General features: G+C 55.8%; 113 protein-coding genes, 1 other RNA gene and 1 other annotated feature (2 of these 115 only partly in view). Of the genes, 67 read left to right on the forward strand and 47 right to left on the reverse strand.

Annotation, left to right across the window (positions count from 1 at the left end):
- Positions 1-361, forward strand: partial view of a sugar-binding transcriptional regulator gene (locus LC417_RS05435; RefSeq protein ID WP_010246202.1) — the 3' portion only. 614 nt of this gene lie to the left of the window's left edge; only the last 361 of its 975 coding nucleotides appear in the window; its start codon lies beyond the left edge, outside the window; the stop codon is at positions 359-361.
- On the opposite strand, the gene emtA is transcribed toward LC417_RS05435, so the two are convergent.
- Complete coding sequence (gene emtA / locus LC417_RS05440; protein WP_010246204.1) at positions 354-983, reverse strand: membrane-bound lytic murein transglycosylase EmtA; 630 nt, start codon at positions 981-983, stop codon at positions 354-356. The genes LC417_RS05435 and emtA overlap by 8 nt on opposite strands.
- A 164-nt stretch (positions 984-1,147) precedes the next feature.
- Here emtA and ldcA point away from each other — a divergent pair, with 164 nt between their 5' ends.
- Together ldcA and LC417_RS05450 are read left to right on the forward strand one after the other, a co-directional pair.
- Positions 1,148-2,071 carry a muramoyltetrapeptide carboxypeptidase gene (ldcA, locus tag LC417_RS05445; RefSeq protein WP_223565727.1) on the forward strand — a complete coding sequence of 308 codons (924 nt, stop codon included), beginning with the start codon at positions 1,148-1,150 and terminating at the stop codon, positions 2,069-2,071.
- Positions 2,072-2,093: 22 nt separating this feature from the next.
- Positions 2,094-2,756, forward strand: a complete 663-nt coding sequence (locus tag LC417_RS05450) for an MBL fold metallo-hydrolase (protein ID WP_010246210.1) — start codon at positions 2,094-2,096, stop codon at positions 2,754-2,756.
- Here LC417_RS05450 and LC417_RS05455 read toward each other — a convergent pair whose 3' ends face one another.
- From LC417_RS05455 to LC417_RS05465, 3 genes are all read right to left on the reverse strand, one after another.
- Positions 2,757-3,170 carry an N-acetyltransferase gene (locus LC417_RS05455; protein WP_010669877.1) on the reverse strand — a complete coding sequence of 138 codons (414 nt, stop codon included), beginning with the start codon at positions 3,168-3,170 and terminating at the stop codon, positions 2,757-2,759. It abuts the gene before it with no gap.
- Positions 3,171-3,184: 14 nt separating this feature from the next.
- A complete protein-coding gene (locus LC417_RS05460) occupies positions 3,185-3,568 on the reverse strand; it encodes a hypothetical protein (RefSeq protein WP_010246217.1) in 384 nt (127 codons plus the stop codon).
- Between the two features lie 184 nt (positions 3,569-3,752).
- Positions 3,753-3,932 carry a hypothetical protein gene (locus tag LC417_RS05465; RefSeq protein ID WP_010246220.1) on the reverse strand — a complete coding sequence of 60 codons (180 nt, stop codon included), beginning with the start codon at positions 3,930-3,932 and terminating at the stop codon, positions 3,753-3,755.
- Between the two features lie 214 nt (positions 3,933-4,146).
- On the opposite strand from LC417_RS05465, the gene LC417_RS05470 reads away from it, so the two are divergent.
- From LC417_RS05470 to LC417_RS05480, 3 genes are all read left to right on the forward strand, one after another.
- Complete coding sequence (locus LC417_RS05470; RefSeq protein ID WP_163798278.1) at positions 4,147-4,476, forward strand: hypothetical protein; 330 nt, start codon at positions 4,147-4,149, stop codon at positions 4,474-4,476.
- Between the two features lie 61 nt (positions 4,477-4,537).
- A complete protein-coding gene (locus LC417_RS05475; protein WP_022625839.1) occupies positions 4,538-5,095 on the forward strand; it encodes a hypothetical protein in 558 nt (185 codons plus the stop codon).
- Between the two features lie 23 nt (positions 5,096-5,118).
- Positions 5,119-6,129, forward strand: coding sequence for a Ppx/GppA phosphatase family protein (locus LC417_RS05480; protein ID WP_223565587.1), 1,011 nt, complete (start codon positions 5,119-5,121; stop codon positions 6,127-6,129).
- A 20-nt stretch (positions 6,130-6,149) separates the two neighbouring features.
- Here LC417_RS05480 and LC417_RS05485 read toward each other — a convergent pair whose 3' ends face one another.
- Complete coding sequence (locus LC417_RS05485) at positions 6,150-6,362, reverse strand: DUF2767 family protein (RefSeq protein WP_010246232.1); 213 nt, start codon at positions 6,360-6,362, stop codon at positions 6,150-6,152.
- 212 nt (positions 6,363-6,574) lie between these two features.
- On the opposite strand from LC417_RS05485, the gene LC417_RS05490 reads away from it, so the two are divergent.
- From LC417_RS05490 to LC417_RS05505, 4 genes are all read left to right on the forward strand, one after another.
- Positions 6,575-6,823, forward strand: coding sequence for a YqjD family protein (locus LC417_RS05490; RefSeq protein WP_010246235.1), 249 nt, complete (start codon positions 6,575-6,577; stop codon positions 6,821-6,823).
- 170 nt (positions 6,824-6,993) lie between these two features.
- Positions 6,994-7,164 carry a hypothetical protein gene (locus tag LC417_RS05495; RefSeq protein WP_010246238.1) on the forward strand — a complete coding sequence of 57 codons (171 nt, stop codon included), beginning with the start codon at positions 6,994-6,996 and terminating at the stop codon, positions 7,162-7,164.
- Positions 7,165-7,502: 338 nt separating this feature from the next.
- Positions 7,503-8,564, forward strand: coding sequence for a glycosyltransferase family 9 protein (locus tag LC417_RS05500; RefSeq protein WP_223565588.1), 1,062 nt, complete (start codon positions 7,503-7,505; stop codon positions 8,562-8,564).
- Complete coding sequence (locus LC417_RS05505; RefSeq protein WP_223565589.1) at positions 8,564-8,902, forward strand: DUF1493 family protein; 339 nt, start codon at positions 8,564-8,566, stop codon at positions 8,900-8,902. Before LC417_RS05500 ends, LC417_RS05505 begins: the two co-directional genes overlap by 1 nt.
- Here LC417_RS05505 and LC417_RS05510 read toward each other — a convergent pair.
- Positions 8,896-9,903, reverse strand: coding sequence for a glycosyltransferase family 9 protein (locus LC417_RS05510; protein ID WP_158131796.1), 1,008 nt, complete (start codon positions 9,901-9,903; stop codon positions 8,896-8,898). The two genes, LC417_RS05505 and LC417_RS05510, sit on opposite strands and share 7 nt — an antisense overlap.
- A gap of 893 nt (positions 9,904-10,796) precedes the next feature.
- Positions 10,797-11,708 (reverse strand): recombination-associated protein RdgC, encoded by a 912-nt coding sequence (rdgC, locus tag LC417_RS05515; RefSeq protein WP_223565590.1) that lies wholly within the window; start codon positions 11,706-11,708, stop codon positions 10,797-10,799.
- Positions 11,709-11,854: 146 nt separating this feature from the next.
- On the opposite strand from rdgC, the gene mak reads away from it, so the two are divergent.
- Positions 11,855-12,766, forward strand: a complete 912-nt coding sequence (mak, locus tag LC417_RS05520; RefSeq protein ID WP_010255298.1) for a fructokinase — start codon at positions 11,855-11,857, stop codon at positions 12,764-12,766.
- An 83-nt stretch (positions 12,767-12,849) separates the two neighbouring features.
- Here the strand turns inward: mak and eat are convergent, their stop codons facing one another.
- On the reverse strand, positions 12,850-14,214 hold the full coding sequence (eat, locus tag LC417_RS05525) for an ethanolamine permease (protein WP_033766618.1): 1,365 nt from the start codon (positions 14,212-14,214) through the stop codon (positions 12,850-12,852).
- Positions 14,215-14,463: 249 nt separating this feature from the next.
- Between eat and LC417_RS05530 the strand changes: the two genes are divergently transcribed.
- Positions 14,464-15,468, forward strand: a complete 1,005-nt coding sequence (locus tag LC417_RS05530; protein ID WP_223565591.1) for a phosphotransferase enzyme family protein — start codon at positions 14,464-14,466, stop codon at positions 15,466-15,468.
- A 162-nt stretch (positions 15,469-15,630) separates the two neighbouring features.
- Complete coding sequence (locus LC417_RS05535) at positions 15,631-16,698, forward strand: AraC family transcriptional regulator (RefSeq protein WP_157351619.1); 1,068 nt, start codon at positions 15,631-15,633, stop codon at positions 16,696-16,698.
- On the opposite strand, the gene LC417_RS05540 is transcribed toward LC417_RS05535, so the two are convergent.
- Positions 16,695-16,925, reverse strand: a complete 231-nt coding sequence (locus LC417_RS05540) for a cell envelope integrity TolA C-terminal domain-containing protein (RefSeq protein WP_010255303.1) — start codon at positions 16,923-16,925, stop codon at positions 16,695-16,697. The genes LC417_RS05535 and LC417_RS05540 overlap by 4 nt on opposite strands.
- A gap of 315 nt (positions 16,926-17,240) precedes the next feature.
- Between LC417_RS05540 and LC417_RS05545 the strand changes: the two genes are divergently transcribed.
- From LC417_RS05545 to LC417_RS05555, 3 genes are read left to right on the forward strand one after another with little or no spacing between them, the layout of a single operon-like run.
- The gene (locus LC417_RS05545; protein WP_033756751.1) at positions 17,241-17,918 is read left to right on the forward strand and encodes a CsgG/HfaB family protein; all 678 of its coding nucleotides are present in this window, start codon (positions 17,241-17,243) and stop codon (positions 17,916-17,918) included.
- Positions 17,919-17,929: 11 nt separating this feature from the next.
- Positions 17,930-18,289, forward strand: a complete 360-nt coding sequence (locus LC417_RS05550) for a DUF4810 domain-containing protein (RefSeq protein ID WP_033766621.1) — start codon at positions 17,930-17,932, stop codon at positions 18,287-18,289.
- A complete protein-coding gene (locus LC417_RS05555; protein ID WP_031593975.1) occupies positions 18,286-18,939 on the forward strand; it encodes a DUF799 domain-containing protein in 654 nt (217 codons plus the stop codon). The genes LC417_RS05550 and LC417_RS05555 overlap by 4 nt, the downstream gene beginning before the upstream one ends.
- A 29-nt stretch (positions 18,940-18,968) precedes the next feature.
- On the opposite strand, the gene LC417_RS05560 is transcribed toward LC417_RS05555, so the two are convergent.
- On the reverse strand, positions 18,969-22,643 hold the full coding sequence (locus LC417_RS05560; RefSeq protein ID WP_223565592.1) for an AAA family ATPase: 3,675 nt from the start codon (positions 22,641-22,643) through the stop codon (positions 18,969-18,971).
- Positions 22,640-23,839, reverse strand: coding sequence for an exonuclease subunit SbcD (gene sbcD, locus LC417_RS05565; RefSeq protein WP_223565593.1), 1,200 nt, complete (start codon positions 23,837-23,839; stop codon positions 22,640-22,642). The genes LC417_RS05560 and sbcD overlap by 4 nt, the downstream gene beginning before the upstream one ends.
- 197 nt (positions 23,840-24,036) lie before the next feature.
- On the opposite strand from sbcD, the gene phoB reads away from it, so the two are divergent.
- The 6 genes from phoB to proY all read left to right on the forward strand — a co-directional run bounded on the left by phoB (position 24,037) and on the right by proY (position 31,400).
- Positions 24,037-24,726 carry a phosphate response regulator transcription factor PhoB gene (gene phoB, locus LC417_RS05570; RefSeq protein ID WP_003852491.1) on the forward strand — a complete coding sequence of 230 codons (690 nt, stop codon included), beginning with the start codon at positions 24,037-24,039 and terminating at the stop codon, positions 24,724-24,726.
- 14 nt (positions 24,727-24,740) lie between these two features.
- Positions 24,741-26,054: a phosphate regulon sensor histidine kinase PhoR gene (gene phoR, locus LC417_RS05575; RefSeq protein WP_010255313.1), complete on the forward strand. Its 1,314-nt coding sequence runs from the start codon at positions 24,741-24,743 to the stop codon at positions 26,052-26,054.
- 19 nt (positions 26,055-26,073) lie between these two features.
- The gene (locus LC417_RS05580) at positions 26,074-26,994 is read left to right on the forward strand and encodes a PstS family phosphate ABC transporter substrate-binding protein (protein WP_050680155.1); all 921 of its coding nucleotides are present in this window, start codon (positions 26,074-26,076) and stop codon (positions 26,992-26,994) included.
- Positions 26,995-27,159: 165 nt separating this feature from the next.
- Positions 27,160-28,266, forward strand: a complete 1,107-nt coding sequence (locus LC417_RS05585; RefSeq protein WP_050680156.1) for a cobalamin-independent methionine synthase II family protein — start codon at positions 27,160-27,162, stop codon at positions 28,264-28,266.
- Positions 28,267-28,657: 391 nt separating this feature from the next.
- Positions 28,658-29,977, forward strand: a complete 1,320-nt coding sequence (gene brnQ, locus LC417_RS05590) for a branched-chain amino acid transporter carrier protein BrnQ (RefSeq protein ID WP_033771063.1) — start codon at positions 28,658-28,660, stop codon at positions 29,975-29,977.
- Positions 29,978-30,047: 70 nt separating this feature from the next.
- On the forward strand, positions 30,048-31,400 hold the full coding sequence (proY, locus tag LC417_RS05595; RefSeq protein ID WP_031593969.1) for a proline-specific permease ProY: 1,353 nt from the start codon (positions 30,048-30,050) through the stop codon (positions 31,398-31,400).
- A gap of 525 nt (positions 31,401-31,925) precedes the next feature.
- On the opposite strand, the gene LC417_RS05600 is transcribed toward proY, so the two are convergent.
- From LC417_RS05600 to LC417_RS05610, 3 genes are all read right to left on the reverse strand, one after another.
- A complete protein-coding gene (locus tag LC417_RS05600) occupies positions 31,926-33,182 on the reverse strand; it encodes a histidine-type phosphatase (protein ID WP_132499500.1) in 1,257 nt (418 codons plus the stop codon).
- Positions 33,183-33,995 (reverse strand): inositol monophosphatase, encoded by an 813-nt coding sequence (locus LC417_RS05605; protein ID WP_223565594.1) that lies wholly within the window; start codon positions 33,993-33,995, stop codon positions 33,183-33,185.
- Between the two features lie 206 nt (positions 33,996-34,201).
- Complete coding sequence (locus LC417_RS05610; RefSeq protein WP_061704279.1) at positions 34,202-34,783, reverse strand: ACP phosphodiesterase; 582 nt, start codon at positions 34,781-34,783, stop codon at positions 34,202-34,204.
- A gap of 103 nt (positions 34,784-34,886) precedes the next feature.
- On the opposite strand from LC417_RS05610, the gene queA reads away from it, so the two are divergent.
- From queA to secF, 5 genes are all read left to right on the forward strand, one after another.
- A complete protein-coding gene (queA, locus tag LC417_RS05615) occupies positions 34,887-35,957 on the forward strand; it encodes a tRNA preQ1(34) S-adenosylmethionine ribosyltransferase-isomerase QueA (RefSeq protein ID WP_010671194.1) in 1,071 nt (356 codons plus the stop codon).
- A gap of 78 nt (positions 35,958-36,035) precedes the next feature.
- Complete coding sequence (gene tgt / locus LC417_RS05620; RefSeq protein ID WP_010255351.1) at positions 36,036-37,184, forward strand: tRNA guanosine(34) transglycosylase Tgt; 1,149 nt, start codon at positions 36,036-36,038, stop codon at positions 37,182-37,184.
- Positions 37,184-37,516 carry a preprotein translocase subunit YajC gene (yajC, locus tag LC417_RS05625; RefSeq protein WP_010255353.1) on the forward strand — a complete coding sequence of 111 codons (333 nt, stop codon included), beginning with the start codon at positions 37,184-37,186 and terminating at the stop codon, positions 37,514-37,516. Before tgt ends, yajC begins: the two co-directional genes overlap by 1 nt.
- A gap of 25 nt (positions 37,517-37,541) precedes the next feature.
- Positions 37,542-39,389 (forward strand): protein translocase subunit SecD, encoded by a 1,848-nt coding sequence (gene secD, locus LC417_RS05630; RefSeq protein WP_010255355.1) that lies wholly within the window; start codon positions 37,542-37,544, stop codon positions 39,387-39,389.
- A gap of 10 nt (positions 39,390-39,399) precedes the next feature.
- Complete coding sequence (secF, locus tag LC417_RS05635; protein ID WP_010255357.1) at positions 39,400-40,368, forward strand: protein translocase subunit SecF; 969 nt, start codon at positions 39,400-39,402, stop codon at positions 40,366-40,368.
- Positions 40,369-40,434: 66 nt separating this feature from the next.
- On the opposite strand, the gene LC417_RS05640 is transcribed toward secF, so the two are convergent.
- Positions 40,435-41,004, reverse strand: coding sequence for a DUF3251 domain-containing protein (locus tag LC417_RS05640; protein ID WP_029519426.1), 570 nt, complete (start codon positions 41,002-41,004; stop codon positions 40,435-40,437).
- Between the two features lie 16 nt (positions 41,005-41,020).
- Positions 41,021-41,458, reverse strand: coding sequence for a peptidoglycan-binding protein LysM (gene lysM, locus LC417_RS05645; protein ID WP_010671197.1), 438 nt, complete (start codon positions 41,456-41,458; stop codon positions 41,021-41,023).
- 188 nt (positions 41,459-41,646) lie between these two features.
- On the opposite strand from lysM, the gene nrdR reads away from it, so the two are divergent.
- From nrdR to pgpA, 6 genes are all read left to right on the forward strand, one after another.
- Positions 41,647-42,096, forward strand: coding sequence for a transcriptional regulator NrdR (gene nrdR / locus LC417_RS05650; RefSeq protein ID WP_009091750.1), 450 nt, complete (start codon positions 41,647-41,649; stop codon positions 42,094-42,096).
- Between the two features lie 3 nt (positions 42,097-42,099).
- Complete coding sequence (gene ribD / locus LC417_RS05655) at positions 42,100-43,200, forward strand: bifunctional diaminohydroxyphosphoribosylaminopyrimidine deaminase/5-amino-6-(5-phosphoribosylamino)uracil reductase RibD (protein WP_223565595.1); 1,101 nt, start codon at positions 42,100-42,102, stop codon at positions 43,198-43,200.
- Between the two features lie 90 nt (positions 43,201-43,290).
- On the forward strand, positions 43,291-43,761 hold the full coding sequence (gene ribE / locus LC417_RS05660; RefSeq protein WP_010255369.1) for a 6,7-dimethyl-8-ribityllumazine synthase: 471 nt from the start codon (positions 43,291-43,293) through the stop codon (positions 43,759-43,761).
- Between the two features lie 19 nt (positions 43,762-43,780).
- A complete protein-coding gene (gene nusB / locus LC417_RS05665; RefSeq protein WP_010255372.1) occupies positions 43,781-44,200 on the forward strand; it encodes a transcription antitermination factor NusB in 420 nt (139 codons plus the stop codon).
- A gap of 55 nt (positions 44,201-44,255) precedes the next feature.
- Positions 44,256-45,233 carry a thiamine-phosphate kinase gene (gene thiL / locus LC417_RS05670; protein WP_010255374.1) on the forward strand — a complete coding sequence of 326 codons (978 nt, stop codon included), beginning with the start codon at positions 44,256-44,258 and terminating at the stop codon, positions 45,231-45,233.
- A complete protein-coding gene (gene pgpA, locus LC417_RS05675) occupies positions 45,223-45,717 on the forward strand; it encodes a phosphatidylglycerophosphatase A (RefSeq protein ID WP_031293112.1) in 495 nt (164 codons plus the stop codon). The genes thiL and pgpA overlap by 11 nt, the downstream gene beginning before the upstream one ends.
- Before the next feature lie 64 nt (positions 45,718-45,781).
- On the opposite strand, the gene LC417_RS05680 is transcribed toward pgpA, so the two are convergent.
- The 4 genes from LC417_RS05680 to xseB all read right to left on the reverse strand — a co-directional run bounded on the left by LC417_RS05680 (position 45,782) and on the right by xseB (position 49,864).
- A complete protein-coding gene (locus LC417_RS05680) occupies positions 45,782-46,756 on the reverse strand; it encodes an aldo/keto reductase (protein WP_033766634.1) in 975 nt (324 codons plus the stop codon).
- An 81-nt stretch (positions 46,757-46,837) separates the two neighbouring features.
- On the reverse strand, positions 46,838-48,703 hold the full coding sequence (gene dxs, locus LC417_RS05685; RefSeq protein ID WP_010671199.1) for a 1-deoxy-D-xylulose-5-phosphate synthase: 1,866 nt from the start codon (positions 48,701-48,703) through the stop codon (positions 46,838-46,840).
- A gap of 19 nt (positions 48,704-48,722) precedes the next feature.
- Entirely contained in the window at positions 48,723-49,622 is a 900-nt protein-coding gene (gene ispA, locus LC417_RS05690) for a (2E,6E)-farnesyl diphosphate synthase (RefSeq protein ID WP_064689919.1), read from the reverse strand.
- Positions 49,622-49,864, reverse strand: a complete 243-nt coding sequence (gene xseB / locus LC417_RS05695) for an exodeoxyribonuclease VII small subunit (RefSeq protein WP_010255382.1) — start codon at positions 49,862-49,864, stop codon at positions 49,622-49,624. Before xseB ends, ispA begins: the two co-directional genes overlap by 1 nt.
- A 235-nt stretch (positions 49,865-50,099) precedes the next feature.
- Between xseB and thiI the strand changes: the two genes are divergently transcribed.
- On the forward strand, positions 50,100-51,548 hold the full coding sequence (gene thiI, locus LC417_RS05700) for a tRNA uracil 4-sulfurtransferase ThiI (RefSeq protein WP_223565596.1): 1,449 nt from the start codon (positions 50,100-50,102) through the stop codon (positions 51,546-51,548).
- 79 nt (positions 51,549-51,627) lie between these two features.
- On the opposite strand, the gene yajL is transcribed toward thiI, so the two are convergent.
- Both yajL and panE read right to left on the reverse strand, forming a co-directional pair.
- Positions 51,628-52,224, reverse strand: coding sequence for a protein deglycase YajL (yajL, locus tag LC417_RS05705; protein WP_010671202.1), 597 nt, complete (start codon positions 52,222-52,224; stop codon positions 51,628-51,630).
- Positions 52,178-53,098, reverse strand: coding sequence for a 2-dehydropantoate 2-reductase (gene panE / locus LC417_RS05710; RefSeq protein WP_033756769.1), 921 nt, complete (start codon positions 53,096-53,098; stop codon positions 52,178-52,180). The genes yajL and panE overlap by 47 nt, the downstream gene beginning before the upstream one ends.
- A gap of 135 nt (positions 53,099-53,233) precedes the next feature.
- Here panE and LC417_RS05715 point away from each other — a divergent pair, with 135 nt between their 5' ends.
- Positions 53,234-53,725, forward strand: a complete 492-nt coding sequence (locus tag LC417_RS05715; RefSeq protein WP_003852530.1) for a YajQ family cyclic di-GMP-binding protein — start codon at positions 53,234-53,236, stop codon at positions 53,723-53,725.
- A gap of 747 nt (positions 53,726-54,472) precedes the next feature.
- Here the strand turns inward: LC417_RS05715 and LC417_RS05720 are convergent.
- From LC417_RS05720 to LC417_RS05755, 8 genes are all read right to left on the reverse strand, one after another.
- On the reverse strand, positions 54,473-55,837 hold the full coding sequence (locus LC417_RS05720) for an MFS transporter (RefSeq protein WP_010255391.1): 1,365 nt from the start codon (positions 55,835-55,837) through the stop codon (positions 54,473-54,475).
- 132 nt (positions 55,838-55,969) lie between these two features.
- Complete coding sequence (gene cyoE / locus LC417_RS05725; RefSeq protein WP_010255394.1) at positions 55,970-56,857, reverse strand: heme o synthase; 888 nt, start codon at positions 56,855-56,857, stop codon at positions 55,970-55,972.
- Positions 56,858-56,870: 13 nt separating this feature from the next.
- Positions 56,871-57,200: a cytochrome o ubiquinol oxidase subunit IV gene (locus LC417_RS05730; RefSeq protein WP_008924889.1), complete on the reverse strand. Its 330-nt coding sequence runs from the start codon at positions 57,198-57,200 to the stop codon at positions 56,871-56,873.
- A complete protein-coding gene (locus LC417_RS05735) occupies positions 57,200-57,817 on the reverse strand; it encodes a cytochrome o ubiquinol oxidase subunit III (protein ID WP_223565597.1) in 618 nt (205 codons plus the stop codon). Before LC417_RS05735 ends, LC417_RS05730 begins: the two co-directional genes overlap by 1 nt.
- Positions 57,817-59,799: a cytochrome o ubiquinol oxidase subunit I gene (gene cyoB / locus LC417_RS05740; protein ID WP_010255400.1), complete on the reverse strand. Its 1,983-nt coding sequence runs from the start codon at positions 59,797-59,799 to the stop codon at positions 57,817-57,819. The genes LC417_RS05735 and cyoB overlap by 1 nt, the downstream gene beginning before the upstream one ends.
- Positions 59,800-59,803: 4 nt before the next feature.
- Complete coding sequence (cyoA, locus tag LC417_RS05745; protein WP_010255402.1) at positions 59,804-60,730, reverse strand: cytochrome o ubiquinol oxidase subunit II; 927 nt, start codon at positions 60,728-60,730, stop codon at positions 59,804-59,806.
- 444 nt (positions 60,731-61,174) lie between these two features.
- Complete coding sequence (gene ampG, locus LC417_RS05750) at positions 61,175-62,665, reverse strand: muropeptide MFS transporter AmpG (protein ID WP_187515222.1); 1,491 nt, start codon at positions 62,663-62,665, stop codon at positions 61,175-61,177.
- Positions 62,666-62,722: 57 nt separating this feature from the next.
- On the reverse strand, positions 62,723-63,301 hold the full coding sequence (locus LC417_RS05755; protein WP_010255406.1) for a lipoprotein: 579 nt from the start codon (positions 63,299-63,301) through the stop codon (positions 62,723-62,725).
- Between the two features lie 286 nt (positions 63,302-63,587).
- Here LC417_RS05755 and bolA point away from each other — a divergent pair, with 286 nt between their 5' ends.
- The 9 genes from bolA to LC417_RS05800 all read left to right on the forward strand — a co-directional run bounded on the left by bolA (position 63,588) and on the right by LC417_RS05800 (position 74,003).
- Positions 63,588-63,902, forward strand: coding sequence for a transcriptional regulator BolA (bolA, locus tag LC417_RS05760; protein ID WP_008924895.1), 315 nt, complete (start codon positions 63,588-63,590; stop codon positions 63,900-63,902).
- Positions 63,903-64,195: 293 nt separating this feature from the next.
- The gene (tig, locus tag LC417_RS05765; RefSeq protein WP_010255408.1) at positions 64,196-65,500 is read left to right on the forward strand and encodes a trigger factor; all 1,305 of its coding nucleotides are present in this window, start codon (positions 64,196-64,198) and stop codon (positions 65,498-65,500) included.
- A gap of 336 nt (positions 65,501-65,836) precedes the next feature.
- Positions 65,837-66,460, forward strand: a complete 624-nt coding sequence (gene clpP / locus LC417_RS05770; protein WP_010255410.1) for an ATP-dependent Clp endopeptidase proteolytic subunit ClpP — start codon at positions 65,837-65,839, stop codon at positions 66,458-66,460.
- 134 nt (positions 66,461-66,594) lie between these two features.
- Positions 66,595-67,866 carry an ATP-dependent protease ATP-binding subunit ClpX gene (gene clpX, locus LC417_RS05775; protein ID WP_010671205.1) on the forward strand — a complete coding sequence of 424 codons (1,272 nt, stop codon included), beginning with the start codon at positions 66,595-66,597 and terminating at the stop codon, positions 67,864-67,866.
- Positions 67,867-68,052: 186 nt separating this feature from the next.
- Entirely contained in the window at positions 68,053-70,407 is a 2,355-nt protein-coding gene (gene lon, locus LC417_RS05780) for an endopeptidase La (protein WP_010255415.1), read from the forward strand.
- Positions 70,408-70,621: 214 nt separating this feature from the next.
- Positions 70,622-70,894, forward strand: a complete 273-nt coding sequence (gene hupB, locus LC417_RS05785) for a nucleoid-associated protein HU-beta (protein ID WP_009091701.1) — start codon at positions 70,622-70,624, stop codon at positions 70,892-70,894.
- 247 nt (positions 70,895-71,141) lie between these two features.
- On the forward strand, positions 71,142-73,010 hold the full coding sequence (gene ppiD, locus LC417_RS05790) for a peptidylprolyl isomerase (RefSeq protein ID WP_223565598.1): 1,869 nt from the start codon (positions 71,142-71,144) through the stop codon (positions 73,008-73,010).
- A gap of 140 nt (positions 73,011-73,150) precedes the next feature.
- Positions 73,151-73,504, forward strand: coding sequence for a helix-hairpin-helix domain-containing protein (locus LC417_RS05795; protein WP_089414517.1), 354 nt, complete (start codon positions 73,151-73,153; stop codon positions 73,502-73,504).
- A gap of 100 nt (positions 73,505-73,604) precedes the next feature.
- Positions 73,605-74,003 (forward strand): YbgC/FadM family acyl-CoA thioesterase, encoded by a 399-nt coding sequence (locus LC417_RS05800; protein WP_010671209.1) that lies wholly within the window; start codon positions 73,605-73,607, stop codon positions 74,001-74,003.
- A gap of 50 nt (positions 74,004-74,053) precedes the next feature.
- Here the strand turns inward: LC417_RS05800 and queC are convergent, their stop codons facing one another.
- On the reverse strand, positions 74,054-74,749 hold the full coding sequence (gene queC, locus LC417_RS05805; RefSeq protein ID WP_031592184.1) for a 7-cyano-7-deazaguanine synthase QueC: 696 nt from the start codon (positions 74,747-74,749) through the stop codon (positions 74,054-74,056).
- 41 nt (positions 74,750-74,790) lie between these two features.
- The gene (locus LC417_RS05810; protein WP_223565599.1) at positions 74,791-76,509 is read right to left on the reverse strand and encodes an SgrR family transcriptional regulator; all 1,719 of its coding nucleotides are present in this window, start codon (positions 76,507-76,509) and stop codon (positions 74,791-74,793) included.
- Positions 76,510-76,601: 92 nt separating this feature from the next.
- On the opposite strand from LC417_RS05810, the gene cof reads away from it, so the two are divergent.
- Complete coding sequence (gene cof, locus LC417_RS05815) at positions 76,602-77,423, forward strand: HMP-PP phosphatase (RefSeq protein WP_223565600.1); 822 nt, start codon at positions 76,602-76,604, stop codon at positions 77,421-77,423.
- A gap of 34 nt (positions 77,424-77,457) precedes the next feature.
- Here cof and LC417_RS05820 read toward each other — a convergent pair whose 3' ends face one another.
- A complete protein-coding gene (locus LC417_RS05820) occupies positions 77,458-78,492 on the reverse strand; it encodes a PLP-dependent cysteine synthase family protein (protein WP_223565601.1) in 1,035 nt (344 codons plus the stop codon).
- Between the two features lie 117 nt (positions 78,493-78,609).
- Here LC417_RS05820 and LC417_RS05825 point away from each other — a divergent pair, with 117 nt between their 5' ends.
- The 5 genes from LC417_RS05825 (at position 78,610) to amtB (ending at position 84,550) form a co-directional block, all read left to right on the forward strand.
- The gene (locus LC417_RS05825; RefSeq protein WP_010671213.1) at positions 78,610-79,071 is read left to right on the forward strand and encodes an Lrp/AsnC family transcriptional regulator; all 462 of its coding nucleotides are present in this window, start codon (positions 78,610-78,612) and stop codon (positions 79,069-79,071) included.
- Between the two features lie 24 nt (positions 79,072-79,095).
- On the forward strand, positions 79,096-80,865 hold the full coding sequence (locus LC417_RS05830) for a SmdA family multidrug ABC transporter permease/ATP-binding protein (RefSeq protein WP_010255867.1): 1,770 nt from the start codon (positions 79,096-79,098) through the stop codon (positions 80,863-80,865).
- Positions 80,858-82,633, forward strand: a complete 1,776-nt coding sequence (locus tag LC417_RS05835; protein ID WP_010671215.1) for a SmdB family multidrug efflux ABC transporter permease/ATP-binding protein — start codon at positions 80,858-80,860, stop codon at positions 82,631-82,633. The genes LC417_RS05830 and LC417_RS05835 overlap by 8 nt, the downstream gene beginning before the upstream one ends.
- 257 nt (positions 82,634-82,890) lie before the next feature.
- Positions 82,891-83,229: a P-II family nitrogen regulator gene (glnK, locus tag LC417_RS05840; RefSeq protein ID WP_003850469.1), complete on the forward strand. Its 339-nt coding sequence runs from the start codon at positions 82,891-82,893 to the stop codon at positions 83,227-83,229.
- Between the two features lie 34 nt (positions 83,230-83,263).
- Complete coding sequence (amtB, locus tag LC417_RS05845) at positions 83,264-84,550, forward strand: ammonium transporter AmtB (RefSeq protein WP_010255877.1); 1,287 nt, start codon at positions 83,264-83,266, stop codon at positions 84,548-84,550.
- A 49-nt stretch (positions 84,551-84,599) separates the two neighbouring features.
- Here amtB and tesB read toward each other — a convergent pair whose 3' ends face one another.
- Complete coding sequence (gene tesB, locus LC417_RS05850; protein WP_045140707.1) at positions 84,600-85,463, reverse strand: acyl-CoA thioesterase II; 864 nt, start codon at positions 85,461-85,463, stop codon at positions 84,600-84,602.
- A gap of 190 nt (positions 85,464-85,653) precedes the next feature.
- Here tesB and LC417_RS05855 point away from each other — a divergent pair, with 190 nt between their 5' ends.
- Positions 85,654-86,211, forward strand: coding sequence for a YbaY family lipoprotein (locus tag LC417_RS05855; RefSeq protein ID WP_010255881.1), 558 nt, complete (start codon positions 85,654-85,656; stop codon positions 86,209-86,211).
- A gap of 39 nt (positions 86,212-86,250) precedes the next feature.
- Here LC417_RS05855 and LC417_RS05860 read toward each other — a convergent pair whose 3' ends face one another.
- Positions 86,251-86,562, reverse strand: coding sequence for an MGMT family protein (locus tag LC417_RS05860; RefSeq protein ID WP_033756781.1), 312 nt, complete (start codon positions 86,560-86,562; stop codon positions 86,251-86,253).
- Positions 86,563-86,737: 175 nt separating this feature from the next.
- Between LC417_RS05860 and ffs the strand changes: the two genes are divergently transcribed.
- An RNA gene (gene ffs, locus LC417_RS05865) (signal recognition particle sRNA small type) lies at positions 86,738-86,834 on the forward strand.
- A gap of 134 nt (positions 86,835-86,968) precedes the next feature.
- On the opposite strand, the gene LC417_RS05870 is transcribed toward ffs, so the two are convergent.
- The 3 genes from LC417_RS05870 to LC417_RS05880 all read right to left on the reverse strand — a co-directional run bounded on the left by LC417_RS05870 (position 86,969) and on the right by LC417_RS05880 (position 88,087).
- Positions 86,969-87,184, reverse strand: a complete 216-nt coding sequence (locus LC417_RS05870; RefSeq protein ID WP_003850458.1) for an HHA domain-containing protein — start codon at positions 87,182-87,184, stop codon at positions 86,969-86,971.
- A 24-nt stretch (positions 87,185-87,208) separates the two neighbouring features.
- Positions 87,209-87,586: an Hha toxicity modulator TomB gene (gene tomB / locus LC417_RS05875; RefSeq protein WP_003850455.1), complete on the reverse strand. Its 378-nt coding sequence runs from the start codon at positions 87,584-87,586 to the stop codon at positions 87,209-87,211.
- A 147-nt stretch (positions 87,587-87,733) separates the two neighbouring features.
- Complete coding sequence (locus tag LC417_RS05880) at positions 87,734-88,087, reverse strand: hypothetical protein (RefSeq protein ID WP_010255885.1); 354 nt, start codon at positions 88,085-88,087, stop codon at positions 87,734-87,736.
- 341 nt (positions 88,088-88,428) lie between these two features.
- Here LC417_RS05880 and LC417_RS05885 point away from each other — a divergent pair, with 341 nt between their 5' ends.
- The 3 genes from LC417_RS05885 to LC417_RS05895 are packed head-to-tail and all read left to right on the forward strand — an operon-like array spanning position 88,429 to position 90,827.
- On the forward strand, positions 88,429-89,097 hold the full coding sequence (locus LC417_RS05885; RefSeq protein WP_010255888.1) for a metal ABC transporter ATP-binding protein: 669 nt from the start codon (positions 88,429-88,431) through the stop codon (positions 89,095-89,097).
- Entirely contained in the window at positions 89,094-89,933 is an 840-nt protein-coding gene (locus tag LC417_RS05890; RefSeq protein ID WP_010671217.1) for a metal ABC transporter permease, read from the forward strand. The genes LC417_RS05885 and LC417_RS05890 overlap by 4 nt, the downstream gene beginning before the upstream one ends.
- Before the next feature lie 15 nt (positions 89,934-89,948).
- Positions 89,949-90,827, forward strand: a complete 879-nt coding sequence (locus LC417_RS05895) for a metal ABC transporter substrate-binding protein (protein WP_223565602.1) — start codon at positions 89,949-89,951, stop codon at positions 90,825-90,827.
- Between the two features lie 45 nt (positions 90,828-90,872).
- Here the strand turns inward: LC417_RS05895 and ykgO are convergent, their stop codons facing one another.
- The 4 genes from ykgO to LC417_RS05915 all read right to left on the reverse strand — a co-directional run bounded on the left by ykgO (position 90,873) and on the right by LC417_RS05915 (position 95,807).
- Positions 90,873-91,013, reverse strand: a complete 141-nt coding sequence (gene ykgO, locus LC417_RS05900) for a type B 50S ribosomal protein L36 (RefSeq protein ID WP_010255896.1) — start codon at positions 91,011-91,013, stop codon at positions 90,873-90,875.
- 11 nt (positions 91,014-91,024) lie between these two features.
- The gene (locus tag LC417_RS05905) at positions 91,025-91,279 is read right to left on the reverse strand and encodes a type B 50S ribosomal protein L31 (protein WP_010671219.1); all 255 of its coding nucleotides are present in this window, start codon (positions 91,277-91,279) and stop codon (positions 91,025-91,027) included.
- Positions 91,280-91,441: 162 nt separating this feature from the next.
- Positions 91,442-94,597, reverse strand: coding sequence for a multidrug efflux RND transporter permease subunit AcrB (locus tag LC417_RS05910; RefSeq protein ID WP_010255902.1), 3,156 nt, complete (start codon positions 94,595-94,597; stop codon positions 91,442-91,444).
- A gap of 16 nt (positions 94,598-94,613) precedes the next feature.
- Positions 94,614-95,807, reverse strand: a complete 1,194-nt coding sequence (locus tag LC417_RS05915; protein ID WP_010255904.1) for an efflux RND transporter periplasmic adaptor subunit — start codon at positions 95,805-95,807, stop codon at positions 94,614-94,616.
- 142 nt (positions 95,808-95,949) lie between these two features.
- Here LC417_RS05915 and acrR point away from each other — a divergent pair, with 142 nt between their 5' ends.
- The gene (gene acrR / locus LC417_RS05920; protein ID WP_010255906.1) at positions 95,950-96,588 is read left to right on the forward strand and encodes a multidrug efflux transporter transcriptional repressor AcrR; all 639 of its coding nucleotides are present in this window, start codon (positions 95,950-95,952) and stop codon (positions 96,586-96,588) included.
- Here the strand turns inward: acrR and rsmS are convergent.
- From rsmS to priC, 3 genes are read right to left on the reverse strand one after another with little or no spacing between them, the layout of a single operon-like run.
- The gene (rsmS, locus tag LC417_RS05925) at positions 96,585-96,737 is read right to left on the reverse strand and encodes a pleiotropic regulatory protein RsmS (protein ID WP_010255907.1); all 153 of its coding nucleotides are present in this window, start codon (positions 96,735-96,737) and stop codon (positions 96,585-96,587) included. The two genes, acrR and rsmS, sit on opposite strands and share 4 nt — an antisense overlap.
- A gap of 8 nt (positions 96,738-96,745) precedes the next feature.
- A complete protein-coding gene (locus LC417_RS05930) occupies positions 96,746-96,991 on the reverse strand; it encodes a membrane protein (protein ID WP_022626108.1) in 246 nt (81 codons plus the stop codon).
- A gap of 57 nt (positions 96,992-97,048) precedes the next feature.
- Complete coding sequence (gene priC, locus LC417_RS05935) at positions 97,049-97,570, reverse strand: primosomal replication protein PriC (RefSeq protein WP_010671220.1); 522 nt, start codon at positions 97,568-97,570, stop codon at positions 97,049-97,051.
- A 57-nt stretch (positions 97,571-97,627) separates the two neighbouring features.
- Here priC and LC417_RS05940 point away from each other — a divergent pair, with 57 nt between their 5' ends.
- The 6 genes from LC417_RS05940 (at position 97,628) to htpG (ending at position 103,933) form a co-directional block, all read left to right on the forward strand.
- Positions 97,628-98,017, forward strand: a complete 390-nt coding sequence (locus tag LC417_RS05940; RefSeq protein ID WP_010255914.1) for a DUF454 family protein — start codon at positions 97,628-97,630, stop codon at positions 98,015-98,017.
- 144 nt (positions 98,018-98,161) lie between these two features.
- Positions 98,162-98,713 (forward strand): adenine phosphoribosyltransferase, encoded by a 552-nt coding sequence (gene apt, locus LC417_RS05945; RefSeq protein WP_223565603.1) that lies wholly within the window; start codon positions 98,162-98,164, stop codon positions 98,711-98,713.
- 158 nt (positions 98,714-98,871) lie between these two features.
- A complete protein-coding gene (gene dnaX / locus LC417_RS05950) occupies positions 98,872-100,968 on the forward strand; it encodes a DNA polymerase III subunit gamma/tau (RefSeq protein ID WP_223565604.1) in 2,097 nt (698 codons plus the stop codon).
- Positions 100,310-100,371, forward strand: a sequence feature (DnaX frameshifting element). Its footprint overlaps the gene before it by 62 nt.
- A 55-nt stretch (positions 100,969-101,023) precedes the next feature.
- Positions 101,024-101,356, forward strand: a complete 333-nt coding sequence (locus LC417_RS05955; protein WP_003850423.1) for a YbaB/EbfC family nucleoid-associated protein — start codon at positions 101,024-101,026, stop codon at positions 101,354-101,356.
- Positions 101,356-101,961: a recombination mediator RecR gene (gene recR, locus LC417_RS05960; RefSeq protein ID WP_003850420.1), complete on the forward strand. Its 606-nt coding sequence runs from the start codon at positions 101,356-101,358 to the stop codon at positions 101,959-101,961. Before LC417_RS05955 ends, recR begins: the two co-directional genes overlap by 1 nt.
- Positions 101,962-102,058: 97 nt before the next feature.
- Entirely contained in the window at positions 102,059-103,933 is a 1,875-nt protein-coding gene (gene htpG / locus LC417_RS05965) for a molecular chaperone HtpG (protein WP_029519428.1), read from the forward strand.
- A 349-nt stretch (positions 103,934-104,282) separates the two neighbouring features.
- On the opposite strand, the gene LC417_RS05970 is transcribed toward htpG, so the two are convergent.
- Positions 104,283-105,152 (reverse strand): LysR substrate-binding domain-containing protein, encoded by an 870-nt coding sequence (locus tag LC417_RS05970; protein ID WP_223565605.1) that lies wholly within the window; start codon positions 105,150-105,152, stop codon positions 104,283-104,285.
- Positions 105,153-105,338: 186 nt separating this feature from the next.
- Here LC417_RS05970 and LC417_RS05975 point away from each other — a divergent pair, with 186 nt between their 5' ends.
- From LC417_RS05975 to LC417_RS05990, 4 genes are all read left to right on the forward strand, one after another.
- Entirely contained in the window at positions 105,339-106,199 is an 861-nt protein-coding gene (locus LC417_RS05975) for a DUF6024 family protein (protein ID WP_010255933.1), read from the forward strand.
- Positions 106,200-106,328: 129 nt separating this feature from the next.
- Positions 106,329-106,973, forward strand: coding sequence for an adenylate kinase (gene adk, locus LC417_RS05980; protein ID WP_010671225.1), 645 nt, complete (start codon positions 106,329-106,331; stop codon positions 106,971-106,973).
- A 113-nt stretch (positions 106,974-107,086) separates the two neighbouring features.
- Entirely contained in the window at positions 107,087-108,046 is a 960-nt protein-coding gene (gene hemH / locus LC417_RS05985; RefSeq protein WP_045140704.1) for a ferrochelatase, read from the forward strand.
- Positions 108,047-108,104: 58 nt separating this feature from the next.
- On the forward strand, positions 108,105-109,406 hold the full coding sequence (locus LC417_RS05990) for an inosine/guanosine kinase (RefSeq protein ID WP_223565606.1): 1,302 nt from the start codon (positions 108,105-108,107) through the stop codon (positions 109,404-109,406).
- A gap of 358 nt (positions 109,407-109,764) precedes the next feature.
- On the opposite strand, the gene ybaL is transcribed toward LC417_RS05990, so the two are convergent.
- Positions 109,765-111,459: a YbaL family putative K(+) efflux transporter gene (gene ybaL, locus LC417_RS05995; protein WP_010259074.1), complete on the reverse strand. Its 1,695-nt coding sequence runs from the start codon at positions 111,457-111,459 to the stop codon at positions 109,765-109,767.
- 531 nt (positions 111,460-111,990) lie between these two features.
- Here ybaL and ushA point away from each other — a divergent pair.
- Positions 111,991-113,471 carry the 5' portion of a bifunctional UDP-sugar hydrolase/5'-nucleotidase UshA gene (gene ushA / locus LC417_RS06000; RefSeq protein ID WP_307380726.1) on the forward strand. It continues 286 nt past the right edge of the window, so the window shows 1,481 of its 1,767 coding nt (coding positions 1-1,481); its start codon is at positions 111,991-111,993; the stop codon falls past the right edge of the window.

Below are 113,471 nucleotides of genomic sequence, written 5' to 3' on the forward strand. Positions count from 1 at the left end.
CCTGGCGATTGTCGGCATTGGCGATCTGGAGCCGTCGGCGCTGTTACGTAATTCGGGCAACTACTACGATGGCAGGATGCTACAGACGCTGGCGGCGCGCGGTGCGGTAGGCGATATCTGTCTGCACTATTTCGACGCCTGCGGACAGCCGGTGCTGAAAGCAGAAGAAGATCCGGTGATTGGTATGGAGCTGGCGCAGGTGAAACAGTGTCCACAGGTGGTCGGGCTGGCAGGCGGAAGAGAGAAAGCGCAGGCGATTCGCGGTGCGCTGCTGGGCGGCTACATCAAGGTGCTGATCATCGACTATCCCACGGCGCGGCTACTGCTCACGCCGCAGGATTCATCACAACCGGTCAGATAGTGCGGTAAGCCGTGGTGACTTTCCACAGATAGCGCGGGGCCTGCGCCGCCGGATGCTTGTTCTGCACATGCTGATAGAACTCATCCGGTGACATCGCATTGATCATCGCAATGGCCCGATCGCGATCGCTGGAGAAAGTCCGCAGTAACGCCCCTGCGCCGTTGGCATAAGAGACGATGGTGGCATAGCGCAGGGTCAGCGGATCGCGGATGCCCGACAGCGCGGAGTTCTGCAGAATGCGGATATAGGCGGTGCCGATATCAATATTTTTGGCCGGATCGCGCAACTCGGCATTCGACGGCTGACCACGACGGCCCAGCGTGCGATAAACTTCGCGCCCGGCGGTCGAAGCTTTAATCTGCATCAGCCCCACCGCATTTGAACGGCTCACCACGCCCGGATTTCCACCCGACTCGACACTGATAATGGCGCTGATCAACTTCTCATCAACGCCATAATGACTGGCGGCATCTTCGGTAAACATCGCCCAGGTGCCATTGACGCTGGACGGCGGTGCCTGAGTTAATGGCGTGTTGCGCTGCTTAACGGCATGGTGCGGTGGCTCGCTGGCACAGCCGGTCAGGAGTAACGCTGAGAGTATAAGGTGTCGGATTTTCAGCAATTTTTCATCTCGTAGCTGTTGTGGCGAATGCTATCATACCCAGGCAGCCTGAGAGCAAAATTACCGTTTATCCTAAATGCATGAAAATGCGGCGCGTACCGTGACTTCAGCGGCGCTTTTCGCCATCATCGCCGTCAGTCAGGCGCTAACAGCAGGAAAGTATGATGATTTCACGTTCAGTTCGTCTTATCTCCCCCTCCGGTTACTGTCACAATCAGCCTGCGGCGCTGCAGGGCATTGCACGACTGCGTGCGGCCGGACATCAGGTAGAGAACGAGCAGGTGATCACCCGCCGTTTTCAGCGCTTCGCCGGTACGGACGCGGAGCGCCTGGCGGATATCAACCAGCTTGCCAGTCTCAGCACGCTGCCCGATGTGGTGCTGGCGGTGCGTGGCGGTTATGGTGCCAGCCGGTTACTGGAGTCCATCGACTACATCGGCCTGCAACGCCGTCTGCTGAATCAGCCGCTCGCGCTGTGCGGCCACAGCGACTTCACCGCGATTCAGCTGGCACTGCTGGCGCAGGTCGGCCTGATTACCTTCAGCGCACCGATGCTGGCCGGTAACTTCGGCGCCGCGACCTTATCTGAATTTACCCTTCACCACTTCTGGCAGGCACTGACTTCACCTACAGTAGAGGAGACATGGCAAAGCGAAACGCCTGATGAGGGCGAGTGGCAGGGTACGCTGTGGGGCGGGAATCTGGCGATGATCTGCTCACTAATTGGCACGCCGTGGATGCCGCAGTTTGAGAACGGCATTCTGGTGATTGAGGATGTGAATGAGCATCCGTTCCGCATTGAACGCATGCTGATTCAGCTGCAGCAGAGCGGTATTATGGCGCGACAGCGGGCGATCGTTACCGGCAGCTTCACCAGTACAGCCCTGACGGAATATGACAACGGGTTTGACTTCAGCACCGTCTGGCAGCGACTGCGTGACACCACCGGCCTGCCGCTGATTTGTGGATTAGATTTTGGTCATGCCGCTGACACCGTAACACTGCCTTTGGGTGCCAGCGCACGATTAGCGGTCAGCCAGGGCCACGCCCGTTTGCAGGCGACCGGGCATCCCGTCCTGCGGGAATAGCGTTTGTTTCAGGAGATCGACATTGAAGCCGTTGTATGACGATTTGTGGATCTCAACCCCGGAATTTCCGGTGGAAGATGCCGTTAATGACCTGATGATGCATGGCTTTATGCTGCGTCACCCGCGCGGCAATCTGTTGATTGGCCGCGTAGAAAATCCGCTCGATCATGAAGTCATGGCCGATACCGGCGGCGTGATCCGCCACTACCTCACCCACTGGCATGAATCCGCGCCCGGTGCGGCACTGATCCAGCAGCGCTTCAGCAGCGCACTTTACTGCCATAGCCGATCGCTGGGCCCCATCAGCCGTTTTGCTGAGCCTGATGACACCTTTTCGCAGCAGGAGACGCACTTCGGGGATTTCCATCTGCTGCCAACGCCAGGACACACACCGGGCAGTTGCAGCTATCTCTACACCTCGCCGCTGGGGCTGACCTATCTGTTTGTTGGCGATACCGTGACGCGTTCGCATGACCGCTGGATCACGGTGCTGGTGCCGGACAGTAATCCGGCTGAGCTGAGCCAGACGCTGGAATTTTACCGCTCCCTGCGTCCCGACGTGGTGCTGATGAGTACCACGCGCGGGCATCTCTCCTGGAAAAAAGTTACGCTGCAGAGCTGGCTGGCCGCGATTGATGAAGCAGAACAGCATCCGCTGGATTTGCGTCAGCAACCATTATTCTGATTACAGGGCTTTCGTCAGATAGTGGCGCTGATGATGCCGCGGATAGTTATCCAGGCTAAAGCGCAGCGTATAGCCGAGCTTTTCATAAAACGGTCGCGCCTGAAAACTGGCGGTATCCACCTGGGCAAAGCGGCAGCCGCGATCCCGCGCCTCCTGCTCTGCCGCCTGCATCAGCTTACTGCCCGCCCCCTGCCCGCGTAGCGCCTCACTCACCCACAGCATATCGATCCGCAGCCAGTTTCCGGCGGTTGATCCGGTCAGTCCGGCCAGCTTTCTGCCCTGGTCATCACGAATAAACACGCCGATCGATCTGATCTCATCAATATTAATATATTTGCTGTTGAACGCAGTCAGACCCAGCCTGACTTCATCCAGATCCTGCGTCGTGACCTTGTCGGTAATCTCGGGTTGCATAGTGGCTCCGTGGGTTAAGTGTCGGAGTGCTGACGATCGTCGTAGCGCTCCAGGCTCAACGCATCAACATCGCGTTTTTCGCTGCGGCTGCAGGGCAGCAGTTTATCGCTGTCGCGGTAGACAAAAAAGGTCGCCTGGCTGCGCTGGTTCACAATCAGCTGATCGCCATTGCGAAAGCGGGTAATCGCCACCTTATCACCCGCCTCTAAACGGGTACGCTGCTGACCGGCAGCAATCTGGAAATGCCCCGGCGGCCACATTAACGTGGTTAACCCATATTCGGCACGCGAAACGGTCATGGTTGTCCGGCCGGGACAGTTAAGCTGAAATTCCGTCTCGCTCCAGGCGGGTGCGATGTGACAGGCCAGCAGGCCCAGGGCAATTAATGCTGCCTTCATGCTGTTTCTCCGCTGATTTTATTGAGATTTTTTAGCTTAACACATCACAGGACGGAGAAGGGACGCGGGGCAACCCGCAGCAAGACCATTGAAAGATAGAATCGGCGTGCGAAGAAATCTGAAAGTTGAGAAAAAATAAAGTAATCCGGCCAGCGTAACAGGCTGCCACACTGACCGGATATGATTATTCGGCTGCTACCTCGGCGGCCACTAACATCAGTGCCAGCCCGGCATTCTCGCTATCATAAGCCTGCATTGCTGCACGTATATCCGCTGAACAAGCGATCACCTGTTGCTTCTTATCGGCTTCTAACTGGTCAATCGCATGGCGAATAATCATTAGACTTGCTTCTTCTTCGTTCATCATTTATCCCTGAATTTGCCTAAGTGGTGCGCAAAGGAGCCAAGAATAACGTTTATTGATAAGCAAAGTCACCCTTTTACATTCCTGTTGCTTAACGATTAAACAAATCACAAACAGGAAGCGCAGCGTAAACTGCTATGATTAAGTAATCAGTGACGCAGCAGGATAGACTCTGCGCCACGAAACTCCCAGGGATTGAAGCAGGTAGAAAATCATGATGCGTCTCAGCATTTTTATCCTCATCGCGATGGTGACTGGATGTTCATCTGGCCCGAAAGGGGTGGAATGTCCGGGTGAGGTCTCGACAATTTATGGTCAGTCGATGGGGCATACCCAGGGCGTGATTTTTGATCTGGTTAATAGCTTCACCGTGACCCGGGATAAGGTCAGCGTTAAGAGTGGCCCGCTGCAGTCGCTGGATCGCTTTAAATATGTTCCCTCCGCCGTCACGCCTGAGGGCTATTACGCGCAGCGCCTGTCAGATAAGCAGTTCCGCCTGATCAACCCTTACCAGGACACCCAAATCATCTGGACCTGTCCATAAGGGATGAATCCTGCTGCCAGATGGTTTATTGTCAGGAAACGTCAAGCAGCAGGTCTCCCCGATGGAAAAGCGTCTGGATAACAACGGTTATATCGACTTCCCCTTCCCCGCCACCCGCAATGCGGATGGCTCCGTGAATCCCTGTGGCTTTGATCTGACGCTGGAAACCGGTCGCCTTGAGGAGATCGCGGTGCTGAACCATTCAGTGAATCTGCGGCGGCTGGTCGAGGAGATCAATCTGCAGGAGGGGCTGTTTATGACCCTGGCCTGCGACTGGCAGCAGCAGGCAGATGCGGTCTGTGGCTTTATCGATGTGGCTTTTCGTCCCGACCTGCCGCAACACGGCTTTGAGGAGGCGCTGCAGCTGGAAGCGAACTTTTATCGCTACCTGACCGGGCAGGAGCAGCAACACCAGATGCCCGCCGAGACGCTGGTCAATTATGCCCGCTCGGTACTCGACTGGAGCTGGTCGCCGCTGCGCCAGCGTCAGCGCGATTATGAAAAGATCACTATTCAGTTCTATTGCCCGCAGGCGGATGACGCCGAATGGTGTTTTGATCATCTGCGTCACTTCCTGGTGAGCGTCTATCCGGCCTGCGTCGCCGCCCGTTCACTCTGATCCTCATTGCACCCGGAGTCGCTATGCGTTCTGCTGCGCTGTCTGCTGTCACGCTGTTCTGCTCACTGTTTTTTGCCGCTGCTGTCCAGGCCGATCGTTGCCAGCAAATTCGCGCCGGTCTGGATATCGGTTCCGGCACCACCAAAATTGCGGTAGCCCGTGTCAATGTCTGCCAGCTGCACATCGAAAAGATGCTGTATCAGGATCAGCGCGCCGTGGCCTGGAACGAGGCCTTAGCGCATTCAACAGATAATCAGCTCAGCCCGGCGATGACTCATGAAGGTGCCGCCGCCCTGCAGCAGCTTTTAACGCAGGCACGGCGCTTTCATCCACAGCGCATCAGCGGCGTTGCCACCGCGGTGTTCCGCAACGCCAGCAACGGACAGGCGGTCATCGCTCAGTTGCAGCGCCAGACCGGTGCGCAAATCAGCATCATCTCGCAGCAGCAGGAAGCGAAACTCGGTTTCCTCTCCGCTAAAGCCGCGCTTAACGATCCGGCGATCCGTGATGAGCAGCTGCTGGTCTGGGATATTGGTGGGGGATCGATGCAGATGACTGCCTGGCGACAGCAGGCGAGTCAGCCGGTTGCAGATATCTATCAGGGCAAACTGGCCTCGGTGACGCTGAAAAACTTTATTCTGACGGTGCTTAAGAACAGCCCGGAGGCCAAATCCCCTAATCCGATTGGCTCCTGGCGGCAGTCGGTGCTGCGCTTTGTGCAATTTTATGCCGCTAATGAGGTCAGTCCGCAGATTAAACAGGATCTGGCGAGCCGTCGGGTCATTGGCATCGGCGGCGTCCATGGTTTTTCAATCCGCAATCAGTTACCGGGCAAACCCCATCGTTACAGCCTGACGACATTAAGTCAGCTGTCGCAGCAGCAGGTCTGGAAAGGCGACAGTGAACTCGCGGGCGACTACCGGGCCACTGATGTCAGCAATCTCTTACTGGTTGAAGGTTATATGCAGGCGCTGAAAATTAATGAGGTTACGATTGTTGAGGCCAGTCTGATTCAGGGCGTGCTGCTGCAGTAGCGCAGCGTTTCCGCACTATGCTAAACCTCAGGCTTAATCAGCCGGATAGCATGATCCAGCATCCGCTGCTCATCCCGTTCACTGTGGGCCCGCTGCTGACGTATACGTTTAAGCAGGTCGTAGATTTCGCCACGGCGGGTGTCATGGCCGCGCTCCGACAGCACAATGACCGCATCGCCAATGACCCGGCAGACTTCGTCATAGTCGTCATCATTCAGTGCATCACGTTTCATTGCTTATCCTCCGGCTGTAGCTTTGGCTATGGCTGTGGCAGCGCCTGAGTGCGCCTCTCTTTCCAAAGGCTAGACAGTAAATCCCTTACCCGCAAACGCAGCGCCATTAACAGCCAGAAATGATTTTTTAGCCCATTTTCCTCCGCTGGAGGAGCAGAATTCACTATCTTTGCTACGCTTTGAGGGTCTCACTCAAAACCAAGGAGCAATAAATGTCAGGAAAAATCGAAGATAAAGTAAAAGAAGCCGCTGGCGCAGTTCAGGAACAATGGGGTGCAGCAACCGGTTCATCTGAGCATCAGGCTAAAGGCGCAGCACGCCGTTACACCAACCAGGCAAGCTATGCTGCCCGCGATGCTGCTGACTGTATCAAGGATCAGGTTCAATCCAATCCTGTTGCAGGTCTGGCCGTTGCTGCAGGCGTTGGCGTATTTATCGGCTTCCTGCTGGGCCGCAAGTAATCGCGCTGAACGTCAACAGAACGGGAGCCACTGGCTTCCGTTTTTTTTTTGCCAGGCCGCCTTCCGCCGGCTGAGAAACATCTGAAAGATAAGCCTTTTCAGGCCAGAATGCGGTAAGTATCTATGCTTAGTCTGGTTTCGTCTCTTTCTGACAACATCAAGGTGACCTTATGAAAACAATTCCTGCCCTGCTGCTGGTTGCAGCGACCTTAACCTCTCTGGCGGGCTGCTCGCAGAAGAGCGACGCAATTAAAGATGATGGCCGCCCTCATGCACCAAGCGGTCAGTCGTCACCGGGCGGTACGCTGGGTTCAGGCCCGGTGGGTCAGCCACAGTCGTAATACCCTGCCCCGGCACACGTGCCGGGGTTTGTTTTATCGCATGTTTTTTAATAGATAGAAGTCATAGAATAATTCCGCTAATAATTAACCTGCTATTAGTTTTTCATAGAATTACAAGCCGTAATCATTCATTAATAAAAGTGCACATAAAACATCTTCCAAATAACAAAAAATTAAAGTTCATTTTTATTTAAACCAGAAAGCGAGTGTATTTCAAACAAAAACTCAATGACTGAAAAAAACATCCTGTCATAATGAACTTTCTCTGTAGCGTTAATCTCTAACACTCCATAATATTTCCCTGTTAATAACATTGGTAAATTCAAGAGAATTCAGACGTGAAGAAAAAAAAGATTTATCTGATAGACCGACTTTTAACGCTCTATTCTCGATTTTCCAGCAGAACAAAACCACAGGCCTTGCACGACCTGGCCCCACAAACAGTGGTGATTTACTCCACCACGGCACTGGGCGACTTTCTGATGAATACGCCGGCTATCTGGAGCCTGAAAAATCGCTTTCCCGCCAGCAAGTTTATTCTGGTTTCCAGCAAGAAAAATAAGGATCTCGTCAGCCGTTATAACTGGTTTGATAAGATCTATATCTGGGATAACAAACTGGCGAATTTCCTGCCGCTTTTTTTCAAACTGCGCCGTCAGAAACCTGACCTGTCAGTAATATTACACGCCCATTTCCCCTACGATATTATGAGCTCGGTACTGACCGGCAGTAAGGTAATTGTGCGCGATCATTACGGCCGCGAGTCGCCTCTGCTAAATAAATATCTCGATCACTATTCAGGCTATTTTGATGACCATACCATCAAGCGTAAGCTGAAACTGATTGAAGTCCTTGGCGCAGAGACAGAAGAGACCCGGATGCACCTTCCGGCACTGAACAACAGTCCGACTGCAAAGGCTGACCATCGCCGTATCGGTTTTCAGTTAGGGGCATCAAAAGATATTCGCCGCTGGCCGCTGGCCTCCTTCAGCCAGCTGGCGACAGCCTTGCTTGAACGCTGGCCTGACACGGAAATCATCGTTACCGGCACCGCCGCTGAGCAGCCTCTTGAGCAGGAATTTATTGAAAGCCTGCCCCTGCACTACCGTCAGCGTGTGACCCCGATGGCGGGTAAAACGAATCTCAGCGGCCTGATTAGCCTGATTCGCACGCTGGATGTGCTGGTTACCGGGGACACCGGTCCACTGCACATCGCCGTGGCCGCGCAGACGCCGACGGTCAGCCTGTTCTCCACCGCCAATCCGCGCTATACCGGTCCCTGCCAGGACAGCGATCGGCACATCATTATTCACCGCCCGGATAAAACCGCCTCACAGCATCCGATGGCAACGATCAAGGCCGATGAGGTCGGGCAGGCCGTGGCGAAGCTGGTGGGGTAATGAACGACCTTTCTCAATCCATCATTGCGCTGATTGAGCACCACAATCAGCCAACCGCACTGGGCTGGTTCCGGAAAGTGGATCGGGCGGGATTTCATCTGCAGCAGTTACCGCTGAATGAGGTGGATTTTGCCATTCTGATGAGTGATTTTTTTATCACTTTCGGCGTCTGTTCAGACCACTATGATGACGCCCGCTATTTTCCGGAGCCGCGCCGACGGCGCTTTGCAGTGGCAAACTGGTTTACTGCGAGCACAGCACAGCCTTACCGTCCACTGACGGTCGCCATGCTGTGTGAAGCGGCCAGACTGGGACGCTGGCCTGAAGAGGATTACTGAGTAATGGTATGGGCGAAGGCGTCGTAGACCTCGCTGCTGCTCAGCGCATTGACCTCACGTGACGCCGGTTGCAGCACCTGATAGTTAACCTGCCACGGATGCCAGCACGCCGGATCGCTGTCGCCAAACAGCGCGACGACCGGCAATCCCAGCGCCGCACCAATGTGCATTGCCCCGCCATCACTGCTCACCAGCCCCTGACACAACGACATTGCTGCAATCAACTGCGGCAGGCTGGTGGTTGCCACCGCTTTGATCGGCAGATGCGGGCAGAGAGCCATAATTTCACGCGCTTTTTCATCATCTCCCGGATGACGCGGATTATCACGGCTGCCGGGTGACCAGAGCAGCATTATCTGGCAGGGATGACGCGCCGCGATTTTTTCAGCCAGCCCGGCAAACCGCGCGGCTTCCCACTGCTGGCTCGGCTTGCGGGCGCTGATTTGCAATGCATAGACCGGAACAGCGGGATCAATCGCACAGCTGTCACGCAGGCTGGCCGCGATTGCCGCATCCGGTAGCAGCGTCAGTTTGCCTGGCGCTGTGGCGCTGAGATTGAAAGGCCGCCCCAGGCTAAACAGGGTTTCACTGATATGACACGGCGACTGGCTGGGTGGCGGCAACAGATCGGTAATCAGCGGATGGGGATGGCCCAGGGCGATCACTCTGGCAGGACGCACTGTTTTAACCCACTTCAGGCCATGCTGATCCCAGCGGCTTTTTGCCAGAATCACCACATCGTAACGCTGTTTTTTCAGGGTCAGCATCAGCTTCAGTCGCTGTAAGAGACAGGCCAGTCGTCCCTGCCCTGCCTCACGGTGATGCAGTTTGGTGTAATAGAAGAGCTGCCGGATATCGGGATTATGCTGCAACACTGGCGCAGCGTAATTGTTAGTCAGCACGTCGACCTGATGCTGCCCCGATTGCGCCAGCGCACTGATCAGCGGCGTGGTCAGTAAGGTATCGCCAATATTATCCCGACAAATAATTAAAAACCGCATGTCTGACATCCTCTGCGCAAAGGCTACGCCGTTCTGGCTGAATAAAAGTAAGACTCGCCCGGTTAACGTTCTGAAAACGGTAACGTAACGGTATAGTCAGCAAATTAGTCAGCGCAGTGTCAGATTGGTTCCATAGTTGCGATATTGTTAAAATATGAGGCCAGCACGACAGGCCAGAGACAGGCCTGAATTATTAACCGGATTATTATTTTTACGGCGTCGGCCCTGCCGGGCCAGCATGCAGAAAAGGAAAAGGCCGCCCATGGCGTAATACTGGTCAGTTAAGATTAGATTTGTAAAGGCTGTCACGGTCAAACGGGGCAGCTTTTTTTCCGGGCGAGCGAGCCGCAGTGCGGTCCAGCGCACCTCTGCTGCTGCCGGGCCGTCCTCGCGCCGCTCACGCGGTACCTTCGGCTTTGACGTCGTGCCGACGAACCGTTCGGGGATCGGCCCTCCCTGGCCGGCCCCGAACTGTCCACGCTTCCCGGCGTGGACTTCTGGCCCACCGTCACGCCTCAGCGCTGCGGATAACCCTTTCAGCAGCAGAGGCGCTCAGGCCTCCACTCTCGTGCCCTTTTTAACAATACACACTGAAGTTTCAGAGCAGGCCGGTGGCGGGCAGGGGCAGGCAATCCGCAGCGCTGAACAGAATGAGTCTGCCAGGAGAGCCCGCAGGACGCGGGCGAAAGGCGGGGCGGCACAGGATGTGCCATCCCCGGCGGTCCGTCAGGCAGGCGAATGAAGTGAAGGAACCGCGCAGCGGCGCGAGGACCGCCAGCCCCTGCCCGGCACCAGACTGCGGTATCACCTGTCGTTTAACTGACTGACATTACCGTTTAGCGGTCCTTTTTTTGGCGAATATCGTCTGTCAGGATGATTCTGCCGGTGACTGATTAACGCTGGGCTTCGCCGCCCAACGCTTCTACCAGATTGCTGATCAGTGCGGCCAGTTCGCTGGTCATCAGAATAAAATCCGCATCAAAGCGCTGTGCAAAATCTTCGCGGTCAATATCGTCGTTCTGGTCGCGCAGCGTGTCGCTGAACTTCAGGCGTTTGATTGAACCGTCATCGGCCAGCATAAACTGAATGCGCTCCTGCCAGTCAAGCGCCAGTTTGGTTACCAGCTTGCCCGCTTCGATGTGGTTGGCGATCTCATCGCACACCAAATCCTGTTTCTTGCAGCGGATAACGCCGCCATCTTCCAGCAGCGCTTTCAGCTCCGCTTCATCCATCAGGGCGAATCCGGCAGGCAGCTCGCCTGAACGTACCCATTCGGTCAGGGTCAGTTCAATCGGGCTTTCCAGCGTCAGCGGCACCACCGGCAGTGAGCCCAGGCTTTTACGCAGCAGCGCCAGGGTATCTTCCGCTTTTTTAGCGCTGGCACAGTCAACCATAATCAGGTTGTTGACCGTATCGATCCACAGGTAGGTCTGGCTGAAACGGCTGAAGGCGCGCGGCAGCAGGCTGTGCAGCACTTCATCTTTCAGCGAATCTTTTTCGGTCTTCCTGAGCTTGCGGCTCTGCTCAGATTCCAGCTTGTCGATTTTCGCTTCCAGCGCCTGTTTCACCACCGGCGAGGGCAGGATTTTCTCTTCTTTGCGGGCGCAAATCACAATCTGGCCTTTGTTTTCATGGGTCAGCGCATCGCTGCGGTTGCCCATCGGCGAGACCCAGCCGGTCTTGCTCATATCCTGACTGCCACACGGTGAAAACGTGAAGGCGTCGAGCTGCTTTTCCATCTCATCTGCGGACAGCGGAATGTCACGATTCAGACGATAAACCATCATATTTTTAAACCACAACATCGGGATTCCTTACCGTGGCGCGATCGGGCGCACAAGTCTGCGAGAGTCAGCGCGCATGATAGCGAAACATCGGAGTGGTTTCATTGCCTTTCCGGCAGACGCCTTTTACTGTATCTCTCACCTGAACGAATAACGAGGACGTAATCTTGCGCATAGGCATAGATCTGGGTGGCACCAAGACAGAAGTGATCGCATTGTCGGATAAGGGAGAGGAACTGTTCCGCCACCGGGTGAATACCCCGCGTGATGACTATCAGGCAACGGTACAGGCGATTGTCGATCTGGTCACGCTGGCGGAGCAGAAAACCGGCGAAACCGGCACGGTCGGCCTCGGTATTCCCGGCACGCTTTCGCCTTACAGTAAGCGGGTAAAAAATGCCAACTCCACCTGGCTCAACGGTCAGCCGCTGGATAAAGATCTGGCGCAGGCGCTGAACCGGGAAGTGCGTATCGCCAACGACGCCAACTGCCTGGCGGTGTCGGAAGCGATCGACGGTGCCGGTGCCGGACAGTCGCTGGTGTTTGCCGTGATCATCGGCACCGGATCGGGCGCCGGTGTGGCGATCAACGGTGAGTCGCGTATCGGGGGCAACGGCAATGCCGGTGAGTGGGGCCACAATCCGCTGCCGTGGATGGATGAGGATGAGCTGCGCTACCGTCAGGAAGTGCCCTGTTATTGCGGGCAGCAGGGCTGCATTGAGACCTTTGTTTCAGGCACCGGTTTTGGTATCGACTATCAGCGGCTGAGCGGCGTGCATCGCAAAGGTGCGGAGATCGTCTCGCTGCTGGCGCAGCAGGATCCGATCGCCGAACTGGCGATGAGCCGCTATGAGTTGCGGCTGGCTAAATCGCTGGCGCAGGTGGTGAACCTGATCGATCCCGATGTGATTGTGCTGGGCGGTGGGATGAGCAATGTGGATCGTCTCTATCAGACCGTGCCGGTGCTGATGAAGAAGTGGGTATTTGGCGGGGAGTGTGAAACGCCGGTGCTGAAGGCGCAGCATGGCGACTCCAGTGGCGTACGCGGTGCGGCGTGGCTCTGGCCGCTTAACGGCTGAGTTACCCGAGCATCCGCTGACGATTCAGCGCCGGAGAGACCCGGCGCTGAATCGTTAACCCAAGGCACTCACCCGCGCCGCTTTTATTCGCCGACCAGCATACTGTCCTGCGGCGCCCGATCGCGCTGCGCTTTGGTGGCGAGGAAGTAGAGATAGCCTGCCAGCATGATGGCGAAAAACAGCGCGCCAATCACCGGATTAAACCACAGCATCGCCAGCAGACAGACTACCGACAGCAGCAGGGCGATGCCCGGAACAATCGGATAGCCCGGCGCGCGGAAACTGCGGACCATCTCCGGCGCGCTGCGGCGCAATTTAAACAGACTTAGCATACTCATGATGTACATCACAATCGCGCCAAATACCGCCATGGTGATCATCGCCGCCGTCAGCGTCATCCCCTGCAGATTAATCACGCCATCGCTGTAAATTGCCGCGATACCCAGCACGCCGCCGAGAATAATCGCCCGATGCGGGGTCTGGAAACGCGACAGTTTGGCCAGAGAAGGCGGCAGATAGCCCGCGCGTGCCAGGGCAAAAAACTGCCGTGAATAGCCGAGAATGATGCCGTGGAAGCTGGCAATCAGGCCAAACAGTCCGATCCACACCAGCATATGCATCCAGTTAGAGTGTTCGCCGACAATCATTTTCATCGCCTGCGGCAGCGGATCGTTAATATCGGCAAGTTTGCGCCAGTCGCCCGCGCCGCCCGCCATCAGCATCACACCTATCGCCAGCACCACCAGCGTCAGAATCCCGCTGATGTAGGCGCGGGGAATGGTCCGGGTCGGATCTTTCGCCTCTTCGGCCGCCATCGCCGCGCCTTCAATGGCAAGGAAAAACCAGATGGCAAAAGGAATGGCGGCGAAAATGCCGGAGAAGGCGGGCAGTCCGAAGCTGTCACTGCCTGCCCAGCCGTGCGCGGCAAAGTTCGCCAGGCTGAAGCCGGGTGAAACCACACCCATAAACACCAGCAGTTCAATCACCGCCAGCACCGTCACAACCAGTTCAAACATCGCCGCCAGTTTTACGCCGAGAATATTCAGCGTCATAAACACCAGGTAAGCCCCGACCGCCGCAGTCTTCGGGTTCAGTTCGGGATACTGCACGTTGAGATAAGCCCCAATCGCCATGGCAATCGCCGGTGGCGCAAAGACAAACTCAATCAGCGTCGCCAGACCGGCAATCAGTCCGCCGGTTTCGCCAAAGGCGCGGCGACTATAGGCAAATGGCCCGCCTGCATGGGGGATCGCGGTGGTCAGTTCGGTGAAGCTAAAAATAAAGCAGGTATAGAGCGTGGCGATCAACGCGGTGGTGACCAGGAATCCTAGGGTGCCCGCCACAGCCCAGCCGTAACTCCAGCCAAAATATTCGCCTGAAATGACCAGGCCAACCGCAATCCCCCACAGATGCAGGGTGCCCAGAGTGGGCTTGAGTCTGTTTGTCATACTGTTATCCCCGTCGTTGTTGGCTTCGCGCGGCGTTACACCGCCATTACGCTACAGTAAGGGGATAATGCCGTTGCATTACTCGCCACGACTTGACGCGGGCGCAGTGACTTCTGTTCTCCACGGTCAACTCACAGGCAACAACCGGGCCAGCTGCACGCTGCGGTCAACTTTGTCTCTTCCGGAGTCAAGCAGCTCACCTTCCGGCAACGCATGCTGAGATAACGCAAGTGACAAGGAGCCGGACTGATGAGCGCTAAACAATATGACAACCTGACTGATTCCCAACTCACCCTGATGGCGCAGCAGGCGCTGGCCTGTTATCCCGCCGCGCTGCAGGGCCAGCTCAGCCTGCTGTGCCGCTCAGAGAACGCCACGTTTCTGCTGCAGGCGGCAGGCCGGCGTTATGCGCTGCGACTGCATCGCGGCGATTATCATCAAAAAGCCGACATCGTCAGCGAACTGCTGTGGCTCAATGCGCTGCGCGAAACCGGCATTATGGTGCCGGAAGCGGTGCCGGACAAAGAGGGCGAAACCGTGCTGACGCTGCGGCTGCCGGAGGGCGGTGAACGCTACGTGGTGCTGTTTCACTGGATCGACGGAGAGATGCCGACCACCGACGTCGATCCTCGCGCCTTTCAGCAGCTCGGCCAGATCACCGCGCGGCTGCATCAGCACAGTAAACAGTGGCAGCCGCCTGCGGGTTTCCAGCGCATCATCTGGGATCACCACACCATGACCAGCGCAGAGAGTCACTGGGGACGCTGGCAGGATGCGCCGAATCTGAATCCTGCCGATCACGGCGTGTTAGAGCTGGCGATAAGCCAGGTCGGCGCGGCGATGACGCAGTTCGGTAAAGGATCGGATCGCTATGGCCTGATCCACGCCGATCTGCGGCTGACCAATCTGCTGCTGCACAAGGGCGAAACGCGGGTGATCGATTTCGATGACTGCGGGCTAGGCTGGTATCTGCACGATCTGGCGGCGGCGATCAGTTTTGTTGAGCATCATCCGCGCGCGCCAGAGTGGATCGATCACTGGATCCGCGGCTATGAGCAGGTGTCGCATATCAGCGATGCGGAGATGGCCATGCTGCCCGCGCTGTTAATCCAGCGTCGTATCCAGCTCACCGCGTGGGTGGGATCACATGCCGAAACCGAAATGGCGCGCAGCCTGGGATCGGCGTGGGCCAGCCACTCGGTCCGCCTCTGCCGCCGCTATCTGGAAGGTGAGCAGCTGCCGGTCGGCGTCTGATGCACCAGCGGCGGGCGTCGCTGCGCCGCCGCAGTGCCCTGCGCGTAGCCCGCGCGCCGCCCGGACAGCCCGCAGGCGGCGCGTCGGGCATCAGGGACCTGGTATGGAAATTGCTCGGATAGGAGTAACGGGTGATCCACCTGAATTCTGACTGAGGCGACCATGAATCCGACACTGATAAAGCCCGATGCGTTTGCGGCCTGCTCGGCAGCGGCGGGGGCAGGCAATCACGGCGTGCTGGCAGCGGCGGCGACCGGCTTAGGCGACTTTATTCATACCCAGGGCGGCGATGTTGATCGTATCTTCGGCATCAGCGGCATCGATCCGGAGCGCCTGGCCAGTCCGACGCTCAGCCTGGGGCTGGTTAACTACTGTCGGGTGCTGGAAGAGGCGGCGCGTCACTCCGGTTTTGATAACTTCGGTTTGCACTACGGCAGGCAGTTTAAACCGCAGTCATTAGGCCTGATCGGCTACATCGGTTTGTGCTCCGCCACGCTGGAACAGGCGCTGCATAATGTGGTCAACGCGTTTCCCTGGCATCAGCACGACACCTTAACCCGGCTGGTGGATAAGGGAGAGTGCTGGCGGCTGGACTATCAGGTGCGACATGGCGCGATCCTGTCGCGCCGACAGGATGCAGAGCTGACGCTGGGGATGTTTATGAATCTGATCCGCCACGTGGCAGGCAGACACTGGGCACCGCGCGAAGTCCACTTTGAACATCCGCGTCCCGGCCAGTGGCACGATCACTGCAAAGTGTTTGATGCGCCGGTCTGGTTCGATCAGCCGTTTAATTCACTGGTGATCCCCAAGCGCGATCTGCTGCGCGCCATGCCGGAGAGCGATCCGATCCTGTTAATAGTGATGCAGGATGCGATCCGGCGGCTTAACCGTGGGACGTCGCAGCAGAGCATGATTGAGCAGGCGCGTTCGCAGGTTAATTTATCGCTGATGCAGGGTGAGCCGGTGCTGGAAGAGGTGGCGGATAAGCTCGGACTTTCGAGCTGGTCACTGCAGCGGCGGCTGCGCGAAGAGGGCAGCAGCTTTACCGCGCTGGTCGATCAGGTGCGCTGCGAAATGGCGACATACTATCTGCAGCAGAAGCAGCTGCCCATCTCTGAGATGGCGCTGCTGCTGGGCTACTCGGAAGTCAGCGCGTTTTCACGCGCCTTTCGTCGCTGGTTTGGCATCAGTCCGCGCCAGTGGCGTCAGGAAGGTCTGGCCAGCTAACCGCGCGGCGCAAAGCCGAACCACGCCGGTTGTCCAGGCTCCGGCGGCGGCGGCAGATCGCGGGTCTGCGCGACCAGCTGCCAGGCGCGCAGGCAGAGCGCTTCATCACCCTGCGTCTGGGTCACCGCATAATGTCTGCTGTGTGGTTGCCACTCCATCCGTACCAGACATTGCTGACCGGCGTAACGCGCCGCATCGCTGAACTGCCGGTTCAGTACTGGCTGCATTTGATTAGTCCAGTGACAGGATTGGCTGTCTGGATCTTTCGACGGCTGACAGAGGTTTGCCACGCTATCCCGTTGCTTTGTCACAGGTTGCTGACAGGCGCTGAGCGACATTGCAATAATCACCCCCGGCAACATTCTCATCGTTATATTAATTAAATTCATTTAACTGGCCAACTTTCCTTAAAGATCTTCCGGTCTGCTGCCGACAGTCTACAGACCGGCATCATGAATGCTATGGCATTACTCCGACTGTCGTCAGAACCAGAATTTACCGCCCTGGCGCGGGTTACATCTCTTTCACTTCATGGATTAGAAATGCAGAAAAAATATGCCTTTGCGGCACTCTCCCTGTTAACGGCCTCGCTCATCAGCGGCTGCGCCACTGAATCTTCCCGCGCTATTCAGGCCCCCCAGGTTCGCGCGGCCAGCCAGCCGGTTTATCAGGGCGTGCGCAGCCCGATTGCGGTGGGTCAGTTCGATAACCGCTCCTCCTATATGAACGGCATTTTCTCTGATGGTGTCGATCGGCTGGGCAATCAGTCAAAAACCATTCTGATTACCCATCTGCAGCAGACCAACCGGTTCAGCGTGCTGGATCGCAGCAACCTGAAAGAGCTGCAGCAGGAGTCGGACTTCAAACGCAGCCAGCAGAATATCAAAGGCGCGAACTTCATCATCACCGGTGATATCACCGAGTTTGGCCGCAAAGAAGTGGGCGATCAGCAGCTGTGGGGCATTCTGGGCCGCGGCAAAACGCAGATCGCCTATGCCAAAGTGAATCTGAACGTAGTGGATGTCACCACCTCAGAGGTGGTCTACAGCACCCAGGGCGCGGGCGAGTATCAGCTCTCCGCACGTGAGGTCATCGGCTTTGGTGGCACCAGCAGCTATGACTCAACGCTGAACGGCAAAGTGATGGATCTGGCGATTCGCGAAGCGGTCGATCATTTAGTGGATGGAATCAACAACGGCGCATGGCGTCCGGCTAAATAAGGAAGCAGTAAATGAAGATGATGACACTGAGCAGCCTGCTGATTGCAGCGGCGTTGCTGGCAGGCTGTGCGCCAAAAGCGCCGAAAACGATCTATTACTGGGGCGATTATCAGCAGCAGGTTTACAGTTACTATCAGCCGGGCAGCGATCCGCTGAAGCAGATCGATGCGCTGAATCTGGACATTGAAAAAGCCCGTGCCGTTAACCAGCCGGTTGCGCCTGGCCTGCACGCCCAGCTTGGTCTGCTCTATGCCAAAACCGGCGATACCAATAAAGCCTTTGGTCAGTTTGCCACCGAGAAGCAGCTGTTTCCCGAATCGGCACCTTACATGGATTTTCTGATGAGTAAAAAACAAGGAGTGGTACGGTGAAAAAACTGATTGCCCTCGGCGGCGTGCTGATGATGCTGCTGCTGACCGGTTGTGCGACGAAAAAACCGTATGACTACAGTGCGTTCCGTGCCAGCAAGCCCGCCTCGATTCTGGTGCTGCCGGCCGATAACACCTCGCCGGATATCAATGCCGCGCACAGTCTGACCTCGCTGGTGACGCGCCCGCTGGCCGAAGCCGGTTACTACGTCTTCCCGGTGGCAGTGGTTGAAGAGACCTTTCAGCAGAATGGCCTGACCAGTGCCAGTGACGCCCAGGCCGTCAGCGCGAAGCGTCTGAATGAGATTTTCCACGCCGACAGCGCGCTCTATATCTCGATCAGCGAATATGGCAGCAGCTATCGGGTCATTGACAGCGTGACGATCGTAACCGCCAAAGCACGGCTGGTGGATCTGCGCAGCGGCAAAGAGATCTGGCAGGGTAAGGCCAGTGCCAGCGACAGTGAAGATGGCAACAACAACAACGGTGGACTGGTCGGCATGCTGGTCAGTGCGGCGATCAAACAGATTGCCAGCAACGTGACTGATAAAGCGCACACCGTGGCCGGACTGACCAGCAATCGTCTACTGGCACAGAACGAGCAGGGCGGGTTACTCACCGGCCCTCGCTACAAGCTCGTCAGCGCCCGCTGATTGCACGTAAACGGGCGCTGCGGCGCCCGTTATCCCTGCGGCAGTTCCAGCTGGCTGTAACCCAGCCCATTCATCTTGCGTACTTTAATCTGTACCGGAATACGCTCCTTCATCGCTTCCACGTGACTGATGACCCCAATGGTTTTGCCGCTGGCGTTGAGTGCATCGAGTGCGTCCAGCGCGGTGTCGAGCGTCTGCGCATCCAGCGTGCCAAATCCCTCATCCAGAAACAGCGATTCGATGCGCGTTTTGTGGCTGACCAGATCCGATAACGCCAGCGCCAGCGCCAGACTCACCAGGAAGCTCTCGCCACCCGACAGCGTGCGGGTATCGCGCGCCGCATCGGCTTGCCAGGTATCGACCACATCCAGCTCCAGCAGATCCTGCGCCCGTCGCTGCAGCAGATAGCGGCCATGCAGCCGATCGAGCTGACGGTTAGCCAGGGCCACCAGGTGATCCAGCGTTAAGCCCTGGGCGAAGCGCCGGAATTTATCGCCGCTGGCGGAGCCAATCAGATCGTTGAGCAGGCTCCACTGCGCCAGCGTCACACCATCCTGTTCAATCTGTGTCATCAGGCTCTGCTGGCGCACACGAAGGCTGGCATCGCTCTGCAGCTGCTGCTGAATCTGACCCTGCTGGCTGGCGTTGTCGCGCAGTGCCAGCCGTAACTGCTCCAGCTGTTGCGCCAGCGCCTCGGCGGATTCCGGCATCGCAGCGGGTTTCGTCTGCTGATGGAGACTGAGCCGCTGACGCAGATCCGCCAGTCGCGCCTGCTGCTGCTGGCATTGCTGATCGAGCTGCTGCAACTGCTGACGCAGTTGCAATGCGGTCTGCTCATCCAGCAGCGCCGCGCGCAGGCTGGCTTCATCCGCGAATCCGGCGCTCTCGAGTGCCTGCTGCAGCGCGCTTTCCGCCTCTGCCAGTTTGCTATTGAGAGTCTGCCGCTGATTTTCCAGTCCCGAAAGCTCACCCTGCAGGCGACTGACCTCGGCCTGCGCCTGTTGCAGGGCAGTGAGCTGCTGTGCCAGTTGTTCATCAGCCTGCTGAACGCGGGCCTGTATCTGCTGGCGGGCGTGGGTGACCTCGCGGTCGCCAAACAGCGCCTGACGGGCACGGCGCATCTCGCTGAGCTGCGTCTCGCGCTGGTTTTGCTGCTGCTGACGAGTGGTGAGCTGCTGCTGCTCCAGTTCTGCCTGCTGTTGCAGGGCAGTGAGCTGGGTTTCCCCCTTTAACAGCTGCGGTTGCAGGTTTGCTAGCAACCGCTCACTTTCCTGCCAGCGCTCCCAGCGCCGCTGCTGTTCTGTCAGCCACGCATCGCGATGGGCGGCGTCGGGCAGGGCAAGGTTGTGTGCACTGAACTGCTGCTCCAGACGACTCTGCAATTGCGCCATGGCCTGCTGTTCCTGCTGCTGACGCTGTTGCAGCGCATCCAGCGCCTGTTGCAGGCTGGACAGCGACTGCTGCGCCAGCTGTTCTGCCTGCAAATGCTGCTGCCAGGCCTGTGACTGCTGAAGATTGTAATCCTTTGCGGCCTGACGCGCCTGTTCGGCGGCTTCCTGCGCCTGTCGCTGTTGCTCAAGCTGGCTTTCACGTTCGCTTTGCTGCTGCTCCCACGCGGTTAAGGCATCTCGATCGGCGAGCGGGAAGGTAAGTGCCAGCTCACCGCTCAGCGCCTGCCATTGCTGCTCAAGCCGATCGAGCTGTTGCTGCATCTCCGCGATCTCATCGCGCAGGGTCTGCTGCTGCACGGCTGACTGTTTCAGCTGTTCGCTTTTTGTCGTGCCCGCTTCGCGCAATGCCTCGGTTTGTTGCTGCAGTGCAGCCCGGCGCTGCTGGTTAGCACTTACTTCCAGCGTGCTGTAGGCCTCAACGGCGGGATGCGTGCAGGAGCCGCACAGCGGACAGGGCTGATCGGCGACGAGCCGGGCGCGGTAATCGCTGAGATCGACAATCTGCTGCTCCAGCGCGCAGATTTTTTCGACATCATCCAGCTGCTGTTTTTCGCGTTTCCACGTTTCGCGCAGGGCCTGGAGTTCCGCTTCACTCTGCTGATGCGCTTTTGCGAGCGCGATAAGCCGCTGCTGGCGCTGGCCCAGCTGCTGGTGCAGCGGCTGCCACTGGGTTGAAAGCAGCAGCAGTTGCTGACGAGCCGGACGGCTGTTCTGCAACTGGCTTAATGCCTGACGCAGTGCGGCAGGCGGATGCTGTTCCTGTAGCGAAGTTAGTACTTGCTCCGCCTGCGAGAGCGCCTGGCGGGCCTGTTGCTCCGCCTGCTGGCGCGGGAGCGCCTGTTCTGCCTGCTGCTGCTGTTCCGCCTGCTGGGCAGCGATCTGTCGCTGCTGCTGCTCGCGCTGTTGCGCCAGTCCGGCCAGGGTCGCTTCACGCTGCGCCAGCAGGGCAAAGTTCTCCTGCCACACCGGCAGCGAAGCGCCCCATTGGGCGAGATCGGCAAGCTGCTGGCGTAACTGATGCTGTTCGGCAATCGCCTGCTGCCATGTCTCAACCTGGCGCTTCTGCTCTGCCAGGCTGGCCTGTGTCTGATCAGCATGCTGCTGCTGTCGGGCATTTTCCTGCTGCTGCTCCGCAAGCTGCTGCTGCAGTGCGCTGATCCGCTGATCCAGCGGCAGCACCTGTTCTGTCAGCAGACTTTCCTGCTGCTGCTGTTCCTGCAGCGCCTGCTGGCGGGCACTCTGGGTCGTCGCGTAGTGCTGTTGATGCTGCTGCTGTTGGCTCTGCGCCTGCTGCTGCGCCGACGTGAGTTGCTGACAGCGGCTCACGACCTGCTGCTGTTCGGTGCGTAACGCGTCGCGCTGCTGCAGTTTTACCCGCAGCTTTTCAGCCGGTTCGCTGCGTGCAAGACGCTGACGATCGGCCTCTGCCGCCTGGGATGCAGCCTGGGCCTGCTGCAGCGCGACGTCAGCCTGCGCATCTTCCTGCTGTAACTGCTGCGCCTGCTGTTGCCACTGCTGCTGTTGCTGCGCCTGCTGATAGTGCGCGCTGAGCTGCTGTTCCGCATCGGTCAGATCGGTGAGCTGCTGTTGCAGCGCGGCGCGTGCGTCGCTATCCAGCAGCGCCATCGCTCCCGCCTGGCTGCGCAGCAGATCCAGCTGGGTTTTTGCCTCTTTGTGGCGCTCGTAGATGGCGGCGGAAATCAGACCGTAAATTTCGGTGCCGGTCAGCTCCTCAAGCAGTTCCGCGCGCTCACTGGCTTTGGCATTGAGAAAGGCGGCGAACTGGCCTTGTGACAGCATCATCGAGCGGGTAAACCTTTCGAAATCGAGCCCGGAGAGGGTTTCGATCAGCTTCAGCTTGTCACCGACTTTATCGGCAACAATAGTGTTGTCAGCGCAGCGTGCCAGCTCAACGCGCGGTGCCTGTAGCTTGCCGTCGGCAGTGCCGCGCGCGCGGTTCTGGCTCCAGAAGGCGCGCCAGGCTTCTCCTTTGATCTCAAACTCCACCTCGGCCAGACATTCGGCGCAGTCGCGAGTCATCAGCGCATTCTGGCTCTGGGAAATCGCGCCCAGGCGCGGTGTCTGGTGATAGAGCGCCAGGCAGATGGCATCCAGCAGGGTGGTTTTACCGGCGCCGGTGGCACCGGTAATGGCGAACAGGCCGTTGCTGGCAAAAGGTTCGGCGCGGAAGTCGATGAACCATTCACCGCGCAGGGCATTGAGGTTTTTGAACCGTAGCGTGAGGATCTTCATTGGGTCTCTTCCATGGCGGCCAGCGTCTGGCGGAACAGGGTGGTCATCTCGGCGATTTGCGCCGGTTGCAGCTCCTCATCCAGCGCCAGCCGGCGGGCAAAGACCTCCTCCACCTTCAGCTCACTCAGGGTTTCGTTGTCGAGCCGCGCCAGGCTCTGTTGCCGCTGTTCACGGCTGCGGCGGAGCAACAGGACTTCGACCGGCAGCGTGGCGGTCAGGGTTTCTACCTGACGCTGCAGATCGCTGAGATACTCCTGGGTGGTGACTTCGATGTCGAGCCAGGTCGGCTTCTCCTGCTCTGCCGTGCTGAAGGCATTTAACTGCTCTGCAATCTGCGCCAGCGATCCTTTCAGCACCTGCATCGGCTGCGCCTGTGGCACCACCAGCGGCGTGACTGATTGCAGGCCGCTGGTGGTGAGCTCCAGCAGGAAGACGCTTTTTTCTGTGCCCAGCTCATCAAAACTCAGCGGAATTGGCGAGCCGCTGTAGCGGATATGTTCGCTGCCCGCGACGCGCTGGGCGCGATGAATATGCCCCAGTGCGATATAGTCAGCCGCGGGAAACGCGCTGGCCGGGAAGGCATCCAGCGTCCCGATATAGATGTCGCGCACCGAATCGCTCTGGCTGACGCCGACGGTGGTGAGATGGCCGGTGGCGATAATCGGCAGTGCATGGCCCAGCGCCTGGGCGGCAGTGAAACGCTGCTGATAGTGGTGGGCGATCGCTTCCAGCAGCGAGGTCTGCTTGTCGCGTCCCGACTGACCCGCCCGGCTGCGCAGGATATCGCGCGGCCGCAGATAGGGAATCGCACACAGCAGCGCGCCCGGCTCGCCCTGGCGGGTGTTGAGCAGCAGCAAATCATCCTTCTCCTGCGGGGTGGCGATCACCCGGGTATTGAGGCAGGCGAGCAGCTCACGCGACTCATTCAGCGTGGCAACGGAATCGTGGTTTCCCGCCAGCACAATCAACTGACAGCCGCTGGGCTGCAGCGCCACCACAAAGCGGTTGAACATTTCGCGGGCGTAGCTGGGCGGTGTACCGGTATCAAACAGATCGCCTGCGATGATCAACGCATCCACCTGATGCTGTTCAATCTGGATCAACAGCCAGTCGAGAAATGCCTGATGTTCGGCTGCCCGACTTTTGTTGTAGAAGAACTGCCCCAGATGCCAGTCCGCAGTATGAATGATGCGCATGATGAGTCCCTGCCGTTGTGATTCGCCCGGCGATTATACTGGCTCTGCGGCCAAAGCAAAAAATTGTCGCTGCGCTGTCATAAATGATTACCAGTGAGGTTACAGGCAGGTTATGTTTTTCATAAAAGTGTCACAAATCTGACGCATAATGGCGCCGCGAATCTCAGTGACATCCGTCATAATCAGCAGGAGTAATAATGGCTAAGCGCATTTTGGTTGTGGAGGATGAAGCCCCCATCCGTGAAATGTTGTGTTTTGTTCTGGAGCAGAACGACTATCAGCCAATCGAGGCGGAAGATTATGACAGCGCCGTTGGCAAGCTGATTGAACCCTGGCCCGATCTGATTTTGCTGGACTGGATGTTACCCGGTGGCAGCGGTATTCAGTTTATCAAACATCTGAAACGCGAGGCGATGACACGCGATATCCCGGTGATGATGCTCACCGCGCGCGGCGAAGAGGAGGATCGGGTGCGCGGCCTGGAAGTGGGTGCCGATGATTACATTACTAAACCCTTTTCACCTAAAGAGCTGATGGCGAGAATCAAAGCGGTGATGCGCCGTATTTCGCCGATGGCCGTGGAAGAGGTGATTGAGATGCAGGGGCTGAGTCTGGATCCCTCCTCACATCGCGTGATGTCCGAAACCACGCCGCTGGAGATGGGCCCTACCGAATATAAGCTGCTGCACTTCTTTATGACCCACCCGGAACGCGTTTACAGCCGCGAACAGTTGCTGAACCACGTCTGGGGCACCAATGTGTATGTGGAAGATCGTACTGTCGATGTTCACATCCGTCGTTTACGTAAAGCGCTGGAAGTGTCCGGCCACGATCGCATGGTACAAACCGTTCGCGGAACAGGGTATCGTTTCTCTGCCCGCTACTAAACGGAGCCTTTACCGTGCTGGAACGCCTCTCCTGGAAGAGATTACTGACAGAACTGCTGCTGGTCTGTCTGCCCGCAGTGCTGCTGGGCCTGCTGTTCGGCGGTCTGCCCTGGTGGCTGCTGCTGAGCGTGCTGACGGTGCTGTTGTGGCATTTTCACAATCTGATGCGGCTGTCGCACTGGCTGTGGCTCGACCGCACCATGACGCCACCGGCCGGGCGTGCCAGCTGGGAACCGCTGTTTTATGGTCTTTACCAGATGCAGCTCCGCAACCGGCGGCGGCGGCGTGAACTGGGCAATCTGATTAAGCGTTTCCGCAGCGGTGCCGAGTCGCTGCCGGATGCGGTGATCCTGACCACCGAAGAGGGCACCATTTTCTGGTGTAACGGCCTGGCGCAGCAGCACCTGGGTCTGCGCTGGCCGGAAGATAATGGCCAGAACATCCTCAATCTGCTCCGTTATCCGGAGTTCTCGCGCTATCTTCGCCAGCGCGATTTCGACAAGCCGCTGACGCTGGTGCTGAACAACAAACTTCACATGGAGTTCCGCGTCATGCCCTACAGCGAAGGGCAGTGGCTGCTGGTGGCGCGTGATGTCACGCAGATGCATCAGCTGGAAGGGGCGCGCCGCAACTTCTTTGCCAACGTCAGCCATGAATTGCGCACACCGCTCACGGTGCTGCAGGGCTATCTGGAGATGATGAACGACTCGGTGATGAGCGAGCCTTCGCGCAGCAAAGCGCTGCACACCATGTCGGAGCAGACGCGCCGCATGGACAGCCTGGTCAAACAGCTGCTGACGCTATCGCGCATTGAAGCCGCGCCCGCAATCGATCTGAAAGAGAAGGTCGATGTGCCGGTGATGCTGAAACTGCTGCAGCATGAGGCGGCAACGCTGAGTGGCGGCCGTCACGACATCCATTTCCATACCGATCCCCATCTGAAAGTGTTCGGCAACGATGAACAGCTGCGCAGCGCCATCTCCAATCTGGTTTACAACGCGGTAAACCACACACCGGATGGCACGCGAATTGATATCAGCTGGCTGCGCGGCAAACAGGGGGCCATTTTCCGGGTGTGCGATAACGGGCCGGGCATCGCCTCAGAACATATTCCGCGTCTTACCGAGCGTTTCTACCGGGTCGATAAAGCGCGTTCGCGTGCGACCGGCGGCAGCGGGCTGGGGCTGGCGATAGTGAAACATGCTCTGAGCCACCATAACGCCCGGCTCGATATCACCAGCGTGCCGCACAAGGAGACCTGTTTTACCTTTACGCTGCCAGCGAGGTTGATTGTCAGCAGCGTGATGCAGGAGAATGCCGTTCATTAATTGCTGCCGGATCTCCCTGATGCGCATCCTTCTTTTGTTGATCGTTACTCTGCTGCCGGGCCTGGCACTGGCCCAGCCCGGCGCGCTCTCCGGCAATCTCAGCAGCGTCGGATCCGATACGCTGGGCTATCTGATGACGCTGTGGGGCGAAGATTTCAGTCGCCAGGCGCCGGGCGTCAATGTCCAGGTTCAGGCCTCCGGCTCTTCTACTGCGCCGACCGCGCTGGCGGCGGGTGCAGCACAACTCGGTCCGATGAGCCGCCCGATGCAGGCAGATGAACGCCAGGCCTTTGAGGCGCGCTACGGCTATCCGCCGCTGGCGGTTCCGGTGGCTATGGATGCGCTGGTGGTGGTGGTGAATCAGCGCAATCCGCTGCAGCAGATTGAACCGCGTCAGCTCGACGCCATCTTCTCGATTACCCGTCTGTGTGGCGCACACAACGTGCCGCTGCGCTGGGGCGATCTCGGCTTAACCGGCGCGCAGTGGAGCAAACGGCCAATTCAGCGCTATGGACGTAACTCCGCCTCCGGCACATGGGGTTTCTTCAAGCAGCAGGCGCTGTGCAAAGGTGATTTTCGCAGCGACGTGGCGGAGTTTCCCGGCTCGGCCGCAGTGGTGCAGGCGGTGGCCGGTAATTCTCGCAGCATCGGCTACGCCAGTTTTGGCTTTCATCTCAGCGGCGTAAAAATGCTGGCAGTGATGAATGATCAGGGGCAGGCGATTACCCCGGATGCCGAGGCCATCCGCAGTGGCCGTTATCCCTGGGCGCGCCCGCTCTATCTCTATGTGAATAAAGCGCCCGGCAAACCTTTGCCGCCGCTGGTGGCCGCGTTTCTGCAGCAGGTACTTTCGGCACAGGGACAGCGGCGGGTCAGCGAAGCGGGTTATCTGCCGCTCTCTGACAGTCAGATGACGCAGGCGCGCGCCGCGCTGCGTTAATCCTCCGAACGTGAATTTTTTTCAACATCACTGAATTTTCTTCAGTTGCAGAAGAAAGCGGCTCATGCCACTCTGTGTTCAGACATGTAGCCATCCAGATGGCTATTTATATCAGGATGCAACTATTTCCTGCCGTCATTAACGGCAGGAGAGACAGGAGTGATCATGCAAAGAGAAACCGCCCCGTTCCGTGCCGATACCGTTGGCAGCTTTCTGCGTCCCGCCGCCATTAAGCAGGCGCGCGAACAGTTTGCAGCCGGAGAGATTGATGCGGCGGCCCTGCGCCAGGTTGAAGATGAGGCGATTCGCGATGTGGTGGCGAAACAGCGGGAAAATGGCCTGAAAGTGGTCACTGATGGCGAGTTTCGTCGCGGCTGGTGGCACTTCGACTTTTTCTATGGCCTGAATGGCGTAGAGCGCTATGAAGCGGAGCAGGGCATTCAGTTTAATGGCGTGCAGACCAAAGCGCATGGCGTGAAAGTGGTGAGCAAACTCGGTTTCCCGACGGATCATCCGATGCTGGCGCATTTCCGCTTCCTGCAGAGTATTGCCGGTGATGCGGTGCCGAAGATGACCATTCCCAGCCCCAGCGTGCTGCACTTCCGTGGTGGCCGCAAGGTGATCGACGCGGAGGTCTATCCCGATCTGGCGGACTACTTCGACGATCTGGCGCAGACCTATAAAGCGGCTATTCAGGCGTTTTATGACGCGGGCTGCCGCTATCTGCAACTGGATGATACCGTCTGGGCTTACCTCTGTTCTGAGGATCAGAAGCGCGATATCCGGGCGCGTGGCGACGATCCTGACCAGCTGGCACAGACTTATGCTCAGGTGTTGAATAAAGCGCTGGAAGGTAAACCTGCCGATCTGACCGTGGGTCTGCATGTCTGTCGCGGCAACTTCCGTTCAACCTGGATCTCTGAAGGCGGCTATGGGCCGGTCGCAGAAATCCTGTTCGGCAGCGTCAACGTGGATGCCTTCTTCCTGGAGTATGACAACGCCCGTTCCGGCGGTTTTGAACCACTGCGTTACATTAAGCCAGGTCATCAGCAGGTGGTGCTGGGCCTCATCACCACGAAAGTGGGTGAACTGGAAGATCCGGCGCAGGTGAAAACCCGGCTGGAAGAGGCGGCGCAGTATGTCAGTCTGGATCAGATCTGCCTCAGTCCGCAGTGTGGTTTTGCCTCAACCGAAGAGGGCAACAGCCTGACCGAGGCGCAGCAGTGGCAGAAGATTCGCTTAGTGGTCGATATCGCGAATCAGGTCTGGTAGTGCTGTAACGTTGTGCAGACAGGCGCGTAAAACGCGCCTTTTGTGTATCTTCAGACCCGTTTATGCGGGTATTTCTCACGCTCTGTCTATTATTTAGGCACATCATCTTGTGTGCCTGCTGCAAAAATTAACGCTATCCACTGCCTTTTGAAAAAATGGCGGCATAACCTTCTGGTTTTCCGATCCCGTATTGCCTTTCACCGCTATAAACGTTTTACTTAGCGCCGTTGTCGATCCATCCCTCTGTGAACAGAATAAAAGCAGCTTAAATCACCTGCGCTTTACCCTGCGACGAGCATAATGCGCTGACATTGTCAGCCTGGTCGTGGTTTACACGCAGCGAGGGGACAACACTAACCCAACTTCCACCGCAACATCAGTGACAGGCCGTATGACACATCGTTTAACTTCGAAGGACATTCTCGCGCTGGGCTTTATGACATTCGCCCTGTTTGTTGGCGCGGGCAACATCATTTTCCCGCCCATGGTCGGTATTCAGTCTGGCGAACACGTCTGGACTGCCGCGATTGGTTTTCTGATTACCGCAGTCGGTCTGCCCGTGATGACCGTGATCGCGCTGGCCCGCGTCGGCGGCGGCGTGGATGCACTCAGCACCCCGATTGGCAAGGTCGCTGGCATCGTGCTGGCCACCGTTTGCTATCTGGCTGTCGGGCCGCTGTTTGCCACACCGCGTACGGCAACGGTCTCGTTTGAGATGGGTATTGCACCGCTGACCGGTGATGGCGCGCTGCCGCTGTTTATCTATAGCCTGATTTACTTCACGCTGGTGATTGGCGTATCGCTCTATCCCGGTAAGCTACTCGACACGGTAGGGCATTTCCTTGCGCCATTAAAAATTATTGCGCTGACCGTACTGGGCGTTGCTGCCCTGGTATGGCCCGCCGGCGGCACGGTTCCGGCTACCGCTGATTATCAGCGTGCGGCCTTCTCCAGCGGTTTCGTCAATGGCTATCTGACTATGGATACGCTGGGCGCGCTGGTATTTGGTATCGTAATTGTCAACGCCGCCCGTTCGCGTGGCGTCGATAATGCCGCGCTGCTGACCCGTTATACCGTGCTGGCAGGGTTAATCGCCGGTCTGGGCCTGACGCTGGTCTACCTCTGCCTGTTTAAGCTGGGCGCGGGCAGCGGTGCGCTGGTGGATCAAAACGCTAACGGCGCAGCGATTCTGCACGCGTATGTTCAGCACACCTTTGGCAACATGGGCAGCTTCTTCCTTGCCGCGCTGATCTTCGTCGCCTGTATGGTGACCGCCGTAGGCCTGACCTGTGCCTGTGCGGAATTTTTTGCGCAATACCTGCCGTTATCGTATAAAACGCTGGTGTTTATTCTGGGTCTGTTCTCCATGGTGGTGTCGAATCTCGGCCTGAGCCACCTGATTCAGATCTCCATCCCGGTACTGACGGCGATTTATCCGCCCTGTATCGTGCTGGTGGTGCTGAGTTTCACCCTCAACTGGTGGAATAAGAGCAGCCGGATTATCGCGCCAGCCATGTTAATCAGCTTGCTGTTCGGTATTGTTGATGCGATTAAAACCACCGGGTTTAAAGATTTGCTGCCCGCTTTCAGTCAGCATCTGCCGCTGGCCGACCAGGGTCTCGCCTGGTTGCCGCCGTCGCTGGTGATGCTGCTGATTGCCGCTGTTGTTGATCGGGTGAAAGGGCCGGAACAGGTGACCGTTCACTCGTAGCAGAGAGCACTGATTTTTCTTTAACCACGGGCCTGCCCGTGGTTTTTTCATTTCACAGGTACAGGTTGTTATGCAAGAAACCAACAAGCTCAAACGCGGACTGAGCACGCGCCACATCCGCTTTATGGCGCTGGGATCGGCGATTGGCACCGGGCTGTTCTACGGTTCCGCTGACGCGATAAAAATGGCCGGACCGAGCGTGCTGCTCGCCTATATCATCGGCGGGGCAGTGGCTTACATCATCATGCGCGCACTGGGTGAGATGTCCGTTAATAATCCTCAGGCCAGCTCCTTCTCACGTTACGCGCAGGACTATCTTGGGCCGATGGCAGGCTACATCACCGGCTGGACGTACTGTTTTGAAATCCTGATCGTGGCGATTGCGGATGTCACCGCGTTCGGCATCTATATGGGCGTCTGGTTCCCTGAGGTGCCGCACTGGATTTGGGTGCTGAGCGTGGTGCTGATCATCGGTGCCGTCAATCTGATGAGCGTGAAGGTGTTCGGCGAAGTGGAGTTCTGGTTCTCCTTCTTCAAAGTCGCCACCATTATCGTGATGATTCTGGCAGGTTTCGGCATGATCATCTGGGGGCTCGGCAACGGCGGCCAGCCGACCGGCATCCACAATCTCTGGACTAACGGCGGCTTCTTTGCGCACGGCGTAGTCGGTATGCTGCTGTCGCTGCAGATGGTGATGTTTGCCTATGGCGGTATCGAAATCATCGGTATTACCGCCGGTGAAGCGAAAGATCCGGAGAAGTCGATTCCGCGCGCCATCAACTCGGTGCCGTGGCGCATTCTGGTGTTCTACGTCGGCACGCTGTTTGTGATTATGTCGATCTACCCGTGGAATCAGGTAGGCACCTCGGGCAGCCCGTTTGTGCTGACCTTCCAGCATCTGGGCATTGCGGCGGCCGCCTCTATCCTCAATTTCGTGGTGCTGACCGCGTCACTCTCGGCGATTAACAGCGATGTGTTTGGCGTGGGCCGCATGCTGCACGGGATGGCGCAGCAGGGACATGCGCCGAAGGTCTTTATGAAGGTCTCTTCGCGCGGGATTCCGTGGGTGACGGTGGTGGTGATGATGTTCGCCATGCTGATTGCGGTTTATCTCAACTACCTGATGCCGGAAAAAGTCTTCCTGGTGATCGCCTCGCTGGCGACCTTTGCAACAGTGTGGGTCTGGATCATGATTCTGCTGTCGCAGATCGCGTTCCGTCGCAAAATTGGCAAAGAGGCGGCCAGTAAGCTGCAGTTTGCGCTGCCAGGCGGCAGCTGGACTGCTGGCGTCGGCGTAGCCTTCCTCTGCTTTATTATCGGTCTGATTGGTTATTTCCCCGATACCCGCATTTCCCTCTATGTCGGTATGGTGTGGATAGTGGTGCTGCTGCTGGGCTATAAGCTGGTTCGTAAACCTCGCTAATCTCCTGTTCTGCTCTCTCATTCGTGGGGGAGCAGAACACGCTATTTCCCGCGCTTTTATATTCCTGCTCATCTGATTATTTATGTGACCCAATGCACAATATGGAATCCTGTTATCAGGAGCAAAACGCCTGCCTGCGAAATAAGATTATGCCCCGGTTTATTTCCCCTCATGCATCAGCAAATAATTATTTTAATTGGCAGTGAATGTGGCCGATAGTGATAACTGGACAGGGGCGATAAGGGAGATTCAGAGAAGTGAGCGTGCAGTCACACAGGCGCTGGCGGGCAGCAGTAGCGGGGCGTGTAAGAAATAAAAAACGGCGAAACCAGTCGCCGAAATACTCAAGAATTACAGGAAAATAGTTAATAAAGGGATGATTGACGGGTCTATCGTAAAACAAAACGAGTGGCGCTGATAGTCAGGGGATTTAAATAAGAAAAGGTCGGAATGGCGTTAATTAACAGCGGTTAACATTATTCAGGCCGCGTTAATGCTGCAGCCTGAATTTGATTAGCCACAGACTCAGGGCAATATAACCGAAACCGGCAGCACAGCGCTGTTATCCAGCTTTTTCCGTAGCTGAGTCAGCGTGGATTGATAAGGGCAGAGCAGGCCGACATCGGTGATTCTGCAGTCATGCTGATGCCACTCCTGACGTAATAACGGATGTTTATCATCAATCGGTTGTAACTGACGAATCCCATCCAGACTCTGCGCCTGGAAATAGAGCCGCAAAAAACGTTCGCCGCTGTGGGTGTCGCGCCAGCGCTCCAGCACCAGACTACTGCCCGGTGGAATGTTGCCGCGCGAATAGCCCGGCAACTGCCAGCTAAAGCCCATCAGGGTGCGCACCATCGCAATATTGGTGTCATGTGCCACCAGAATCAGCCAGCGGCCCGGCGCGCTATCGGAAGCAATCGCCTCCAGCAGGGCGTTGAGCAATATTGAGCCACGGCGCTGTGCCTGATAGAGCACGTCGTTGCTGAGATCGTAGTTTGCGGTCAGCAGCGGTAACAGCGTGGTGATCTGCGCGGCCGAGGTGATGTGTCCCCAGGCGAGCTGGTCCAACGGCAGGTTTTCGCTGTAGCCCAGTCGCAGCGTCTCCACCATGCTTGCCATCACACTCAGCCCGTAAACGTATGTGTTGCCGTTACGGGTTTGCCGGAACGACCAGGGCGCATCAAAGAGGGGGCAGTCAGTCGCGGGCGGGCAGACGGCGGCTTTCAGCTGCTGAATGGCGGGTTGCAACTGCTGTTGCAGCCGCGCCAGATCGCCCGCTTTCTGCTGCTTAGCCGCCAGCTCCTGAGCAGGATCGCTCTGGGTGATCGTCAGCTTTTCACTCTGAAACAGCGGATCGACTTCGCCCGCGACGTGATGCACCGGCACGCCGCAGCCGGGAAAGGCCCCGTCAGTCAGCGCTGCGGCCGTGGCACGGGTGCGCTGCAGCGGACTGGCGCGCACGTAGACCTGTGCCGCATCAGGACAGCCCGCGCCCAGCAGGCCGAGCTGGCGATAGTGCTCGCCTTGCCAGCGTCCTTTATTGACCACCGCGCTGTAGCCATGACCGGTCAGCTCACCATCGGCGGTGGTCCACTGCGTCCAGGGTTGCTGGCTGGCGGCTTCAATCTCTTTACGATTGCCGGGGGTGGGCGGACGGACACCGTGACGGCTCAGTTCGACCACCTTCTCCAGCTGGTAATCCGCCGCCTGTGACGCCGGACTTAACAGCCAGAGAGAACAGAGGATCAGCGCGCAGCGGTACAGGCCTGGCAGCGTCATTTACTCCTCCAGCGCGCGATTACCGGTCAGCGCTTTGATTTTTGGATAAAGAGTCGCATTGGCCAGCAACACCGGGTTGCCGTTTTTTAGCCCCTCGTTGCGCAGATAATCATTAGTGACGCCGCCCGCTTCGCGCATCAGGACGATGCCCGGCAGACTATCCCAGGGATGCATATGCGCTTCATAGTAGCCAATCAGTCGCCCGGCGGCCGCCCAGGCGCTGGTCAGCGCGCCAGAACCGATGCGAATAAACATGCCACCCTGTTCAGTTAAGCCGCTAATCAGGCGCGAGACGCTTTCGGCAGGGGTGCGACTGGAGTTGCTGATGCCGAGCAAACCCTCGTTGAGATGCGTCGCGGCATGAACCTGGAGACGGCTCTCATTAACCCACGCACCCTGACCTGCTCGTGCGTGAAACAGCTCCTGATGATTGGGATCGCAGACCACGCCGATTACCGGTTCGCCGTCACAGACCACCGCCAGCGAGACGCACCAGTTAGGCAGGCCGTTGACGAAGCAGGCGGTGCCGTCGATAGGATCGACCATCCAGATAAAGGGCGCGCCCTGAACCTCACCACCGCTCTCTTCGCCATAGACAGCATCGTCAGGAAAGCGCTCAGCGATTAATGTCTTAATCAATGCCTCAACGTTACGATCAGCCTCGCTGACCACGTCCTGCAAATCCCTTTTGTGTTCCACCACCAGTGTCTGACGCTGCTGATACCACGAATAAGCCCGGCTGGCCGCCGCACGGGCGATGTCGCAGGCGTAACGGTAACGCGCGTCAATTTCAGAATGCGAAGCGGATGACATCTTTTCCTCTTATGTCTTTTGGTCAAAACGAACGGAAGGCACGCCTGAACAGGCGGTCTGGCTGTGATAGTTACTTAACTATTGTTAAGAAAGGCTTCATTAAGCCGCAGATAGGCAGCAATGGCAAGATGGTGCGGGGTCGGGTGAGGCGCTTTCCCGGCGGGCGAAAGCTGGCGTCCGCCAGCCCGGCAGCAGAGGATCGGGTTTTACAGGGTTCTGCTGGTCGCCAGCGCCATTAAACGCGGATAAAAAACAAAAAACAGCGCTTCCAGCTGATCATAGTGTTGCGTGAAATCGTGGTAGGAGTCGCGCAGGGCTGCCAGGCGTGGACGGCGGCTGGCCATGCCGTGCAGCACCCGCTCCAGCCGCGCGGGCTGGGCATAATGCTCAAACCAGCGCTCGCGCCACATCACCGCGTTGAGTTCCTGAAACTCGATGGGGGTGTCTGCCAGTTGCTGCATGATTTCACGCTCGGCGGCGGCAGAAAATTGCACCAGCGTCTGGCCGGGCGTGAAGTGCTGCCAGTGCCGGGCCAGAAAATGGTCCCAGATGACGTCCAGCGTAATGGGTGCCACGCGATAGGTTTCGGCACGGAACAGCTGACGGGCACTGCGCACTTCCGGCAGCGCATCGGTCATCACATCGAGACGACGGTGCATCAGAATGCCGTCCGCGACGGGCGCAGACCAGTGCTGGTGCGGGTTGCCACGCACAAAATCGGCCATTAAATTGCCGAGTAAGGAGCTGTCGGCCAGCTTAGCCAGATGGAGATGAGCAAGAAAGTTCATGCCGCATTATAGGCTGAACTGCCTTTGCGCAGCCAGTTGTTCAGAATTGGTCGATTTTCCGCTAAACTGTGCCGCCTGTTTTTGCCTGAGAAAGAACTCTTTCATGCGTGTCGCCGATTTTGCTTTTGAACTGCCCGAATCCCTGATTGCTCACTATCCCCAGGCGCAGCGCAGCGGCTGTCGTCTGCTGTCGCTCGATGGTCCCAGCGGGACGCTGTCGCACGGTGTGTTCACCGACGTGCTGGATAAGCTGAATCCGGGCGATCTGCTGGTGTTCAACAACACCCGTGTGATTCCGGCGCGCGTCTTTGGCCGCAAAGCCAGTGGCGGCAAAATCGAGATGCTGGTGGAGCGGATGCTTGACGACAAGCGTGTGCTGGCCCATGTGCGCGCCTCGAAAGCGCCGAAGCCGGGAGCAGAACTGCTGCTGGGCGAAGACGAGAGCGTCAAAGCGACGATGGTGGCGCGTCACGATGCGCTGTTTGAGATTGTGTTTGATGATGAGCGCGCGGTGCTCGACATCCTCAACAGCGTCGGCCATATGCCTCTGCCGCCTTATATCGACCGTCCGGATGAAGAGGCGGATCGCGAGCTCTATCAGACGGTTTACAGCGCCCGTCCGGGTGCCGTTGCGGCACCGACCGCCGGTCTGCATTTTGATGAACCGCTGCTGCAGGCGCTGAAAGAGAAGGGCATTGAGATGGCGTTTGTGACGCTGCATGTCGGTGCGGGAACCTTCCAGCCGGTGCGCGTCGACACCATCGAAGAGCATCACATGCATGCTGAATATGCCGAAGTGCCGCAGGAGGTTGTTGATGCGGTGCTGGCCTGTAAAGCACGCGGCAATAAAGTAGTCGCTGTCGGCACTACCTCTGTCCGTTCGCTGGAGAGCGCCGCCAAAGCGAGTCAGGATGCCCTGATTGCGCCGTTCTTCGACGATACCCAGATTTTTATCTATCCGGGCTATGAGTATCAGGTGATTGATGCGCTGATCACCAACTTCCATCTGCCCGAATCGACTCTGATTATGCTGGTCTCGGCGTTTGCCGGTTATCAGCACACCATGGCCGCGTACCGCGCAGCCGTGGCTGAGCAATATCGTTTCTTCAGTTATGGCGACGCGATGTTTATCAGCAAAAATCCGCAGGCGCCGCTGGAAAAAGTGGGCGACTGATTTATTAACCGATAGCCGGAATCGACTGAGAGCGACTGAAGGTTATCTGCATCGGACTGTTTCTCCGATGGAGGCTTTGTGAAATTTGAACTTGATACCACAGACGGGCGCGCACGCCGTGGCCGTCTGATTTTTGATCGCGGTGTGGTGGAAACCCCTGCGTTTATGCCTGTTGGCACCTATGGCACCGTTAAAGGCATGACGCCGGAAGAAGTGCAGGAGACCGGCGCGCAGATCATTCTGGGCAATACCTTCCACCTCTGGCTGCGTCCGGGTCAGGAGATCATGAAACTGCATGGCGATCTGCATGACTTTATGCAGTGGAAAGGGCCGATCCTGACCGACTCCGGCGGCTTCCAGGTCTTCAGCCTGGGCGACATCCGTAAAATCACCGAAGCGGGCGTGCATTTCCGTAACCCGATCAACGGCGACCCGATCTTCCTCGATCCGGAAAAATCGATGGAGATTCAGTATGACCTCGGTTCCGACATCGTGATGATTTTCGATGAATGTACACCCTATCCGGCGGACTGGGACTATGCCAAACGCTCGATGGAGATGTCGCTGCGCTGGGCGCAACGCAGTCGTGACCGTTTTGACAGCCTGGGCAATAAAAATGCGCTATTTGGCATTATTCAGGGCTCGGTTTACGAAGATTTACGAGATGTCTCGGTGAAAGGTCTGGTAGAGATTGGCTTTGATGGGTACGCTGTGGGCGGCCTGGCGGTGGGTGAGCCTAAGCAGGACATGCACCGTATTCTTGAGCACGTCTGTCCGCAGCTTCCGCAGGATAAACCGCGTTATCTGATGGGTGTCGGCAAGCCAGAAGATCTGGTTGAGGGCGTCCGTCGCGGCGTCGATATGTTTGACTGCGTGATGCCGACCCGTAATGCCCGAAATGGTCATCTGTTTGTGACTGAGGGTGTGGTGAAAATCCGCAACGCCAGATACAAAGATGACACTGCGCCACTGGATGCGGAGTGTGATTGTTACACCTGTCGCAATTATAGTCGTGCCTACTTGTATCATCTCGACCGTTGTAACGAAATACTGGGCGCGCGTCTGAACACTATCCACAATTTGCGCTATTACCAGCGCCTGATGGCAGGTTTACGCCAGGCCATCGAAGAGGGTAAATTAGAGCGCTTTGTAAACGAGTTCTACCAACGGACGGGCAAAGAAGTTCCGCCTTTAACGTCTGATAATTCATCAATGAGGGAAATTTAATGAGCTTTTTCATTTCTGACGCCGTGGCCGCAGCAGGCGCACCGTCTCAGGGAAGTCCGTATTCTCTGGTGATCATGCTGGTGGTGTTTGGTCTGATTTTCTATTTCATGATCCTGCGTCCGCAGCAGAAACGTGCGAAAGAGCACAAGAAGCTGATGGATTCTATCTCTAAGGGTGATGAAGTGCTGACCAGCGGTGGCCTTGTAGGCCGCGTAACAAAAGTCTCTGACACGGGCTACGTAGCTATCGCGCTGAATGACACCAATGAAGTCGTCATTAAACGTGATTTCGTCGCCGCCGTGCTGCCTAAAGGCACTATCAAGGCGCTGTAATTCTTTCTTCCCTAAGGGAACTGCCGTGTTAAATCGTTATCCTTTGTGGAAGTACGTGATGCTGGTCGTCGTGATTCTCGTCGGCCTGCTCTATGCGCTTCCCAACCTGTATGGTGAGGATCCGGCCGTTCAAATCACTGGTGCGCGCGGAAGCGCCGCCAGTGAGCAGACGTTGGATCAAATTCAGTCCGCATTAAAACAAGACAATATCCAGAGCAAATCTGTTGCGCTGGAAAATGGTGCGATTACCGCGCGCTTCAATAATACGGATGTGCAGTTACGCGCCCGTGAAGCGATCATGAAAGCGTTGGGTGAAAACTACGTTGTTGCGCTGAACCTCGCGCCAGCCACGCCTCGCTGGCTGTCGATGCTGTCAGCAGAACCGATGAAACTCGGTCTCGATCTGCGTGGTGGTGTGCACTTCCTGATGGAAGTGGACATGGACACCGCACTCGGCAAACTGCAGGAGCAGAATGCTGACTCGCTGCGTAGCGACCTGCGCACCAAAAGTATCCCTTACACCACCGTCAACAAAATCGCGAACTACGGCGTGGAAATTCGTTTCCGTGACGCAGCCAGCCGCGATGCGGCGATCTCCTGGCTGACCTCGCGTCATCAGGATCTGGTGATCAACAGCAGCGGCAGCGATGCCCTGCGTGCCACCATGAGCGATGCTCGTCTCAGCGAAGCGCGTGAATATGCGGTTCAGCAGAACATTACTATTCTGCGTAACCGTGTGAACCAGCTGGGCGTGGCCGAACCGCTGGTACAGCGTCAGGGTTCCGATCGCATCGTAGTTGAGTTGCCGGGTATTCAGGATACGGCACGCGCTAAAGAGATTCTGGGTGCAACGGCGACGCTGGAATTCCGTCTGGTAAACACCAGCGTGGATCCAACCGTAGCGGCCAGTGGTCGTGTACCGGGTGACTCTGAAGTTAAAGACATGCGTGATGGCCAGCCGGTGGTGCTCTACAAGCGGGTGATCCTGACCGGTGACCATATCACCGACTCGACTTCCAGCATGGATGAGTACAACCAGCCACAGGTGAACATTTCACTGGATGGCGCAGGCGGTAACATCATGTCGAACTTCACCAAGGACAACATCGGCAAGCCGATGGCGACCCTGTTTGTGGAGTACAAAGACAGCGGTAAGAAAGATGCCAATGGCCGTTCAATTCTGGTGAAACAGGAAGAGGTGATTAACGTCGCCAACATCCAGTCTCGTCTGGGGAACAGCTTCCGCATCACCGGTATCAACAACCCGAACGAAGCGCGTCAGCTCTCGCTGCTGCTGCGTGCCGGTGCGTTGATTGCGCCCATCCAGATTGTGGAAGAGCGTACTATCGGGCCGACCATGGGTCAGCAGAACATTACTCAGGGTCTGGAAGCCTGCCTGTGGGGTCTGCTTGCGTCGATCCTGTTTATGGTGGTGTTCTACAAGAAGTTTGGTCTGATTGCGACCAGCGCGCTGCTGGTTAACCTGGTGCTGATTGTCGGCATTATGTCGCTGTTGCCGGGCGCGACCCTGACCATGCCGGGTATTGCCGGTATCGTGTTAACGCTGGCGGTGGCGGTGGATGCCAACGTGCTGATTAACGAACGTATTAAAGAAGAGCTGCGTAACGGGCGCTCGGTTCAGCAGGCAATTCATGAGGGCTATAAAGGCGCCTTCTCCAGTATTGTCGATGCGAACGTGACCACCCTGATCAAAGTTATCATTCTTTATGCAGTCGGCACCGGTTCGATCAAAGGCTTTGCTATTACCACCGCAATTGGTATCGCAACCTCAATGTTCACCGCGATTGTCGGTACCCGTGCCATTGTTAACCTGGTTTACGGTGGCAAACGCATCAACAAGCTGTCTATCTGAGGAGTGCGTTGTGGCACAGGAATATAACATTGAGCAGTTGAACCACGGGCGTAAAGTCGTCGACTTTATGCGCTGGGATAAGCTGGCCTTCATCATTTCGGGACTGCTGATTCTCGCCGCGATTGCTATCGTGGGTGTGCGTGGTTTTAACTGGGGCCTCGATTTCACCGGTGGTACGGTGATTGAGATCGCGCTGGAAAAACCGGCCGATCTTGAAGTCCTGCGTGGTGATCTGGTGAAAGCGGGCTTTGACGAGCCGCTGGTGCAGAACTTTGGCAGCAGCCGTGACGTCATGGTGCGTATGGCACCGGTTACCGGCCCGGCGGGCACCGAGTTAGGCAATAAAGTGGTGTCGGTCATTAACCAGACCACCCAGCAGAATGCTACCGTTAAGCGCATTGAGTTCGTGGGTCCGAGTGTGGGCAGCGACCTGGCGCAGGCGGGTGCGATGGCGCTGTTGTCCGCGCTGATTGCGATTCTGATCTACATCGGTTTTCGCTTTGAGTGGCGTCTGGCGCTGGGTACCGTGCTGGCGCTGGCGCATGACGTGATCATCACCTGCGGCCTGCTGGCGCTGTTCCGCATTGAAATCGACCTGACGATTGTTGCCTCACTGATGTCGGTGATTGGCTACTCGCTTAACGATAAAATCGTGGTGTCGGACCGTATTCGTGAAAACTTCCGCAAGATCCGTCGCGGCAGCTCTTACGATATTACTAACGTGTCACTGACCCAGACGTTAAGCCGTACGCTGATTACCTCGCTGACCACGCTGGCGATGATCCTCATCCTCTTCGTGTTTGGTGGTGCGCTGCTGAAAGGCTTCTCACTGACCATGCTGATTGGTGTGACGATTGGTACGATTTCATCAATTTATGTCTCTTCGGCGCTGGCGCTGAAGCTGGGCATGAAGCGTGAACATATGCTGGTGCAGAAAGTCGAGAAAGAGGGCGCCGATCAGCCTTCTATCCTGCCTTAATCGCCGCAGAGAAATAAAAACGGGCAGCCATGTGGCTGCCCGTTTTTTTTTGCACCTGTGATCAGATCAGGGTGCAGCAGGGGAGGTCTGGGCAGGTGCGTCGCCGGTGACGTTATGCACGCGGACATAACCTGATTGATCCGGCGTGAGGCCGCTGAGTCGCAGCGGTATGCTCACCGCATGCTGGGGCAACAGCGAGGCAGGCACCGCTATTGTCTGACTCAGACTGCCGTTACTCAGTGGTTTACCGGTTGCCGGATCGAGTTCGCCCCAGTTCACCGTAGCGTGCAGGGCGGGCAAAGGGCGATCGTCCATTGAGCGTACCGTCAGGGTTGCCCGCGAGCCGCTGGCTTCAGCGGTGACAGGCGAGAGCGCCAGTCGCAGCGTGCCGAGCTGGGTTTGCAGTGCCACCGGCGTGTTCGCCTGCGGGATCAGCCACGCGCCTTGCTGCGAATGGCTGTTTAACTGCCCCTGAATCTCCAGCGCGCTGGCCTGCGTGGTCAGGTGCTGCATCTGCTGATTAAGCTGACTCACTTCCTGATGCAACTCTCTGACCTGCGGGTTGCTGGCGCTACTGCTGCAACCGCTCAGCATCACCAGAGAGAGCGCCACCGGAACCCAAACCATCCTGCTCATAAGTTATCCTTGTCCGTTATTTTGGAATACGTAAAACCTGGCCAGGATAGATCTTATCAGGATGAGAGAGCATTGGCTTATTCGCTTCGAAAATCTTGTTGTATTCGTTGGCATTTCCATAAACCTGTTTGGAAATTGCGCTCAGCGTGTCGCCTTTTTTCACGGTGTAAAGTTCTGACTCGGCCGCGCTGTCTGTCACGGTCACCTTATCTTCCACTTTGGTGATGCCTGCAACGTTACCGGCTGCGATCAGAATCTTCTCTTTCAGCTCCTGGGAAAGGCCATCGCCCGTCACGGTCACGGTATCGCCGTTGACCTTCACATCCACTTTGTCGCTGTCGGGTAACCCGAGCTTGTTGATGTGATCCTGCAGCTTTTTATTCTGGTCATCGCCGCCATTCACGGCATCCCATAATTTTTCACCGGCTTCTTTCACAAAATTAAACAGACCCATACAACCTCCAGTGTGTTAGTGGATATACGCCGTCTTTCGGCTCTATAAGCGTAGACCCTTTTGCCGTCGCTGATATTTAACATCATTTATGCTGTGCGTGGTGGCACAGGAAAGGCACGGAAGAGATTTTGTTGATTCGCAGTTCGCGTTACACTGTCTGGCCCATCTCTCTCGCGTCAGGAAACGTCATGCATTGCCCATTCTGCTCCGCTGTGGACACCAAAGTGATTGATTCTCGTCTGGTTAGTGAAGGCTCTTCGGTGCGCCGCCGCCGCCAGTGTCTGATGTGTCATGAGCGTTTTACCACCTTCGAGGTGGCGGAACTGGTGATGCCACGCGTGGTGAAAAGCAATGACGTGCGCGAACCCTTTAATGAAGACAAAATGGCCAGCGGGATGATGAAAGCGCTTGAGAAGCGTCCGGTCAGCGCCGATGCGGTTGAAAGCGCCGTAAACCATATTAAAACCCAGCTGCGTGCCACCGGTGAACGTGAGATTCCCAGTAAGCTGATTGGCAATCTGGTGATGGATGAGCTGAAGAAGCTCGATAAAGTCGCCTACATCCGCTTTGCCTCGGTTTACCGCAGCTTTGAAGACATTCGTGATTTTGGCGAAGAGATCGCCCGGTTACAGGATTAAACCATGGATGAACTTTATATGGCGCGTGCGCTGGAACTGGCGCGACGCGGCCGCTTTACGACGATGCCGAACCCCAATGTGGGCTGCGTGATTGTGCGCGATGGCGAGGTGGTCGGTGAGGGCTGGCATCAGCGCGCCGGTGAACCGCATGCTGAAGTCCACGCCCTGCGCATGGCGGGTGAGAAAGCGCGTGGCGCAACCGCCTATGTCACGCTGGAACCCTGCAGCCATCATGGCCGTACGCCACCCTGCTGTGATGCGCTGATCGCCGCTGGCGTTACCCGTGTCGTGGCCGCCATGCAGGATCCGAATCCGCAGGTGGCGGGGCGCGGACTGCACCGTCTGCATCAGGCGGGCATTGAGGTCAGCCACGGTCTGATGATGCCGGAAGCGGAGGCGCTGAATCGCGGTTTCCTCAAACGCATGCGCACTGGCTTCCCCTGGATCCAGCTCAAGCTGGGTGCCTCACTGGATGGCAGAACGGCAATGGCCAGCGGCGAAAGTCAGTGGATAACCTCGCCGGCTGCCCGTCGTGATGTGCAGCGCCTGCGTGCGCAGAGCGCCGCCATTCTCAGCAGCAGCGCCACGGTGCTGGCGGACGATCCTTCCCTGACGGTACGCTGGTCTGAACTCAATGCAGAGAGCCAGGCACTGCTTGATGAGCAGCAACTGCGTCAGCCGGTGCGGGTGGTTATCGACAGCCAGAATCGCGTGACGCCGCTGCATCGGCTCATTTCGCAGCCGGGTGAAACCTGGCTGATGCGTCATCAGCCCGATCAGCAGAGCTGGCCCGCTGATGTGACGCAAATCGCTGTTCCGCTGCGCGAACAGCAGCTGGATCTGGTGGCGATGATGATGCTGCTGGGACAGCGACAGATTAACAGCGTCTGGGTTGAAGCGGGCGCAACGCTGGCCGGTGCCCTGTTGCAGGCCGGACTGGTCGATGAACTGATTGTTTATCTGGCGCCTAAGCTGTTAGGTCATGAAGGACGCGGGCTGTGTCAGCTGCCGGGACTGAGCCAGCTGGCTGACGCACCTGCCTTCCGTTTCAGTGATGTCCGCCAGGTCGGTGACGATTTACGCCTGACCCTGACACCACAATAACACGGTCGGAAAAGCGAGAGCACGCCGCCCAAGAGTATGATAGAATCCGCCCCCCTGCGCGGGGCCAACCAAACCCCTGAAAGGATAAGTATGAAAGTTATCGAAGCTGCTGTTGCAACGCCTGAGGCCAATGTTGCCATCGTTATCGCGCGTTTTAACAACTTCATTAATGACAGCCTGCTGGATGGCGCAGTTGATGCCCTGAAACGTATTGGCCAGGTCAAAGATGACAATATCACCGTAGTCTGGGTGCCTGGTGCATACGAACTGCCTCTGGCAGCACGCGCGCTGGCCAACACCGGCAAATATGATGCGATTATCGCACTCGGTACGGTTATTCGTGGTGGCACTGCGCACTTCGAATATGTGGCGGGTGAAGCCAGCTCCGGTATCGCCAGCGTTGCCATGAACAGCGAGATTCCTGTCGCGTTTGGCGTGCTGACCACTGAAAGCATCGAGCAGGCCATTGAGCGTGCCGGCACCAAAGCGGGTAACAAAGGTGCTGAAGCGGCTCTGACTGCGCTCGAAATGATCAACGTATTGAAAGCCATTAAAGCCTGATTTTTGTAAGGGGAATTTTGTGAAACCTGCTGCTCGTCGTCGCGCCCGTGAGTGCGCTGTTCAGGCGCTTTACTCCTGGCAGTTGTCGAATAACGACATTGCCGATGTGGAATACCAGTTTCTGGCGGAACAGGACGTCAAAGACGTCGACATTACCTACTTCCGCGAACTGCTGTCCGGTGTGGCGACCAACAGTGCGTATCTGGATGGACTGATGAAGCCCTATCTGTCGCGTCAGCTCGAAGAGCTGGGCCAGGTAGAAAAAGCTATCCTGCGCATCTCGCTGTATGAGCTGAGCAAACGTAATGATGTGCCTTATAAAGTGGCCATCAACGAAGGGATTGAGCTGGCGAAAGTCTTCGGTGCCGAAGACAGTCATAAATTTGTTAACGGCGTGCTTGATAAAGCCGGTCCACAAATTCGACCCAATCGCAAATAAACAAAAAGGCCGGCTTGCCGGCCTTTTTTCATGAAGGGTTAAGCGGAACGCAATTATGTCTTGTGGTGAATTTGAACTCATCGCACGCTACTTCAACCGCAGAACACGCAGCCGCCGTGATGTCGAACTCGGCATCGGTGACGATTGTGCGTTACTTAGCGTGCCGGAAAAACAGACGCTGGCGATCAGCACCGATACCCTGGTCGCGGGTGTGCACTTCTTAAGGGATATCCATCCTGCCGATCTGGGTTACAAAGCCCTGGCTGTGAATCTCAGCGACCTTGCTGCCATGGGCGCCGACCCTGCGTGGCTGACACTGGCCTTAACGCTGCCGCAGGTCGATGAGAGCTGGCTCTCTGCCTTCAGCGAAAGCCTGTTTGAACTGCTGGAATATTACGACATGCAGCTGGTCGGCGGCGACACCACCCGTGGCCCGCTGAGCCTGACGCTGGCGATTCACGGTCTGGTGCCGCAGGGCCGTGCCCTGAAACGTTCAGGCGCGAAGCCGGGTGACTGGATTTACGTGACCGGAACGCTGGGTGACAGCGCGGCGGGCCTGGCGCTGCTGCAGCATCACTGCCGCATCAGCGATCCGGCGGTGCATGAAGCGCTGATTAAACGTCATCTGCGTCCTATGCCGCGCATTCTGCAGGGCCAGGCGCTGCGTTCGCTGGCCTCCTCAGCGGTGGATCTTTCCGACGGCCTGATTTCCGATCTCGGCCATGTGCTGAAAGCCAGCGGCTGTGGCGCACGGCTTAATCTGGATGCGTTGCCCCTTTCGGCTGCGCTGCGCGATCATTTCGACCCTGAGCAGGTCCTGCGCTGGGCGCTGAGTGGCGGAGAAGATTACGAACTCTGCTTTACGGTGCCCGAGGTCAATCGCGGCGCGCTCGATGTAGCGCTGGGTCACCTGGGCGTGCCCTATACCTGCATCGGGCAGATGGCACCGGAGTCGGAAGGCTTAACGCTGCTGGATAATGGCAAGCCCGCCACATTCCGTCATAAAGGGTTTGATCACTTTGATGCTAAATAACGACGTGGCGAAGAGTCGCCTGCGGATGAGCAATCCCTGGCATCTGCTGGCGACCGGTTTCGGCAGCGGATTAAGCCCGGTCGTGCCTGGCACCATGGGATCGCTGGCGGCCATTCCGTTCTGGTGGCTGATGACCTATCTGCCGCAGGATCTCTATTCGCTGGTGGTGCTGGTCGGTATCTGCGTTGGCGTCTATCTCTGCCATCGCACCGCTAAAGATATGGGCGTACACGATCACGGCAGCATTGTCTGGGATGAGTTTATCGGCATGTGGATTACGCTGATGGCGATTCCGGTCAACAGCTGGCAGTGGGTTCTGGGTGGCTTTGTGCTGTTCCGTATTCTTGATATGTGGAAGCCGTGGCCGATTCGCTGGTTTGATCGCAATGTGCATGGCGGCATGGGCATTATGGTGGATGACATTATTGCTGGCGTGATTTCCGCTGCCATGCTGTATGGCTTTGGGGTCTGGCTGGCAGGTTAACGGCCAGGGCTCATCACACCGCGACAGAAGGTGACGCCCGGGGAGGGCGTCTCCTTCTCTGATTTTATTCGAATCCTACCGGCTGATGCGGCTGATAGACCTCTTCCAGCAGTGCAACTTCCTCGTCACTCAGCGTGACATCCACCGCCTTCACCAGATCCTCAAACTGCTCAGCACGCGACGCACCAATAATCGGTGCCGTGACGGCAGGCTTGCTCAGCAGCCAGGCCAGAGCCACCTGCGCCCGCGTTACACCTTTATCTTCCGCCACCTGCGCCAGCCGCTCTGCAATCACGGCATCATTCTCTTCGGTATTGTCATAGAGCGACGCCATCACTTTGTCAGAAGCGGAACGCGCGGTATTTTCCCCCCACGGGCGGGTCAGCTTACCGCGCGCCAGCGGACTCCACGGCAGCACGGCAATCTGCTCTTGCAGGCAGAGAGGATGCATTTCACGCTCCTCTTCGCGCTGAATCAGGTTGTACTGATCCTGCATGCTGACAAAGCGATGCCAGCCCTGTTTCGACTGCATCTGCAACGCCTGGGCAAACTGACTGGCGTGCATCGAGGAGGCACCGATATAACGTGCTTTGCCAGACTGCACGACTTCATGCAGCGCTTCCAGCGTCTCTTCCAGCGGCGTCTCATAATCCCAGCGGTGAATCTGCAGCAGGTCGACATACTCCATGCCGAGGCGCTGCAGGCTGTCATCAATGGATTGCAGAATATTCTTGCGCGACAATCCCTGTGACAGATTGGTCAGCGGGAAATAGACTTTGGTGGCGACCACGATCTCTTCACGGCGGGCAAAGTCTTTCAGCGCCCGACCCAGGATCTCTTCACTGCTGCCATCTGAATAGCTGTTGGCGGTATCGAAAAAGTTGATCCCTGCGTTCAGCGCCTGCTGGATCAGCGGACGGCTGCTCGCTTCCGGCAGCGTCCAGGCATGGTTGCCGCGCGTGGGTTCGCCATAAGTCATGCAGCCAAGACAGAGACGCGACACCTGCAGATCGGTGGTACCCAGTTGAATCGTTTTCATGGTGGAGGCTCCTGCGAAAGTGCAAAGGTCTTAGCATAGCAGGATGTTGCGCTCCCCGAGGGGGAGCGCAGCGAGAGGAGGTTACTGCGCCAGCCAGCGGGCGATCTGCTGCTGAATGCCCTCCGCGTCCAGCAGATAGTCATGACGCACTTCGTCCTGCGTCCCCTGCGGGATGAACTCATCAGGCAGACCGATGTTCAGCACCGGAACAGCCAGACGTTTCGCCATGACAAACTCATTGACGCCACTGCCGGCACCGCCTTTGATGGCGCCTTCTTCCAGCGTAATCAGCGAGTCGTGTGTGGCGGCGAGCTCGGCAATCAGCGCCTCATCCAGCGGCTTCACAAAGCGCATATCGACCAGAGTCGCATTCAGCGCTTCCGCCGTGGCGGCCGCTTCCGGCAACAGGGTGCCGAAGTTCAGAATCGCCAGCTTTTCACCCTGACGTTTCACTACGGCTTTACCCAGCGGCAGGCTCTGCAGCGGAGCCAGTGGCGTACCGACACCGGTGCCGCGCGGATAGCGCACTGCACTTGGACCATCCTGATAGTGATAGCCGGTGTAGAGCATCTGCCGACACTCATTTTCATCGCTGGGGGTCATGATCACCATATCCGGCACGCAGCGCAGATAGGCGAGATCAAACGCGCCCTGGTGAGTCTGACCATCCGCGCCAACAATACCACCGCGATCGATAGCAAACAGGACCGGCAGTTTCTGGATGGCGACGTCATGGATCAGCTGATCGTAGGCGCGCTGCAGGAAGGTGGAGTAGATAGCAACAATCGGTTTATAGCCGCCAATCGCCATACCGGCAGCGAAGGTCACGGCGTGCTGCTCGGCAATCGCCACATCGAAATATTGTTTCGGAAATTCGCGTGAGAAGGCCACCATGCCGGAGCCTTCGCGCATTGCTGGCGTAATCGCCATCAGTTTCGGATCGTCGGCGGCCATTTCGCACAGCCAGTTACCGAAGATTTTAGAGTAGCTCGGCAGGCCTTCCGCGCTTTTTGGCAGTTCGCCAATTGCAGGATCAAATTTAGGCACGGCGTGCCAGGCAATCGGATCTTCCTCTGCCGGGGCGTAGCCTTTACCTTTCTTCGTCATGATATGCAGGAACTGCGGCCCTTTCAGGCTGCGCATGTTGCTCAGCGTATTGACCAGCGTCAGCACATCGTGACCATCTACCGGGCCGATATAATTAAAGCCCAGCTCTTCAAACAGCGTACCCGGCACGACCATGCCTTTGAGATGCTCTTCGGTGCGCCTTACCAGCTCTTTGATCGGTGGCAGGCTGGTCAGCACACGCTTGCTGCCTTCGCGCAGTCGCGCATAGGTTTTACCCGACAGGATCTGCGCCAGACGGTTATTCAGCGCGCCGACGTTTTCGGAGATCGACATCTCGTTGTCGTTGAGGATCACCAGCATGTCCGGCTTAATATCACCGGCGTGGTTCATCGCCTCAAACGCCATGCCAGCGGTGATGGCGCCATCGCCAATAATACAGGCGGTGCGACGACCCTGACCTTCACGTTCTGCCGCCGCGGCCATGCCGAGACCGGCACTGATGGAGGTTGACGAGTGTCCGACGCTCAATACGTCATATTCACTTTCGCCGCGCCATGGAAACGGGTGTACGCCATTTTTCTGACGAATCGTACCGATGCGATCGCGGCGACCGGTCAGAATTTTATGGGGATAAGCCTGATGACCCACATCCCATACCAGATGGTCGAAGGGAGTGTTATAGACATAATGCAGCGCAACCGTCAGTTCGACCACGCCCAGACCCGACGCAAAATGGCCGCTGGAGCGGCTTACACTGTCTAACAGATACTGACGCAGTTCATCACAGAGCGCAGGCAACTTCTCTTTCGGCAGGGCGCGCAGCTCCTGAACCGTGTTTGCCAGCGCCAGTGTCGGGTATTTAGCAATATCAAAACTCATCAGAGACTCATTATGGAAGTTATTTGTCGCGTTCAATTATGAAGCTCGCCAGCGCCTGCAGTGCTGTAGTGTTATAAGAGTGCGCAGCGAGCATTTCTAACGTATCAAGTGCTTCCTGATACAAATCCCGCGCTTTAGCTTGGGCATTTTCAAGGCCTAACAGTGAAGGATAGGTGCTTTTTCCCAGATGCTGATCGGCACCCTGGCGTTTTCCTGTCACTGCTGTGTCACCGATCACATCCAGAATGTCGTCCTGCACCTGAAACGCGAGACCAATGGCCTCTGCATAGCGGTCGAGCAGCGGCAGGGCTTCCCGGCCAGCATCGCCCGCCGTTAAGGCGCCTAACCGTACCGCTGAACGGATCAGCGCGCCGGTTTTATGACGATGGATCTGCTCCAGCTGGTCCAGATCCACAGATTTACCTTCCGCCGCTAAATCAAGCGCCTGTCCGCCACACATGCCGGCCACGCCGCTGGCTTTCGCCAGTTCAGAGAGCATCATCAGACGATATTCAGCGCTGACACCGGGCATCGCCTGGTCGGCCAGAATTGAAAAGGCCAGTGTCTGCAGGGCGTCGCCCGCCAGAATCGCGGTATCTTCGCCATATTTAATGTGACAGGTTGGCTGCCCGCGACGCAGTGCATCATCGTCCATTGCGGGGAGATCGTCATGAATCAGAGAGTACGCATGAATGCATTCAACCGCGGCGGCGGGGGCATCCAGACTCGCCGGGTCGGCGTGGAGCATTTCGCCGGTAGCGTAGACCAGAAAAGGACGCAGGCGTTTACCGCCTAATAATGCCCCATAATGCATGGCATTCACCAGAGGAGAACTCTGAAAAGGAAGTGGCTCTATAAAACGCGTCAGCGCGGCATTAACCTGCTGCTGATACGCGTCGAGTAATCGGGCGAAATCCATTAGCTGTTTTCCGGCGTGAAAGCAGTGAGGTCGGCATCTTTATCATCGTTCAGCAGAATACGGACCCGCTGTTCAGCCTGCTGCAGCGTCTGCTGGCCAGTCCGCGCCAGCTGCACGCCTCGCTCAAATTCGTTCAGGGCTTCTTCCAGCGGCAGTTCACCACTTTCCAGACGGCTGACAATCTGCTCCAGCTGCTGCAATGACGTTTCAAAGCTGGCTGGCTGTTCGGCTTTTTTCGGCATATTTCGTGTCGACTCACGGTTGGGACATTATCTCGCAATCGGTCATGGTAGCTGAGACCCTATGATTAGCAAAATAATCAATGCGGCGGCTGATGAAGAAGCAGTCACCTGACAAAGGTGATATACTCCCGCGCCTCGGATGCGGTTGCGCCTTGCAGCCCGCAATTTTGTGATTTTACCAGCTAAGTGCTGCCTGTTTTAGCACTTATTTGCCCAACGAAGCTGTGTCGCCGCCATGAAGTTTATCATCAAGTTATTTCCTGAAATCACCATCAAGAGTCCGTCGGTGCGTTTGCGCTTTATCAAGATTCTTGCCAGCAATATCCGCAACGTCCTGAAAACCGTTAGCGACGAAATCGCCGTTGTGCGTCACTGGGATCACATTGAAGTGCGTTCGAAAAATCCGGTGCTGCGGGACATTATTCCCGATGAGCTGACGCGCATTCCGGGGATTCATCACGTTTTAGCGGTTGAAGATCGTGAGTACACCGATATTCATCACATCTTTGAACAGACTTTAGTGCAGTATCGCGACAGCCTTGAAGGGAAGAGCTTCTGCGTGCGTGTTAAGCGTCGTGGTAAGCATAGCTTCAGTTCACAGGATGTGGAGCGCTATGTTGGCGGTGGTCTGAATCAGCATATTGAAAGCGCCCGCGTACAGCTTAAAAACCCGGACATGACGGTGAATCTTGAAGTTGAAGAGAATCGTCTGACGCTGGTGACTGCGCGCTACGAAGGTCTGGGCGGTTTCCCGATCGGCACGCAGGAAGATGTGCTGTCGCTGATTTCCGGTGGCTTTGACTCCGGCGTCTCCAGCTATATGCTGCTGCGTCGCGGCAGTCGCGTACATTACTGCTTCTTTAATCTTGGCGGTGCCGCCCATGAGATTGGCGTCCGTCAGGTTGCGCACTATCTGTGGAATCGTTTTGGTCGTTCACACCGCGTGCGGTTCGTGGCGATCAATTTTGAGCCGGTAGTGGGTGAGATCCTCGAAAAAGTGGATGACGGTCAGATGGGCGTGGTGCTGAAGCGCATGATGGTGCGTGCCGCCTCGACGATTGCTGAGCGCTACGGCGTGCAGGCGCTGGTTACCGGTGAAGCGGTGGGTCAGGTGTCGAGCCAGACGCTGACCAACCTGCGCCTGATTGATAACGCCTCTGATACGCTGATTCTGCGTCCGCTGATCTCTCATGACAAAGAGCACATCATCAGGATTGCCCGTGAGATTGGCACCGAAGATTTCGCCAGCACCATGCCGGAATATTGCGGTGTGATCTCAAAAAGCCCGACCGTGAAAGCGGTGAAAGAGAAGATCGAGGCTGAAGAGCAGAATTTCGACTTCACGATTCTGGATCGGGTCATTGAAGAGGCGACCAACGTCGATATCCGTACCATCGCTGAGCAGACAGAAGAGGAGGTGGTTGAAGTTGAGACCGTCGCCATGCTGAGTGAGAACGACGTGGTGCTGGATATCCGCTCTATTGATGAGCAGGAAGAGAAGCCTCTGGCACTGAAAGCTACGGAAGTGAAATCGCTGCCGTTCTACAAACTCAGTACGCAGTTTGGCGATCTCGATCAGAACCGGACCTGGTTGCTCTACTGCGATCGTGGTGTGATGAGCCGTCTGCAGGCACTCTATCTGCATGAGCAGGGCTTTAAAAACGTGAAAGTCTACCGCCCGTAGTGATGCCTCAGAGCCAGTCAGCGCCTGTTCAGGTCTGACTGGCTGCATTGCCTTAAACAGATTGATCAACTCAGCGTGTTTACGCCTGATAGTCATAAATGCCGGGAGCCAGCACCAGCTGTGCGGCCACTTCGCGCGCCATCTCTTTTCCCACCAGCAGATCGATCAGCTTCAGCGCAAAATCCATTGCCGTGCCAGGCCCCTGGCTGGTCAGCAGATTGACGCGAGGATCCCAGACCACACGCCGCTCCATCCACTTGTCTGACGGAATGGTCTCTTTTAAGCCGGGAAAGCCAGTCATGTTACCGACCGGGAAGAGATCGTGGGGGATGAGTACCGTGCCTGCTGCTGCGCAGATAGCGGCGACGATCCTTTCATTGAGGTGAAACTGGCGTACTGTTTCGACTAACAGCGGACTGTCACGGAAGGTTTCGGCGCCTTTCAGGCCGCCGGGCAGGACGATGGCGGCGAAATCATTGTCGGCGACTTCAACCAGCGTCACGTCAGCCAGCAGACGAACACCGCGTGAGCAGACGATCTCCCGGTTGCCGTCGCTTTCGACGCTGGCGGTGACAACGTTCAGCCCGGCGCGTACCAGCAGGTCGATGGTGGTGACAGCTTCGGTTTCTTCACTGCCATGTGCCAGGCAAACCAGCACTGATGCGTTCGCGGTCATAATGGGACTCCTTGCGTTTTACAATGTCATACAGACGGGTATTCTCCGTCAGCACCAGGCCGTGCGTCCGGGCGCGGCGCAGCAGAAAACCGCTGATATAGTCGATTTCGGTGAGACGCTGGGCGCGTATGTCCTGCAGCATCGAAGAGGTGTTGGCCGCGGTGCTTTCAATCACGTCGAAGATGATGTCCTGCAGGCTTTCGCTGGCAACGTTCTGACCTTCGCGCTCCATGACCCAGCTGATCTCTTCGCACAGTTGCGCGATCTGCTCCGGATAAGCGCGCAGGGCACCGTTCTGGCACTCATACTCCACGCTAAGCGGATTGATGATGCAGTTCACTGCCAGCTTGCGCCAGCAGGCCGCCCGGATGTTGTCATGCCAGGCGACGTCAGGCAGGGCATGATGCAGGATGTCGGCGAGATCGCTGTAAGCGGCGCTTTTGCGGTTACCGGGGCCGATGTGGGTGATGCCACTGGCGATGTGTTTGATGACGGTGCCATCGCGCATCGCCGCATGGGTGGTTACCCCACGCAGCAGCGGCTGAGTCAGCCCTTTCAGCTCTTCCAGCGTCCCCATCCCATTGTGCAGCAGGAGCACCGGGCAGTTTTCTGGCAGCACGCTTTCCAGATTTTTCACCGCGGGCGAGACCTGCGGGGCTTTGAGCGTAACCAGCAGCAGCTGGCTTTCTGCCAGAAACAGCGGATCGTTGGCGATAAACGTGCGGTTCGAAATGTTACCCTGTGGATCAATCACATTGGCTGAACAGTAGGGCTGCGGCACCCGCAACCATCCCTGCACCTCATGTCCCTGGCGGGCAAGGGTTGTCATCCAGATCTGACCCAGAGCACCGCAACCTAACACGGTAATTTTCATGCTGCCTCCCGCTGGCGGGCTATCCATCTATTATTTACTGTCACACTGTCATTATAGCGTTGTGTGCAGCCTGATTTTATTTAGCACCTTAAGACGCGTATTATGCATGTCACTTTAGCGTCAGGAGAAGAAGAGATGCCATCTTTCGATATCGTTTCAGAAGTCGATCTGCAGGAAATTCGCAATGCGGTGGAAAATGCCAACCGTGAAGTGTCTACCCGCTTCGATTTCCGCAACGTGAGCGCCGAGTTTGAGCTCAACGAAAAGAATGAAACCATCAAAATCACCAGCGAGTCCGATTTTCAGGTTAAGCAGCTGGTGGATATTTTGCGTGAGAAGTTACTGAAGCGCGGGATTGAAGGCGGTGCTTTAGAGGTGCCGGAAGAGATTGAGCACAGCGGCAAAAGCTGGGCGGTCGATGCCAAACTGAAAAAAGGCATTGAAAGCGACGTGGCGAAGAAGCTGGTGAAGCTGATCAAAGACAGCAAGCTGAAAGTGCAGACCCAGATTCAGGGTGAAGCATTGCGTGTAACCGGCAAAGCGCGTGATGATTTGCAGGGTGCGATGGCAATCGTGCGCGGCAGCAATCTGGGGCAGCCATTCCAGTTTAAAAACTTCCGCGATTAAGCGGGGGCCGGCTGAATTTCAGCATGAATGCAGTGATAAAAACCCGGCTAAGGCCGGGTTTTTTGTTGTTGAGTTTGGGTGGGCTTCTGTCGCTTTAAACAAGTCGAAATTCTGGAGAGAGTTGGGAGCTGTAGGGCGTCTGTGCGATCGCGCGCTTGCTCAGGGAGCCTGTGCCTTTCGCAAAGACGCAAAAGCGCCATCCATGGCGGCTCAGCGCGGGCGATTACGCACCTCATCCCTGAGGTGCGCCCGTAGCCGGGCCAACGCGTTGCGTTGTTCAAAAACGCTCCCGGCGTTTTTGTCCCTGGCCCGCGATGCTTTGCTACAGGCACAGGCTCCCATCGCCTTGGATTTATGAGTTGTCTGTAAGAAGGCTTGTGCCGGGTTTGGCGCGGTTGAGCCTATGCTGGCCCCCTTGCTTTGAGTTTATAAGCTGTCTGAAACCAGAATTGAGTTGGATTTGAGTCTGTTAACAGATTCAAATCCTGGGGGAACTTAGCAGCAACTCAAAAGCTCAGGGGCGCAGGGAACACGGTCAGAGGAGGAAAGCGTCCCGCGCCAGGACGGCGCGGGCCGAGCGTGCCATGGATGGCGGCTTTTGCGACTTTCCGATCTGACCGTGTTCCCTGAGCCAGCTCGATCTCACAGCGAAATGGACTGATGTTGCTCACCCTATCAAGCTGGCTCTCTGGGCCTGCTTCCTAAGTCAGATCGATCTCACAGCTAACATGCCAAACCGGTTTTTTATCAGCAACTACCCAGCAGAGCTTCCAGCTCAGGGCGGCTGGTAACCTTGCTATCAATTTTGATATAGGCGCTTTTCTCTTCGGGCACGATAAACACAGAGTTAACGCCCGGCTGCGCTTTCAGGCGCTGCTCCAGATTCGGCACGGCCAATGCGGCATCACTCAGCACGATGCGCAGGCTGCTGACATAAGGCGGTTCCTGCATTGTCATGCTGACAAACAGCCAGGCTGCGGCCACCATCGCGCCAACCAGGAATACGGTCTGCGCATCGAAATGACCAAATACCCAGCCACCCATGCTGCCGCCAACGGCCACGCCCAGGAACTGGCTGGTGGAGTAAATCCCCATCGCCGTGCCTTTGTAGCCCGCAGGCGACTCTTTACTGATCAGCGAAGGCAGAATCGCTTCCATCAGGTTGAAGGCGAAGAAGAAGAGCTGAACACCCACCACCAGCGTCCAGAAATGTCCTTCCGCGCCCCACAATACGATCTCGGCAATGACAATCATCCCGACGCAGCCGACAAAGACACGCTTCATGCGGCGCTTCACTTCGGCATAAATGATAAAGGGTACTACGCCGGCAAAAGCGATTAGCATGGTGGAGAGATAGACTTTCCAGTGTTCGGGAGCCGGGAAGCCTGCCTGTTCAAACTGCCCCGGCAACGCGACAAAGCTCGACATCAGCAGGACGTGCAGGCAGAAAATACCGATATTGAGCTTCACCAGACGTGGGTTAGCCAGCACTTTGCGGAAGCTGCCTTTAACCATGCCTGATTCACGGTTCAGAACATGATGGGAGGCCGATGGCACCACCAGCAGAGTGATCACGATACCCAGCGACGCCAGAATCGCAATCATCCAGAACAGCGCATGCAGGCCCAGTGCGTGAGTAACAATCGGGCCGACCACCATGGCGATCGCGAAGGTAACGCCAAAACTGATGCCGATAAACGCCATCGCTTTGGTGCGGTTCTGCTCACGGGTTAAATCGGATAACAGCGCCATCACGGCAGCGGCAATCGCGCCTGAGCCCTGAAGTGCACGGCCCAGAATAATGCCCCAGATGGAGTCAGTGCAGGCAGCAATAATACTGCCCAGGACAAACAGCAACAGTCCGCCAACGATCAGCGGCTTACGCCCGATGCGATCGGAGAGCAGACCAAAAGGAATCTGAAATATCGCCTGGGCAAGGCCATAAATGCCGATTGCCAGGCCAATTAAGGTTTCACTCGCGCCCTGTAATGCCATGCCATAAGTGGTCAGTACCGGCAGGACCATAAACATTCCCAGCATGCGCAGGGAAAAGACCGTACCGAGGCCCCATGTGGCGCGCAGCTCCACCGGAGTCATTTTATTATCGTTCATTCCAACCTCTGTTAATGTGCTGCATTTATTCTAGGGGGCGGGGCAGGGCGGGTAAAACAATAGTTTTTAAGCAGTGGTAACAAAAAGAAAGGGCGCGAAAATCGCGCCCTTTTCATGCTGTATCGGTGCCGGTTACCAGACGTAAGTAAGCAGGTCCTTCGAGGCCGGAGCCATCGAATCCACCGACATCATCACGCTCAGTGCGGTGATGGTCACGATAGAGAAGACAAACAGTTTACGCGCCCAGACACGGTCATCAGCGGTTTTATAACCCGATAACGCCATGCCCAGCCACCAGACGCTGACCGCAGCAGCCACTACCAGATATTTGTAGCCCGCGTAGCCTCCCAGCGTCAGCATCAGCGTGGCAATCATAAACGCCAGGATATAGAGCGTAATATGATTTTTAGCCACGGAAATGCCTTTCACCACCGGCAGAACCGGGATGTTCGCTGCCTGGTAATCTTTAAAGCGGAAGATGGCAATCGCGTACGAATGCGGCATCTGCCACAGGCTAAAGATCGCCAGCAGGATTAATGCGCCAGCATCAAACTGGTTAGAGACCGCGCAGTAGCCGATAACCGGCGGCGCAGCACCCGACAGACTGCCAATCAGCGTACCGTAAACGGAATTACGCTTCATGTAGAGACTGTAGATGCCCACGTACACCACGAAGCCCATCACCGCCAGCCACATGGCCAGCGGATTAGCACCGAAGTAGAGCAACGCAAAGCCAGCAATACCCAGCACAGTGGCATAAACCAGGCTTACTTTCGCGGAGATGAGGCCTTTTACCAGCACCCGATTCCTGGTTCTCTCCATCTTGATGTCAATGTCGCGGTCGATCACGTTGTTAAACACACAACCCGATGCAACCACCAGTGACACGCCCACCAGGGTGATGAGAAACAGGGCGTAATCCGTGTTGCCTTTGGAAGCCAACAGAAATCCGCCGATCACAGAAATTAAATTCCCGAAAATAATTCCTGGTTTTGTAACTTGCAGGTATTGCTTAAACATTACGCGTGACTCTTTAGTGAGGCATCATGTTGTAGTTGAGGTTCCACATGATCCACAGTGAGCCTACTACGACAATCAGGATGATGATGGCCGAGAAGACAATGGCTACCATGTTCCAGCCACCCTCAGATTTGCTGTCTAAGTGCAGGAAGTAGACCAGGTGAACCAGCACCTGAATCACCGCACATACCAGAACAACACCAAGGATAGTACCGTGAGATGCACTGCCATCCATTACCATCCAGAACGGGATCGCCGTCAGGATGATAGAGAGGATGAAGCCGATCATGTAGGACTTCACGCTACCGTGTGAAGCGCCATGTTCGTTAACAGAATGACTCATTACATGGCTCCCATCAGGTAAACAACGGTGAAGACGCAAATCCAGACCACGTCCAGGAAGTGCCAGAACAGGCTCAGACACATGATACGAGTGCGGTTAGTCGCGTTCAGGCCACGTTTGGAAATCTGGAACATCAGAACCAGCATCCAGATCAGACCTGAGGTCACGTGCAGACCGTGGGTACCGACCAGCGTAAAGAAGCCAGACAGGAAGCCACTGCGATCCGGACCAAAGCCTTCAGCAATCAGATGATGGAATTCATAGATTTCCATTCCGATGAAGCCCAGACCGAACAGGAAGGTCAGCGCCAGCCAGCCGATAACGGCACCTTTTTGCTCCTTGTTCATGGAGATAACAGCCATGCCGTAAGTGATCGAACTCAACAGCAGCAGGGCGGTTTCTACCAGAACAAACGGCAGCTCAAAGATATCTTTACCTGACGGGCCACCGGCAGTGTTGTTGACCATGACAGCATAGGTCGCAAACAGGGTTGCGAAGATAATGCAGTCACTCATCAGGTAGATCCAGAAGCCAAAGACTTTATTGGCTCCTGCATCGTGATGCCCATGCTCCGCATGGGCGTCGTGGTGATGTTTAATCAGAGTTTCAGTTGACATTATTTCAGACCTGCTTTGCTGATTTCGTCAAAGTGCTGGTTCTCAATCTTCTGAACTTCGGCAACCGGAACATAGTAATCCACGTCTTCGTCGAAGCTCTTCACGATCCAGGAAACGATCATGCCGAGGAATGAAACACCCGCCAGCCACCAGATATGCCAGATCAGCGCGAAACCCATTACCGTTGCAAATGCGCAGATGATAATTGCGGCACCGCTGTTTTTCGGCATATGAATCTCTTCATAAGATTCCGGCTGTTTGTACGCTTCGCCTTTCTCTTTCATTTCCCAGAAAGCGTCACGCTCATGCACATGCGGGATGACAGCAAAGTTATAGAACGGTGGTGGTGAAGAGGTTGCCCACTCCAGCGTACGACCGCCCCATGGGTCACCCGTCACATCACGGTTCTGATCGCGGTCACGTACCGAGACGTAGAACATGGTCAGCTGACACAGAATACCCAGCGCAATCAGACCGGCACCGCCCGCAGCTACCACCAGTAAGGTGTGGAACTGTGGATCGATATCCTGGCTCAGACGACGCGTCATACCCATGAAGCCCAGTGCGTACAGCGGCATAAAGGCAACGAAGAAGCCAATGATCCAGAACCAGAATGCGCGCTTGCCCCAGGTTTCGTTCAGGGTGAAGCCAAATGCTTTCGGGAACCAGTAGGTCACGCCCGCCATACAACCGAACACCACACCACCGATGATAACGTTATGGAAGTGTGCAATCAGGAACAGGCTGTTGTGCAGAATAAAGTCAGCACCCGGAACGGCCAGCAGTACGCCGGTCATACCCCCTACAGAGAAGGTTACCAGGAAGCCAACGGTCCACAGCATGGCAGAGTGCATCTGAATGCGGCCCTGATACATGGTGAACAGCCAGTTAAAGATTTTAACCCCGGTCGGAATCGCGATGATCATCGTCATGATACCGAAGAAGGCGTTAACGTTGGCACCTGCACCCATGGTGAAGAAGTGGTGCAACCAGACGATAAACGACAGCACGGTAATGGCGATGGTCGCCCACACCAGTGAGGTATAACCAAACAGACGTTTTTTGGAGAAGGTCGCGGTAATTTCTGCGAACACACCAAACACCGGCAGTACCAGGATATACACTTCCGGATGGCCCCAGACCCAGATCAGGTTGACGTACATCATCATGTTCCCGCCCATTTCATTGGTGAAGAAATGGAAGCCGAGATAACGATCAAGGGTCAACAGCGCCAGGGTCACGGTCAGAACCGGGAACGCAGCGATGATCAGGACGTTGGTGCACAGCGCGGTCCAGGTAAATACCGGCATTTTGAACAGGCTCATGCCCGGTGCACGCATCTTCAGGATGGTCACGAAGAAGTTAATACCGGTTAAGGTCGTACCAATACCTGAAAGCTGAAGGCTCCAGATCCAGTAATCGACCCCGACCCCGGGACTGTACTCCGCGCCGGAAAGCGGCGGATAAGCCAGCCAGCCGGTCTGTGCGAACTCGCCCACACCCAGAGACAGGTTAACCAGGATCACACCGACCGCAGTAAACCAGAAGCTCAGGTTGTTCAGGAACGGGAACGCAACGTCACGTGCACCAATCTGCAACGGAACCGCGATGTTCATCAGGCCAACCACGAACGGCATCGCCACGAAGAAGATCATAATCACGCCATGCGCGGTAAAGATCTGGTCGTAGTGGTGCGGTGGCAGAATGCCCGCTTCACCGGCCGAAGCCATAACCTGCTGGGTACGCATCATAATGGCATCAGCGAAACCACGAATCAGCATGACGAACGCCATGATGATGTACATGATACCCAGGCGTTTGTGGTCGACTGACGTCAGCCATTCAGACCACAGATATTTCCACTTACCAAAATAGGTGAGGGCAGCAACCAGCGCTGCACCACCTATCAGGATAGCGGCAACCGTAACCATGATAATCGGCTCATGGTACGGCACTGCATCAAGTGTTAATTTTCCGAACATCGTATTATTCCTCGGCTCCCGCGGAAGCGGCGTGACTCATGTCCATACCTTCATGTTTTGGCATGTCCATTTTCCCGTGGCTCATCTTGAACTTGTCGATGACTTGCATGAACAGTTTCGGATCAGCTGAAGAGAAATATTCCACCGGGTGATTTTCGCTTGGCACAGCCACTTTCTCGAAATCATCCATAGTGTTCAGCGTGTTAGGGGCTGCTTTAACTTTAGCCACCCACTGCTGGAATTCCGCATCGTCTTTGGTTGCAATGGCTTTAAACTTCATGCCAGAGAAACCACGACCACTGAAGTTCGCAGAGATACCGTCGAAAATTCCCGGCTCATTTGCAATCAGATGCAGCTTGGTCTGCATACCAGCCATCGCATAAATCTGGCTGCCGAGCGTTGGGATGAAGAAAGAGTTCATGACGGAGTTAGACGTGATTTTGAAGTTCACCGGAGTATTTGCCGGGAAGGCAATCTGGTTCACGGTCGCAATACCCTGTTCCGGGTAAATGAACAACCATTTCCAGTCCAGTGCAACCACATCGATCTCAACCGGTTTCACATCAGATTGCAGCGGTTTGCTGGGCTCCAGTGCGTGGGTTGATTTCCAGGTCAGCACGCTGAGGAAGAGAATGATCAGGATCGGAATGGTCCAGACCACGGCTTCCACTTTGTTAGAGTGTGACCAGTTAGGGCTGTACTTCGCATTCGTGTTGGACGCCCGATATTTCCAGGCAAACACCACGGCCATCAGGACTGCGGGGATGACGACGATCAACATCAGGCCAAAGGCAGTCAGTATCAGCGAACGTTGCTCCAGTGCAATCTGTCCTTTGGGATTTAACAATGCACTATCGCAGCCACTCATTAATAAAGTGCCTGCAATTAATGACAAAATCCCCAAACTTTTATTGTATTTACTGAGTCTCATTTAACGACCTCAATGACAAAGGGCTCTATTGTCGTTTAAGTGTGCGCGCATTTTACGGGAAGGTTTATGCAGTGTAAACCAGCTTAAGGATGTGTCAGATACGTGTTGACACCTTTTGCTAAGGGTGTCACAGATGTTGCGCCAGGTGACAAATAATTAACGCAGACAAGCAGTTGGCATCAATATAACAAAAACCAATGGAAGTAACCGTAAAAAAATCAGGGAAAGGAATAACCCTTACTTTTAACTCCCAAATATTTAACAAGTCTGCATCATTTGCGCGATGAAATTTAACTAAAGTAATTGCTCACCGGTTTTTAGTATTTCCGCTACGCCTCCTCAGGTCATATTGTTATTTTTAAAAAATAACACGCGATGATAAATGGCGGCGACTTATCGGGGTGTCATAAAATAAGCCGCAGCCCGTAAACCTATCGATTTCACTTAAGCATCTGATGCAGGCAACGCAGGGGTTCTCTTCAGCGCCCGATAGTCCAGCAACACTCCCGAAAGCACCGCCAGCAGGGAGAGTGTCATTCCCAGCTCAAACAGCCGGGTAAGCAGCGGTGTCAGCGCCGTCACGCCCAACGCATTCAGTGCCAGAGCCACCAGCCAGAGCGCCAGCACGCCGCATCCGGCTGCAAACAGACGATTAGTCCAGCGATAGCCATGAGGATAGTAGCTACGTGTCAGAAAATTGCCACTTTCCTCGACCTGATTCAATGTTTGTCGGCAGAAAGCCAGCAGCACCAGGCCCGGCAGACCCGCCATCACCGTGAAAGCATAAAAGGTCGACCAGCCCCAGAGTTCCACCAGCCAGCCCGCCGCCGGGCCAACATAGACCCGACCAACCGCTGAGAGCGCCGACAACAGTGCGAACTGGGTAGCGGAGAACGACTTATTGCACAGCGTCATTAACAGCGCCACAAAGGCCGCGGTGCCCATGCCGCCACAGAGATTTTCAACAAAGACCGCACTGGCCATGCTCCACAACTGTTTATCGGTCACCGCCAGCAGCCAGTAACCAAAGTTCGAGACAGCCTGCAGCAGACCGAAAATCATTAGCGCCCGGAACAGGCTCAGACGCTGCATCAGTACGCCGCCATAGAGCGCGCCGATAATGGTCGCCAGCAGACCCAGCGTCTTGTTGACCAGACCGACGTCACCGGCGTTGAAGCCCACGCCGCGAATCAAAAAAGTGGTGGTCAGCGAGGCGGCAAACGCATCGCCCAGCTTGTAAAGAATAATCAGGGTAATCAGCAGCCAGGCGTTGTTGCGCTGAAAGAAATCTTTTAGCGGATCGACCACCGCCTGACGCAGTGAATGGGGTGTGGAGATACGGGTATCTGGCTCGCTCGCCACCAGCGTGGCGATAATGCCCGGCACCATCATCAGCGCCATCAGCCAGTAGGTTGCCTGCCAGCCGAGGTAGCGGTCAGCCAGCCACAACGCCAGCCCGCCGGAAATCAGCATTGCCAGTCGATACCCCAGCACGGTAATCGCCGCGCCGCTGCCACGCTCTTCAGGCGGCAGGATGTCCGTTTTCCATGCGTCAAAAACGATGTCCTGTGAGGCGGAGCAGAAGGCAATCAGCACGGCCAGCGCGGCCATCAGGGTAAGATCGCGTCCCGGTTGCAGAAATCCCATCGCGATTATCCCGCCAACCAGCGCCAGCTGACTGACCAGTAACCAGCCGCGACGCCGGCCCAGAAACGGCGGCGTATAGCGGTCCATCATCGGTGACCAGAGAAACTTAAAGACATAGGCCTGGCCGACCAGCGAAAAGAAGCCGATGGTTTTCAGGTCGACATTTTCCACCGTCATCCACGCCTGCAACGTGCCCGATGTCAGGGCCAGCGGCAGTCCGGAAGCAAAACCAAGAAGCAGCAATACGGCGGCGTTTTTCTGGCTGAAGAGGCGAAGATAGTGGTTCATGCGGATCCTGCAGATAACAAAAAGCCCTGCGCAAGGCAGGGCAGAGGAGAGACTGAATTAACGGGCGTTCTGCTTGATGAAGTCGTTGACGCTGGTGTCCTGAGCCATATCCGCGATCACATCGCTCATAGTGGCGTTCACCGCGTTGGTAATCTTCTGGTTATTGGCGTTGAACGCGCCTTCTACGCTGTAAGTCTGGCGGTAGTTTTTAACCTGTTTGTTGCCGTTTTTCGCTGTTGCGATAATAGAGATGTCCGCTTTGGTGGTGATGCTGTAGCGCACATTGCCCTGAGTGACGTCGGCATAGAGGTTGTTCACCACAATCTGCAGATCGACCGCGCCATTAGGACCAATCATATAGCCGCGTGCTGTCATCTGCTTCTCCAGCACTTCCTGCAGCAGGAAGCGTAGGTCACGCGACGACGTTAAGGTCACTAACTGACCATCACGGTTTACTTTTGCCAGCGCCTGATCTTTACGCTGGTCGGCACCGTTGATGCTGACAGTCACGCCCATCAGGCCTGGGTCCTGCTGTGGTAACTGAATTTTAGGCTGGATAGTCAGGGTATTATTGCTGGTTGCACAGCCGGCTAAAATGAACGCAGCCAACAGTGGGAATAACAGTTTTTTCAACATACTTTTTCTCGTTGGTGTCAGGGGGTTGGTTTGCAAAAACTGCGGTCATCATAGCATTGCCCGGCAGTGAAAAAAGCCCTGTTGCCGGGGAAATTGTGTCTGAAACCTTTTTAAGCCTCTTGTCTGACAGGTCGGTTTGCTGTTCGTTTCAGCTGCGTTATTATGCGTGCCGGAAGCGGCCTGACATAAAATGCAATATTTAGCGTGCGCTTGCGGGTAAGCGCACTAAAAGCGACTAAGATTGAATGAGATGGGGCACTGCGCTCGCCATTGAGGAGTAATAGCCATGATCCGCGAACAAATAGAAGAAAAGCTGCGTGTGGCGTTTCAGCCAGCTCATCTGGAAGTGCACGACGAAAGTTACCGGCACAATGTTCCTGCCGGATCGGAAAGTCACTTCAAAGTGGTCATCGTGAGCGACTGCTTTGCAGGCCAGCGCTTTCTGGCACGTCATCGCCTGATTTATGGCGAACTGGCCGCTGAGTTAGCGGGTAGCGTACATGCCTTAGCCCTTCATACTTACACCCTGAAAGAGTGGGAAGGATTGCAGGATACCGTACTGGCTTCGCCTAACTGTCGTGGTGCCGGAACACTCGCCTGATCTCCCTTCTCTGAAACGGCCTGCGGGCCGTTTTTTCTGTTATTTAGCGAAAAACGCGATCCCTGGCTCAAAAAAGCAGCAAACCTGCTGAAAAGTGGTGAGTTAGCATCCTCGACTCATTCCAGCGATGCCGCTATAATGCTGCGTCTATTTTTCCGGAATGTCTTCGGGACGCTTCTGGTAACAGGGATCAGGTTCTCTTCACGGAAGCCGTCCCGGTTGTTGGATACGGCGCATTTCACTATGTGTGGTGTCTGAAGTTGACCGAGCACGTGATTTTTTGAGGTAACAAGATGCAAGTTTCTGTAGAAACCACTCAGGGCCTGGGCCGTCGCATTACGATTACTGTCGCTGCTGACAGCATCGAAAGCGCTGTAAAAAAAGAACTGGTTGACGTTGCCAGGAAAGTTCGCATCGATGGTTTCCGTAAAGGCAAAGTGCCGATGAACATCGTGGCACAGCGTTACGGCGCTTCTGTCCGTCAGGACGTGCTGGGCGAGCTGATGACGCGCAACTTTGTTGACGCCATCATCAAAGAAAAAATTAATCCGGCTGGCGCACCGAACTACGTGCCAGGCGAATACAAAGAAGGTCAGGATTTCACCTACGCGGTTGAATTCGAAGTCTATCCGGAAGTTGAGCTGAAAGGCCTGGAAAACATCGAAGTCGAAAAACCTGTCGTTGAAGTAACTGATGCTGACGTTGATACCATGCTGGACACTCTGCGCAAACAGCAGGCCAACTGGATCGAAAGCGACGCTGCAGCAGGTCCGGAAGATCGTGCCACTATCGATTTCAACGGTTCTGTGGACGGTGAAGAGTTCGAAGGCGGCAAAGCCTCTGATTTCGTTCTGGCCATGGGCCAGGGCCGCATGATCCCAGGCTTTGAAGAAGGCGTTGTGGGTCACAAAGCGGGCGAAACTTTCACTATCGACGTGAAATTCCCGGACGACTACCACGCAGAAAACCTGAAAGGGAAAGATGCGAAGTTCGAGATCGTGCTGAAGAAAGTTGAAACGCGCGAACTGCCAGAGCTGACTGAAGAGTTCATCAAACGTTTCGGCGTTGAAGATGGTTCAGTTGCCGGTCTGCGTACTGAAGTGCGTAAGAACATGGATCGCGAGCTGAAAGGCGCTATCCGTAATCGCATCAAAACTCAGGCAATCGACGGTCTGGTTGAAGCGAACGAAATCGACGTGCCAGCTGCGCTGGTTGACAGCGAAATCGACGTTCTGCGTCGTCAGGCTGCACAGCGTTTCGGTGGCAACGAACAGCAGGCGCTGGAACTGCCACGCGAACTGTTCGAAGAGCAGGCTAAACGCCGTGTTGTTGTCGGTCTGCTGCTGGGCGAAGTGATTCGTACCCACGAGCTGAAAGCTGACGAAGCGCGCGTAAGCACCATGATCGAAGAGATGGCTTCTGCGTATGAAGATCCGCAGGAAGTGATCGAGTTCTACAGCAAGAATAATGAGCTGATGAACAATATGCGCAACGTTGCGCTGGAAGAGCAAGCGGTTGAAGCGGTCCTGGCGAAAGCTAAAGTGACCGAGAAAGAGACCAACTTCCAGGATCTGATGAATCAGACCGCTCAGGCCTGATCGCGCATTTAACCGTCTGTGCTAAGCCCGTGACTGAAAAGTCGCGGGCTTTTTTGTGTTTTGCGTCCGGATAGCCACTCTTCGCCGCTATTTGTTTAATAAACAGGCGAATTATTCACGCATCGCTTTTTCCGGGTTAGCGAACAGGGAAAAGATTGTTATGCTTGAAACATGCGTGCAGCATCCCCAGATACAGGGAGTATGCAGAAATAAGAGTGAGGCTGGCTGATTAACCGTCCTGAAGGTGTCGGAAAAAGGCGCGGCGTGGAGTTTCCCGCGCGTCTTACGTAGAATCGGTACAGAATGTTGCCAATGAAATTTATCCAGGAGACGGTAATGTCATACAGTGGCGATCGTGAATATACAGCACCGCACAATGCGCTGGTGCCAATGGTAGTTGAACAAACTTCGCGTGGTGAGCGTTCTTACGACATCTACTCCCGTCTGCTTAAAGAGCGCGTCATTTTTCTGACTGGCCAGGTCGAAGACCACATGGCTAATCTGATTGTGGCGCAGATGCTGTTTCTGGAAGCTGAAAACCCGGAAAAAGATATCTATCTCTACATTAACTCGCCAGGCGGTGTCATCACGGCCGGTATGTCGATCTACGACACCATGAAATTTATCAAACCGGATGTCAGCACTATCTGTATGGGACAGGCCTGTTCTATGGGCGCTTTCCTGCTGACGGCGGGGACCAAAGGCAAACGTTTCTGTCTGCCAAACTCACGTGTGATGATCCACCAGCCGCTGGGCGGTTATCAGGGTCAGGCGTCAGACATCGAGATCCACGCGCGCGAAATCCTTAAAGTTAAGCAGCGTATGAATGAGCTGATGGCTGAGCACACCGGTAAAACGCTGGAAGAAATTGAGCGTGACACCGAGCGTGACCGTTTCCTCTCTGCAAATGAAGCGGTAGAGTATGGATTAGTCGATTCAATTCTGACGCATCGCCAATAAGACCCGACTTACCGTTGTCCCTGGTCTATAGTTAACAGGACAACGGTACTATTATGGGTTGAATGAATTTCGGCCGTCTCTGCACGGCCTGAGCCGTACGCGGGTATGGCCTGAGAACAAGAAGAGGTTAACTGATGACAGATAAGCGCAAAGACGGTTCAGGAAAGTTGCTGTACTGCTCTTTTTGCGGCAAAAGCCAGCATGAAGTGCGAAAGCTGATTGCCGGGCCGTCAGTGTATATCTGCGATGAGTGTGTTGACCTGTGCAACGACATCATTCGCGAAGAGATTAAGGAAGTTGCCCCGCATCGTGAACGTAGTGCGTTGCCAACCCCACATGAAATTCGCCATCACCTCGATGATTATGTCATCGGTCAGGAAAGAGCGAAGAAAGTGCTGGCGGTTGCGGTTTACAACCACTACAAGCGTCTGCGCAACGGCGATACCAGCAATGGTATCGAGCTGGGCAAAAGCAACATTCTGCTGATTGGCCCGACCGGTAGTGGTAAAACGCTGCTGGCAGAAACGCTGGCACGCCTGCTGGATGTGCCGTTTACCATGGCTGATGCCACCACGCTGACTGAAGCCGGTTACGTGGGTGAAGATGTTGAAAACATCATCCAGAAACTGCTGCAGAAATGCGACTACGACGTACAGAAAGCACAGCGCGGCATCGTTTACATCGATGAAATCGACAAAATCTCACGTAAGTCTGATAACCCGTCGATTACCCGTGACGTGTCAGGCGAAGGCGTACAGCAGGCACTGCTTAAACTGATTGAAGGCACCGTGGCTGCCGTTCCCCCGCAGGGTGGACGTAAGCATCCGCAGCAGGAATTTTTGCAGGTTGATACCTCTAAAATTCTGTTTATCTGCGGCGGCGCATTTGCCGGCCTGGACAAAGTGATCGCCCAGCGTGTTGAAACCGGATCCGGTATCGGCTTCGGCGCGACCGTGAAAGGGAAATCGCAGAAAGCCAGCGAAGGCGAACTGCTTGCGCAGTGTGAACCAGAAGATTTGATCAAATTTGGTCTGATCCCTGAGTTCATCGGTCGTCTGCCTGTTGTTGCTACCCTGAGCGAGCTGAGCGAAGAAGCGCTGATTCAGATTCTGCGTGAGCCTAAGAACGCCCTGACTAAACAGTACCAGGCGCTGTTTAACCTGGAAGGCGTTGAGCTGGAGTTCCGTGACGAGGCGTTAACCGCCATTGCTAAGAAAGCGATGTCACGTAAAACCGGTGCACGTGGTCTGCGTTCAATTGTAGAAGGCGCGTTACTGGAAACGATGTATGACCTGCCTTCCATGGACGACGTGGAAAAAGTAGTGATTGATGAATCAGTTATTGAAGGTCAGTCTGAGCCCATGTTGATCTACGGTAAGCATGAAGCCCAGGCATCTGGCGAATAATTAAACAGATCGTCCATCCTGTAGTAATAAAAAAGGGGAAAATGTTTCCCCTTTTGCTTTTCTCGCCTCTGTGACGTTGAATGTCGGACAATCATACCCATATACTCAGATACCTGTGGGTTTAACTGCATACCTGCCTGATGCGGTTCCCATCACCTGGCGGACATTAAACAAAGAGAGAGCTCTATGAATCCTGAGCGTTCTGAACGCATTGAAATCCCCGTGTTGCCGCTGCGCGACGTGGTGGTTTATCCGCACATGGTAATTCCGTTGTTTGTTGGCCGGGAAAAATCAATTCGGTGCCTTGAAGCCGCAATGGATCATGATAAAAAAATCATGCTGGTCGCACAGAAAGAGGCTTCAACGGATGAACCTGGCATTAACGATCTCTTCTCAGTAGGGACCGTTGCATCAGTATTACAAATGCTGAAACTGCCGGATGGCACCGTCAAAGTCCTGGTCGAAGGTTTACAGCGCGCCCACATTACGACGCTGGCCGATAACGGTGACCATTTTGTGGCACAAGCTGAATATCTGGTTTCGCCAGAGATCGAAGAGCGCGAGCAGGAAGTGCTGGTGCGCACGGCGATCAATCAGTTTGAAGGCTACATCAAACTCAACAAAAAGATCCCACCCGAGGTTTTAACCTCGCTGAACAACATTGACGATGCGGCCCGCCTTGCCGACACCGTCGCAGCACATATGCCACTGAAGCTGGCAGACAAACAGTCTGTGCTGGAGATGTCCGACGTCAACGAACGTCTGGAATATCTGATGGCGATGATGGAATCTGAAATCGATCTGCTGCAGGTTGAGAAGCGCATTCGCAACCGTGTTAAGAAGCAGATGGAGAAGAGCCAGCGCGAGTACTATCTGAATGAGCAGATGAAGGCGATTCAGAAAGAGCTGGGCGAGATGGACGACGCGCCCGACGAGTACGAAGCGTTAAAACGCAAAATCGATGCGGCAAAAATGCCGGAAGAAGCGCGCGAGAAAGCGGAAGCTGAGCTGCAGAAGCTGAAGATGATGTCCCCGATGTCCGCTGAAGCGACCGTGGTTCGCGGCTATATCGACTGGATGGTGCAGGTTCCGTGGAACGCGCGCAGCAAAGTGAAGAAAGATCTGCGTAAAGCGCAGGAGACGCTGGATACCGACCATTACGGGCTGGAGCGCGTGAAGGATCGTATTCTTGAGTATCTTGCGGTTCAGAGTCGCGTCAGCAAAATCAAAGGGCCGATTCTGTGCCTGGTGGGACCGCCAGGGGTAGGTAAAACCTCTCTCGGTCAGTCGATCGCCAAAGCGACCGGACGCAAATATGTGCGTATGGCGCTGGGTGGCGTGCGTGATGAAGCTGAAATCCGCGGTCACCGTCGTACTTACATCGGCTCTATGCCGGGTAAATTAATCCAGAAAATGGCGAAAGTTGGGGTTAAAAACCCACTGTTCCTGCTGGATGAAATCGACAAAATGTCCTCTGACATGCGTGGCGATCCGGCTTCAGCGCTGCTGGAAGTGCTTGATCCTGAGCAGAACATTGCGTTCAACGACCATTATCTGGAAGTCGACTATGACCTTTCTGATGTGATGTTCGTTGCTACATCGAACTCAATGAACATCCCGGCACCGCTGCTGGACCGTATGGAAGTGATTCGTCTGTCGGGTTACACCGAAGATGAAAAACTGAACATCGCTAAGCAGCATCTGCTGACCAAGCAGATTGAGCGCAACGCCCTGAAAGCCAATGAAATTACGGTTGAAGACAGCGCGATTGTGGGCATTATCCGTTACTACACCCGTGAAGCCGGTGTGCGTAGCCTTGAGCGTGAGCTGTCGAAATTGTGCCGTAAAGCGGTGAAATCACTGCTGATGGACAAGACGAAAAAGCACATCACCATCAATGGCGAAAACCTCAAGGATTTCCTGGGCGTTCAGCGCTTCGACTACGGTCGTGCGGACAGCGAAAACCGTGTGGGTCAGGTAACGGGTCTGGCATGGACCGAAGTGGGTGGCGATCTGCTGACCATCGAAACCGCCTGCGTACCAGGTAAAGGCAAGCTGACTTACACCGGTTCTCTGGGTGAAGTGATGCAGGAGTCGATTCAGGCTGCGCTGACCGTGGTGCGTGCCCGTGCCGAGAAGCTGGGCATCAATGGTGACTTCTACGAAAAACGTGATATTCACGTTCACGTCCCTGAAGGCGCTACGCCGAAAGATGGTCCAAGTGCCGGTATCGCCATGTGTACTGCGCTGGTCTCCTGTCTGACCGGTAACCCGGTGCGGGCGGATGTGGCGATGACCGGTGAGATCACCCTGCGTGGTCAGGTGTTGCCAATTGGCGGGCTGAAAGAGAAACTGCTGGCAGCGCACCGTGGTGGCATTAAAACCGTGCTGATCCCTGACGACAACAAGCGCGACCTGGAAGAGATTCCACAGAACGTGATTGCCGATCTGGAGATTCATCCGGTGAAACGCATTGAAGAGGTGCTGAATCTGGCACTGGAAAATGCGCCATACGGTATGCAGGTTGTAACAGCAAAATAGTGATTAACGGCAAAAACCGTTAAAAAGCGGAGCTGGCAAGGCAATTGGCGCTTGCCAGCTTTTTTTTGTGCCGTTAATTTAGGTGGCTGCCGACGCGACGTTCTCAGAGAAATTCCGTTGTTTCGGCTCCACAGGCTTGATATAACTTGCTGCGCGTTCGCACCCTGCCGGATGCAGGGTACGATGTGAAATAATAAAAGAGGGGATGAAGAGAGTGAATAAGTCACAATTGATCGACAAAATTGCTGCCGATGCTGATATTTCTAAAGCTGCAGCGGGACGTGTTTTAGATGCATTTATGGGCTCAGTTTCAGATGCGCTGAAAGACGGTGATGAAGTGGCTCTGGTAGGTTTCGGCACATTCTCTGTGCGTGACCGCGCTGCACGTACCGGCCGCAACCCGCAAACCGGTAAAGAGATCACCATCCCGGCCGGTAAAGTACCAGGCTTCCGTGCTGGTAAAGCATTGAAAGACGCTGTCAATTAATAACAACGAATAGATTCATTGACGCATTTTCTTCAGTGGATTAGAGGACGATTAACCCGTTCTCATGTAACATACGGGCACATCAATCAGATGTGCCTTTTTTGTTTTAACCGGTGAGAATCGGGCCGTAAGATGGACCTGGACCGGATTGAGACTGCCAGCTAAGCCAGCAGTTGCGTGAGTCGCCAGCCAATGGCGAATTGCGACCGAGCTTTACATTCACACTACAGCGGAGTGTTGCCATACCATGATGGACAATTTACGCGCGGCGTCGAACCATGTCGTGCTCAAGATTATTTTGGGGCTGATTATCCTCTCCTTTGTGCTGACGGGCGTTGGCAACTATCTGATTGGCGGCAATAACGACTATGCGGCCAAAGTTAACGGCCAGGAGATTAGCCGGGGACAGCTGGAGCAGGCGTTCAACAGCGAGCGCAGTCGTCAGCAGCAGATGCTGGGCGATCAGTTCTCACAGCTGGCCAGCAACGATGGCTACATGCAGCAGATTCGCCAGCAGGCGCTGTCGCAGTTAATCGATCAGGCGCTGCTTGATAGCTACATCAAAGATCTCCACCTCAGCATCAGCGACGATCAGGTGAAGCAGGCTATCTTCAATCAGCAGGCTTTTCAGACCAACGGTAAATTCGACAATGCCAAATATCTGAGTCTGATCAGCAATATGGGCTTCAGCGCCGACCAGTATGCCGAAGCGTTGCGTAAGCAGCTCTCCAATCAACAGCTGATCAATGCCGTGGCTAACACCGACTTCACGCTGAAAGGCGAAGCCAGCAAACTGGTGGACCTGGTTTCACAGCAGCGTGAGATTCGTCAGGCGACGCTGGACGTCAATGCACTGGCGGCGAAGCAGGCCGTTACTGACGACGAAATCAGTCAGTATTATCAGCAGCATAAAACCAGCTTTATGGCACCAGAGCAGTTCCGTGTCAGCTACCTCCTGATGGATGCGGTCAGCATGCAGCAGGATGCCAGCGAGGCCGACATTCAGGCCTGGTACGACCAGCATAAAGCGGACTATTCGCAGCCACAGCGTACGCGCTACAGCGTCATTCAGACCAAAACTGAAGCCGATGCCAGTGCGGTCCTGGCGCAGCTGAAAGCAGGTGCCAGCTTCGCTGACGTGGCAAAAGCCAAATCCATTGACCCGATCTCTGCGCGTAAGGGCGGCGATATGGGCTGGCTGGAACCCTCTACGACGCCGGATGAGCTGAAAAATGCCGGTCTGACTGAGAAAGGCCAGATGTCAGGCGTCATCAAATCTTCAGTGGGCTTCCTGGTGGTTCGTCTTGACGATATTCAGCCAGAGCAGGTTAAGCCACTGGATGAAGTGCGCAGCGCCATTGCAGCGAAAGTGAAGCAGGAGAAGGGCGTTGATGCCTTCTACAAAGTGCAACAGAAAGTCAGCGAAGCGGCCAGCAATGACAATGAGTCACTGGCGGGTGCAGAGCAGGCTTCTGGTCTGAAAGCGAAAGAGACTGGCTGGTTCAGTCAGGATACGCTGCCAGATGAGCTTAACTTTGATGCGGTGAAGCAGGCGATCTTTAATGGCGGACTGGTCGGGCAAAACGGCGCGCCGGGCAACAACTCCGATATCATTACTGTCGATGGCGACCGTGCCTTTGTGCTGCGTATCAGTGAGCATAAACCGGAAGCGGTAAAACCGCTTGAGCAGGTTAAGGCGCAGATCACTGACACGCTTAAGCATGATAAAGCGACGCAGCAGGCAAAAGCTCAGGCCGATAAGCTGCTGACCGATCTGAAAGCCGGTAAGCAGGATGCGCTGACTGCAGCGGGTCTGACGCTGAGCGCCAGCAAGACCGTTGATCGCAATGCGCAGGATCCGGTGGCACAGACTGCCTTTAACCTGCCTCAGCCTGCGGAAAATAAACCTTCCTGGGGTGTCAGCGAAGATATGCAGGGCAATGTGGTACTGGTGGCGGTTGATAAAGTTAAAACCGGCAGCATGCCGCAGGCGCAGATTGACGAAATGGTCAAAGGCGTCACGCAGAATAATGCGCAGCTGGCGTTTGAAGCGTTACTGCAAAACCTGCGTAAAGAGGCCAAAATTAAGTACGGCGCTGCCGCACAAATGCAGTAAGCCTCGCAGAAACTGCGCAACGACTGTAACAATCAAAGGCCGCATTCGCGGCCTTTTCCATTTCTGGAATCCCGCTTTTGAGCCTTGCGTGCAGTAGTGCCACTCTGTCGCTGCTGTTTACACACAAGGAGAAACACAGCATGGCTAAACCTAAACTCGTTGCCTTTTATCTTTCACTCGCGCTGGGCGGCGCACTCTGTCACAGCAGCGTCTCTGCGGCACCTGAACCTGTCAGCGCAGCCGTCACGCAGAGCTCAAATCCTGCATCGAAGCCGGAAGCCGCCGCGCAGCCACAGCAGGACCAGGTCAGCATTAATGAAGCAACAGCCGAACAGCTCTCTGCCGTTATGAATGGGGTGGGGCTGAAAAAGGCGCAGGCAATTGTGAGCTATCGCGAACAGTACGGACCGTTTAGCGCAATTCAGCAACTCAGTGAAGTGCCGGGTATCGGCAATGCGTTGATAGAGCGAAATGCGGCCCGGCTGAAATTGTGAAGCAGTACACATCTGTGATGCTTAACCCACGATAGACAGGCGACTCTGCTAAAGTGAACAGGTCCAACCAGTTAATTCACAGCAGCAGGAGAGCATGATCATGCAGACCACCATAAAAGTGCGCGGCTATCATCTGGATGTCTATCAGCACGTCAATAATGCGCGCTATCTTGAGTTTCTGGAGGAGGCGCGCTGGGAGTGGCTGGAAGAGGTGGAAGCATTCCACTGGTTGCAGGAACAGAAACTGGCTTTTGTGGTGGTAAACATCAACATCAACTACCGTCGCCCGGCCGTGCTGGGCGACGTACTGACTATCGACAGTGAGATCACGCAGTTGAATGGCAAAAGCGGCATTATTGCGCAGCGGGTTTTGCTGGCAGGGCAGGAGACCGTGGTGGCGGATGCCGCACTCACTTTCGTCTGTATTGATTTGCGGACTCAGAAGGCGGTTGCGCTGGAAGGGGAGTTGCGCGAGCGACTGATGCGTCTGATGGCATGAGTCGATAAAAAGGCGGCAACCCGGATTCTCTGCCGCCACCTCAGACACTCTTAGTTAAGACCGCTTTTTGCTTTCATTGCCGCCATTACGCCAGCACGATCGTTGAGATAACCCTGCAGGCCATTGGCCCGTAAATGACAGGCTGCACACTCACCACATCCATCACCTTTCACGCCGTTATAGCAGGTCAGCGTCTGCTCGCGTACCAGCGCAAGCTGCTGCCAGTAATCCGCCAGCGCCCAGGTTTCCGCTTTATTGAGCCACATCAGCGGCGTCTCAAAACGAACATCGCGCGCCATGCCAAGCGACACCGCATGGTTCAGCGCTTTGACAAACTCATCGCGACAATCGGGATAGCCGGAGAAATCGGTCTCACAGACGCCAGTGATCACCGCTTCCGCTTCGACCTGATAAGCGTAAACCGAGGCCAGCGTCAGAAAGAGAATATTGCGTCCCGGCACAAACGTACTGGGTAATCCACTGGCCTCGGGATTATAAGCCGGCACCGGAATGTTATCCCGCGTCAGGCTGCTGACGGCGAGTTCGTTCAGCATGGTGACATCCAGCACTTTATGCGCGCGCGCGCCCAATTTAATCGCCAGGTCGCGGGCCACATCGATCTCTTCCCGATGGCGTTGTCCATAGTCGAAAGTGACGCAATGAACATCATCATATTGTTCTAAGGCCTGAATCAGGCAGGTAGTGGAGTCTTGTCCACCGCTGAAAACTACAACAGCGCGTTTCATGGTGTTTTCCTGATAATTAATTTTGCGCTTATGGTAATGCCTCAGTCCGCCGCTGAACAGCTGCATGGCAGATCAATGGGCGGCGGGATCCATGCGCGGCTGAAATCGAACCAGCCCAGCGTATTCAGTTCAATCCCTTCAACGCCCGGCGGCGCGTAGATTTGATAGCGATAATTGAACAGTGGCAGCAGGATGCCGCCCGTCATCAGCTGATGATAAAGCTGATGCAGCGAGCGGGCACGGGTTTCGTCGTCAGCAATTTGCTGGATAGCCAGCAGTTGCGCCTGAATCTCTTCGCCCTGCAGTGTGGGCCACAGCGGCTGCCATAGCGGGTCAGTCTGCAACCAACTGGCCAGCGTAAAGACCGGCGCATCACCAATCAGTCTGTCGCCCATCACGATATCTGCCTCATCAAGCGGGTCGATGCCGTGCCAGTTTTTTACCGGATGAAAAACTACCTTCAGGGTGCAGCCGTGCTGTTTTAACAGTGCAACCAGCGCCTGTGACATCTGGTGCAGCTCAACCGGCAACTGATAATGCAGCGTCAGGGTTGCCGGTAAGGGAACCCTGACAGCATCAATCAGCGGCACACTCCAGCCAGGTAATAGCTCTTTACTGGGAGTGATGAGTCCCTCATCCAGAGGCAACCGGCTGACAATGCCGCTTTGCTGGATCAGCTGGAAAAGCGTGCGCGCCTGATCAGGGGTAAATCCGGCTCGTGGTCGGCAGACCAGATAACAGAAGCCGAGGCTGATACTGCTGCTGACCGGTTGCAGCGTCCTGAGCTCTGTGGCATCGCCTATCGCAATCTGCACCGGATGACGACAGCTGCTGCCGAGAGCGGGATCAAACAGCTGAGGGGTAATCCAGTACTCCACCGCCTGCAGCAGAGGACGCTGCAGATGCCAGCGCGCGTGACTTTCAATCCTCACCAGCTCGGCGCTGAAGTGCCTGAGTTTCCACGGCCCGCTGCCCGTGACGGGATCGATGGGATGGGGCAGCAGGCACAACAAGTGGGCGAGCCGATGGGGCAGCCAGAAATCAGGGCGTCGCAGTACGAAACGCACCGCAAGCGGATGGGGCGCATCCACGCTGACCACATCGGCCAGCAACACACTGACGCGCCTATCCCGCAACAGCTGGTGGAACTGCGCCACCAGTTGTGCGGCCTGCAGAGGCTCGTCGTTGTGCCACATCAGCTGAGGCCGTAACCAGAATAACCAGCCAGATGACGCCTCGTCATATTGCCAGTGATGCGCCAGATCGCCGACCGGCTCATCCTGCTCAAAGCGGGTCAGACCGGAATAGATCTGGCGAGCCAGGTGCTGTTCGGCCCGACCGGTAATCTGACGCGGCTCTGTGCTCTCCATCGGACGATAGTAGGGGATGCGCAGAACCGGCGTATCGTTCTGCCACTGTCCACCCATTAATGGCCGCAGCATATTGATCAGCCTTTCCGGCGGCAGATCCAGCAGCTGCAAGGCCTCAGCTGCGTCTCCGGCGTCGAGCTGTTGTTGCAGCAACTGCTGCCTTAATTGTTCAGGTGAGCGCAGAAATACTATCTGTCCCTGTTTGCCACGGCCAGGCTCGCCGCGCCAGCTGAGCCAGCCTGCATGCTGCCACTGTGACAGCAACGTGCGCAGATGACGCTCGCTGCAGATACAGTGGCGGGCCATCTCCGCCACGCAGGTTTGCTGTGGGGCGCCCTGACTCTGATGCCACAGACGCTGGAACTGATTAAGACGGTTAAGCTGGCGCATGTTAAACCCGGAACAGTTTTTTAAAAGTATTCACTATTAGTTCCGCAATTAACAGGCAATAGTGGAGTTCATCTTTCAGCAGGAGGTAAATCATGGTGCGTTTAGCCGCGTTCGATATGGATGGCACATTATTGCTGCCGGATCATCAACTGGGTCAGCAGACGCTGGATAGCCTGCAGGCGTTGCATCTGCGTGGCGTTAATCTGGCGCTGGCGACGGGCCGCCATCTGCTGGAGATGCAGAACTTACGGGAAAAAATGACACTGCCCGCGTGGCTGATTACCGGTAATGGCACTCGTGTACACGACAGGCAGGGCAATCTGATCTTTGCGCGTGATCTGCCCTCTTCGGTCGCCGAAGAGGTGATCCACCGCCGCTGGGATACGCCCGCCACCCTGCATGTTTTCAACGATCAGGGGTGGTTTACCGATCACCCACAGCCTGAACTGCTGGTGGCCCATCAGATCAGCGGATTTGGCTATCAGCTGTGCGATCTTAAAAGGTTGCCCGCGCATCAGGTGACAAAAATCTGCTTTATCGATCAGCATCAGCGCCTCTGTCAGCTAAAAACAGAGCTGGATGCCGCACTGGGCGAGCAGGCTAACATCTGCTTCTCTGCTGTGGATTGTCTGGAGGTGTTACCCGCCAGCTGCAATAAAGGCAGCGCGCTGGCACTGTTATGTGACCATCTGTCGCTGACCATGGCGGAGTGTATGGCGTTTGGTGATGCGATGAACGATCGCGAGATGCTGGCGCAGGCCGGACAGGGTTTTATCATGGGCAATGCGATGGCGCAGCTGAAAGCCGCGCTACCGCATCTGCCGGTATTAGGGCATTGCGAGACACAGGCGGTGTCTCACTATTTAAATCACTGGCTGGCAACACCCGACCTCGCGTATTCCCCCGAATGCTGAGGATTGCCGTGAACCGGACAGGATGTCCGGTTTTTTATTCCAGCTCGCGCTGCCATGGCGTGATATCGCCAATATGTTTTGCCACCCACTCAGGCTGATAGTAGCTATCGGGATAACGTTCGCCGCTGTCGCACAGCAGTGTCACCAGTGCTCCCTGCTGATTCGCTGCCCGTAAGCGTTTTGCCACCTGCATCATGCCCCAGAAATTGGTGCCGGTAGAGGCGCCAGGCTTGCGTCCCAGAATCTTTTCCAGTTTCAGCATGGCGGCCAGCGTTGCACCATCCGGCACTTTGATCATTTCGTCGATCACGTCAGGCATAAACGACGGCTCCACTCGCGGACGGCCAATTCCTTCGATCATGCTGCCGCGCGCGCTGGTCAGGGTGGCATCACGCTTCTGCCAGTAATCAAAAAACACCGAATGCTGCGGATCAACCACCAGTAGTTTAGTTTCCAGTCCCTGATAACGGATATAGCGGCCCAGCGTGGCTGAGGTGCCGCCGGTGCCCGCACTCATGATTATCGTATGGGGAATCGGATAAGGTTCATGCTCCATCTGACGGAAAATGCTCTCTGCAATATTGTTATTGCCGCGCCAGTCGGTGGCACGTTCAGCATAGGTAAACTGATCCATAAAATGGCCATTGAGCTCCCGCGCCAGCCGTTCAGATTCAGCATAGAGCTGGCAGGGATCTTCAACAAAATGGCACTGTCCGCCATAAAAAGTGATCTGCTCGATTTTACGCTTCGCCGTGCTCGCCGGCATCACCGCAATAAAGGGCAGACCCAGCAGCCTTGCGAAGTACGCCTCAGAAACGGCAGTGCTGCCTGACGAGGCTTCGATAATCGGCGTATCCTGTTTAATCCAGCCGTTGGAGAGGCCGTAGAGGAACAGGGATCGTGCCAGCCGGTGTTTAAGACTGCCACTGGGATGGGTACTTTCATCTTTCATATAGAACCAGATACCGGGAAAGTCCGCCAGATCGAAACGGATCAAATGGGTCTCAGCCGATCGTTGAAAATCAGCGTTAATTTCGTTGATAGCGTGGCGAATCCAGCAGGTGTGCATCTCAGGTGTCCGGTAAAAAAGTGATGCGGCTATTTTATGGCACGTGCAGGAAAAAGAGATTGCACAATTACCGCTAAAATGGCGGTAATGGAGAAAATGATTCTCCCGGAGCCGCGAATGTTAGATAAAACTGACCTTAAATTGCTCTCACTGCTGCAGCATGACTGCACGCTGTCGCTGCAGGCGCTGGCGGATGCCGTCAACCTCACCACCACACCCTGCTGGAAGCGCCTGAAAAAGCTTGAAGATGATGGCATTATTCGCGCACGGGTGGCGTTGCTGGATGGAGATAAAATCGGACTGTCACTGACGGCGTTTATGTTTGTTAAAACGCAGCAGCACAGTCGCGACTGGTATCAGGCATTTGTCTCGGTGGTGAGCAGCATGCCGGAGGTAATGGCCTTTTACCGTATGGCAGGCGAGTATGATTACCTGCTGCGCATTCAGGTGGCCGACATGAAAAGCTATGATGCTTTCTACAAGCGATTAGTGAATGGGGTGCCTGGCCTGATTGATGTGACATCCAGCTTCGCCATGGAAGAGATTAAATACACCACGGCTTTACCTGTCGCCCCCTGAGGGCCTGAGATTGAGAGCAGCGTTGTGCGATTATTCAGTCAATTAAGTTGGTATTTTCTGCGGGAGTGGCGGCGCTATCTGGGCGCGGTCCTCCTGCTGATTGTTATTGCTATTCTGCAGCTGCTGCCACCGCATGTGGTCGGGGTGATTGTCGATGGCGTGACGCGTGACAACATGAGCACCAGCCGCATCATGATGTGGATTGGGATCATGCTGGCAACGGCAGTGGTGGTCTATCTGCTGCGCTATGTCTGGCGCGTGCTGCTGTTTGGTGCCTCCTACCAGCTGGCGGTTGAGCTGCGCGAAGATTTCTATCGCCAGCTGAGTCGTCAGCAACCGGCATTTTATCTGCGTCACCGCACCGGCGACTTGATTGCGCGCGCCACCAACGACGTGGATCGGGTGGTGTTTGCTGCCGGGGAAGGAGTACTGACGCTGGTCGACTCGCTGGTCATGGGCTGCGTGGTGCTGCTGGTAATGAGCACGCAGATCAGCTGGCAGCTGACGCTGCTTGCGCTGGTGCCGATGCCCATTATGGCCATCGTGATCCATCGCTACGGTAATCAACTGCACCATCGCTTTAAGCTGGCACAGGCCGCCTTCTCCAGTCTTAACGATCAGACGCAGGAGAGCCTGACCAGCATCCGGATGATTAAATCCTTTGGCCTTGAACAGCATCAGTCGCAGCAATTTTCCGATATCGCCCGCGATACCGGTGAAAAAAACCTGCGCGTGGCGCGGGTCGATGCCCGTTTCGATCCCACTATCTATATCGCTATCGGCTTCTCAAACCTGCTGGCGATTGGTGGCGGCAGCTGGCTGGTCTGGCATGGAGAGATGACGCTGGGGCAGCTCACCAGCTTTGTGATGTATCTCGGCCTGATGATCTGGCCGATGCTGGCGCTGGCGTGGATGTTTAATATTGTTGAACGCGGCAGCGCCGCCTGGAGCCGTATCGGCGCGCTGCTGGCGGAAGCACCAGCGGTGGAAGATGGCGATAAGTCACTGCCATCTGAACCGGGCACGCTGCAGGTCGCGATTCGTGCCTTTAACTATCCGGCCAGCGTGGGTCCGGTCTTAAGCGATGTCAGCTTCCAGCTGAAACCCGGCGAGATGCTGGGGCTGTGCGGACCAACCGGCAGTGGCAAAAGTACGCTGCTTAGCCTGATTCAGCGCCACTTTGATATTCAGCAGGGCGACATCCGTTATCATCAGATCCCGCTGCCGCAATTGCGGCTGGACAGCTGGCGCAGCCGTCTGGCCGTGGTCAGCCAGACACCGTTCCTGTTCTCAGACAGCGTGGCGAACAATATTGCGCTGGGAAAACCGGGCGCAACCCAGCAGGAGATTGAGCATGCCGCCACGCTGGCCTGCGTTCATGACGATATCCTGCGTTTGCCGCAGGGCTATGAAACGGAAGTCGGGGAGCGCGGTGTGATGCTGTCGGGTGGGCAGAAGCAGCGTCTTTCGATTGCCCGGGCGCTGCTGCTGAATGCGGAAATCCTGATTCTGGACGACGCGCTTTCCGCGGTGGATGGCCGTACCGAACACGAAATCCTGCATAACCTGCGCATCTGGGGGCAGGGACGCACGCTGATTATCAGCGCGCACCGCTTATCGGCACTGACGGAAGCCAGTGAAATCCTGGTCCTGCAGCAGGGCAGAGTGGCGCAGCGGGGCGACCACGATGCGCTGACCGGCAGTGCTGGCTGGTATCGGGACATGTACCGTTACCAGCAACTGGAAGCGGCGCTGGATGATGATGAAAATGAGAAAGGAGTGCCGCATGGCTAAGTCTGCACGCTTGTGGCCTACCCTGAAGCGTCTGCTGAGCTACGGTAAGCCGTGGCGCAAATCCCTGTCGCTGGCGGTAGGGATGCTGTGGATCGCTGCCGCGGCGGAAGTGACCGGACCGGTTCTGGTCAGCTATTTTATCGACAACCTGGTGGCGAAACATCAGATGCCCTGGGGAGTGGTCGCAGGACTGGTGGTCAGTTTTATCCTGCTTCAGCTGCTGGCCGCCGGGCTGCACTACTGGCAGGCGCTGTTGTTTAACCGAGCCGCTATCGGTGTGGTACAGCGGTTACGCAGTGACGTGATGAATGCCGCACTCTGTCAGCCGCTGAGTGCCTTTGATACCCAGCCGGTCGGGCAGATTATTTCACGCGTGACTAACGACACCGAAGTGATCCGCGATCTCTACGTCACGGTGGTTTCAACCGTGTTGCGCAGTGCCGCACTGGTCGGCGCCATGATGGTGGCGATGTTTAGCCTTGACTGGCGCATGGCGCTGGTGGCGATGATGATCTTTCCGCTGGTACTGGTAGTGATGTTCATCTATCAGCGTTACAGCACGCCCATTGCCCGTCGGGTTCGCAGCTATCTGGCAGACATCAATAATGGCTTTAACGAAGTCATCAGCGGTATGAGCGTGATCCAGCAGTTTCGTCAGCAGGCGCGATTTGGTGAGCGAATGGGCGAAGCGAGCCGCTCTCACTATCTGGCGCGAATGGAAACGCTGCGTCTGGATGGTTTTCTGCTGCGTCCGCTGTTGAGCCTGTTTTCAGCGATGGTGTTGTGTGGGCTGCTGATCCTGTTTAGTTTCTCGATGCCTGGCGTGTTTGAAGTGGGGGTACTCTATGCCTTTATTACCTATCTGGGGCGTCTGAATGAGCCGCTGATTGAGCTGACCACTCAGCAATCGATGCTGCAGCAGGCGGTAGTTTCAGGTGAGCGTATTTTCGAACTGATGGATGCTGCACAGCAGCAGTATGGTGCCGATCAGCAACCGCTGGCTTCAGGTCGTATCACCCTGAACAATCTGAGCTTTGCCTACCGTGAAAACCGCGATGTGCTCAGTGATATCAATCTTGAGGTTGCCCCACGCGAGTTTGTGGCGCTGGTGGGACATACCGGCAGCGGTAAAAGCACGCTGGCGAACCTGTTAATGGGTTACTACCCGGTAACGCGTGGCGAGATCCGCATTGATGATCGACCCATTAGTGACCTGAGCCATGCCGTGCTGCGGCGCGGTATCGCGATGGTGCAACAGGATCCGGTGGTGCTGGCCGATACGCTGCTGGCGAATGTGCGGCTGGGACGTGACATCAGCGAAGAGGCCGTCTGGACGGTGCTGGAACAGGTGCAGCTGGCTCCGCTGGCGCATGCGTTGCCGGAGGGAATTCATACCCGGCTGGGCGAGCAGGGCAATAATCTGTCGGTCGGGCAGAAGCAGCTGCTGGCACTGGCCCGGGTGCTGGTTGATCTGCCGCAGATACTGATCCTCGACGAAGCGACGGCCAATATTGATTCCGGCACCGAGCAGGCCATTCAGCAGACGCTTGAGACGCTGCGCCAGCACAGCACGCTGGTGGTGATTGCTCACCGCCTCTCAACGATTATTGAAGCAGACAAGATTCTGGTGCTGCATCGTGGTCGTGTGGTTGAGCAGGGTACGCATCAGCAACTGCTGGCGATGCAGGGACGTTACTGGCAGATGTATCAGCTGCAGCAGGCAGGTGAAGATCTGGTATCGGGCGTCGCTGTAACAACTGAAGGCTGAGTTGCACCTTTTTTGCGCACCTTTATCAGATTAATCTGTATAAATGCACTCCTTTGACGCCTGAAGCACCAAAGGAGTGCAGCCCTCCGCTGCAATTTCCCCTGTACGGCCTCTCTGTTTCCCATCCTCTTTAAAGCATCCCTTATCGCGTCTCGCCTGAACAACGTATTACCGTCATTTTCACACTCTGGCACAGGCTTTGCTTATATCCCTGCGTGTCCGTAAACGTTACCTATTTACTCGCTGGAGGGGATCCAATGAAGCTGGTTACCGTCGTAATTAAGCCATTCAAGCTGGAGGATGTACGTGAAGCTTTATCCTCTATCGGCATTCAGGGACTGACCGTCTCCGAAGTGAAAGGTTTTGGCCGTCAGAAGGGCCATGCAGAGCTTTATCGTGGCGCAGAGTACAGCGTGAACTTCCTGCCTAAGGTCAAAATTGATATCGCTATTGCCGACGATCAGTTAGACGAAGTGGTGGATGTCATCAGTAAAGCGGCTTACACCGGCAAAATTGGCGACGGTAAAATTTTCGTAGCTGAACTGCAGCGCGTCATCCGTATTCGTACCGGCGAGACCGACGAAGCCGCTCTGTAATAAAGACTCAGTACTGTGATGGGATGGAATAAAAATGAATAAAATTTTCGCTAAGTTGGGCCTCACCAGCCTGGCACTGTTACCCTCACTCGCAATGGCTGCGCCTGCCGTTGCGGACAAGGCTGATAACGCATTTATGATGATTTGCACCGCGCTGGTGCTGTTTATGTCAATTCCAGGTATCGCGCTGTTTTATGGTGGTTTGATTCGCGGTAAAAACGTGCTGTCGATGCTGACTCAGGTTGCCGTCACCTTCTCACTGGTCTGCGTATTATGGATGGTTTACGGCTATTCACTGGCGTTCAGTGAAGGCAACGCCTTCTTTGGCAGCTTTAACTGGGTGATGCTGAAAAACATTCAGCTGACCGCCGTCATGGGCAGCTTCTATCAATATATTCATGTCGCGTTCCAGGCCTCGTTTGCCTGTATCACGGTGGGCCTGATTGTCGGTGCTATCGCAGAACGCATCCGTTTCTCTGCCGTACTGATTTTTGTCGGCGTCTGGCTGACCCTGGCTTACCTGCCTATCGCGCACATGGTGTGGGCTGGCGGTTTCCTGGCACAGGATGGCGCGCTGGACTTTGCTGGCGGCACCGTGGTGCATATTAACGCCGCTGTCGCCGGTCTGGTGGGCGCTTATCTGGTGGGCAAACGTGCCGGCTTTGGTAAAGAGGCCTTCAAACCACACAACCTGCCAATGGTATTCACCGGCACCGCCATTCTGTATGTCGGCTGGTTCGGTTTCAACGCCGGTTCTGCTTCTGCAGCAAACGAAATCGCGGCGCTGGCCTTCCTGAACACCGTTGTCGCCACAGCGGGCGCCGTGTTGTCATGGACCTTTGGCGAGTGGGCGGTACGTGGTAAGCCTTCGCTGCTGGGTGCCTGTTCAGGCTTTATTGCCGGATTAGTAGCGATTACGCCTGCCTGTGGTTACGTCGGCGTCGGCGGTGCATTAATCATCGGCCTGGTCGGCGGACTGGCGGGACTGTGGGGCGTGACCACCCTGAAAAAATGGCTGCGCGTGGATGATCCCTGCGATGTGTTCGGCGTGCATGGCGTGTGCGGCATTGTCGGCTGTATCCTGACTGGCGTGTTTGCCTCCTCTTCACTGGGCGGCGTAGGCTACGCAGAGGGTGTCACCATGGGCCATCAGGTCTGGGTACAGCTCTTCAGCGTGGGCCTGACTATCGTCTGGTCGGGCGTTGTCGCCTTCATCGGCTTCAAGCTGGCTGATTTGATTGTCGGTCTGCGCGTTCCGGAAGAGCATGAGCGTGAAGGTCTGGATGTAAACAGCCACGGCGAGAATGCTTACAACCAGTAATGGATGGGCAGTGAAAAGATCAATCGGGGGCGAGTAATCGCCCCTTTTTTTATTCGCTGCGCTGACGCATGACCCCTTCCTGAACCGTTGAGGCCACCAGCACACCCTTCTGATTGTAGAACTCGCCCCGGACAAAACCCCGTGCGCCTGACGCCGAAGTACTGACTACGCTATAGAGCAGCCATTCACTGAAGTCGAACGGGCGGTGGAACCACATTGAGTGGTCGATAGTGGCGACCTGCATGTCCGGCTCTAAAAAGCCTTTGCCGTGCGGCTGGAGCGCGACCGGCAGGAAATTGAGATCGGAAGCATAGCCGAGCAGATACTGATGGATACGCAAATCGTCGGGCAGTGGGCCGGTGGCACGGATCCAGACCTGGCGTTCAGGCTTATCCACATGGCCCCGGAGAGGATTGTGAATCTGTACCGGGCGGATCTCCAGCGGACGCTCAGCAATGAATTTTTCACGTAGCTTTTCTGGCAGCAGATGCGCCATTTTCTGCGCCATCGCCTGTTCAGTTAACAGATTCTCTGGCCCCGCCACCTGTGGCATCGGATTCTGATGTTCAAAGCCGCTTTCCGGTGACTGGAACGAGGCGGTCATATAAAAAATCGGCTGCCCATTCTGAATGGCACTGACCCTACGTGCACTGAAACTTTTGCCATCTCGCAGCGTTTCAACATCATAAATAATCGCTTTCTGACTATCGCCGGGCCGCAAAAAATAGCTGTGAAAAGAGTGAATAATGCGATCTTCCGCCACGGTTTGCTTTGCGGCATACAGCGCCTGACCCACCACCTGACCGCCAAACACCTGACGAAGGCCAATATCTTCGCTCTGGCCGCGATATAAACCCTCTTCCAGTTTTTCCAGATTTAATAAATTCAGCAGATTTTGCAGTGCCTGACTCATGGCGCGTTCCTCAATATAGTGACCTGCTCAGTGTGAAAGATCGGACCAGTTGACGTCAATCAGACTTTCTACATTGTCGGTGCCAGGCAAAATTTCATTTTTGTGCCAACATTAAGGACATACGGCGAGTGAAGCGCTGTAAGCAGGATTCGCTGCCGACAATCATTTTGATCAAATGGAGACGACATCAATGAAACTCAGGCATGTGTTCAGTGGAGTAGTTATGGCGGTTGCTGTTGTAGGATGCGCCGACAAGAGTAAACCCGTGCCAACGCCAACTCTGGGTTCTGCGGTTGCAGGACAGACGGCGGCGATTGCGCAGCCTAACGTAAGTGGTTCAGTCTTTATCCGCCAGCGCATTGCGCTGCCGCCGGATGCGGTATTAACCGTGACGCTCTCTGATGCGTCCGTCGCCGATGCACCCTCAAAAGTGCTGTCGCAGCGCGTGGTGCGTACCGAAGGCAAACAGGCACCGTTCCAGTTCGTGCTGCCGTTTAACCCAGCCGACATCAAGCCTGATGCACGCATTCTGTTAAGCGCAGCCATCTCAATCGACGGTAAGCTGGCCTTTATCACTGAAGGCGTGAAGCCGGTGATTAACCAGGGTGGCACCAAAGCAGAGCTGCTGCTGGTACCGGTACCGTCTATGGCGATGCCAACCCAGCCGGGCGCAGCGACCACCGTTCCTTCGACCTCACCGACTCAGGTGACGCCGTCTGCTGCGGTTCCTGCTCCAACCCGTCTGTAAACTCTTTTCGGGGCGACATTGTCGCCCTTTTTTCCCTGTCTAAACTCGCCAGCGATAAGTTTCGAGATCGAGCTGTCCGTCGTCACTCACCTCTATGCCTTCCGCCTCCAGTGCATCCCGCTGCCGCAACAGACGGTCACCCTGAAGAGAAATTGTGCCGTGTCGGTTTACGACGCGATGCCAGGGAAGGGTAGTGCCCTCGGGTAAGCGACTCAGCACGCCACCAACCTGACGCGCCGCGCGCGGAGAACCGGCCAGTAGCGCCACATCGCCATAGGTGGTGACGCGGCCAGCCGGAATAGCGGCAACAATTTGCCAGATGCGTTGCTGGAAAGTGTCTGGCTGATTCATGTACTTATTTCATCAGGAAAAAGGGTTTTAACTTTAGCACGGGGAAAAGGCGGAGAAAGCGTAAAAGCGGTGGTTGTTCAAGAAAACAACGGTTGTCCCGACTACGCTTGCAATTGCCACCTCCTTCCCAGATAATGCCCCCGCTCTCGTAAAGAGGGCTTGTCAATGGGGGCCCTGTTGGTTCTCCCGCAATGCTAGCTTGTGAACTCGGTCAGATCCGGAAGGAAGCAGCCGTAGCAGGTGACGCGTGTGCCGGGATGTAGCTGGCAGGGCCCCCACCACTTTCCCCCTTCGATATTCTCCCCCTAAGCTGCAGACAGGCAAAACCCGCCTGGGCCGATCCTTTGCCGGCAGGCAGGATTATCCGGTACTTTATTGGGGTAAAACTGAGCCGTAAGCGATCAGATTAACGGACAAATTTCCATACTGAACCCGGGACTTTATCGTAGAGCTTGTTCATCGTCAGTTCCGCCAGGCGATGGTCAGCTGCTGAGTAAAATACCGCTAATTCATCTTCCGGTAATTCATACTTATTTTTTTCAATCACCCTTTCCAGGGTATCAAGAGAGCGGCAGCGCCGCAGTCGCATCAAATAATCGGTTTTAGTCAGGGTTTTGTTCATAAATAAACCGTTCTCATGTCTTTACTATAATGAATGGCTCGGTTGCTGGAGAAAAGCGCACTCTTCAGTGAACAGATTAAATAAGCGTTTTGCTGAACGTTGCCACCGCTGAAGATCCGGACTATTGACACCATAATTGCTGAATAGCATAAAAGTATCATCAAGATATTCATCGATTTGCGAAATCAGCGCTTCATCTTCAACGTGCTTAATTTTGTAATTCATGGTGAAAGAGGCGATATGCTCAATCAAATCGTTAAGCTGTAGATTGCTTTCAGAAGTGGGATCATTAACCCAGCCATGATGACTGTCGGTTAATGTTGCCATGCTGTCGTCAAACAGACTCTCACAAAGGTATTTAAGCTGGGCAATATCATGCCGTTTCGGTGAGTATTCGTCCATCTTTTTCCCCTCCATAGCTAGCACAGTTGCCGCAGGGCGGCGAGAGAAGATCACGCGGCCAGGAAGCGATTATTCGGGCAGTTATTAAACGGGATACCTTAAAGATAGTGTAAAACCATTAGTTCTGCTCACCTCCATTACTAAATATTACAATTCATCGCCAGGGGAGGGTTGCTCATTGTCGATCACATCAAACTCAAGTGCACCGGGCTTAATGTGAAAGTTTACCTGTTCTGACTGCGTCACGGTTTCATTTAGATCCAGGCAGGGACTAAATAAATTCCAGTCAAAATCGTAAAGTAATTTAAAACTATTCAGATCCTGGTATTCAACCGAAATGATTTTTAAACTGCCTGGAACTAACCGGGCATTTTGTGAGTACCAGCGTAAATCCCCTACCAGCAAATCGGTTATTTTGAGAATATTCCGCTGAACAATCTCTGCTATTTTTGCGCAGTCCGATTCACCCGCGGCAATATCACATTCAATGCGTGACAGCATATCTGTTCCACTTATAACCGTTAATAAACCTATCATTGGTTTTCTGCAACTGGTTTGCAAGTCAGTTGAGCACAAAACTCTCAGTTTCTGAGATTTGCCAGACGCAGCCGCAGGCCTTACCGCCAGCGCGGGTCTGCCAGTGAGTGCAGGTGATATTTATCTTTTGATACACAATCCCACATTCAACAGAGAGCAACATCAGGTATCTTTGCTGTTATGTTATAACATTATGGTGAAGTAATGCGTCAGAGTGGACTACTTATGTCACTGGGCGGGCGGCTGGGAGTAGCACTGCTATTTATCACGCTGCTTGCTGTGGCAATAAAATGGGGGATCAGCGCATGATCCTGTTTAACGCGCTTCGCGCGGGCTACCAGGGACAGGTTGTGACCCCGGCTATTACCGGCCAGCTCGCAGCCGGCTCGATGACCGCGCTGGTCGGCGCGAACGGTAGCGGCAAATCAACCCTGTTAAAAACCATTGCTGGCTTACTGCCACCGATAGCCGGGCGCTGTGAGCTGCAGGTTGCACGCCGGGATATCGGCTGGTTGCCGCAGCGCACCGAACTTGAGACCCGCTTTCCCCTGACGGTATTTGAACTGGTCTCTATTGGCTGCTGGCCACGCTGCGGCTGGTTCGGCGGCATTAACCGGATACTGCGTCGGGAGATCTGGCAGTCGCTGGAAGCGGTTCAGATGAGTGATTATGCGGATGCGCAGCCCGCGACGTTATCCGGCGGACAACTGCAGCGGGTATTGTTTGCGCGGCTGATGCTGCAGCGCAGCCAGCTCTGGCTTCTGGATGAGCCTTTTAACGGCATTGACAGCCAGACGGTGACGCTACTGATGTCGATCCTTGAGCAGCAACAGCAGGCCGGAACAACCCTGCTGGTGGTGCTGCACGATCGTCCGCTGGTGGCGCGCTACTTCAGTAACGTGATGTCGATGGATGAACGTGAGGTTAACTGCACCTGCCTGCCTGCTTCCTCTCTGGGGAGTCGTGCGCCGTGACCCTGATTCAACCCTTTATTGAGTTTGGTTTTATGCGACGCGCGCTGGTGGCCTGTCTGGCGCTGGCCGTCAGCGCCACGCCGCTCGGGGTATTCCTCTCCCTGCGACGTATGAGCCTGATTGGCGATGCCTTATCACACGCGGTGCTGCCCGGTGCCGCCATTGGCTATCTGATCTCCGGATTGTCACTGGTCGCGATGGGTGTTGGCGGCCTGATCGCTGGTTTAGCCGTGGCGCTGCTCTCTGGCGCGGTCAGTCGCTACACGCCGCTGAAAGAGGATGCCAGTTTTGCCGGGTTCTATCTGGGTTCACTGGCGCTGGGCGTCACGCTGGTTTCATTACGCGGCTCAAGTGTGGATCTGCTGCACGTTCTGTTTGGCTCGCTGCTGGCGGTAGACAACGCAGCGCTGTTGCTGGTGGGCGGCATCGCTGCCTTTACGCTGATTCTGCTGGCGGTGATCTATCGTCCGCTGGTCATCGATGCGTTTGACGGCGACTTCCTGCGTGCGCAGGGAAAATGGAGCGCGCCGCTGGTGCATGGTCTGTTTTTAATGCTGGTGGTGCTGAATCTGGTGGCGGGTTTTCAGGTGCTGGGCACCCTGATGTCAGTGGGTTTAATGATGTTGCCCGCCGCCAGCGCCCGCTTCTGGAGTCGCCATCTCGCCGCGATGCTGGTTATCGCCATTTTCATGGCAATGATTTCGTCGCTGGCCGGGCTGATGCTCTCCTGGCACTTCTCATTGCCGGCGGGTCCCGCTGTGGTGCTGAGCGCCGCCATGCTGTTTTTTTTCTCCATTCTTACAGGGCCGTGCGGCGGAATTTTACGCCGCCATTAATCTTAAGGGGTATCTATGAAAAAATTACCGGTTAGCCTGGCGCTCGCTGCGCTGTTTGCCACGCCTCTGGCGATGGCCAAAACGGTGGATGTCGTGGCGAGCTTTACCGTGCTGGCTGACATCGCTAAGCAGGTCGGCGGCGATCATGTAAAGGTTAAAAGCCTGGTGGGGCCGAATGGCGATCCTCATACTTTTGAACCGACACCGCAGGACAGTCAGGCGCTGGCGAAGGCCGATCTGGTGTTTGTCAGCGGACTGGGACTGGAAGGGTGGATGGATCGGCTGGTCAGCGCCTCAGGGTATCGCGGTCAGCCCGTTGTCGCCTCAACCGGTGTCACCACTCGCAGCATGGAGGAGGAGGGTAAAACCGTTACCGATCCTCACGCCTGGAACAGCATGCAGAACGGCGTTATCTACGCGACCAACGTGATGAATGCGCTGGTCAAAGCCGATCCTGAAGATGCTCCGGCCATTCGTCAGCGTGGACAGAATTACATTCAGCAACTGCAGGCGCTGGATCGCTGGGCAAAAACCGCCTTTGACGCTGTGCCAGCCGATAAGCGTAAAGTGCTGACCAGTCATGATGCGTTTGGTTACTTTGGACAGCGATATGGCGTGACTTTCCTGGCGCCGGTAGGGTTCTCTACTGAGGCGGAAGCGAGTGCCAGCAACGTGGGTAATTTAATCACTCAGCTGAAGCAGCAGCACATCAATCGCTATTTCATTGAGAACCAGACCGACCCGCGTCTGGTAAAACAGATTGCCAGCGCCACCGGGGCAGAGCCGGGTGGTGAGCTCTATCCGGAAGCGTTATCCACGGCCTCTGGCCCGGCAGCCACCTATCAGGCGGCTTTTAAACACAACGTGAATGCGATGCTGAAGAGCATGTACTAAGCATAAAAAAGGCCGGGCAAGCCCGGCCAGTCATCACGACACAAACTAGCGTTTTTTCTTTCTTCCCTGTACTGCTTTAAACCGCGGGTTCGATTTACAGATAACGTAAATACGGCCTTTGCGGCGGACCACTTTACAATCCCGATGGCGATTTTTTGCTGAACGCAGCGAGCTTAATACCTGCATGATCCTCTCCTCTATTTCTTTCCAAGAAAGCGCCCGAAACGCTGGTTAAAGCGCGCGGTGCTGCCCTCTTTGGCAAAATCTTTCTGTTTACCGGTGTAGAACACATGTGAGGCAGACGACACATCCAGGGTGACGTAGGGCAGCGTTTCGCCTTCGAACTCCACGGTGCGATCGGTTTTGATGGTTGATCCGATTTTGAACCAGACATCAGCCGATGTGTCATGGAAAACCACGTGACGATAGTGAGGATGAATATTCGCTTTCATAATGCACACCTATGTAATGTTATACTATAACAATATTATGCGATGCACAGGCCAGGATTGCAACTGTCCGTGAGACAGGAAAAGCAAGGGGACAGGAAATGAGAAGGGCTGAATCGCAGGCATAAAAAAAGGCCGCTTGCGCGGCCTCAGATGATTTACAGCTTAGTGAGTCTGGTTATGCTCAACCGGATGACTGTTCGCTGATTCTTCTTTTTTCTTGCCAAAGCGGCGGCGTACCACCACAAAGAACACAGGAACGAAGAAGATCGCCAGTATGGTCGCGGTGACCATACCACCGATAACACCGGTACCTACGGCGTTTTGCGAACCGGAACCGGCCCCGGTACTGATCGCCAGCGGCAGTACCCCGAGAATAAACGCCAGTGACGTCATCAGGATAGGACGCAGACGCATACGGCACGCTTCCAGCGCAGCTTCAATCAGCCCTTTACCCTCTTTATCCATCAAATCTTTAGCAAATTCGACGATAAGGATGGCGTTCTTGGTGGAGAGGCCGATGGTTGTCAGTAACCCCACTACGAAGTAGACGTCATTACTCAGGCCACGCAGGGTGGTAAAGATCAGTGCACCAATGACCCCGAGCGGGACAACCAGCATAACCGAGAATGGAATCGACCAGCTCTCGTACAGTGCGGCGAGACACAGGAAGACCACAATCAGCGAGATGGCATAGAGCGCAGGGGCCTGGTTACCTGACAAGCGTTCCTGATAGGACATGCCGGTCCAGTCATAGCCGATACCGGCAGGCAGTTTCGCCGCCAGCTCTTCCATCAGGTCCATTGCCGCACCCGAGCTTTTGCCTGGCGCAGCCTGTCCCAGGATTTCCATCGCAGGCAGACCGTTGTAACGCTCAAGGCGCGGTGAACCATATTGCCATTTCGCTGACGAGAAGGCAGAGAAGGGCACCATGGTTCCGCTGCTGTTGCGCACGTACCATTTACCAATGTCGTCCGGCAGCATGCGGGCGTCCGCTTTACCCATGACGTAAACTTTCTTCACGCGACCGCGGTCAATGAAGTCATTGACGTAGGAACCGCCCCAGGAAGCCGCCAGCGTGGTGTTGATATCACTCAGTGATACGCCCAGCGCCTGTGCTTTCTCCTGATCGATGGTCAGCTTGTACTGCGGCGTATCTTCCATCCCGTTAGGACGGACGCCAACCAGCGTATCAGGATGCTGCGCAATCATGCCGAACAGCTGATTACGCGCTTCCGTCAGCTTATCGTGGCCAAGGTTATTCTGGTCGATCAGCTCAAAGTCGAAGCCGGTCGCGTTACCCAGTTCAATAATGGCTGGCAGGTTGAAAGGAATGACCATTGCATCTTTGATCGCGCCCAGCGCCTGCATGGCACGGCCAGCAATCGCCGGTACTTTCATGTCGCTGCCGGTACGTTCATCCCACGGCTTGAGACTGACGAAGGCGATACCGGTGTTCTGTCCACGACCGGCAAAGCCGAAGCCGTTAACGGTAAACACCGATTTAACCGTGTCTTTCTCCTGGGTCAGGAAGTAATCCGTCACCTGATCCAGCACTTTCTGCGTACGCTCCTGGGTTGCACCAGCAGGCAGCTGCGCCTGAGCCAGCAGCAGACCCTGATCCTCTTCCGGTAAGAATGAGGAGGGCAGTCGCACAAACAGAAACGCCATACCGACCACGATCACCAGATAGATCACCATATAGCGACCCGTACTGCGAACCATGTGGCCCACACCATCCACATAGTGGTTGGTGCTTTTGTCGAACATGCGGTTGAACCAGCCGAAGAAACCGGTGGTTTTACCGTGCTCGCCTTTTTTAATCGGTTTCAGCATGGTGGCACAGAGTGCCGGCGTCAGAATAAAGGCGACCAGCACCGACAGCGCCATTGCCGAAACGATAGTGATGGAGAACTGACGGTAGATAACACCGGTCGAACCACCAAAGAACGCCATCGGAATAAATACGGCAGCCAGCACCAGCGCGATACCGACCAGTGCGCCCTGGATCTGCTCCATAGAACGCTTAGTCGCTTCTTTTGGCGGTAATCCCTCTTCCGCCATTACGCGCTCAACGTTCTCGACCACCACGATGGCGTCATCCACCAGCAAGCCGATGGCCAGCACCATCCCGAACATCGTCAGGGTGTTTATCGAATAGCCAAAAGCGCTGATAACGGCAAACGTACCCAGCAATACCACAGGGACCGCGATGGTAGGAATGAGCGTGGCGCGGAAGTTCTGCAGAAACAGATACATGACCAGGAACACCAGCACGATCGCTTCGATCAGCGTTTTCACCACTTCGAAAATCGAGATCTTAACGAAAGGCGTGGTGTCATACGGATAGACCACTTTCAAACCGGCCGGGAACGTCGGCTGCAATTTGGCCAGTTCTTCTTTCACCGCATTGGCGGTATCCAGCGCATTCGCACCGGTGGCCAGCTTGATACCGATACCGGACGCAGGCTTGCCGTTATAACGGGCAACGATTTCGTAGTTTTCCGCGCCAAGTTCAATCCTTGCCACATCACGCAGACGAACCTGAGAACCATCTTCATTCACTTTCAGCAGGATTTTGCCGAATTCATCGGTAGAGGTGAGACGGGTTTGCGCAATGATCGAGGCGTTAAGCTGCTGTCCCGGAACCGGAGGCGTACCGCCCAACTGACCGGCAGCAACCTGGGTGTTCTGCGTATTCAGGGCGCTGATAACATCAACCGGCGTCAGGTTGTAGTTGTTCAGCTTGTGCGGATCCATCCAGATACGCATCGCGTACTGCGCACCAAATACCTGGGTATCACCCACGCCTTTGGTACGGCTGATCGGGTCTTTGATGGACGATGAAATAAAGTCAGAAATATCATTCTGCGTCATATTGTCATCGTCGCTGATGAAGCCCGCTACCATCAGGAAGCTACTGGAAGATTTCTTAACCTGAATCCCCTGTTGCTGTACTTCCTGCGGTAACAGCGGCGTCGCCAGCTGCAGTTTGTTCTGCACCTGAACCTGCGCGATATCGGCATCTGTTCCTGACTCAAAGGAGATCGTCAGGGTCAGCGTACCGGATGAGTCGCTGCTTGAGGACATATACATCAGTCCATCAATGCCGTTCATATTTTGTTCGATGACCTGGGTCACCGAGTCCTGCAGCGTTTTAGCATCTGCACCAGGGTAGGTGGCCTGAATCTCAATCGCCGGCGGTGCAACATTGGGATATTGCTCAATCGGAAGTTTGAGAATCGATAGCGCACCGACCAGCATAATGATGATGGCGAGCACCCACGCAAAGATGGGCCGATCGATAAAGAACTTAGCCATGAATCAACGGCTCCTGTTATGACGATGACTTGTCAGACTGCGGCTTTGAATCGGGTGCCGCTTTCGCATCGTCTGAGACTTCTTGTGGGGTAACCTGTGCGCCCGGCTTGGCTCGCTGCAGACCCGTGCTGATCACACGTTCACCCGCTTTAACACCGTCGGTGACTAACCACTTGTCGCCAATCGCCTGAGAGGTGGTGACCTGACGAGCTTCCACTTTGTTATCTGCACCTACCACCATGACCGTTGCCTGACCCGTTGGGGTGCGGGCTACCGCCTGTTGCGGAACCAGCAACGCATTAGGATTGGTACCTTCATCCAGACGAGCGCGAACAAACATGCCCGGTAACAGCGCATGGTTCGGGTTCGGGACAATGGCGCGCAGGGTGATAGAACCCGTGGTTTCATCAACGGTAACGTCAGAGAACTCCAGCGTACCTGTCTGTGGATAGCTGTTGCCGTTCTGCATCAGCAGGGTCACGTTGGCTTTGCCATCGTTCTGCTTCAGCTGACCCGACTCCAGTTCTGAACGTAAGCGCATGAAATCTTCGCTCGACTGGGTAACGTCGACATACATCGGGTCAAGTTGCTGCACAGTGGCCAGGGCGGTGGTTTGTGCGTTTTGTACCAGCGCACCTTCCGTTACTGACGATTTGCCGATGCGGCCACTGATAGGCGAGGTGACTTTGGTATAAGCCAGGTTAATGCGGGCCGTTTCTACATTGGCTTTTGCTACCTGAACCGCAGCATCGTTTTGCGCGGCCGTGGCAACGGCGGTGTCGTAATCCTGCTGACTGATATATTTGGTGCCGAGTAAAGGCTTATAACGTTTGACGGTCAGCTGAGCGATGCGTGCATTGGCCTGCGCCTGAGTTAAATCACCTTTGGCGCTGTCATAGGCGGCCTGATAGGTAGCTGGATCGATCTGATAAAGAGACTGACCCGCTTTGACATCGCTGCCTTCAACAAAGTTACGCTTCAGAATGATACCGGAAACCTGCGGACGGACTTCGGCGACACGATATGCCGAGGTGCGGCCAGGTAATTCAGTCGAGATTTTCAGGGGTTCAGTTTTCAGTGTTACAACCCCCACTGCTGGCGGTTGCTGGGCGGCTTGTTCGGATTTATTGTTGTCACATCCTGTTAACAAAAAGCTGCCTGATAGCATCAGGACGGCCGCCAGAGGCGATAATCCTCTGATTTTATTCATAAATAAACCTCTAGTGTCCGATATCAATTGGTCAATGGATCACAAACTGAAAAACCCATTGCTGTGTCAAGTCGCAGGTCATGCTATGGTACATACATTCGCAAATGTATGTAAACTTACCTGTTTGTAAAAAAAGCCCCTTATGGCACGAAAAACCAAAGCGCAAGCACTTGAAACGCGACATCAAATTCTTGATGCCGCCATTGTTCTGTTTTCGCAGCAGGGCGTTTCAGCCACTTCTCTGGCGGATATTGCAACCGCTGCCAGCGTCACGCGAGGGGCCATCTACTGGCACTTCAAAAATAAAGCCGATGTATTACATGAAATATGGCTTCGTTGTGATGCTGGTCTGGACGATGTGGAACTTGAGTATCAGACAAAATACCCTGGCGATCCACTCTCTGTGTTGCGAGCGATGCTGGTCTATATCTTTGACGCGACAGCAAAGGATCCGCAGCGCCGCGCCTTGATGGAGATCATTTTCCACAAATGTGAATTTGTGGGCGAAATGTCGGCGCTGAAGAATATGCAGCAGAGCTTACTGCTGGAGTGCTACGACAAAATTGAAGATGTCCTGCGCCAGTGTATCGAAGCCGGACAACTTCCTGGCAGTCTCAGCACGCGTCAGGCCGCTCTTATCCTGCGCGGTTACGTCAACGGTATGATGGAAAGCTGGCTGTTTGCGCCGGACAGTTTTGATTTAGCCGGAGACGCGCCGACGCTGGTCAATGCCTTTATCGATATGCTGCGCCTCAGTCCGACGCTGACTGCCCACCACTAAGCCGATGGGCGATCACGCTTGTTTTCGAAATCGCGCTGCACCATGGCCAGCGCTGAGAGCACGGTTTCTACCGGCAGTTGATGCTCTTCCAGTAGCTGAATCAGATCAACTGCCAGTTTGACGTCGTCAGGGGCATTTTCCAGTGACATCTCTTCTCCTAAATACGTAGTCGGGCCGCGACCAGCAGCATCACTAATGCACCGAGAATCGCCATGCCCAGTGCGCCAATATGCAGCGTTGCCAGGGTGCCCAGTTCAAAATAGGTGGCGATATAGCCGCCAATCAGTGCCCCGATCATCGACAGCGTCAGGGTAGCAACCAGGCCGCCCGGTGGTCCCGGCATAAGCAGACGCTTCAGCAACCCCAGCAGTAAACCGCTTAACAGCCACACAAGTAAAGCCATGGTTCTTCTCCGCGCCGAATCACACCCAGTATAGGAGCGCTTTTGTCACGCTGCGCTTTATTCGCTGCCGCGCAACGAAGAGGCCCATTCGACAGAGCGAATCGCCTGCCGACAGCGTGCCAGTCGCTGCTCTAACGTTTCCAGATCCTGTTTCAGCTGATGCTGTACCGCCAGCGTTTCGGCCAGCGCCAGGCGCTGCTCACGCTGATCGATCATTGCCAGTAAACGCCGTTCAAATTCACGGTACTCCTGATATTTTGCGGCGCGTGGGTTCCTGATGGGCTGTTCGCGTCGGGTACGCAGCTGTTGCGTACTCGCCTCGCGTTGCAGGGCGGCAATCTGATCGACCAGGCGTTCAGCCAGCCACGCACTGCGGGCCAGATCGTGGCTGCTGTCGCAGAGCCGGGCAAAATTCTGTTCCACTTCCAGCAGGTAATCAGCCAGCCGCGTGCCTTTGGTGCGAAACAGCTGAGTATCAAAACGTGGCAGACGGCAAACCCCATCGGAATGGCAGGCGAGTTCCTGCCGCAGGGCGATAAGGAGCTGTTGCAGGCGCTGTTGTATGGCGATCGCACTCATCGCGTCACGCTCAATTGTGCTAACGTACGCTGATGAGGAAAGAGTTGGGCGGCATTCATGCAACGCATTCTGTTATTAACCCTCGGCTGGCTGGCGATTGTGCTGGGGACGCTGGGCATTGTATTACCTTTATTACCTACCACGCCATTCATGCTGCTGGCGGCCTGGTGTTTTGCCCGTTCATCGCCGCGTTTTCATCACTGGCTGCTGTGGAAATCGCCATTTGGCCGCTATCTGCGTCACTGGCAGCAGCATCGCGCGATGCCGCCAGGGGCTAAAGTACGCGCTATCTGCCTGATCGTCGCCACCTTTAGTCTCTCACTCTTCCTGGTGCATCAGCTCTGGGTACGCATCATGCTGCTGATCATGCTGGCGGCGCTGCTGCTGTTTATGTGGCGTATTCCGGTGGTGGCAGAAGCAGCGGACGCACCGCCGCCGCCGCGATAAAGTTGCATTTAGCCGGTCATTTGCTTAGATTTGGGCGTCTTCGTGCGTGGCTTCCCTTTGTGAACTGACTTCCGCTGAGCCTGTTATCAGGTATTAGCGCTTTTGAAGCTGCGCGAAACAGAATTTTTTACCAGGCGTATCATTATGACCGACACTGCGCAGCAGTTTGAATTCATTAAAAACAGCATTAAAAGCATTCCCGATTATCCTAAGCCAGGCATCCTGTTCCGCGATGTCACCAGCCTGCTGGAAGATCCCAAAGCCTATGCCGCGTCGATTGCGCTGCTGGTTGAGCGTTACCGTAATAAAGGCATCACTAAGGTGGTGGGGACGGAAGCGCGCGGTTTCCTGTTTGGTGCACCGGTGGCGTTAGGTCTCGGCGTCGGTTTTGTTCCGGTGCGTAAGCCCGGCAAACTGCCCCGTGAAGTCTACAGCGAATCCTATGAGCTGGAGTACGGAACCGATAAGCTGGAATTGCACAAAGATGCCATCCAGCCAGGCGATCTGGTGCTGGTGGTTGACGACCTGCTGGCGACCGGCGGGACGATTGAAGCGACCGTTAAACTGATTCGTCGTGCAGGCGGTGAAGTTAAAGACGCGGCTTTCATTATTAATCTGTTCGATCTGACCGGAGAAACGCGTCTTAATGCCATGGGCGTTGAGAGCTACAGCCTGGTTAAATTCCCCGGCCACTAAGCCACTCTTTCGGCCTTGCCATCCGGCGAGGCCGTCACGCCTTCGGCGTCAAGATAACGAGTGCCAGCCAAAAGCGTAGCTGATAGACTACTGCAATCTTATACAGGGGTTGCAGAGCGTCTGCGCTCATCTTTCCATCCAACTTCGTCGAACTCCACATGAGCTATCAGGTACTTGCGCGAAAATGGCGTCCCCAGGCTTTTGCTGATGTTGTCGGTCAGGAACATGTTCTGACGGCGCTGGCGAATGGATTGTCTCTGGGACGCATCCATCATGCTTATCTCTTCTCCGGCACCCGCGGAGTAGGGAAAACCACTATTGCGCGTCTGCTGGCCAAAGGCCTTAACTGCGAAACCGGTATCACTGCCACCCCCTGTGGTCAGTGTGATAACTGCCGTGAAATTGAGCAGGGCCGCTTTGTCGATCTGATTGAGATTGACGCCGCATCGCGTACCAAAGTTGAAGATACCCGCGATCTGCTCGACAACGTGCAGTACGCCCCGGCGCGTGGCCGCTTCAAAGTCTATCTGATCGATGAAGTGCATATGCTGTCGCGTCACAGCTTCAATGCGCTGTTAAAGACGCTGGAAGAGCCCCCTTCACACGTTAAATTCCTGCTGGCGACCACCGATCCGCAGAAACTGCCGGTGACCATTCTCTCGCGCTGCCTGCAGTTCCACCTCAAAGCGCTGGATGTCGATCAAATCCGTCAGCAGCTTGAGCATGTTCTGAAGCAGGAACAGATTGAGAGTGAAACCCGGGCGCTGCAGCTGCTGGCGCGGGCTGCCGATGGCAGTATGCGCGATGCGCTGAGCCTTACCGACCAGGCCATTGCCATGGGGCAGGGCGCGGTGACCAGCAGTACGGTCAGCGTCATGCTCGGCACGCTGGACGATGAGCAGCCGCTGGGGCTGCTGGAAGCGCTGGTCGACGGTGACGGTCAGCAGGTGATGAGCCTGTTGAGCCAGGCCGCGTCACGGGGTGTGGAATGGGAAGCGCTGCTGGTAGAAATGCTGCGCCTGCTGCACCAGATTGCGATGGTGCAATTGCTGCCGACCTCGCTTAATGACGATGATGAGAGTAACGCCCTTCGCTTGCGTGAACTGGCGCGCGTGGTGCCGCCCGCCGATCTGCAACTCTATTATCAGACCCTGTTGATGGGCCGCAAGGATCTGCCTATTGCGCCCGATCGTCGCATGGGTGTGGAGATGACGCTGCTGCGTGCACTGGCGTTTCATCCTAAAGCTGCCGTGGCTGAACCCATTGCGCGTCCCGCATTAACTCAGCAGACGGCGCCTGTCGCCCTTGCGCAGACGTCACCGGCAGCATCCGGCCCATCGTCGTTAGCACGGCAATCGGCAGCACAGCCAGCCTCACCGTCACCTGCCGCTACGCCGCCGTCGCACACCGCGTCGCCCGTCGCGCAGCAGACTCAACAGCAGATGCCGGAGCAGACGCAGCAGCAGGTTGCCGCTCAGCCGCAGATGGCCGCGCCCGATGCTGCACCGCAGCATTCGCCGTCGCCAGATGCCGCACCTGACACCGCACTCTCCAGTTCCACCAGTCAGCTCCTGCAGGCGCGCACTCAGTTGTTGCGTCAGGGAGCGAACAAGCCAAAAAAGCGTGAGCCGGCAGCGCCAGGTGCGCGGCCGGCCAACTCCGCGCTGGAGCGGCTGGCCTCGGTCACCGAGCGCAGTCAGCAGCGTATCCGCGATCGCGAGCCTGCTGCCCCGGTAAAAGAGGAAGCGTACCGCTGGAAAGCGGTCAATCAGCCGGTGGAAGTGGCGGAGCCGGTGGCGACGCCAAAGGCCTTGCGTTCTGCGCTGGAGCATGAGAAAACCCCTGAGCTGGCGGCGCGTCTGGCCGAAGAAGCACAGCAGCGCGATCCCTGGGCCGCAGAGATTGCGATCCTGCCGCTGCCGAAACTGGTGCAGCAGCTGGCGTTAAATGCCTGGAAAGAGACCACCGAAACTGGGGTCTGCCTGCATTTGCGTAGCAGCCAGCGTCACCTTAATTCACCGTCGGCGCAGCAGGTATTAAGCGATGCGCTGAGTCAGCATGCCGGGCAGAGAGTTGAACTCTCGGTAGTTGAAGACGATAATTCATCGGTGTTGACGCCACTTGAATGGCGTCAGGCCATTTACGAAGAGAAACTGGCGCAGGCGCGTCAGTCGATCACCTGTGATACCCACATCCAGACGCTGCAGCGCTTTTTTGATGCCGATCTGGATGAGGAGAGTATCCGACCTGTTTGAACACGCTGCTGCTATCTTAACGATAGCGTTGTAGCCTCAGCTGAGAGAGAAAATTATGTTTGGTGGTAAAGGCGGATTGGGCAACCTGATGAAACAGGCCCAGCAGATGCAGGACAAAATGGCCAAGGTTCAGGAAGAGATTGCCGCGATTGAAGTGACCGGTGAGTCTGGTGCTGGCCTGGTAAAAGTCACCATTAACGGCGCGCACAACTGCCGTCGCGTGGAAGTCGATCCCAGCCTGCTGGAAGATGACAAAGATATGCTGGAAGATCTGATTGCAGCCGCGTTCAACGATGCGGCACGTCGCATTGATGAAACCCAGAAAGAGAAGATGGCTTCTGTCTCTTCAGGCATGCAGCTGCCACCAGGCTTTAAGATGCCGTTCTGATGCAAACCAGTCCACTGCTTGAATCTTTGATGGAGTCGCTGCGCTGTCTGCCTGGCGTTGGGCCGAAGTCGGCGCAGCGCATGGCGTTTCAGCTGCTGCAGCGCGATCGCAGCGGTGGCATGCGGCTGGCGCAGGCGCTGACCCGGGCGATGTCGGAGATCGGACACTGCGCCGATTGCCGGACATTCACCGAGCAGGAAATTTGCACCATCTGCGCCAATCCACGGCGTCAGCAGAATGGTCAAATCTGCGTGGTGGAAAGCCCGGCGGATATTCACGCCATTGAGCAAACCGGCCAGTTTGGCGGTCGCTACTTTGTGCTGATGGGACATCTCTCGCCGCTCGACGGCATCGGTCCGGCTGATATTGGCCTGGATCGTCTGGAGCAGCGACTGGAGAGTGAAACCCTGCAGGAAGTGATCCTCGCCACCAACCCGACGGTGGAAGGCGAGGCGACCGCGAACTACATCGCGGAACTCTGTGGTCAGTATGGCGTCGACGCCAGCCGTATCGCGCACGGCGTGCCGGTGGGCGGTGAGCTGGAGATGGTTGATGGCACCACGCTGTCCCATTCACTGGCGGGCCGCCAGAAGTTTAAATTTTAATCACTTGCCGGTGTTGTGACAGACACCGGCTTGAAAATCTCCCTGTCACCCCCACATCAACCTCAACGTTTGTTCAACCTGTTTTGTTGAGGTAGCAATGACCATGAAAGGACAAGAGACCCGTGGCTTTCAGTCGGAAGTAAAACAACTTCTGCACCTGATGATCCATTCTCTCTATTCAAACAAAGAAATTTTCCTGCGTGAGCTGATCTCCAACGCCTCGGATGCGGCAGACAAACTGCGCTTCCGTGCCCTGTCAGATTCCAGCCTGTATGAAGGTGATGGCGAGCTGCATGTTCGTCTCTCTGTTGATAAGGACAACCGTACCATTACCCTCAGCGACAACGGTATTGGTATGCGTCGCGATGAGGTCATTGAGAACCTCGGGACTATCGCCAAGTCAGGCACCAAATCCTTCCTTGAATCCCTGGGCTCCGATCAGGCGAAAGATAGCCAGCTGATCGGTCAGTTCGGTGTCGGTTTCTATTCTGCATTCATCGTGGCGGATAAAGTCACGGTGCGCACCCGTGCCGCGGGCGCGTCAGCCGAAGAAGGCGTGTTCTGGGAATCCGCAGGCGAGGGCGAATATACCCTGGCTGAAATTGAGAAAGCCGATCGTGGTACCGAGATCACCCTGCATCTGCGCGAAGGCGAGGATGAGTTCCTGGATGCATGGCGCGTGCGCAACATCATCAGCAAATATTCCGATCACATCGCGCTGCCGGTAGAGATCGAAAGCAAAGATGAAGAAGGCGAAGGGACACACTGGGAGAAGATTAACAAAGCCCAGGCGCTGTGGACCCGCAACAAATCTGAGATCAGCGACGAAGAGTACAACGAGTTCTACAAGCATATCGCCCACGATTACAGCGATCCGGTTGCCTGGAGCCACAATCGGGTAGAAGGTAAGCAGGAATATACCAGCCTGCTCTACATTCCGGCGCGTGCGCCATTCGATATGTGGAACCGCGATCAGAAACATGGCCTGAAACTCTACGTACAGCGCGTCTTTATCATGGATGACGCTGAGCAGTTTATGCCGAACTATCTGCGCTTTGTGCGTGGCCTGATTGACTCCAACGATCTGCCGCTGAACGTTTCCCGTGAGATCCTGCAGGATAGCCGCGTGACCCAGAGTCTGCGCGCTGCGCTGACGAAGCGGACCCTGCAGATGCTGGAAAAACTGGCGAAAGATGACAACGAGAAATATCAGACCTTCTGGAATGAGTTCGGTCTGGTGCTGAAAGAGGGCCCGGCGGAAGATCACGCTAACCAGGAGACGATCGCTAAGCTGCTGCGTTTCGCCACCACCCAGAGCGAAGGTTCGGCACAGACCATTTCGCTGGAAGATTACGTCAGCCGCATGGTGGAAGGTCAGGAGAAGATTTACTACATCACCGCTGACAGCTATGCCGCCGCGAAGAGCAGCCCGCATCTGGAACTGTTCCGCAAAAAAGGCATTGAGGTGCTGCTGCTCTCCGATCGCATCGACGAATGGATGATGAGCTACCTCACTGAGTTCGATGGTAAAACCTTCCAGTCAGTCAGCAAAGCGGATGAATCGCTGAGCAAGCTGGCGGATGAAGAGACCGAAGAGCAGAAAGAGGCGGAAAAAGCGCTGGAGCCTTTTGTTGAGCGGGTGAAAACTCTGCTGGGCGAACGTGTGAAAGAGGTGCGTCTGACGCATCGCCTGACCGATACTCCGGCGATTGTCACCACCGACGCCAATGAGATGACCACGCAGATGGCGAAGCTGTTTGCCGCGGCCGGACAGGAAGTACCGGAAGTGAAGTACCTGTTCGAAATCAACCCGGATCATCCGCTGGTGAAACGTGTTGCGGATACGCAGGATGAAGCACGCTTCGGTGAGTGGATTGAGCTGCTGCTGGATCAGGCCTTGCTGGCCGAGCGCGGCACGCTGGACGATCCTAACCAGTTTATCCGCCGCATGAACCAGTTGCTGACCGCATAATGGTAACAGGCCGGTGGTTTTCACCGGCCTCAGACGGCTGATAAAGCCACAGCAGGGTGATTCTGACCGCTACGAATGAATCCGGTGCGCAGGGAACACGGTCAGAAGAGGAAAGCGTCCCGCGCCATGGACAAAAACGTCAGGAGCGTTTTTGAACAACGCAAAGCGTTGGCCCGGCTACGGGCGCACCTCAGGGATGAGGTGCGTAATTGCGTGGGCCGAGCGTGTCACGGATGACGGCTTTTGCGTCTTTCCGATCTGACCGTGTTTTCTGCGCTGGCTCGGTCTCACCGCTGAGAAGGGCAGATATTATCAGCAGCATCAAGCCGGTGACCCTCACCGGCTTTTTTTATGGTTTTGCGGCATCCTGCAGCCAGTCGCGAAACAGGCTGATCTCCGTATCGTGCCGACGGCTCTGTTTTGTCATCATCCATGTGGCCCGCTCGACGCGTACAAAGCCAAGCGGCGCAAGCAGCGTGCCATCCTCCAGCTCTTTGCGTACCAGCAAACGCGGTGCCATCAGGACGCCAAGACCACTTCGTGCAGCCTGAATCCCCAGTGTCAGACTCTCAAAATGCTTTCCGCCGTTAAAGCGGCCGCTGACCCCAGCTTTGTCCGCCCACTCTGACCAGGCGTGCAGCCGGGTATCCGCATGCAGCAGGGGCATCGCGGCCAGATCCTCGCCGACCCGCAGTTGCGAAGCAAAGTGAGGTGCGCAGAGCGGCCCAATCTCATCCTCGCTGACCAGCGTGGCGTCTATGTCAGATTCAGGGGGCTCACCGTGACTGAGGATCAGCACATCCACATGTTCGCTGCGCAGTTGCGAGATCTGCGTCAGCGGCTGGAAGTGAACCTCAATCTCCGGATAGCGTTGATAAAAGCTGGCGATACGGGGAATCAGCCATTGCGACAAAAAGCTGGGGGCACAGGAGACCCGAATCTGCTGAAGCAGCCCGGTACGAATGCTTTCGCAGCTGCTGCGCAACTCACTGAACGCCTGCTGACAGCTCAGCAGCAGACGTTCACCGTTTGAGGTCAGTTTCACGCGGCCATGGCTGCGGACAAAAAGTGGTTTGCCCATCCAGCTCTCCAGCTGGCGAATCTGATGGCTGATGGCGCTGTGCGTAACATGCAGATGTTCAGCCGCCACGCTAAAACTGCTGTGTAAGGCTGCCTGGTGAAAATAGTGCAGCGCTCTCAGTGGCGGCAGTCCGTTCATCCTCTTCCCCTGTGCAAAAATCTAACAGGGATTGTCAATTTATATCATTTTAAAGTCCAGCCGCATTGACCTACTCTGTAGGGCAAATTCTGGCGGGTTGACTCAGCCTTATATCTGTGATTTTTCAGGGTATTCCGCCTCGCTTAACCTGCGTTCACGCCGCACACTCCCCGAAGCGAGACAACCATGGCACACCGCTCTTTATCCTCTGAAACCTCAGCAGAGGCGCGCCATCGGTTACGCCTGGCGCTCTCACGTTTTTACCGGCTGGAGCAGTTCGATCTCTTCTTCGCGCCCTCGCTGCATGTGGCGCAGGTCCTTCTTTCTCAGCTCTTTCTGCGACAGGAGCAGGCGCGCAATCAGCACCGTTACGCCTCGCACTTTCCGGTAACCGAACTCAACATCCTGCCAGCAGTTCCGCTGATCGCGGGCAGCATCATGCTGGTACCGCATGTCGAATTGCCCAATGGCCGCGTGCGTCCGCTGCGGGATTGCCAGAACCAGGGCGTGACGGAGGCGAGCGAGAGTTTTGCCAGCGTGCTGCATCAGAAACTGATCGACGAAGCCCATCTGTTTGTCACCCGACTGGATCGCCACGCCGAGATCTGCAGCGATCTGGTGCTGGTGGCGTTGCGGACACATGACTTCAGTACGCTGGTGCGCAGCGAACTGCGGCTTTTCGAACAGGGGCTGACCCTGACCGCCACGCATGAGGCACTGCGCCGCTTCGACGATCCGCACTGGCGGCCTTACAATGCCGCCACCGTCGATGCGCTCTCCCTGTCAGACCCGCTGCCGCTGAACTCCTGCCATCAGCCCGGTTTGCCGTTTGCCAGCTTTAATGTCCCGGCCTCCGTGATCACATCGCTTTCAGATGCGGAAGATGTGGTGAAATGGCCGCAGCAGGCGCGGCTGCTGCTGAATGCTAACGTGCGCGGCAGCGGCAAAAAAAGCGTGAATATGACCCATCATCTGAGCCGACGACTGCAATTCCTGCTCGGCTCAGGCGGTAAATCTGAAAAAGCGTCCGGCAGGCCAGGCGGGTAGGGGGCAGGGCCAAAAAGCGACTCAGGTCGCCCTGCGCGATCCGCGCCCTTCCTTGTGATGAGCGGGTCATAATGGTATGTTCTTTCGCTTCTAAGATAGATCAATGCGATTCGCAAGGGGATTTACGCAATGCGTATTATTCTGCTCGGAGCTCCGGGCGCAGGTAAGGGGACTCAGGCCCAATTCATCATGGAGAAGTATGGCATTCCGCAAATCTCCACCGGCGACATGTTGCGTGCAGCAGTAAAAGCAGGCAGCGAGCTGGGCAACCAGGCGAAAGCCATCATGGATGCTGGCAAACTGGTGACCGATGAGCTGGTGATTGCGCTGGTCAAAGAGCGTATCACCCAGGAAGACTGCAAAAACGGTTTCCTGCTGGACGGTTTCCCGCGCACCATTCCTCAGGCAGATGCAATGAAAGAGGCCGGGATCACCGTTGATCACGTGCTGGAGTTTGCCGTACCGGATGAACTGATCGTTGAGCGTATCGTGGGCCGTCGCGTTCACACGCCATCAGGCCGCGTTTATCACGTCACTTTTAATCCACCGAAAGTGGAAGGCAAAGATGATGTGACCGGCGAAGAGCTGACCATGCGTAAAGACGATCAGGAAGAGACCGTGCGTAAGCGCCTGGTGGAATATCATCAGATGACCGCGCCGCTGATTGCTTACTACAGCAAAGAAGCGGAAGCGGGCAACACTGCCTATCATAAAATCGACGGCACCCGTAAGGTGACCGAAGTCAGTGCCGAGCTGGCTAAGATCCTGGGCTAAGTTCACAGGGGCCGGTATTACTGGCCCCTTTTGCAGTAATCGCTTTTACCTCCCACTAATTCCGCTACAATTTTCCCGTTTTCACGCATCCCCGCTGTTATCAAGGAACTCAAATGAGGCAAGATAAGCCCGGCGTGTTATTGGTTAATTTAGGTACGCCAGACGCGCCCACCACACCTGCAGTTAAACGCTATCTGAAACAGTTTTTAAGCGATCCGCGCGTGGTCGATGCGCCGCGCTGGCTCTGGTGGCCGGTTCTCAATGCCGTTATTCTGCCGTTTCGCTCGCCGCGCGTCTCTAAGCTCTACGCATCGGTCTGGATGGAAGGCGGTTCACCGCTGCTGGTTTACAGCATGCGTCAGCGCGATGCGCTGGCGGCACGGGTCGATATGCCCGTCGAGGTGGGCATGAGCTACGGTAATCCCAGCCTGAAAAGCGCGGTTGATAAGCTAATGGCGCAGGGCGTGACCCGCCTGATTGTGCTGCCGCTCTATCCGCAATTCTCCTGCTCCACCGTGGCAGCAGTGTGGGATGGCCTGACCGCGGTATTCAAAGATTACCGCTCGCTGCCTGATGTGCAGTTTATCCGCGACTACGCCGAACATCCGGCCTATATCGCCGCGCTGAAAGCGACGGTGGAGCGATCCTTTGAGCGGCACGGTCAGCCCGATCTGCTGGTGTTGTCGTTCCACGGCATTCCGCAACGTTTTGCTAACGAAGGCGATGACTACCCGCAGCGCTGTGCGGATACCACGGCGGCCCTGGTCAAAGCGCTGGGCCTGCGTGACGATCAGTATATGATGACCTTCCAGTCGCGTTTTGGTCGTGAGCCGTGGCTGATGCCCTACACCGATAAAACCATGGAAAGCCTGCCCGCTAAAGGGATCAAACATGTTCAGGTGATGAGCCCGGGCTTCTCGTCAGACTGCCTGGAGACGCTGGAAGAGATTAGTGGTGAAAACTGCGAAATCTTTATGCATGCCGGGGGTGAGAAGTTTGAGTATATCCCTGCGCTGAATGCCGATGAGGCGCATATCGACATGATGGTGCAACTGGTCGACGCACGCCGTTAAAGCGCAGGCGGAGAGTGTGATATCATTCTCCGCCTGTTTTTCCAGACGGCACCTCCCGATGAAATTTCCCGGCAAACGCAAATCCAAACACTACTTTCCCGTCAGCGCACGCGACCCCCTGTTACAGCCCGCCCAGCACGACGTTGATGCAGGCAGCTGGGTGGTGGGTATCGACCAGACGCTGGTGGATATCGAAGCCAAAGTCGATGACGCTTTTCTCGCACGTTATGGCCTGAGTGCCGGGCACTCGCTGGTTATCGATAATGCCGTCGCGGAAGCGTTGTACAACGAACTGATGCAGGAAGCGCTGATCACCCATCAGTTTGCTGGTGGCACCATCGGTAACACGCTGCATAATTTCTCGGTGCTGGCCGATGACCGCTCCGTGCTGCTGGGCGTCATGTGCAATAACATCCAGATTGGCGGCTACGCCTATCGCTATCTCTGTAACACCTCAAGCCGGGTCGATCTTAACTATCTGCAGGGCGTGGATGGCGCCATTGGTCGCTGCTTTACGCTGATTGGCGAACATGGCGAGCGAACCTTTGCTATCAGCCCCGGCCAGATGAACCAGCTGCATCCGGATAACGTACCGGAAGAGGTGATCGCCGGAGCCTCTGCGCTGGTACTGACCTCCTATCTGGTGCGCTGTGCCGAAGGTGAACCGATGCCTCAGGCAACGTTACGGGCGATTGAGTATGCCAAACGCCACAACGTGCCGGTGGTGCTGACGCTGGGCACCAAACATGTGATTGGCGACAATCCTCAGTTCTGGCGCGATTTCCTGCGCGAGCATGTCAGCATCGTGGCGATGAATGAAGAGGAAGCGCTGGCGCTGACCGGCGAAAGCGATCCACTGCTCGCTGCCAATATGGCGCTGAACTGGGTCGATCTGGTGCTGTGTACTGCTGGCCCGATTGGGCTCTATATGGCGGGTTACACCGAAGAAGAGTTCAAACGCAAAACCAACCATCCGCTGCTGCCTGGCGCGATTGCTGAATTCAACCAGTATGAGTTCAGCCGGGTGATGCGCCAGCAGGATTGCCAGCAGCCGCTGCGCATTTTCTCGCACATCGCGCCTTATATGGGCGGACCGGAAAAGATCATGAACACCAACGGCGCCGGAGATGGTGCGCTGGCGGCGTTACTGCATGACATCACCGCCAACAACTATCACAGCCTGAATGTGCCAAACTCCAGCAAACATGCGCGTCCTTACCTGACCTACTCGTCGCTGGCGCAGGTATGTAAATATGCCAACCGCGTCAGCTACCAGGTGCTGAATCAGCATTCGCCGCGTCTGACCCGCGGTCTGCCGGAGCGGGAAGACAGTCTGGAAGAGTCCTACTGGGATCGGTAAAGCTGGCAGCTGCCGCGCATAAAAAAGCCCTTCTGAAGAGAAGGGCCTTAGAAGACTGGCAATGTCTGGCTCGGTTAGCGATGAGATCGAGCCTGCTCAGGGAACACGGTTAGATCGGAAAGTCGCTTAAGCCATCCCGGGCCGCTCGTCCCGCACGACTACGCACCTCATCCCTGAGGTGCGCCCGTAGCCGGGCCAACGCTTCGCGTTGTTCAAAAACGCTCCCGGCGTTTTTATCCGGTCAGCGGGACGCTTTCCTCTTCTGCCCGTGTTCCCTGCGTGTTGAGTTTATTCATTGCGGTAAAATTCACCCTGATTTTGATAGATCAGTAGGCTGCCAGGTTTTGCTTAACACGAATCAGCGCACGACATCGCAGGGCTGTAAATCTTCGCCCTGGGTCATCTCATCCTGCAGTATTTGCAGCATACTGCTGGCAATCTCACGTTCACCCATCACCACACGGGTGGCACCCCGTTCCATGATGTACTCGACTTCATCGTCATAGTGGGCGCGGGCGATAATCTCGATATTCTGATGTTTTTCACGCGCGGCGGTGACTACTTCACCCGCTTCATAGCCATTCGGAATAGTCAGTAACAGCCAGCGGGCGCAGTCGAGTCGGGCCAGTTCCATGGTGTCAGCGCGGGCAGCATTACCCAGCACCGCCTTGATGCCGCGCTCGCGCAGCGCCTCGACACGAGCGCGGGAGTTTTCAACCACCACCAGCGGAACATTGGCCTCAAGCAGCTTCTGACCAATCAGACTGCCCACCCGGCCGTAACCCACAATCACCGCGTGATTGCAGAAATCCACCGGGATCTGCTTCTCTTCTTCAATCGCCTCTTCCAGCGTCTGCTCTTCCATCGTCTCCGTTTTCGCCAGGAAACGCTCCAGCAGGGTAAACAGGATCGGATTAAGCATAATCGACAGGATGGCGGCGGCCAGCACCAGGTTGCGGCCCTCGTCAGTCAGCAGGCCCAGCGAGATACCCAGACCGGCCAGAATAAAGGCGAATTCACCAATCTGCGCCAGACTAACCGAAATGGTCAACGCTGTACGACGTGAATGGCCGAGCAGCGATACCAGCAGCCAGGCGGCGACCGATTTACCCACCACAATAATCACCAGCGCGCCCAGCACTGCCAGCGGCTGCGTCACCAGAATCGACGGGTCAAACAGCATGCCGACCGAGACAAAGAACAGCACGGCAAAGGCATCACGCAGCGGCAGCGTATCGCGCGCGGCGCGGTGGCTCAGTTCCGACTCGTTCAGCACCATACCGGCAAAGAAAGCGCCCAGCGCAAACGAAACATCAAAGAATTCAACGGCACCAAAGGCGATGCCCAGCGCCAGCGCTAATACCGCCAGAGTAAACAGTTCACGCGAGCCGGTGGCGGCGCTGCGGGCGAGGATCCAGGGGACGGCACGCCGTCCCACCACCATCATCAGCACCATAAAGGCGGCGACTTTGCCGATGGTCCACAGCAGGTCCCAGGCCAGCAGTCCGGCACTGGCGTTGCCCTGTTCCATCATGCCGGCAATCGCAGGCAGCAGCACCAGTGTCAGCACCATTACCAGATCTTCAACAATCAGCCAGCCAATCGCAATCTGCCCGCGCTGGCTATCGATCAGTTGTCGCTCTTCAAGCGCGCGCAGTAACACCACGGTACTGGCGGTAGAGAGGCAGAGACCAAACACCAGGCCGGTCATCCACGACCATCCCAGCGTCCACGACAAGCCCATTCCCAGTAACGTCGCGACCGCGATCTGTGCGATGGCACCGGGAATGGCTATCGACTTTACCGACATGAGATCTTTCATTGAGAAGTGCAGGCCGACACCAAACATCAGCAGAATCACGCCGAGTTCTGCCAGTTCAGGGGCCAGATTGGTATCGGCAACAAAGCCGGGGGTAAAAGGGCCAGCCAGCACGCCAGCCATCAGGTAGCCAACCAGGGGCGAAATACGCAGGCGGTTCGCCAGCATCCCAAGGAGAAATGCCAGAACCAGTGCTCCGACAATGGTAGTGATCAACGGTGTGGTGTGATGCATGCCTGTCTCCTTGTATACAAATGTATCCGCTTGTAACAAATGAGTTTAAAACAAAATCTATTCTTTCGCTGAGCAATTTGCGGGAATACCCTAAAAAAGCAGGAAAAAAAGTCAAATGCACAATCGAAAGGGTGTTTTTGTTCATTATCCATAATATTGGCTGATTTGACGGTTTAAAGCGGTCCGGGTAAATAAAAATTAGCATCCCTAAATGCCGTGGGTATGACACAAATAAGGGTTAAATGCGCGCACAGACAGGGTAAAGCCCGTCAGCGGCACTTTTGCAGGGGTAAACAACTGGTTAACATCAGGCCTGGCTACCCGTTCTGGCTTATCCGGAACAAACCAGCCTGACGCGGGCGCGGCCTTGCGGCTGTTGTCATGCTCAGCAAAAGCGGTCCGGAGATAAAAAGAGTGGCATACAGAGACAGGCGAATGTGCGTTGGCCTTGAGTTCGCCGGGGGAATGTGCGACACAGTGGGGCAAACCGGCAGTAAAATCGGGCCAGACGGCAAATTAAGGAGAATCACAGTGTTGTTATCTAAATGGACAGGGGCGGGCGTGGCACTACTGGTGGCCCTGATGCCGCTGTTTTCACAGGCCGCCCAGGCCGATCGCACCTATCGTTTCAGCCTGCTGCACACCAACGATGAGCATGGTCATTTCTGGTTTACTGAGCAGGGTGAATATGGTCTGGCGGCGCAGAAAACCTTGATGGATACGATGCGCTACGATGTGCAGTCCAGAGGCGGCGGCGCATTGATTCTCTCTGCCGGTGATGTGAACACGGGCGTACCGGAGTCCGATGAGCTGGATGCTGAACCCGATTTTCGCGCGATGAACCTGATTGGCTATGATGCCATGGCGCTGGGCAACCATGAGTTCGACAAGCCCATCGCGGTCCTGCGCAAGCAGGAGAAGTGGGCGCGATTCCCGCTGCTCGCCGCTAACGTTTATCAGAAAAGTACCGGTCAGCGCCTGTTTAAGCCCTGGGCGGTATTCAACCGTCTCGGGCTGAAAATTGCGGTGGTCGGGCTGATTACCCCGGATACGGCGAAACTGGCCAATCCGGCGGGCCTGACGGATACCGAGTTCCGCGATCCGATTGCGGAGGCGGAGAAGGCGGTGGCCGAACTGCGCGCCACAGAGAAGCCGGACGTGATTGTCGCGCTGACCCACCTTGGTCACTATGACGACGGTAAGCATGGCAGCAATGGCATTGATGACGTTACCCTGGCGCGCAGCCTGCCTGCCGGCACCATCGATCTGATTGTTGGTGGTCATTCGCATGATGCGGTCTGCATGGAAAAAGAGAACGTCAGCGTTAAAAATTATCAGCCGGGCCAGCCCTGCAAACCCGATCAGCAGAACGGGATCTGGATTATGCAGGCGGATAAATGGGGCAAATATGTCGGACGTGGTGACTTCACCTTCCGTAACGGGCAGGTGACGCTGGAGGCTTATCAGCTGGTGCCGGTCAACCTTAAACATCAGATAAAGAACGCGGATGGCAGCGAAACCTGGCTCACCTGGCAGGAAGAGATCCCGAAAAACACCGCCATGATGAAACTGCTGATGCCATTCCAGAAACGGGCTGAGGCGAAGTTAACCGTGAATGTCGGCAGCGCCGACGGCAGCTTCAGCGGTGAAAAAGAGCAGGTTCGCTTTGAGCAGACGAATCTCGGCCAGCTGATTCTGCGCGCCCAGATGGCGCACACCAAAGCCGATTTTGCGGTGATGAGCGGCGGTGGTATTCGCACCTCGCTGAAATCGGGCAAGCTGAGCTGGCGTGACCTGCTGCAGGTCCAGCCGTTTGGCAATCAGGTGGTCTCGGTCAGCCTGACCGGGGCGGAGATCAAAAAATATCTGGATGTGGTCGCCAATATTCAGCCTGACTCAGGTGGCTACGCCCAGTTTGCCGGTATCAGCCTGACCGCAGACGGTAAACATGTCAGCGACGTCAGCATTAACGGTAAACCGCTGCAGGATGCGCAGCATTATCGCATGGCAAC

Origin of the sequence: Pantoea sp. OVA07A (assembly GCF_019969975.1) — a bacterium.
In the GTDB taxonomy this organism is placed as follows: domain Bacteria; phylum Pseudomonadota; class Gammaproteobacteria; order Enterobacterales; family Enterobacteriaceae; genus Pantoea; species Pantoea agglomerans.

Bases quoted from the DNA above. Each gene is read 5' to 3' on its own strand.
- ldcA (WP_223565727.1), top strand. From the start codon at position 1,148: ATGATTTCACGTTCAGTTCGTCTTATCTCCCCCTCCGGTTACTGTCAC.
- LC417_RS05455 (WP_010669877.1), bottom strand. From the start codon at position 3,170: ATGCAACCCGAGATTACCGACAAGGTCACGACGCAGGATCTGGATGAA.
- LC417_RS05460 (WP_010246217.1), bottom strand. From the start codon at position 3,568: ATGAAGGCAGCATTAATTGCCCTGGGCCTGCTGGCCTGTCACATCGCA.
- LC417_RS05465 (WP_010246220.1), bottom strand. From the start codon at position 3,932: ATGAACGAAGAAGAAGCAAGTCTAATGATTATTCGCCATGCGATTGAC.
- LC417_RS05470 (WP_163798278.1), top strand. From the start codon at position 4,147: ATGATGCGTCTCAGCATTTTTATCCTCATCGCGATGGTGACTGGATGT.
- LC417_RS05475 (WP_022625839.1), top strand. From the start codon at position 4,538: ATGGAAAAGCGTCTGGATAACAACGGTTATATCGACTTCCCCTTCCCC.
- LC417_RS05480 (WP_223565587.1), top strand. From the start codon at position 5,119: ATGCGTTCTGCTGCGCTGTCTGCTGTCACGCTGTTCTGCTCACTGTTT.
- LC417_RS05485 (WP_010246232.1), bottom strand. From the start codon at position 6,362: ATGAAACGTGATGCACTGAATGATGACGACTATGACGAAGTCTGCCGG.
- LC417_RS05490 (WP_010246235.1), top strand. From the start codon at position 6,575: ATGTCAGGAAAAATCGAAGATAAAGTAAAAGAAGCCGCTGGCGCAGTT.
- LC417_RS05495 (WP_010246238.1), top strand. From the start codon at position 6,994: ATGAAAACAATTCCTGCCCTGCTGCTGGTTGCAGCGACCTTAACCTCT.
- LC417_RS05505 (WP_223565589.1), top strand. From the start codon at position 8,564: ATGAACGACCTTTCTCAATCCATCATTGCGCTGATTGAGCACCACAAT.
- LC417_RS05510 (WP_158131796.1), bottom strand. From the start codon at position 9,903: ATGCGGTTTTTAATTATTTGTCGGGATAATATTGGCGATACCTTACTG.
- rdgC (WP_223565590.1), bottom strand. From the start codon at position 11,708: ATGTTGTGGTTTAAAAATATGATGGTTTATCGTCTGAATCGTGACATT.
- eat (WP_033766618.1), bottom strand. From the start codon at position 14,214: ATGACAAACAGACTCAAGCCCACTCTGGGCACCCTGCATCTGTGGGGG.
- LC417_RS05530 (WP_223565591.1), top strand. From the start codon at position 14,464: ATGAGCGCTAAACAATATGACAACCTGACTGATTCCCAACTCACCCTG.
- LC417_RS05535 (WP_157351619.1), top strand. From the start codon at position 15,631: ATGAATCCGACACTGATAAAGCCCGATGCGTTTGCGGCCTGCTCGGCA.
- LC417_RS05540 (WP_010255303.1), bottom strand. From the start codon at position 16,925: ATGCAGCCAGTACTGAACCGGCAGTTCAGCGATGCGGCGCGTTACGCC.
- LC417_RS05545 (WP_033756751.1), top strand. From the start codon at position 17,241: ATGCAGAAAAAATATGCCTTTGCGGCACTCTCCCTGTTAACGGCCTCG.
- LC417_RS05550 (WP_033766621.1), top strand. From the start codon at position 17,930: ATGAAGATGATGACACTGAGCAGCCTGCTGATTGCAGCGGCGTTGCTG.
- LC417_RS05560 (WP_223565592.1), bottom strand. From the start codon at position 22,643: ATGAAGATCCTCACGCTACGGTTCAAAAACCTCAATGCCCTGCGCGGT.
- sbcD (WP_223565593.1), bottom strand. From the start codon at position 23,839: ATGCGCATCATTCATACTGCGGACTGGCATCTGGGGCAGTTCTTCTAC.
- phoB (WP_003852491.1), top strand. From the start codon at position 24,037: ATGGCTAAGCGCATTTTGGTTGTGGAGGATGAAGCCCCCATCCGTGAA.
- LC417_RS05580 (WP_050680155.1), top strand. From the start codon at position 26,074: ATGCGCATCCTTCTTTTGTTGATCGTTACTCTGCTGCCGGGCCTGGCA.
- LC417_RS05585 (WP_050680156.1), top strand. From the start codon at position 27,160: ATGCAAAGAGAAACCGCCCCGTTCCGTGCCGATACCGTTGGCAGCTTT.
- brnQ (WP_033771063.1), top strand. From the start codon at position 28,658: ATGACACATCGTTTAACTTCGAAGGACATTCTCGCGCTGGGCTTTATG.
- proY (WP_031593969.1), top strand. From the start codon at position 30,048: ATGCAAGAAACCAACAAGCTCAAACGCGGACTGAGCACGCGCCACATC.
- LC417_RS05600 (WP_132499500.1), bottom strand. From the start codon at position 33,182: ATGACGCTGCCAGGCCTGTACCGCTGCGCGCTGATCCTCTGTTCTCTC.
- LC417_RS05605 (WP_223565594.1), bottom strand. From the start codon at position 33,995: ATGTCATCCGCTTCGCATTCTGAAATTGACGCGCGTTACCGTTACGCC.
- LC417_RS05610 (WP_061704279.1), bottom strand. From the start codon at position 34,783: ATGAACTTTCTTGCTCATCTCCATCTGGCTAAGCTGGCCGACAGCTCC.
- queA (WP_010671194.1), top strand. From the start codon at position 34,887: ATGCGTGTCGCCGATTTTGCTTTTGAACTGCCCGAATCCCTGATTGCT.
- yajC (WP_010255353.1), top strand. From the start codon at position 37,184: ATGAGCTTTTTCATTTCTGACGCCGTGGCCGCAGCAGGCGCACCGTCT.
- LC417_RS05640 (WP_029519426.1), bottom strand. From the start codon at position 41,004: ATGAGCAGGATGGTTTGGGTTCCGGTGGCGCTCTCTCTGGTGATGCTG.
- lysM (WP_010671197.1), bottom strand. From the start codon at position 41,458: ATGGGTCTGTTTAATTTTGTGAAAGAAGCCGGTGAAAAATTATGGGAT.
- nrdR (WP_009091750.1), top strand. From the start codon at position 41,647: ATGCATTGCCCATTCTGCTCCGCTGTGGACACCAAAGTGATTGATTCT.
- ribD (WP_223565595.1), top strand. From the start codon at position 42,100: ATGGATGAACTTTATATGGCGCGTGCGCTGGAACTGGCGCGACGCGGC.
- ribE (WP_010255369.1), top strand. From the start codon at position 43,291: ATGAAAGTTATCGAAGCTGCTGTTGCAACGCCTGAGGCCAATGTTGCC.
- thiL (WP_010255374.1), top strand. From the start codon at position 44,256: ATGTCTTGTGGTGAATTTGAACTCATCGCACGCTACTTCAACCGCAGA.
- pgpA (WP_031293112.1), top strand. From the start codon at position 45,223: ATGCTAAATAACGACGTGGCGAAGAGTCGCCTGCGGATGAGCAATCCC.
- LC417_RS05680 (WP_033766634.1), bottom strand. From the start codon at position 46,756: ATGAAAACGATTCAACTGGGTACCACCGATCTGCAGGTGTCGCGTCTC.
- dxs (WP_010671199.1), bottom strand. From the start codon at position 48,703: ATGAGTTTTGATATTGCTAAATACCCGACACTGGCGCTGGCAAACACG.
- ispA (WP_064689919.1), bottom strand. From the start codon at position 49,622: ATGGATTTCGCCCGATTACTCGACGCGTATCAGCAGCAGGTTAATGCC.
- xseB (WP_010255382.1), bottom strand. From the start codon at position 49,864: ATGCCGAAAAAAGCCGAACAGCCAGCCAGCTTTGAAACGTCATTGCAG.
- thiI (WP_223565596.1), top strand. From the start codon at position 50,100: ATGAAGTTTATCATCAAGTTATTTCCTGAAATCACCATCAAGAGTCCG.
- yajL (WP_010671202.1), bottom strand. From the start codon at position 52,224: ATGACCGCGAACGCATCAGTGCTGGTTTGCCTGGCACATGGCAGTGAA.
- panE (WP_033756769.1), bottom strand. From the start codon at position 53,098: ATGAAAATTACCGTGTTAGGTTGCGGTGCTCTGGGTCAGATCTGGATG.
- LC417_RS05715 (WP_003852530.1), top strand. From the start codon at position 53,234: ATGCCATCTTTCGATATCGTTTCAGAAGTCGATCTGCAGGAAATTCGC.
- LC417_RS05720 (WP_010255391.1), bottom strand. From the start codon at position 55,837: ATGAACGATAATAAAATGACTCCGGTGGAGCTGCGCGCCACATGGGGC.
- cyoE (WP_010255394.1), bottom strand. From the start codon at position 56,857: ATGTTTAAGCAATACCTGCAAGTTACAAAACCAGGAATTATTTTCGGG.
- LC417_RS05730 (WP_008924889.1), bottom strand. From the start codon at position 57,200: ATGAGTCATTCTGTTAACGAACATGGCGCTTCACACGGTAGCGTGAAG.
- LC417_RS05735 (WP_223565597.1), bottom strand. From the start codon at position 57,817: ATGTCAACTGAAACTCTGATTAAACATCACCACGACGCCCATGCGGAG.
- cyoB (WP_010255400.1), bottom strand. From the start codon at position 59,799: ATGTTCGGAAAATTAACACTTGATGCAGTGCCGTACCATGAGCCGATT.
- cyoA (WP_010255402.1), bottom strand. From the start codon at position 60,730: ATGAGACTCAGTAAATACAATAAAAGTTTGGGGATTTTGTCATTAATT.
- ampG (WP_187515222.1), bottom strand. From the start codon at position 62,665: ATGAACCACTATCTTCGCCTCTTCAGCCAGAAAAACGCCGCCGTATTG.
- LC417_RS05755 (WP_010255406.1), bottom strand. From the start codon at position 63,301: ATGTTGAAAAAACTGTTATTCCCACTGTTGGCTGCGTTCATTTTAGCC.
- bolA (WP_008924895.1), top strand. From the start codon at position 63,588: ATGATCCGCGAACAAATAGAAGAAAAGCTGCGTGTGGCGTTTCAGCCA.
- tig (WP_010255408.1), top strand. From the start codon at position 64,196: ATGCAAGTTTCTGTAGAAACCACTCAGGGCCTGGGCCGTCGCATTACG.
- clpP (WP_010255410.1), top strand. From the start codon at position 65,837: ATGTCATACAGTGGCGATCGTGAATATACAGCACCGCACAATGCGCTG.
- clpX (WP_010671205.1), top strand. From the start codon at position 66,595: ATGACAGATAAGCGCAAAGACGGTTCAGGAAAGTTGCTGTACTGCTCT.
- lon (WP_010255415.1), top strand. From the start codon at position 68,053: ATGAATCCTGAGCGTTCTGAACGCATTGAAATCCCCGTGTTGCCGCTG.
- ppiD (WP_223565598.1), top strand. From the start codon at position 71,142: ATGATGGACAATTTACGCGCGGCGTCGAACCATGTCGTGCTCAAGATT.
- LC417_RS05795 (WP_089414517.1), top strand. From the start codon at position 73,151: ATGGCTAAACCTAAACTCGTTGCCTTTTATCTTTCACTCGCGCTGGGC.
- LC417_RS05800 (WP_010671209.1), top strand. From the start codon at position 73,605: ATGCAGACCACCATAAAAGTGCGCGGCTATCATCTGGATGTCTATCAG.
- queC (WP_031592184.1), bottom strand. From the start codon at position 74,749: ATGAAACGCGCTGTTGTAGTTTTCAGCGGTGGACAAGACTCCACTACC.
- LC417_RS05810 (WP_223565599.1), bottom strand. From the start codon at position 76,509: ATGCGCCAGCTTAACCGTCTTAATCAGTTCCAGCGTCTGTGGCATCAG.
- cof (WP_223565600.1), top strand. From the start codon at position 76,602: ATGGTGCGTTTAGCCGCGTTCGATATGGATGGCACATTATTGCTGCCG.
- LC417_RS05820 (WP_223565601.1), bottom strand. From the start codon at position 78,492: ATGCACACCTGCTGGATTCGCCACGCTATCAACGAAATTAACGCTGAT.
- LC417_RS05825 (WP_010671213.1), top strand. From the start codon at position 78,610: ATGTTAGATAAAACTGACCTTAAATTGCTCTCACTGCTGCAGCATGAC.
- LC417_RS05835 (WP_010671215.1), top strand. From the start codon at position 80,858: ATGGCTAAGTCTGCACGCTTGTGGCCTACCCTGAAGCGTCTGCTGAGC.
- glnK (WP_003850469.1), top strand. From the start codon at position 82,891: ATGAAGCTGGTTACCGTCGTAATTAAGCCATTCAAGCTGGAGGATGTA.
- amtB (WP_010255877.1), top strand. From the start codon at position 83,264: ATGAATAAAATTTTCGCTAAGTTGGGCCTCACCAGCCTGGCACTGTTA.
- tesB (WP_045140707.1), bottom strand. From the start codon at position 85,463: ATGAGTCAGGCACTGCAAAATCTGCTGAATTTATTAAATCTGGAAAAA.
- LC417_RS05855 (WP_010255881.1), top strand. From the start codon at position 85,654: ATGAAACTCAGGCATGTGTTCAGTGGAGTAGTTATGGCGGTTGCTGTT.
- LC417_RS05860 (WP_033756781.1), bottom strand. From the start codon at position 86,562: ATGAATCAGCCAGACACTTTCCAGCAACGCATCTGGCAAATTGTTGCC.
- LC417_RS05870 (WP_003850458.1), bottom strand. From the start codon at position 87,184: ATGAACAAAACCCTGACTAAAACCGATTATTTGATGCGACTGCGGCGC.
- tomB (WP_003850455.1), bottom strand. From the start codon at position 87,586: ATGGACGAATACTCACCGAAACGGCATGATATTGCCCAGCTTAAATAC.
- LC417_RS05880 (WP_010255885.1), bottom strand. From the start codon at position 88,087: ATGCTGTCACGCATTGAATGTGATATTGCCGCGGGTGAATCGGACTGC.
- LC417_RS05885 (WP_010255888.1), top strand. From the start codon at position 88,429: ATGATCCTGTTTAACGCGCTTCGCGCGGGCTACCAGGGACAGGTTGTG.
- LC417_RS05895 (WP_223565602.1), top strand. From the start codon at position 89,949: ATGAAAAAATTACCGGTTAGCCTGGCGCTCGCTGCGCTGTTTGCCACG.
- ykgO (WP_010255896.1), bottom strand. From the start codon at position 91,013: ATGCAGGTATTAAGCTCGCTGCGTTCAGCAAAAAATCGCCATCGGGAT.
- LC417_RS05905 (WP_010671219.1), bottom strand. From the start codon at position 91,279: ATGAAAGCGAATATTCATCCTCACTATCGTCACGTGGTTTTCCATGAC.
- LC417_RS05910 (WP_010255902.1), bottom strand. From the start codon at position 94,597: ATGGCTAAGTTCTTTATCGATCGGCCCATCTTTGCGTGGGTGCTCGCC.
- LC417_RS05915 (WP_010255904.1), bottom strand. From the start codon at position 95,807: ATGAATAAAATCAGAGGATTATCGCCTCTGGCGGCCGTCCTGATGCTA.
- acrR (WP_010255906.1), top strand. From the start codon at position 95,950: ATGGCACGAAAAACCAAAGCGCAAGCACTTGAAACGCGACATCAAATT.
- rsmS (WP_010255907.1), bottom strand. From the start codon at position 96,737: ATGTCACTGGAAAATGCCCCTGACGACGTCAAACTGGCAGTTGATCTG.
- LC417_RS05930 (WP_022626108.1), bottom strand. From the start codon at position 96,991: ATGGCTTTACTTGTGTGGCTGTTAAGCGGTTTACTGCTGGGGTTGCTG.
- priC (WP_010671220.1), bottom strand. From the start codon at position 97,570: ATGAGTGCGATCGCCATACAACAGCGCCTGCAACAGCTCCTTATCGCC.
- LC417_RS05940 (WP_010255914.1), top strand. From the start codon at position 97,628: ATGCAACGCATTCTGTTATTAACCCTCGGCTGGCTGGCGATTGTGCTG.
- apt (WP_223565603.1), top strand. From the start codon at position 98,162: ATGACCGACACTGCGCAGCAGTTTGAATTCATTAAAAACAGCATTAAA.
- dnaX (WP_223565604.1), top strand. From the start codon at position 98,872: ATGAGCTATCAGGTACTTGCGCGAAAATGGCGTCCCCAGGCTTTTGCT.
- LC417_RS05955 (WP_003850423.1), top strand. From the start codon at position 101,024: ATGTTTGGTGGTAAAGGCGGATTGGGCAACCTGATGAAACAGGCCCAG.
- recR (WP_003850420.1), top strand. From the start codon at position 101,356: ATGCAAACCAGTCCACTGCTTGAATCTTTGATGGAGTCGCTGCGCTGT.
- htpG (WP_029519428.1), top strand. From the start codon at position 102,059: ATGACCATGAAAGGACAAGAGACCCGTGGCTTTCAGTCGGAAGTAAAA.
- LC417_RS05970 (WP_223565605.1), bottom strand. From the start codon at position 105,152: ATGAACGGACTGCCGCCACTGAGAGCGCTGCACTATTTTCACCAGGCA.
- LC417_RS05975 (WP_010255933.1), top strand. From the start codon at position 105,339: ATGGCACACCGCTCTTTATCCTCTGAAACCTCAGCAGAGGCGCGCCAT.
- adk (WP_010671225.1), top strand. From the start codon at position 106,329: ATGCGTATTATTCTGCTCGGAGCTCCGGGCGCAGGTAAGGGGACTCAG.
- hemH (WP_045140704.1), top strand. From the start codon at position 107,087: ATGAGGCAAGATAAGCCCGGCGTGTTATTGGTTAATTTAGGTACGCCA.
- LC417_RS05990 (WP_223565606.1), top strand. From the start codon at position 108,105: ATGAAATTTCCCGGCAAACGCAAATCCAAACACTACTTTCCCGTCAGC.
- ybaL (WP_010259074.1), bottom strand. From the start codon at position 111,459: ATGCATCACACCACACCGTTGATCACTACCATTGTCGGAGCACTGGTT.